We start from the raw sequence: 111,913 nt of genomic DNA on the forward strand, positions 1-111,913 counted from the left end.
CTACGTGAACGAGTGGAAGCCGGAGTACGAACCGTGGGTGCAGATGCTGGCCGGCATGTACCGCGGCCCCGGCAAGCAGCGCGTGGCCTGGAACTCCGCGCTGCTCTACGACATGATCTACACCCAGCCCGTGGTCTACGAGCTGGGGGCGATCCAGGCGCCCACGCTGCTGATGATCGGCGACAAGGACACCACCGCCATCGGCAAGGACGCCGCGCCGCCGGAGGTGCAGCCGACGCTTGGCCGCTACCCCGAACTGGCGAAGCTCACGGCCAAGGCCATCCCGAACACGACGCTGGTGGAATTCCCCGAACTGGGCCACGCCCCGCAAATGCAGGACCCGGTGGCGTTCCACAAGGCGTTGCTGGAGGGGATGGGGAAGGTGCGCTAAATTCATGGGCGTTGCCTCTCCGATGTGCGGTCATCATGACCTTCGATCTCTTCGACGCCCTCCCTGCCGACCCCGACACGCCGCCCGCCAGTGAAGCCCTTGGCCCTGGCGCCTTCGTCCTGCGTGGCTTTGCACGCGAGGTTGGGCCGGACCTGCTGAAGGCCGTCGGCGAAGTCAGCACCAGCTCACCGTTTCGGCATCTGATTACGCCGGGCGGGCTACGCATGTCGGTGGCCATGACCAATTGCGGGGAGCGCGGCTGGGTGTCGGATCGCACCGGGTACCGCTATGACGAGGTTGATCCCGATCTGGATCGGCCGTGGCCGCCGATGCCCGCGTCGTTTCGGAAGCTGGCGCATGATGCGGCAAAGGCAGCCGGGTATCCCGACTTCCGACCCGATGCCTGCCTGATCAACCGCTACCTGCCCGGTACGCGGCTGTCGCTGCATCAGGATCGGGATGAACTGGATCTGCGGGCGCCGATTGTTTCGGTGTCACTGGGTCTGCCCGCCATCTTTCTCTGGGGCGGGCTGCGCAGGGCCGACCGTCCGGCGCGTGTGCGGCTGGCGCACGGCGATGTGGTGGTGTGGGGTGGGCCCTCGCGGCTCGTGTATCACGGCATTGCACCGTTGGCGGCAGGTGATCACACACTTACTGGCAGCGAGCGGATCAATCTGACGTTCCGCAAGACGCGCTAGGACGCTGGTGGTGCCACGCGGCAGTTGCCTGCTTTCTAATACAACCCTACGATAGCGACTCAGCACTTCCGCTCATAAAACAAGACCCGCGCGGCAACTTGCAGCCGGGCCAGCGAGACAATCCCAGATGTCAGCCACCCCCGGCCGTGCGGACGCACGTCCCGACGCCCCGCCTCCCAAGCCAGCACCCCTTGCAGGCCGCCCTGCCGATTCCATCCGCGCCGCCCTGCTGATTGGCGCCTGTATCAGTGCCGTATGGATCGCGGGTAGCGCGTTGCATGCGCCACCCGCGCTGATCTGGGCCGGCGCGCTGGTCCTGTCGACCGTCAGTTGCTGGGCGATTGGCGTGCTGCCGGAACCCACGGCCACGCTGCTGTTTTTTCTGTCCGCCGTGGTGTTTCACATCGCACCGCCGACGGTGGTGTTCTCGGGCTTTACATCAACCGCCTGGTGGCTGATGTTCGGCGGCGCCGTGACCGGCGTGGCGCTGCGCAGTACCGGCCTGGCCCTGCGGCTGGCGGACATCATCTTTCACAAGCGCGTGGGGACGTATCCACAGGTGATCACCACGGTGGCACTCAGTGCCGTGGGGTTGGCATTCCTGATGCCGTCCACCACGGGCCGCGTGCTGCTGCTGATGCCGATTGTCCTGGCGCTGGCGGACCGGCTTGGTTTTGCGGCGGGATCGAATGGCCGCATCGGCATGGTGCTGACCGTGGCACTGGCCAGCTACATGCCGCCGACCGCCATCCTGCCAGCCAATATCCCGAACAGCGTGCTACTGGGCGCGGCAAGCTCGCTCTATCACATCAACCTCAGCTACGGCAGCTATCTGCTGCTGCACTTCCCGGTGCTTGGCGTGCTCAAGACCGTGCTGCTGATCTGGATGATCTGCAAGCTGTTTCCCGAAAATGGCCCGATGCCCGCGCAACCGCCGGCCACCCAGAGCGCAATGGGGTCGCAGGAGCGGGCGCTTGCCATCATCCTGGCTCTGGCCGTGGCAGGGTTCGCCACCGATGCGTGGCACGGCATCTCGCCGGCCTGGATCTCGCTCGCGGCGTGCATCGTATGCCTGCTGCCGGGGATCGGGCTGGTATCGCCAAAAGCACTGACCGAACAGGTGCACCTGGTGCCGCTCATCTACGTGGCGGGCTTTCTCGGCCTGGGTGCGGTGGTCGAATCCACGGGACTGGGCAGCGCCATCAGCGCGGGGCTGCTGCATGTGCTGCCGCTGACGCCGGGGCACACGGCCGCCAACGTCGGCACGATCGGCGCAATGGGTGCGGTACTGGGAATGATGTCGACGCTGCCCGCGCTGCCGGCCGTGCTCACGCCGCTGGCGCGCGACCTGGCGACCGCCACGGGGCTGCCGCTGGAAACGGTGCTGATGCTGCAGGTGCCGGTGTTCTCGACCGTGTTCTTTCCCTATCAGTCGCCGCCGATCGTGATTGCGATGCAATTGGGCGGTGTGGGACTCAGGCATGGCACGCGGCTGTGCCTGGCAATGGCCGCGTTCACGATCGTGGTGCTGTTGCCGCTGGACTACTTCTGGTGGAAATTGCTGGGCTACCTGCCCTGATCGCCAGGGCCGGCCGGTGGCTGGCCGCTACCATTCGAGCTTCTCGAGCAGATCGTCGCTCACGGCGCGCGTCTCGATGATCAGGTCCAGCTCATAGGCCCCGAGCAGCGCCAGCAGTTGCGCCACGCTGATGGTCTCGGGGTTCAGCTCCATATGCGAAACGCGGCTCTGGCTGATGGCCAGCCGCGCGGCAGCGTCGGCCTGGGTCAGGCCGGCGATCTTGCGCGCGCCCTGGAGCACCTGCCCCAGTTGATCGCTGCTGGTAATGGTGACTCTGGCGGACATCTTGGTCTACCCGGCAGTAAGTACATCTGGAATCTATCAATATCCGCAAGCAATCGACAAATTCTTCGTCATTGACGAATGCGGAGATGCTGCCAATACCCATGCAGTGCGTAGATTCGCGCGGCGCCGTTGTCAAAAACAAACGCCGGGTCAGATTCAGCGCAGGTAGTCTCGAAAGCGCGAGCGGATTTCTTCGACGTTGGCCAGCGTCCCGGTCAGGTGATCGCGCAGCGCGGAATCGGCCGCGGTCACGTCGCCGGCCGCAATCGCATCGACGATCGCGGTATGGTCGCGCAACACGGCATGGGCCTTGCCAGGGATCGGCAGGTGCAGGCGGCGCAGACGGTCCAGGTGGCCGCTCTGCCGGCGCACCAGCCCGAACAGGTCGGGCACGGCGGCGGCTTCATAGAGCTGGCGATGGAAATTCTGGTCGTTGGCGGTGAACTCGGCCAGGTCGTCCAGTTCCAGCATGCGCTGCTGGCGCGCGACGATAGCCCGCAGCCGTTCCACCAACGCCGGGTCAGGTGACGCCGCCAGCGTCCGGATGATCTCCACCTCCACCGACCTGCGCAGGAAGTGAGCCTGCCGCGCCAGCGCCACATCGATGCGGCTCACGCGCGTGGCGTGCTGCGGAAACACGTCAACCAGCCCTTCCTCCGCCAGCCGCATGAGCGCGTCGCGCACCGGGGTCTGGCTGATACCGTACTGCAGCGCCAGTTCCGGCCGGGACAGCACCGTGCCCGGCGGCAATGCCATCGAGATGATCTGGTCCCGCATATGTTCGAACACCTGCGGCGCCGCCTGGCGCGTGCGGTCGAACTGGAACTGGGCGGACGGATTCGGAAGGATGGCGGCCATGCGTCGGTAATCAATGCGTTGGGCGCGATTCTAGCCCATGCGCCTCAGGTCAGATCGCGTTGACGTACTAATATATTAGTGCTTTAATTCCTGAAAACAACGGTCATCGTACAACCGAGTGACCACCAGGGTTCTTAAGTGGAAGAGACAACATGACGGCACTGAAGAAGACGCCGGACCAGCTGCGCAGCGCGCGCTGGTTCGCGCCCGACGACCTGCGTTCGTCCGGGCACCGCTCGCGGATCATGCAGATGGGCTACGCGCCCGATGAATGGATGGGCAAGCCGCTCATCGCGATCATCAATACGTGGTCCGACATCAACCCATGCCACTCGCACTTCAAGCAGCGTGTGGAAGATGTCAAACGCGGCATCCTGCAGGCCGGTGGTTTCCCCGTGGAGCTACCGGCCATTTCTTTGTCCGAAAGCTCGGTCAAGCCGACCACGATGCTCTACCGCAATCTGCTGGCCATTGAGACCGAGGAACTGATCCGCTCTCATCCGATCGATGGCGCCGCGCTGATGGGAGGCTGCGACAAGACCACGCCGGGCCTGCTGATGGGCGCCACCAGCGCCGGCGTGCCGGCCATCTACGTACCCGCCGGCCCGATGCTGCGCGGCAACTACAAGGGCCAGGTGCTCGGCTCCGGCTCCGACGCCTGGAAATTCTGGGACGAACGCCGCGCCGGCAATATCAGCAAGACCGAGTGGATCGGCATCGAAGGCGGTATCGCGCGCAGCCACGGCACCTGCATGACGATGGGCACGGCCAGCACCATGACCGCCATTGCCGAGACCATCGGCATGACGCTGCCCGGCGCATCGTCGATTCCGGCGGCCGACGCCAACCATATCCGCATGTGTTCCGAGGCCGGCCGGCGCATCGTCGACATGGTCTGGGAAGACCTGACGCCCACGCGCATCCAGACGCGCGCGTCGTTTGAGAACGCGATTGCCGTGGCGATGGCGATGGGCTGCTCCACCAACGCCATCATCCACGTGATTGCGATGGCGCGCCGCGCCGGCCACGACATCGGGCTGGACGACTTCGACCGCGCGAGCCGCCACGTACCGGTCATCGCCAACATCCGGCCCAGCGGCGACAAGTACCTGATGGAAGACTTCTTCTATGCGGGCGGCCTGCCGGCGCTGATGAACCGCATCCGCGACAAGCTTCAGCTCGACGCACCCACCGTCACGGGCCGCACGCTCGGCGAGAACATCGCCGGTGCCGAGGTGCACAACGACGACGTGATCCGCACCTGCGAGAACGCGCTGTACCAGGAAGGCGCATTGGCGGTGCTGCGCGGCAATATCGCGCCCGATGGCTGCGTGATCAAGCCAAGCGCGTGCGAGAAGCGCTTCTTCAAACATACCGGCCCGGCCCTGGTCTTCGACGACTACCCGTCGATGAAGGCCGCCGTCGACGATGAAAACCTCGATGTGACCGCCGACCACATCCTGATCCTGCGCAACGCCGGCCCGCAGGGCGGCCCCGGCATGCCCGAGTGGGGCATGCTGCCGATTCCAAAGAAGCTCGTGAAGCAGGGCGTGCGCGACATGCTGCGCATGTCCGATGCGCGCATGAGTGGCACCAGCTATGGCGCCTGCATCCTGCACGTGGCACCGGAGGCGTACATCGGCGGGCCGTTCGCACTGGTGAAGACGGGCGACCTGATCTCCGTCGACATCGATCAGCGGCGCATCCACCTGGAAGTATCGGACGAAGAACTGGCCGCGCGCCGCGCCGCGTGGACCCCACTGCCCCCGCGCTACGCGCGCGGCTACGGCTACATATTCTCGCGCCACGTGCGGCAAGCCAACGACGGCTGCGATTTCGACTTCCTGCAAACCGATTTCGGCGAGCCCGTGGGCGAACCGAGCATCTACTGAGGCCACCCACATGACCCAGCTCAGCTCCAGCCTGCGCGATGCGCTCAAGACCGTCAGCACCGCCACGCTCTGCACCGCGCTGTTCAAGCGCGGCCTGCGCAACCAGTTCATTCAGGACGTGCGGCCGCTCAATCCGGACGGCGGCACGATGGTCGGCGAAGCCTTCACGCTGCGCTACATCCCCGCGCGCGAGGACTTGAATCCGATCACCGTGTTCCAGGACCCGAATCATCCGCAGCGCCAGGCCATCGAGCAGTGCCCGCCCGGCGCCGTGCTGGTAATCGACAGCCGCAAGGATGCGCGCGCCGCATCGGCCGGGTCGATCCTGGTCACGCGACTGATGCAGCGCGGCGGCGCGGGCATCGTCACCGATGGCGGCTTCCGCGACTCCCCCGAGATCGCGCAGATGGCCATGCCCGCGTACCACCATCGTCCTTCGGCACCGACCAACCTGACGCTGCACCAGGCGCTGGAATTCAACGTGCCGATCGGCTGCGGCGACGTGGCGGTGTTTCCCGGCGATGTGATGGTCGGCGATGCCGAAGGCGTGGTCGTCATTCCGTGGCACATGGCCGAGGAAATTGCCGCCGAAGCTGTGGAGATGACCGCGTTCGAGGACTTCGTGACCGAGGAAGTGCGCAACGGGCGCTCGATCATCGGGCTTTATCCGCCCACGACCGAACAGGCGCGCGAAGACTTCGCGGCGTGGAGGAAGGCGCGCGGCCGCTGACGGTTTCTCCCGCGCCAAACGATGTGCATATGGCGCGGAAGCAAAGGCTACTGAATTTCAAAACACCAACGGTGTGCAATCACAAATATAGAAACCAAGGAGACAAACCCATGTTGAAGATCGCCCGCATCGCTGTCGCGGCCGTTGCCGTGACCACCGCCTTTGCCGCCCACGCACAAGGCGAATGGCCTACCAGATCCGTCACCATCATCGTGCCATTCACGCCCGGTGGCGGCACCGACATCGGCACACGGCTCGTTGCGCAACGACTGGCCCAGATCTGGAATCAGCCCGTCGTGGTGGACAACCGCCCGGGTGCCGCCGGCAATGTCGGCCTGGAGCTGACCGCGCGCGCCAAACCGGACGGCTACACGCTCGTGGCCGGCAACGTGGGCACGCAATCGATCAACCCGTTCCTCTACAAGAAGCTCAACTACAAGCCCGACAGCTTCGTGCCCGTGACGATGATGGCCGAGCTGCCGTTCGCGCTCGTGGTGACGCCGGGCCTGCCGGCCAAGACGCCGAAGGAACTGGTCGCGCTGGCCAAGGCCAAGCCGGGCAAGCTCACGTTCGCCAGCTCGGGCACCGGTGGATCGCCACACCTGTCCGGCGAAATCTTCAAGGTGGCCACCAGCACCGACATGCTGCACGTCCCTTACAAGGGCGGCGGCGCGGCGATGACGGACCTGATGGCCGGCAACGTCGACATGCTGTTCGCGTCGATCCTGGAAACCACCGGCCACGTGAAGTCCGGCAAGCTGCGCGCACTGGCCGTGACCGGCAACGTGCGCTCACCATCGATGCCCGATGTGCCGACGCTGGCCGAGGCCGGAATCCAGAACGCGGAATCGGGCTCATGGGTAGGCTTGCTGGCGCCCGCCGGCACGCCCAAGGACATCGTCGACAAGATTGCCGCTGACGTGAAGAAGGTAGTGGCCATGCCCGAGGTCAGGAAGCAGTTGATCGAACAGGGCGCGATTCCTGTAGGCAGCACGCCGCAGCAGTTTGCCGAGACCATCGCCAACGACCGCAAGCGTTACGCAAGGATCATCGCCGATAATCACCTGAGCGCCGACTGATCAAGCGCCCAGCCATTCCCATCACAAAGGACTCTTCTCGCATGAAACCCCGCCTCCTGCAGCATGGCCGGCTCCCTGAACAGACCGAAGCGCGCCTGGCCGAGCATTTCGATGTGCACCCGCTCTGGGCCGAAAGCGATCCGGCCGCCTATCTGGCGCAACACGGCGGCGAGTTCGTGGCGATGACCACGCGCGCAGCCACGGGCGTGGACGCCGCGATGCTGGCCACCCTGCCTAACCTGCGCGTGATTTCGAGCTTTGGCGTGGGACTGGACAAGCTGGACCTTGATACCGCGCGCGCGCGTGGCATCGCCGTGGGCTACACGCCCGACGTGCTCAACGATTGCGTGGCCGATACCGCCTTTGCGCTGCTGATGGATGCGGCGCGCCAGGTCAGCGCCGCGGATCGTTACGTGCGCCGCGGCGAATGGCTCAAGGGTCCGTATCCGCTGACCACGCGCGTCAGCGGCAAGCGCCTGGGCATCGTCGGAATGGGCCGCATCGGGCGGGTCATCGCCAAGCGGTCGAGCGGATTCGATATGGACGTGCGCTACTTCGGCCGCAAGGCGCAGGACGGCGTGCCCTATGGCTTTGAACCCTCGCTGCAGGCGCTGGCCGAGTGGGCGGACTTTCTGGTGATCGCCGCATCGGGCGGCCCCGAGACACGCCATCTGGTGTCCGCCGACGTACTCAAGGCACTGGGTCCGCAGGGCTTCCTGATCAATATCGCACGCGGCACGGTGGTCGATGAGGCAGCACTGGTGGACGCGCTGACCCACAAGCGCATTGCCGGTGCCGGGCTGGACGTGTTCGAGAATGAGCCGAAGGTGCCCGAGGCGCTGTTCGGTCTCGACAATGTGGTGCTGCTGCCGCACGTGGCCAGCGGCACGCACGAGACGCGCGCCGCGATGGCCGGACTGGTGTTCGACAACCTGCAGAGCTTCTTCGCCACGGGCGCGGTCTTGAAGTCGGCGGTCTGAAACCATCTGCAAAAGCGTAGCCGGGTCGACACAGAGCGGAAATACTGCGCCTGCGGCCCGGCGCTACACTGGGCATCCCACTTCCACACGGAGCGAGCGATGCCCGAAAACTCCTCGCGGCCGCCATCCGCGTCGCGCCGCCGGCATCTGCTGGCGGCGGCGCTCGGCGGCGCTGGCCTGGTCACGCTGTCGCGCACGGCGCCGGCCAGCGCACAAACCCCATCGCGTTCGATCACGCTGCCACTGACGGCTCAGACCACGGAAGGACCGTTCTATTTCGATGCGGGCAAGCATCGCCAGGACATCACCGAAGGCCAGCGCGGCGTGCCGCTCGAAGTCCGCTTCACGGTGGTCGACGCGCATGGCCGCCCGCTTGCCGGCAAGCGGGTCGATCTCTGGCATTGCAATGCCGCGGGCGTGTACTCCGGCTACGCGGGCCAGTTCGACGACCATGACCAGCCCGTCTCCACCAAGGGACAAACGTTTCTGCGCGGCAGCCAGCAAGCAGGCGCTGATGGCGTGGCCGTGTTCCGCACGATTTATCCGGGATGGTACGAGGGCCGCGCCACGCATCTGCACATGAAGGTCATCGACGGCAACCGTGCAATGCTGACCACGCAGTGCTTTCTGCCCGATGCGCTCAGCGAATACCTGTACACGCAGTTGCCGGCCTATCGCCGCAGGCATGTACGCGAAACGCTGAACAGCAACGACGGCATCGCGCTGCGGGCCGGCGACACCGTGCTTGGCGCGGTGCGGGAGGCAAAGGACCGCTATATCGCCACGCTTACGCTGGTGATCGACCCGGCAGTAGCGGCACCACGTGAATCGCTCCCGCCAGGCCCGCCGCCCGACGCGCCGCCGGGTCAGGGGGCGCACACCAAGATCGACGGCGACGCACGTGTGACGGCGATCGTGCCGGGTCTCCGGTCGTAGTTCCGTTCCCCGTCGTAGGACGTAGGCGTCTTCTTCACCCGCCGATATCGGACGCGCCGTCGTCAGGCATGTCGAGTTCGATCACGAGTCCGCCGGGCAGCGACACGAAAATCTGCAGCGTGTTGTCCGCCGGCACCCGTGCCACGCGGAAGGGCCACGCGCTGTCTCGCAAACTGGCGATGACCGGCGCCGCCGGGCCGTCGCTGCGAAACGCGATATGGCCCACTTGCAGCGCGCCGGTACCTGCATCCAGCCGGGCATCGTCCACCGCGTGGATGACGGCCTGATCGCCGGCGTACAGCCACGCTCCCGGAAACGGGAACGGCGGCCGGTAGCCGGGCCGCAGGCCCATCACGCCGCCAAAGAAGTCCTCCAGCACCTTGTGGCTGCCGGCCGAAACGTTGAGATGGTCGAAGCGCCATGCCGGGCGCGTCGTATTGGCATCTGTCATATTGGCTCCCGTGGGTTCACCCGCATCGCCGCGATCACTGTGCGCCACCCCACCACCCCGCCATCGGGATGAATCCGGGCGTAGGCGAATTTCCCTTACCCTGTGGCAAGGCACGTGTTGCCTTCGGGAGTCGCGCGCCCGGCGGAAATGCAGGAACACAGCCAAAGTACCAGACATGATTCCCGATTGTTAGCTATGCTCCCCAGAGCAGGCGCGTGATTTTGTGGTGCAGCAACGCAAGACCCCACCCCAGGTATCAGGCACCGGCCGCGGAGCGGCCGGGACGGGCAACACTTCATATCCGGTTTGTGAATGGGAAGGCGCCTTTCGTGGCGCGGTCTCCTGAGGGCTCCCGATGCAGCGCAGCTGGTTCTTGGTTGTGACAATCGTGCTGGCGACGTTGGCCACGCTGTTCCCGGTGGGGATCGGCGTGTTCATGGCCCAGCTCGAAGCCAACCGGCGCGAATCCGAGCAGTTGAGCGTGTTTGCGGACGCCGCGGTCACGCGCGCCGAAACGGTCATGACGCAGGCCCTGAACGCCCTGCAGGATCTGGAATCGCTGCGCGAGGAACCGTGCTCGTCGTCGCACCTCGTTGAGATGCGGCGCATCACCTACACCTATCGTCACATCCAGGATGCCGGCGCCTACCGGGGTGGCAAGCGGCTGTGCTCGGCACTGCTGGGCGCCGTGGAAGCGGACCAGTTCATCCTGCCCCCGCCGGACTGGCGCACCCCCGACGGCCTGGACTACTGGTTCGACCAGCCCAACCCGTTTGCCGCGCCACGCCGCTCGATGCTGCTGGGCCGCAATGGCAGCTATGTCGGCCTGGACCCGCAGACCTTTGTCGATGTGGTGGACCGGGAGTCGCGCATGCTGGCCGCCGTGCAGACCGATGCGGGGCGCATTTTCGCGATGTCGCAAGGTGCGAGCCTGGCACGGCTGCAACGCGCGTACGCAGATCATGCGTATGGGTCCGGTGGCGAGGCCACGAACGAAGATGATGCATCGATCGTGCTGCGCAAGTCGCGCACGATGCCGCTGGCCCTGGTGGTGCTTGCCCCGCGCACGGCACTTCTGGCCAACTGGAAGGCTTTGCTCGTCGGCGGACTGGGCGTGGGCCTGGCTGCGGGCGTGCCACTGGGCATCCTGGTCTGGCGGCGCGCCACGCGCCGGTTCAGCCTGGAGGGAGAACTGCGTGGTGCAGTGCGGCGCCACGAAATGGCCGTGCATTACCAACCCATCGTCTCGCTGTCCGACAACCAGCCCGTGGGTGTGGAAGCGCTGGTGCGCTGGCGCCGGCATGGCAGGCTGGTGCGTCCGAACCTGTTCATCCCGATGGCCGAGAACGCCGGCCTGATCCAGCAGATCACCGACCAGGTGCTGGACATCGTTCTGGCGGAACTTGGCACACTGCTGCGCCGGCATCCGTCGTTCTACGTATCGATCAACGTCGGCGTGGAAGACCTCAAGAGCCGCCGCTTCCTGAGCGTGCTGACCGCGCGCCTGCGCGGCACCGGCATATCGCCGGACCAGATCCGCATCGAGGCCACCGAGCGCGGGTTCCTGGAACCCGACGTCGCACGCGACACGATTCAGGCATTCCGCGATGCGGGTCATCCGGTCTATATCGACGATTTCGGCACCGGCTATTCCAGCCTGTCATACCTGCAGAGCTTCAAGGTCGATGCACTGAAGATCGACAAGTCGTTCGTCGACACGATCGGGCAGGAAGCGGCGTCCAGCACCGTGGCGCCGCACATCATCGCGATGGCGCAATCGCTGGGGCTGCAGGTCGTGGCCGAAGGGATCGAAGACCGCGCCCAGGCCGACTTCCTGCGCGCCCAGGGCGTGGACTACGGTCAGGGCTGGCTGTTCGGCCGCCCGGTACCGGCTGTGGAACTGGCGCAACTGCTGGCACGGGCGGTCCCGCAGGCGGCGGCCTAGCCGATAGAATCGGCGAAGACATCCAACAACGACAAACCACTACGATTCACGGAGACGCCCGTCATGTCCCTGCCCGCCCTGTTTCTGACCGCCGCCGGTGTTGGCCTGGCCGTTGCCGCGCCCGTCGGCCCAATGGGGATGCTCTGCATCCGCCGCACGCTGACCGACGGCCCGCGCGCTGGCCTGGCCATCGGCTTTGGCATTGCCTGCGGCGATGCCGTCTACGGATTCGTGGCGGCGCTGGGGCTGGTGGGGGTATCGCAATTCATGCTGGCCTACGACAAGCCGCTGCACATTGCCGCGGGGCTGTTCCTGCTCTATCTGGGTCTGCGCACGTTCTTCCAGAAGCCGACCGAACAGGTGGCCACGTTGCGTGGCAATGGGTCCGGATTGCGTGCATTCGCAAGTGCGCTGCTGCTGACGCTGACCAACCCGCAGACCATCATCATGTTCGCGGCGCTGTTCGCCACGTTGGCACCGCGTGAGCCGTTTTCCACGTCGATTGCCATGACGACCGTGATGGGCGTGTTCTGCGGATCGATTGCGTGGTGGTGCGTGCTGGTGGCGATGGTCACCGGCGCACGCCATGCGCTGGGCGTACGGCTGCGCCTGTGGATCGATCGCGTGGCCGGGCTGGTGCTGGCCGCGTTTGGCGTATCGGAGATTCGCCGCGCGATGTAAGCCGCGCGGCTCATCGCTTCAGACAGGGCGTTGCCGGCTTACTCCGCCTTGGCGCCCGAATCCTTGGCCACCTTGGTCCACTTGGTGGTTTCGGTCTTGATGAAGGCGGCCAGCTGCGGCGGCGTCATTTCGCCGGCGGTCACGCCCTGCTCGTCAAAGCGCTTCTGCACGTCGGGCTGCTTCAACACCTTGGCCAGTTCCGCGCTGACGCGCTGACGGATCGGCTCCGGCGTGCCATGCGGCGCCATCAGCGCGTACCACGTGGTGACCTCATAACCAGCCACGCCGCTTTCCGCCACGGTCGGCACACCGGGATAGGCGGCCGAGCGCTTTGCCGATGTGACGGCCAGCGCCTTGACCTTGCCGCTCTTGATATGCGGGTTGGCCGACGGGCTGGTCTCGATGGCCATCTGAATCTGGCCGCCCATCAGGTCCGTCATCATCGGCGCGCCGCCCTTGTAAGGCACGTGCGAGATATCGGTATGGGTCAACGAGCGGAACAGCTCGCCTGACAGGTGCTCGGTGCTGCCGATACCGGCCGAGCCATAGTTGACCTTGCCGGGGTTGGCCTTGATGTATGCCACCAGTTCCTGCACGGTCTTGGCCGGAATCGACGGATTGACGATCAGCACATTCGGCGTCAGTGCCACCATGCCGATCGGCTCCAGGTCTTTCTGGAAGTCATACGGCAGCGTCTTGTAGATGCCGGGCGCCATCGTATGCGCCACCGTGGCCAGCAGGAATGTGTAGCCGTCCGGGTTGGCGCGCGCCACCAGCGCCCCGCCGATCGTGCCACCGGCTCCCGGCCGGTTATCGACCACCACGGGCTGGCCGAGCGCCTCGCCCAGCCGCTGACCTACCGCGCGCCCGATGATGTCAGTGGTGCCGCCCGAGGCGAACGGCACGACCAGCGTGATCGGCTTGGAAGGCCAGTTGTCGGCGGCAAAGGCAACCGTCGTGGAAGCGGCGGCCAGTGCGATGGCGCCAAAAGCCTTCAGCGCGACGCGGCGCGGCATGCGTGGGGTCATGCGAGTCTCCTGCAGGAATCGTTGGAATATTTTGAATCGTTAGCCCCAAGACTCTACGGAGACCGCGCCGTGTGCGCCAGCCCGGACGCGGCGTACCGTGTTCAGGATTTGTGAAGGGTAGCGCCGGGCCAGCGGTCGTCGGTCACCAGCTGGCGCGCCACCTGCTCCAGCACACTGCGCGCGGCCAGCCCGGCCGGCGAAAGCTCGTCGTCGGACAGGCTGACCAGCAAGTTGGGCCGGCTCACGCCGGTATCCGAGATTTCGATCAGCGTGAGCGGATCGCCCAGATGGCGTGCCACCGCGGCGCCCGGCTGGATCGTCGCGCCGATGCCCGCGCGCACGGCATCCATCAGCACCGCCAGCCCGTCGATCTCGGCCACCACGTTCAACGGCCGCTGGCTGCGGGCCGAAGCGGCATTGAGCACGGCACGCAGGCCATGCGCGCCGCTGGGCAGAATCAGCGGCACATCGCCGATTTCGTCCAGCCGCATCGTCCGCGCGGCCGGCAGGCCAGGCTGATCGGGCCGGGCGATCACGAACAGGCGTTCTTCCAGCAAGGGCACGCTGCTCCAGCGCTGCCCCGGTTCCAGCTGGAACAGCACCGCCAGGTCGAGCTGGCGCGCGCCGATCATGGTTGCCAGTCCGCCGGACAGGCTTTCCACGAGATGCAGGCGGATATCGGGATAGCGGTCGCGCATGGCGATCATGAATGACGGCCCAAGCACGGCCAGCGTGCTTGGTGCCATGCCCACGCTGACGTGGCCGGACAGTCGCGCGGTACGCGCCGCATGCGCGGCATCGTCCGCGTGGCGCAATGCCAGTTGCGCCTGGCGCCAGAACGCCAGCCCGGCGTCGGTTGGCACCACTCCGGTGGATGTGCGCTGAAGCAGCCGCGTGGACAGCTCGCTTTCCAGGCGGCTGATCTGCTGGCTCAGCGCGGACGTGACCACACCCAGCCGCTGGGCAGCCTGGCCCATGCTGCCAAGTTCCACTACGTGCACGAAGTAGCGCAGTTGCCGCAGTTCCATTTCCCATCCCCGTCACGAAGAGCCGTTATTGTGCCTGTGATGCACGCAAACAGTGAACCGCGTGACGCACCAGCCACGGCTGCGCCGTCATGCACGCCCAAATGCTTCGCGCGTTTTTTGCTTGCCCTTTTGCAACGGCGTAGGACGCGGCTTCGGCGGATTGCGGCCGCGCGATTGGTCGCGCGGTATCCGTACCAGCCGTGCATCGTGAATCAAGAAGGCGCGCTGGCCATCTGCCGGTTGACCCACGGTTCTTCATCGAAGACGATGTGGAGGTCGCCCCTGGGGATGCCGTGATGCGCTCATCACCCGACCCGGTCTCGCATGCTCGATAGACCGGCAGATCCCCCGCTTGCAGCACTTTTCTCACAGGTTTTCCAACCGGAGTCTTCCAGCATGCAAAGCAATCCGACGGCCCTCTGGGCCAACTGGCCCATGCCACCGTTTGCGTTCCAGGCATTCGCGTCGTTCGATGACAAGATGATCGAGAACTGGCAGAAGCTCATGGGACTCAACACCGACTTCACGAAATCCATCGTCGAGGAGGCGCAGTTCGACTGGGCGTCGTGCTTCGTCCCGCAGGACCCGGAAGAACTCTATGCGCGCCAGTGGACGAGTCAGATGCCGCTGCTGTCGATTCCGTTGCACTACGCCACCGCCATGCTGGAACTGAGCGCGGCCACGCAGCGCGCGTGGATGGATGCCTGGGGCCACATGCTCGGTTTGCCCGTGCTGCTGCCCGCCATGCCCGTGATGCCGGATGTCACGGCGGTGGCCACGGCCAGCGGCGAAGTGGTCGACGTTCCGGCAGTCCAGGTACGTGAGACGGCGCGCCCGCGCAAGAACGGTTCGCACTGACGGCGAGCCGTTACGGACGGTAACGGCGCGTTTTTATCTCAACGACTATGCTTGCAGAGACAGCAAATTCAGCCTTGCGTCATGCCGCCTGCCCGATGGCTTGAAGGGCGCACTCGGGCGGGCCCCTGAATCGCGCCCCCAATCTGGCGAGGCTCCCATGAGCAAGACAATTCTTTCCAGCCTGATCGTCGCCGCGGCAGCCGTGGCCATGACGCCGCTCGCGCACGCGCAGACCAAGCAGTTCGATCCGTACTCGCAGGGTGCAAAGGCGGGCAAGGCCGATCCGTACACCGACGGTGCCAAGGGCAAACCGGACCCCTACACCGACGGCGCCAAGGCCGGCAAGTTCGACACATACACCGATGGCGCGAACAAGTCGACCCGCACTGACCTGGCACCGTCGGCCAAGGTAGATCCGTACACGGACGGCGCCAAGTCGGACAAGTACAACCCATACACCGATGGTGCGCGGGTAGGCAAGCCCGATCCGTACACTGACGGCGCGAAGACCGGCAAGCCCGATCCTTATACCGACGGCGCGAAGTCCAAGTAACCCGATCCAGATCCGGCAGTCAGATCCGCCCGGTGCGGCCGCGAGGCGCGGGTGCGCCATCCTTCAGCCAGGGAAGAAAGCCGCGCAGAAAGCGCGAGGCGGCCGGCATGAAATAGCTGCCGTGGTGATAGCAGGGGTCGAGCGTGGATACGATCCGGCGTCCATCGCCACTCGTCGCATCGTCATAGAGGATCGACCGGCCGTCGACGGTATCGACTACCGACATCGCGCCCGGTGGCGTCACAAGGTCGCCATGCCGACGCCAGGTCGCGTCGGTCAGGCTGATCCGCTCGTACAGGCCGTGGCCCGAATCGCCCACGCGCAGACCTGAATCGGCACCGGGGATGCGCGAAGCGAGGGCGATGCTGTCCGCCCATCCGCTCCTGCATCCGGACGCCGTGAGCCAGCGCCTGCTCGCGCGGGCATCCATCCATCATCTGGAAAAAGGGGAGCGCGTTTTCAGGCAGCACCAGCAGGCGGACTACTGGTACCTGGTCGTACAAGGTCGCATCAACACGCTGCGCATCGGCATCGACGGGGAAGACCGGGTCATTCACCACGTGGAACCTGGCCAGTTGCTGGGTGCCATCGTGATGTTCCTGCAGCAGCCCCGGTATCCCGTGGAAGCCCGCGCGGCCGTGGACAGCACGCTATGCCGGCTCGCGCGCGCGGCACTGCGCCAGGCCTGCCTGGATCACCCGCCGCTGGCCGTGGGCATGCTGCACCTGGCCGCGCAGACGCTGACGTTGCGCATCGACGATGTCGACAGCCTGGCAAGCACCACCGCCCAGCAGCGCCTGGCCGCCTATCTGCTGCGACTCGTGGAAATTGCCAGCCCGCACGTCGAGTTGCCGCTGAGCCAGCGGCAACTGGCGGCCAAGCTTGGCGTGCGCGCCGAGACGCTGAACCGGCTGTTGGCCGACTGGCAGAAGCTTGGCTATCTTGCCGGGAAGGTCCGGCGGTGGCACGTCGTGGCTCCCGCCGAACTCGAAGCGCTCGCACGCGGCACGCGCGACCGATGATGGCGGGCGAAGGTCGTGACGCCCAAAAGAAAAAACCCCACGGACGCTTGCACGCCTGCGGGGTTCATCAGCCTTCGGTCCGTTCCCCGTTGTCGCCGCGGGGGAACGCAGACGCTCAGAGCGTCACCGAATCAGCCACTTCCTTGAAGTCTTCGATCTGGTCGAAGTTCATGTACTTGTAGATCTTGTCGCCATTGGCGGTGAGCACGCCCATGTCGGCCATGTACTCTTCCTTGTTCGGGATACGACCCAGGCGCGAGCAGATGGCGGCCAGTTCGGCTGAACCCAGGTACACGTTCGTGTTCTTGCCCAGACGGTTCGGGAAGTTACGCGTCGACGTGGACATCACCGTGGCGCCTTCGCGCACCTGTGCCTGGTTGCCCATGCACAGCGAGCAGCCCGGCATTTCGGTACGCGCACCAGCCGTGCCGAACACGCCGTAGTGGCCTTCCTCGGTCAGCTGCTTCTGGTCCATCTTGGTCGGCGGAGCAACCCACAGCTTCACGGGGATGTCGCGCTTGCCTTCCAGCAGCTTCGATGCGGCACGGAAGTGACCAATGTTGGTCATGCACGAACCGATGAACACTTCGTCGATCTTGGCGCCAGCCACGTCCGACAGCGTCTTCACGTCGTCCGGATCGTTCGGGCAGGCCACGATCGGCTCGTGCACGTCGGCCAGGTCGATCTCGATCACGGCGGCGTACTCGGCGTCGGCATCCGGCTCCAGCAGCTTCGGATCGGCCAGCCATGCTTCCATCGCCTTGATACGGCGCTGCAGGCTGCGCGGGTCCTGGTAGCCTTCGGCGATCATCCACTTCAGCAGCGTGATGTTGCTGTTGATGTATTCGATGATCGGTTCCTTGTTCAGGCGCACCGAGCAACCGGCGGCCGAACGCTCTGCCGAGGCATCCGACAGTTCGAAAGCCTGTTCCACCTTCAGCTCGGGCAGACCTTCGATTTCGAGGATACGGCCCGAGAAGATGTTCTTCTTGCCTTGCTTGGCCACGGTCAGCAGACCCTGCTTGATCGCGTACAGCGGAATCGCATTGACCAGGTCACGCAGCGTCACGCCGGGCTGCATCTTGCCCTTGAAGCGAACCAGCACGGATTCCGGCATGTCCAGCGGCATCACGCCGGTGGCGGCGGCAAAGGCCACCAGGCCCGAACCGGCCGGGAAGCTGATGCCGATCGGGAAGCGCGTGTGCGAGTCGCCGCCGGTGCCCACGGTGTCGGGCAGCAGCATGCGGTTCAGCCACGAGTGAATCACGCCATCGCCCGGACGCAGCGAGATTCCGCCACGGGTGCTGATGAACTGCGGCAGCGTGTGGTGCGTCTTCACGTCGACGGGCTTCGGATACGCGGCGGTGTGGCAGAACGACTGCATCACCAGGTCGGCCGAGAAGCCCAGGCAGGCCAGGTCCTTCAGTTCGTCGCGCGTCATCGGACCGGTGGTGTCCTGCGAGCCCACCGAGGTCATCTTCGGTTCGCAGTACGTGCCCGGGCGGATGCCCTTGCCTTCGACCAGACCGCAAGCGCGGCCAACCATCTTCTGGGCCAGCGTATAGCCGCGGCCGGTGTCGACCGGGTTCTGCGGCAGGCGGAACAGCGTCGACGGTGCCAGGCCCAGCGCCTCGCGGGCCTTGGCGGTCAGGCCGCGGCCAATGATCAGGGGAATGCGGCCGCCGGCGCGCACTTCGTCGAACAGCACGTCCGACTTCACCTTGAATTCGGAGATCACGGCGCCGTTCTTCAGGGCCTTGCCTTCATAGGGGCGCAGTTCCACGACGTCGCCCATTTCCATCTGCGACACGTCCAGCTCGATCGGCAGCGCGCCGGCGTCTTCCATCGTGTTGTAGAAGATCGGGGCGATCTTGCTGCCCAGGCACACGCCGCCAAAGCGCTTGTTCGGCACGAAGGGGATGTCTTCGCCGGTGAACCACAGCACCGAGTTGGTGGCCGACTTGCGGCTCGAACCCGTACCGACTACGTCACCGACGTAGGCCACCAGGTTGCCCTTTTCCTTCAGCGATTCGATGAACGCCACCGGGCCGCGCTTGCCGTCTTCTTCCGGCTGGAACGCGGCGCCTTCGCGCTTGTTCTTCAGCATGGCCAGCGCGTGCATCGGGATGTCCGGGCGCGTCGTGGCGTCCGGGGCCGGCGACAGGTCGTCGGTGTTGGTCTCGCCCGGCACCTTGAACACGGTGATCGTCAGCGATTGCGGCAGTTCCGGACGGCTCGTGAACCACTCGCCGTCGGCCCAGCTCTGCAGCACGGCCTTGGCGTTTGCGTTGCCCTTGTCCGCCTTTTCCTTCACGTCATGGAAGGCGTCGAACATCAGCAGCGTCTTCTTCAGCGCGTCGGCGGCCACGGTGCCCACTTCGGCATCGTCCAGCAGCTCGATCAGCGGCGAGATGTTGTAACCGCCCAGCATCGTGCCGAGCAGTTCGGTGGCGCGGGCGCGCGAGATCAGCGCGGTCTTTTCCGAACCCAGGGCCACGGCGGCCAGGTACGAGGCCTTGACCTTGGCGGCGTCATCCACACCGGCCGGCACGCGGTAGGTAATCAGGTCCACCAGGGCCTGCTCCTCGCCCGCCGGCGGGTTCTTGATCAGTTCGATCAGCTCGGCGGTCTGCTTGGCGGTCAGCGGCAGAGGGGGAATGCCAAGCGCGGCGCGTTCGGCAACATGTGCGCGATAGGTATCAAGCATGGGAACCTGCTGTTAATAGGGTTGTAACGGGTACTGCCTTGTCTCTTGTGGGCCGGCGGCGCAAGACCGCCCGCTGCCGCGTGATTGTAATCCGAAGTCTGCCCGAGATCAAATGTCTTATATCTTATATAAGAGTTAAACGAGAACACTATCGGCGTGACAAGGGATGGCGGGTGAAGGACTGTTGCAAATCCGCAGATCGCGCGCATCGCGCCGACTGCGCGAACCGCATCCCGCCAGCCCCTATTTAGTGGCTTAATGATTACATTTAGGTCATAAAGGGGGACCGATGCTTCATGCATGTCTTAAGTTCGGCGCCCGGTATTCGTTAACCAGCATGCAGGCGCAAATGGCGCGCCGTCGCGCCCCTGCGCCCGACGCCCGCTGGCTCAAACGGCCAAGCTAAGCGGGTTTCCCCCTTTTTATCGGCCCTTTGCTTGCCTGCGATTCGGGAAGAATGGCAGGCATTCCGACACAGGCATCTCATGGCGAACACGCTTTCCCCCTCCCAGACTGGCGGCACTTCGAGCAAGCGCGGCCGACTGCTGCTGATTGGCGGCGGCGTGCTGGTGGTGGTGCTGGCTGCTGGCGGCTTTTTCCTGGGCAGCATCCTGAGCAGCAATCATCAGCCGGCAGCTCCGGCTGCCCCGGTGGTACCGCCGCCGATCTTTGTGCCGCTGGATGCGTTCACCGTCAATCTCAAGAGCGAGGACGGCGACCGCTTCCTGCACACCGGCCTGTCGCTGAAGGTGGCGGATGCCGACACCCAGGGACGTCTGGCGCAGTATCAGCCGGAAGCCCGCAGCCGCATTCTGCTGCTGCTCTCGGCACGCCAGCCGGGCGATCTGGCCACGGTGGAAGGCAAGCGCAAGCTGGCCCAGGACATTCAGGCGGCGATCAGCCAGCCGTTTGCCCCGGGTCTGCCGCCGCAGAAGATCCTGGATGTCTTGTTTACTTCGTTCGTGGTGCAGTAATCGTTGTTGTCCGCACCGCGAACCCTGAGCCAAACCGATAGATATGAAACTGCCCGCCGAACTTCCCTGCAGCCGCCGCGTGATGCGCGACGTGTGAAGCCGGATATGGACCGTTTCATCCTTACAGCCGTTCACGGGGCAGGACACTAGATGGCCTACGACAAGTTCCTCTCGCAGGACGAGGTAGACGAACTACTGAAAGGCGTATCGGGCGAAACCGATACGCCGGCGACGAGCGCGCCAGTCGTCGACGAAGGCGGCGTGCGCCCGTACAACCTGGCCAACCAGGAACGTGTCGTCCGCGGCCGCCTGCATACGCTCGAAATCATCAACGAGCGTTTTGCCCGGGCACTTCGCACCGCGCTGTTCAACTTCATCCGCCGCGGCGCCGACATCTCGGTGGGTTCGGTAAGGATCGAGAAGTACGGCGACTTTGTGCGCAACCTGCCGGTGCCGACCAACCTGAACCTGGTCCACATGAAGCCGCTGCGGGGCACCGCGCTGTTCGTGTACGACCCGAACCTGGTCTTCCTGGTCGTCGACAACCTGTTTGGCGGCGACGGGCGCTTTCACACCCGTGTGGAAGGGCGTGACTTCACTCAGACCGAGCAGCGCATCATCCGCCGCATGCTCGACCTGACGCTGAACAGCTACAGCCAGGCCTGGCGCACTGTGCATCCGATCGAGTTCGACTACGTCCGCTCGGAGATGCACACCAAGTTCGCCAACGTGGCCGGCCCGAACGATGCCGTAGTCACCACCGCGTTCCATATCGAACTGGGCGCCGTGGGTGGACAGCTGCATATCTGCATTCCCTTCTCGATGATCGAGCCGCTGCGTGATCTGCTGATGAATCCGCTGCAGGACGAAGTCGAGGTGGACAAGCGCTGGCTCGGCCAGCTTTCCAACCAGCTGCGTGCCGCCGAAGTGGAACTGGTGGCCGAATTCACGCACCTGCGCAGCACCGTGGCCGAGGTTCTGGCCATGCGCGAAGGCGACGTACTGCCAATCGAACTGCCCGAGAAGATCTTCGGCAAGGTCGACGGCGTACCCGTCATGCAGTGCGGCTTCGGCACGATGAACGGCCAGTACGCACTGCGCGTGGAACGAATGATCAATTACCAAGACAGCGATTCCAACAAGGAAACCGATCATGACTGACGGCACTCAGGACAAGCCGGTCGATCCGATGGACGATTGGGCCAGCGCCCTGGCTGAGCAGACCAGCGCCGAGCAAACGGCGCCTGCTGCCGAAGCCACCGCCACCGCGGCGCCGCTGGCTCCGGCCATGCCCACCGCCACGCCGGCCGCTTCCACTGTATTCCCGCCCCTGGCACAGGACGCGCCGAGCGGCTTCCACAACGATATCGGGATGATCCTCGATATCCCCGTACAGCTGACCGTCGAACTGGGCCGCACCAAGGTACCCATCAAGAACCTGCTGCAACTGGCACAGGGCTCGGTGGTGGAACTGGACGGCCTGGCGGGCGAACCGATGGACGTGCTCGTGAACGGCTACCTGATCGCCCAGGGCGAAGTGGTGGTGGTGAACGACAAGTTCGGCATTCGCCTGACGGACATCATCACGCCGTCCGAACGTATCCGGAAGCTCAACAAATGACAGCCGCCTCGCGCCGGTTTGCAGCTGCCGCGCGCATTGCCTTCGGCACGGTCCTCGCGGGCCTTGCCGCAACCGGTGCGCAGGCCGCTGATGTCGTGCTCAGCACTGCCCAGGCGGGAAATCCCGCCAGCAGTGCCGCCTCCAGCCACAGCATTGCCGGCAACGCGCCGGCGATCAGCAGCGGGGCCAGCCTGGCCCAGGCAGGCCTGGGTCTGTTCGCGGTCATCGCGCTGATCCTTGGCATGGCCTGGCTCGCGCGCCGCGTGGGCCTGGTGCGGCACGGCACGGGTAACGCTTCGATCAAGGTCGTGAACAGCCTGGCGCTCAGTACGCGCCAGAAAGTCGTGACCGTGGAAGTGGGCGACACCTGGCTCGTGCTTGGCGTCTCGCCCAACGAAATCCGCCCCCTTCATACGCTGCCGGCCCAGCCGGACAGCGGCGTGCCCACCGGTTTGCACCCGACCCCGCCGATGCAGGGCGGCTTTGGCGAACGCCTGATGCGCGCCATGCAGGAAAACCTCAAGAAATGAACCCGCCGCGTGCCGCCGCTGTCGAGCGGCAACCCGTGAAGCCCCACGTGCGTCCGTCGCACCTAGCTACCGCCCTGCTGGCCCTGTTGCCGCTGGCGCTGTGGCTCATGCCCGATGCCGCGCTGGCACAGTCGCTGCCGGGCGTCACCAGCAAGCCGGCCGCGGGCGGCGGCCAGGTCTGGTCGCTGTCGATCCAGACGCTGGTCCTGCTGACATCCCTGTCGTTCCTGCCGGCGGGCATGCTGATGATGACGGGCTTCACGCGCATCATCATCGTGCTGGGCCTGCTGCGCAACGCGCTCGGCACGGCATCGTCGCCGCCCAACCAGGTGCTGGTGGGGCTGTCGCTGTTCCTGACGTTCTTCGTGATGTCGCCGGTGTTCGACAAGGTCTACACCGACGCCTACAAGCCGCTGTCCGAAAACCGGATCAGCCTGGAGACCGCCGCGCAGCGCGCCGCGGTGCCGGTACGTGCCTTCATGCTGCGCCAGACGCGCGAGAAAGACCTGGCGCTGTTTGCGCAGATGGCCAAGATCCCGGAAATGCAGGGCCCGGACGACGTACCGTTCTCGGTGCTGGTGCCAGCCTTCGTGACCAGCGAGTTGAAGACCGCGTTCCAGATCGGCTTCACGATCTTCATTCCCTTTCTGATCATCGACCTCGTCGTCGCCAGCGTGCTGATGGCGATGGGCATGATGATGGTGCCACCCGCCACCATTTCGCTGCCGTTCAAGCTGATGCTGTTCGTGCTGGTCGATGGTTGGCAACTGCTGCTGGGGTCCCTGGCGCAGAGCTTCATGAATTGACGGGAGCCTGAGATGACACCCGAGATGGTCATGACGATCGCCACGCAGGCGATGAAGATGACGCTGATGCTGTCCGCCCCGCTGCTGCTGGTGGCGCTGGCGGCCGGCCTGGTGGTGAGCCTGTTCCAGGCCGCGACGCAGATCAACGAAATGACGCTGACGTTCATCCCGAAGCTCGTCGCGCTGTTCGTGACGATGGTGCTGGTCGGCCCCTGGATGATTAACACGTTCGTCGACTACATGCGTGAAGTGTTCCAGGGCATCCCCGCCCTGGCGCACTGACGCGCGCCGTCTCCACAGCAGGACCGGCGCCGTGTTCGAGGTCACCACCGACCAGATGTACGGTTGGATTGCCGCCTTCCTGTGGCCGATGTTCCGGCTGCTGGCGCTGATCTCCACCGCGCCTCTGTTCAGCGAATCGACCATCCCGCGCCGCGCCAAGATTCTGCTGGCCGCCGCCCTGTCCACGGTCGTATCTCCCACCATCGGCAACATTCCCGCCGCACCGGTCTATTCGTATGAGGGCCTCCTGGTGGTCCTGAACGAAATCGGCATCGGCGTGGCGATGGGCTTCTCGATGCGGTTGATCTTCGCGGCCGTGCAAATGGCCGGTGAAGTCATCGGCCTGCAGATGGGTCTGTCGTTCGCCTCGTTCTACGACCGCTCCGCCGGCGGCCAGACGATGGTCCTGTCGCGCTTTCTCAACATCATCGCCACGTTGATGTTCCTGTCGCTCGATGGGCATCTGATGATGCTGGCGGCACTGGTCGACAGCTTCCAGGGCGTGCCAATCGCCGGCGTGCCCCTGTCAGGACACGGCTGGGGCGTCGTGGCGCGTGCCGGATCGATGGTCTTTGCCTCCGGCACGCTGCTGGCACTGCCCATGATCGCCGCGCTGCTTACCCTGAACCTGGCGATGGGTATCCTGAACCGCGCCTCGCCACAGCTATCGATCTTCGCGGTGGGCTTCCCGGTCACGCTGCTGGGCGGCATGGTGGTCATGGCGCTGTGCATGCCGGAGATGGGGGTTTACATGCAGCATCTGGTCGACACCGGCCTGCAGACCGCGGCGACGGTGCTCGACCAGCTTGCTCCGTAGTTACCAACCGATCAGGGCAACGCACCCACCTGCTTCAATACCGCGCGCGCGATTTCCTGCCGCTTGGCGCCCACTTCGGCCTGCGGCATGTCGAGGTTCATCGCGAACACATAGGTGTCGTCGCCGCGCGTAACCCAGCCCACCCACCAGCCCACGTCCACCTTGCCGGACGTGGCCCATCCCGTCTTGGCCCGCAATGTGTACACCGGCGTGCGCTCGATGGTCAGGATGTCGTCAAGCGCCTCGAAGGTGCGCTCCGAGATCAGCGGCACCTTGTGGGCCGCGGCATCGCGCAGGAACTCGACCTGCTGGTAAGTGCTGATCCGCAGGTGGCCGTTGAGCCAGAAGCGGTCGATCGGCCCATCCACGTCCGCATTGCCGAAATGCGCGGCACCCAGATACTTGCGGTACTGCGCGGAGCCCACGCGACGCGCCAGCAACTGATACGCCGGTACGCACGAGTTCTTCAGCGCCACACGCAATGCCACGTCGCCATTGCAGACCTCTGGCAGGATCGGCTTGCCATGATGCATCCAGACCTTGCCGTCCCAGGGGAGTTTGTCGTTGTCGACATCGGCAACGGCGCCGGTTTCCAGTCCGATCAACGTATTGAAAATCTTGAAGGTCGACGCCGGCGAATAGGACGTGGCCGCGCGCTTGGGGTTGTAGGTCAGCGTGCGCTGCTGGCGCACATCGTAGACCACGATCGTGCCGTCGACGCCCGCGGCGTCGAACAGCGGCTTGGCATCGATAGGAACCTCGGCGGCCTGTACGGCAGCGGCCGTGCAGGCGAGCAGCAGAGGCAGCAGGAACCATCGGGATAGTCTGTTTTGCATATCAACACGCTATGAGTTTGTGATTGTAGGTTGTCGTCATGCTGACGGTTGGCAATCCAGGCCCGGATCGTGGTGCGGAGCATAGGCGCAGGGACGCAGGACGCCAACCGCCGCAGCTGTAACACGCGTAACATGGCGCCCATGCCTGCCTCCACTCTCGTTCACGTCGACTTGTCCGCTCCGTACCACGTTGGCAATGACAGCGCGCGTTACCAGTCCGTCTGGCTGCTGGCCCGCATCTGGCTGGCCGCATCGCGCGATCATGAAGACCTGAGCGCGACCGCCGTGCGTGCGCGCTTTGCCGATGCCGCCAATGTGCGCATGATCGTCTCGCGCGCGTTCGCCGATTTCTCGCGCTGGGGCGTGCCGGTGGGCTGGGGCCATGACAAGGCCGTTGGCATCTCTACGCTGCGGGCCGAGGGCCGTAGCCGTGGTCCGTTCTGGATGTCGGCTGCCACCGCGCGCAGGCTGCGCTTCGCGGCGGAAGGCAAGCCACTAGGCGCGGCCGGCGTGGCGCGCTGGCTCGGGCAGGCGCCCGCCGGCGACGCCGCGTCATCTGCGCAAGAGAGTGGCGGACTGCAATACGTGATGCGCGACATGGCCTTCTGGCGCCATCTGACGCAGGCGATGCGCGGCGCGCAGGATGGCTTTGCGGGCGTGCTGGATAACAGCGTGGCCGAGTCGTTCCGCGCGGCCCAACGTTCGGCGGCGGACGATTTCCAGCAAGCGCTTTCGTTGCTCAAGGAAAGCCTGGCGTGGCGCCGCAGTGACCGGCTGGACAAAAGTCGCGCGGCGCTGCGCCGGTTCGAACGGATCGTGGTGACGGGCGGCGTCAACGCGGCACTGCCGACCTTCGCCACGATGGCCCATGTCGTGCGCGCCTGGGAACACTACGCTCGCGGCGACCTCGATGCGGCGCAGCGGGCGCTGACGCGCCTGTCCGCCGATTCGGAGCTGCGCCCCGTGGTGCGCTACAACCCGCGCATCCGCTTTGAGACGCTCAATCTGGAAGCGCTGGTTCACAAGAGCATCGCCCTGCGGCCGGGCACCTCGGCTCCCGCCGGTGCGTCGGCCCGGCAAGAGGCCGCGCGACTGGCGCTCGATGCGTTTTCGGGGGCGCTGCAGGCGGCATATGAAGCCGACTCGGTCGATGCCGTCCAGCATGCCGCCGCCAATATCGGCTGGTCGCTTTGGCTGTTCTGGCAGTACCGTCTGGTCGATGATACCCGCACGATGGCGGCGGGCGAAGTGCAGCGGCAGTCCATGCGGTGGCTCGGATTATCGGAATGGATCTGCGACCGCTTTGGCGTCGGCGGAGGATCGGCGTGGAACACCATTTTCCTGCTGCGCGTGGCACGTGGCCATGTCGCGGCCGACACCGGGTCCGATGCATCGCCGTCGCTGGCGGCGTTTCGCGCGCTGCAACCGCTGACGGTGGCGGCGGCCGTCGACGCACTGCGCCCGTTCCACGCACCGTTTGCACCGGCCAAGGGTTTTGTGCGCTGGTCGTCGGTAGCCGCGTTCGCGCTGGAAGAACACGACAACGGCCACGTCCGTTTCAACGCGCTGCAACTGGCCAACCTGCTGCTCGAATCAGCGTGGTACCTGACCCATGAACAAGGCGCATCCGCGCAGGCTTACGCGGCGATGGAGCGCCTGTCGGCCCAGCTCGGCACGCTGCGGGCCGGCGAACGCGGCTTCTTTCACACCGAGATGCGCGCCTTTCCGCCCGAGCTGCGTGCGGCCGCCGCCGAGGCGGCGCGCACACGGCGCGGACGGTCGACGCCGGCATGAGGCATCGCTAGCCGTAGGCAATCTCGCCAGCCACGGTGCGCCGTTTGTCGTGCAACGCGCGGTGGGCGCCTGCCCCGCTGCCCGGCAGTTTGAAGAAGGCCACGGCATCGGTCAGTAGCTTGCCCTGCTCCTCCAGAGACTTCGACGCGGTGGCGGCCTCATGCACCAGCGACGCATTCTGCTGCGTCACCTGGTCGATCTGCACGATCGCCTGGTTCACCTGCTCGATGCCGCGGTTCTGCTCGGCCGACGCCGCCGCGATCTCGCCCACGATGTTGGTCACCCGCGCCACCGCCTGGGTCACCTCCACCATCGTCTGGCCCGCCTCACTGGCCAGCGTGGAGCCGGCCTGTACCTGCGTCACCGATGCGTCGATCAGTTCCTTGATTTCCTTGGCGGCATTCGACGAACGCTGCGCCAGGCTGCGCACCTCGCTGGCCACCACGGCAAAGCCCCGCCCCTGCTCACCCGCGCGCGCGGCTTCCACTGCGGCGTTGAGCGCCAGGATGTTGGTCTGGAACGCGATGCTTTCGATGATGCCGGTAATCTCAGCAATTTTGCTCGAACTGGCGCTGATGCCCTCCATCGTGTCGACCACGCGGCCCACCGTGCCGCTGCCCCGCTGCGCGACATCGGCGGCGCTGCGCGCGAGTTCGCTGGCCTGCCGGGCGTTCTCGGTGTTGTGCCGCACCGTCGCGGTCAGTTCCTCAATGCTCGCGGCGGTTTCCTCCAGCGACGCTGCCTGCTGCTCGGTGCGGCTCGACAGATCCATGTTGCCGTTGGCGATCTCGCCGGTTGCCACCGCGATGCTGCCGCTGCTTTCGCGCACGCGCACAACGGTTTCGGCCAGGCGGTCGTTCATGTCGCGCAAGGCGGCAAGCAGGCGGCCAGGTTCATCCTGCGAGTCGACTTCGATCCGCATGCCGACTTCACCGCGCGCCACGGTGCGGGCAACCTCGACCGCGCGCTGAATCGGACCGGTGATGGCGCGCGTCAACATCAGCCCGCCAAAAATGCCGAAGAGCACGGCCGCAATCGCCACGACGATCAGGAACACGCGCTGGCGCGCATAGTCGTCGTCGAGCTGCTTGATCATCTCCAGCTGGCGCTCGCGCGTGAATTCGGCGTAGTCGCGCGTGGCCTTGACCAGCGCAGCCAGCAGCGGCCGGCATTCGGCATTCATCTTGGCGATGGCGGCGTCCTTTTTGCCGTCAAGGGCCAGGCCGACGATATCGGTTGCCACCGGCCCATAGCGCGACTCGATGCGATCGATCTCGGCCACGAGCTTGCGCGCGCCTTCGCTGACGCCGTCGGCCATGATCATCTGCTTGAGACGGCCCAGGCGCTCCTGCACATCGCCATGCGCCTTGAGTACCTCGGCTTTTTCCAGGTCGAGATCCGCCTGGGAGGTCACGAGCACCAGATTGCGAGCGGCAATGGCGCGCCGGTCCACGGCCGTGCGCACGTTCGCCGCCACATCGGCACGGGCGTTCAGGCCGTTGATGTAGGCCGCAAAGCCCGCGGTGGACTGGCTCAGCGCGCGCAGCGACAGGCCCGAGACGACAAGAACGATCAGCGCCAGCGTGCCAAACCCGGCCAGGAGCTTGGTCTTGATGGAAAGGTCTTTGAGTTTCACGGTGTTCCCCTCTGTTTCCCGATGGATGGCTCTAAAGGCAGGCCAAATGACGATCGCGCCACAACATCGCGTTGCGGCGCGGGTATCGCTGAGAAAAACCCGTTCGATTGGTGTAGGCGGCGTCGTTGCGCCGCACTCGTGAATGTCTGCTTTGTCTGGCTATCGGCAGGCTGCGGGCCGATTGACCCCTACACGAGGAGGGGATGTGATTCAAACCGCTTCAGTGTTTTCACCTACGCAACGCATTGCATCAAACACTGATCTAATCGTCGAATCATTAAATTGCATTTCACATGCATATTTCCTAGAATCGAATCCGTCACACCGCACGATTACGCACCTTCACGCTTTTCACGCATCCACGCGTACCTGACCATGTCCGTCCTGCTGCAGATTTCCCCGCCATCCCGCCAACAGACCTATCGCGGCCTCCCCGTCCTGGCTCTTGGATTCCGTCCGTTCTATCTGCTGGCTGCGGCATTTGGCGCCGTGGCAATGGTTGCGTGGGTCGCCATGTATCTGGGGCTCTGGGTGCCGGCGGCGCAGCCGTGGCTGGGCGGCATGCTGTGGCACGCGCACGAGATGGTGTTCGGGTTTTCCGCCGCCGTCGTGGTGGGCTTTCTGTTCACGGCGGGCAAGAACTGGACGGGGCTGCAAACGCCGCAGGGTGCCTGGCTGGGCGCACTGGCCGGTGTATGGCTGCTGGCGCGCGTGTTGATGTGGACCGGGCCGGCGTGGGCGGCCATCGCGGCGGATGTCGCGTTCCTGCCGCTGTGCAGCCTGAGCTTCTATACGATCCTGCGGCGCGCAAAGAGCCAGCGCAACTATGGCCTGGCCATCGCGCTCGGCATCATGGGCGCGCTCAATATCGGCTTTCACGCCGCCGCGCTCAATGGCCGCATCGACTGGTCGCTGCACGCGGCGGAGGTGGCCACTGGTCTGGTGGCGATCTTCGTCACGGTGATCGGCGGCCGCGTCATTCCGATGTTCACCGCCAATGCCATTCCCGGCGTGCGCATTCGCCGCTGGGCTGCCGTGGAGCGCAGCGTGATACCGCTGACGCTGCTTGCCACGCTCGCTGCCGCTTCGCCGGCGCCGGCCTGGCTGACCGGCGTCCTGGCGCTCGGTGCCGCCGCCGCGCAAGGGGCTCGCCTGTACGGCTGGGACTCGCTGCGCACGCTGCGCAAACCCATCGTCAGCATCCTGCACGTGGCCTATGCTTTCCTGCCGATTGGTTTCCTGCTGATAGCCGGGGCATCGGCCGGCTGGCTGGATCGCTCCACCGCGCTGCATGCGCTGACCGTCGGCGTGATCGGCTGCGCCATCATCGCGATGGTCACACGCACCGCGCTGGGTCACACCGGACGGCGGCTGGAAACAGGCCGCATGGAGCATCTGGCCTATCTGTTCATGACGCTGGCCGCCGTGGTTCGCGTGGCCGGCCCGCTGTTGCTACCGGCGCTGAAACCCCAGGCCATCGGCCTGGCCGGCGCACTCTGGGCACTGTCGCTGGTTCTCTACGTGATCAAGTACGCACCCTTCCTTACCCGCCCGCGCCTCGACGGCAAGGAGGGTTGACCCGCTGTCTCCCGTCCGCAACCCCGTCGTTGCGGATTCGAACCGATGTGATACGATGACTTACAACCGGTGACGGACTCCACCCGCGCCGGTTGCCCTCATTGACACCCAGGCAGTTCAGAACAAACGGGAGACATCATGCGTAGATTCACTGCGGCGTTGAGCGCCGCCGTCTTGCTTGGCATCGCCGCCACACCGGTGCTGGCGCAATCGAACGACACCCAGGCCGTCACGTCCGCCGCCGAAAAGCTGCGCGTTGCGATGGTCGACCCCGACCAGGCAACGCTTTCGGGCCTGGTGGCCGAGTCGCTGAGCTACGGGCATTCCGGCGGCCGTATCGACACCAAGACCAGCTTTATCGGCGACCTGCTCGACAAGAAGTCGGACTTCGTCAGCATCAGCATCACCGATCAGAGCATCAACGTGTCCGGCGATGTCGCCGTCGTCCGCCACACGCTGTCCGGTGAAACGCTCGATAGCGGCAAGGCCGGCACCGTGCTGCTCAAGGTGCTGCAGGTCTGGCAAAAGCAGGGCGGCCACTGGAAGCTGATCGCACGCCAGGCTGTGAAGGCCGCGGCCTGAGGCCGAGTACCGGCTGCCTGTCTGGAAGATCAGATATTGATAGGATGTCTGACATCCTGGGCCGTTAAAAAGGGCGCTACCAACGAGGTAGCACCCTTTTTTCATGGCTGGTCGCATCAATCGAAGATGTCGTACAGCCACGATTTCTTGCGCTTGTCGTAGCCGTGATGGCTGCGGGATTCACCGCTGTGGCCAGGCGAGGCGTAACGCTCACGCTGCGGCGCGGCCTGCGCGGGTTGATTGGTCGTGACGGACCGCTCCAGAAGCTTGTCCAGTTCACCACGGTCCAGCCAGACACCTCGGCACTGCGGACAGTAGTCGATCTCCACGCCCTGGCGCTCCGTCATGCTCAGAATTGCATCGGGACAGGTCGGACATTTCATTGCGAACTCCTTCTTGCGGCTGCGCACGGGGCGCGGGGTCGCCCATTCTATGAACGCGGCCCCGCGATCCACCGCGCATGACGCAAATGTCATCGCGCCGTCATCGCGTATCCACCGCCCTCGCCCTCACAGGCACTTCCTGTACCATGTGGGCCTGCCGTCTTACTGCATCGCCCGATGTAATTTTCCGGGCGAATGCTGACGTGATCGGATCATTACCGCGTGACTGCCCCCTCGGATCTCCCGCTCGATACCGTAGCGCTATTCGATGCCCTGCCCGAGCCCTACCTGGTTCTCAATGCGCGGCACGAGGTAGTCGAGGCCAACGCGCGCTACCTTGCCATTACCGGGCGGTCACGCGACGACATCCTCGGCAAGTCGATCTACGACATCAATCCCTCTCTCTCCGAAGCGCAGATGGCTGCGCGCCGCGAATGGCTGGTTGCCACGCTCGACGATCTCGCCGAGGGCGAATCGCGCATGTCCCTGCCGATCCGCTATGACGGCCACCCGGCCGGCAGCGGCGGCGGCGAGCGGTACTGGCAGGCCAAGGTCACGCACCTGGCGGCCAACGCGCCATCAGGCGCGGCGTTCGTGCTCCAGGTCACGGATGTGACTGAACAGATCCTGCGCATCGAGCAGGCCCGCCGCGCGCATGCCGAGCTGCAATCGCAGGCGCGGCTGCACCAGGTGCAGGTGGACGAAGCCAACGCCGCGCTGCAATCGCACCGCGAGCAACTGGAAGAACTGCTGTCGTTTGCCAGGGTCGGCGCGTGGGAACTCGACATCGCCACGGGCTGCATGGCCTGCACCGACCAGTGCAAGGCCAATATGGGGCTGCAACCCGACGACACCATCAACGAAGCGCGTGTGTTTGGCGAACTGATGCACGTGGACGACCGCCGCGAGGTACGCGCGGCAATGGATCGCGCCATCGCCGCGCGCACGCATTTCGAGGTCGAATACCGCGTGATCTGGCGCGATGGCACCATGCGCTGGCTGATGTCACGCGGCGCCGCACGCTATCTCGACGATGGTTCGGCGCAGTCCATGATCGGCTTCACGATCGATATCACGGCCCGCAAGGCGTCCGAACTCCACTACCAGGCCGTCGCCGAGGAAGAACAGCGCGCGCGCGAAGTCAGCGAACGCGGCGCCCGCGCGATGGACCATTTCGTGTCGGCGGTCAGCCACGAGCTGCGCTCGCCGCTGCACGCCATCCTCTGGTGGAGCACGCTGCTGGAACGCGGCACCGATCCGATCCACGTAAAGCGTGCCGGCGAGGTCATCGAACGCAACACTCGCCAGCTCGCCCGGATGGTGGATGACCTGCTCGATAGCGGCGCCATCGCCACCGGCAAGCTGTCAGTGGAACTGCGTCCGCTCGACATGGCGGCGCTGGCCGCCACCGTGGCCGAAGACCTTCGCCTCGATGCCGAATCCCGCCACGTGACGCTGGTGGTGACGCCTTCCTTGCCATGCCACGTCATGGCCGATGAAATCCGGATCAGGCAGGTGGTGCTGAACCTGCTGACCAATGCCCTGAAATTTGCCGATCGGGGCACCGTGGAACTGGCCGTGATGGTGGACGGCAATCATGCCGTGCTGTCGGTACGCGACACCGGCGTTGGCATTTCCCCGGAAGCACTGGAACGGATCTTCGAGCGGTTCGAACAGGCCCATCCCGAACGCGCCAATCGCGCGCCGGGACTCGGGCTCGGTCTGTGGATGGTGAAAAACCTCGTGCTCATGCACAACGGCAGTGTCACGGCGCATAGCGATGGCCTGGGCAAGGGGTCCACATTCCGCGTGCAATTGCCGCTGGCACCGCGCCACTAGCCCCGCCGGAGACTTCCGCGGCGCGCGCGGGCAACCTCCCCGCACCATGTGCCAGATAGATCGCCTGGCCCGACGATCGACTGCACGATCGATCCTCTTCCCGACGCTCTGAACGCGCCCGCTGCGGCGCGTAGATCTCCCATTTCTGGCCGTCAGACCGCCCTGTTCCCGCCCCGCTAGGGATCTACCCGCATCACCCGCGCCTGATGTTGACAATCCCAATCTCGTGATCTACAACTTCGTACACAAACAAAAACGATTTTGTAGACAATTTTGTCGCCAAGACAGGATCGAAACATGGCCGGCGCATGTACGCCAGTCACCAATGGAGACACGAGATGCCAGTGACAGCTTCGCCCGCGGTCGATACCATCGGCACGCACGCACCCGAAAGCAACGCCGTGATCAAGCCAGGCTACGACGAGCGGCTGACCAATGAGGATCTAGCCCCGCTGCGCAAGCAAACCTGGGGCACGTACAACATTTTTGCGTTCTGGATGTCCGACGTGCACAGCGTGGGCGGCTACATCACGGCCGGCAGCCTGTTTGCACTGGGGCTTTCGAGCTGGCAGGTGCTGGTGGCCCTGCTGATCGGCATCCTGATCGTGCAGTTCTTCTGCAACCTCGTGGCCAAACCCAGCCAGGTCACGGGCACGCCCTATCCGGTGATCTGCCGCGCGTCGTTCGGCGTGCTGGGCGCCAATATCCCGGCGATCATCCGCGGCCTCATTGCCGTGGCGTGGTACGGCATTCAGACTTACCTTGCATCGAGCGCCTTCCTGGTACTGGCGCTGCATTTCTTCCCGTCACTCGCCCCCTATGCCGATCTGAAGCAGCACGGTTTTGCCGGACTCTCCACGCTCGGCTGGGCCGCGTTCATGACGCTCTGGGTGCTCCAGGCGCTGGTGTTCTGGACGGGCATGGAGACCATCCGCAAGTTCATCGACTGGGCCGGTCCCGCCGTGTACGTGGTGATGATTGCGCTGGCCATCTGGCTGATCAACAAGGCCGGCATCGAGAACGTCAACTTCACGCTTAGCTTCCTGAAGTACCAGGGCTGGGACGCAGTGCCCGTCATGCTCAGCGCGATTGCGCTGGTGGTGTCCTACTTCTCGGGGCCGATGCTGAACTTCGGCGATTTCTCGCGCTATGCCAAGGACTACAAGTCCGTGAAGCGCGGCAACTTCTGGGGCCTGCCGGTCAACTTCCTGGGCTTCTCGCTGCTGGTGGTGGTGACCACCTCCGCCACGCTGCCCGTCTTCGGCAAACTGATCACCGACCCGGTGGAAACCGTCAGCCATATCGACAGCACGTTTGCGATGCTGCTGGGCGCCTTCACGTTCATGACCGCGACCATCGGTATCAACATCGTGGCCAACTTCGTGTCGCCCGCGTTCGATTTCTCCAACGTCTCCCCGAAGCACATCAGCTGGCGCACGGGCGGGATGATTGCAGCCGTGGCATCGATCTTCATCACGCCGTGGAACCTGTACAACCACCCGACGATGATCCACTACACGCTCGACGTGCTGGGCGCCTTCATCGGCCCGTTGTTCGGCATCCTGATCTCGGACTTCTTCCTTGTGCGCGGCCAGCGCGTGGTGGTGGACGACCTCTATACGCTGCGCAAGAACGGCACCTACTGGTATCGCCGCGGCTACAACCCCGCCGCCGTCACCACCATGATCCCCTCGGCCATCATCCCGGTGCTGTGCGTGGTGATCCCGTCGTGGCAGTGGCTGGCCAACTACAGCTGGTTCATCGGCATGGGCATTGCTTTGGTCCTGTACCGCGCGCTCGCCCCGCGGCTAATGCCCGGCCATCTGGTCGATAACCGCCAGGCCTGATCTCTCCCTAGTGACTACATCATGAAAATCAAGATCATCAATCCGAACACCACGCAGAGCATGACCGAGAAAATCGGCCAGTGCGCCCGTGCCGTGGCCCAGCCGGACACGCGCATCGTTGCGGTCAGCCCGCGCATGGGGCCGGCGTCGATCGAGAGCCACTACGACGAAGCGCTGAGCGTACCGGGCATCCTCGACGAGGTCATGCTTGGTGAACGCGAAGGCGTGGACGGCTACGTGATCGCCTGTTTTGGCGACCCGGGGCTGTACGCGGCGCGCGAACTGGCTCGCGGCCCGGTGATCGGCATCGCCGAAGCGGCCATGCACGCGGCCAGCTTCATCGGCACCAGCTTCAGCGTGGTCACCACGCTGTCCCGCACCTGCAATATCGCCTGGCATCTGGCCGAACGCTATGGCATGGAGCGCTTCTGCCGCAATGTGCGCGCCAGCGACCTGCCGGTGCTGGATCTGGAAAAACCCGGCTCCGATGCGCGCCGCATCATCACCGACGCCTGCAGCCAGGCGCTGGCCGAAGACCGCAGCGACTGCATCGTACTGGGCTGCGCCGGCATGACCGACCTCTGCGAAGAGATCGCCGATGCCATCGGCGCGCCCGTCATCGATGGCGTGACCTGTGCCGTGAAGATGGCCGAGGCGCTGGTTTCGGTGCGCCTGGCCACCAGCAAACGCGGGGACTGGGCACGCCCGCTGCCCAAGGCCTACGCGGGCATGCTGTCCCACTATGCACTGAACGCGTAAGCACCCCGCACCGGTCTGGTGCGACGCGTTGCCATTTTTGTGTACGATATGCGTAATTTTTGTCTTCACTCGCTGCACTCGCGGCGGGATATCGTCCCAGACATGGCAACCCGACGCAAAAAAACCGCGGACTCCGAGCCGCCTGCTCCGCAGGACGGCGCCGAGGCCGCGGTCTCAGAAGCCTCCGAGTCTTCGGTCAACGAAGGTATCTACCAGGATCTGCTCAACGCGATCATGGAGCACCGGCTGCTGGCCGGCACCAAGCTCGTGGAAGAGCGGCTCTGCGAAGTCACCGGCGCCAGCCGCGCCCGCATCCGCCAGGTGTTTGCACGCCTGGCTCACGAGAAACTGGTCACGCTGGTACCCAACCGCGGCGCCTTCATCTCCAGCCCAAGCATCGAGGAAGCGCGCCAGGTATTCCAGGCGCGCCGGCTGGTGGAACCCGAACTGGCCGGCCTGCTCGCCACCACGGCCACGGCGGCGCAAATCCGCAACCTGCGCCGGCACATCAAGCAGGAAGACGATGCGCGCGCACGCGGCGACCGTGCCGCCGTGATCCGCCTGTCCGGAGAATTCCATATCGTGCTGGCCGAGATGGCGGGCAATGCCATCCTTGAGAAGCTGATTCGGGAAATGGTCTCGCTGACCTGCCTGATCATCACGCTGTACGACCGTCCCGGCGCACCGGCCTGCCCCGAGGACGAACACCGCGTCCTCGTCGACGCCATCGAACAACGGGATGCCGCGCAGGCGCAAGCCGTGATGGCCGAGCACCTGGCCCATATCGAAGGCTCGCTGGACCTGACCGTGCGCGAAACCGGCGCACCGGACTTCTACAGCATCTTCAGCAAGGGCTGACCCACCCGCCACCACACCGCTCATGGACAAGCTGCTTGCGCTGAAGTTGTTTGTCGAGACCGTCGATGCAAAGGGCTTCTCGGCGGCCGCGCGCCGCCTGAACCTGGCCACGTCCTCGGTGACGCGCACGCTGGACGGGCTGGAGGAATCGCTGGGCACGGTGCTGCTCAACCGCTCCACGCGCCAGGTCACGGTCACCGAAGCGGGTGCCAGTTACTACCAGCAGGCGCGCGGCATCCTCGAAGCCGTTGCGGAGGCCGATGCATCGATCGCCGATCATGGCGAGCTGCCCGTGGGACAGCTTCGCGTGTCGCTGCCGGTGGCGTTCGGACGCTGCTGCATTTCGCCGTACCTGGGCGCCTGGCTGCAACGCTACCCGCAGCTCGAACTCGATATCGAACTGACCGACAGCATTGTCGACCTGCTTGGCGCGCGCGTGGACATCTCCGTGCGGCTTGGCAGCGCCGCCGCCTACGACAACGTGATCGCGCGCGAGGTAGGCCGCTTCCGCCGGCTCGTGGTGGCCAGCCCCGCCTATCTCGACCAGCACGGCGCGCCTGCCGAGCCGGCGGACTTGGTCAATCACCGCTGCCTGCGCTTCACCTTTGCCACCCGCGACCAGGCCTGGAAATTCCGCCAGCACGACAGCGAGATCAACGTTCCGGTCAACGGACACTTCCGCAGCAATAACATCGAAGTCCTGCGCGACATGGCTCTGGCGGGCGGCGGCATCGGCCTGCTGCCCGACTGGCTGGTCGATGCCGATATCGCGGCGGGCAGGCTGACCGTGCTGTTCGACGACTGGTCGGTGACGCCGAACCAGTCCAACTCGGTCGTGACCGCGCTCTACCTTCCCAGCCAGCGCGGCTCGCGCCGTGTGGCGGCCTTTCTGGAATTCCTGGCCTCGCTGCCCGGCCCGACTGGCCAGCACGACTGATTTCGGCATCGCACGCTTTGCGCGCGGCGCAACGCTGAGTTGCGCCGCATTGTGATTCCCGCAATACGTTCGAACGCCTACGCTCTGGACATCGCAACCGAACGTCCCGAGCCATGCAAGCCCAAACCTCCTCCAATACCGGCGGCACACACGCCGCCCCGATGTCACCCACGCTGGTCGCGTTGTTTTCGCTGTGCGCTGGCGTACTCGTGGCCAATCTGTACTACGCCCAGCCCATCATCGAACTGATCGCGCCGGCAGTCGGGCTGTCCGCGCGCAGCGCCAGCGTGATCGTGTCGCTGACCCAGATCGGCTATGCGATCGGGCTGTTCTTCCTCGTTCCGCTGGCCGACCTGCTGGAAAACCGCCGGCTGCTGGTGATCAGTGGCGTTGCGGCCGCCGTGAGCCTGACCGCTGCGGCAACGTCGTCGCAGCCCGGCCTGTTCCTGCTGGTGTCGCTGCTGCTTGGCCTGAGTTCCGTCAGCGTGCAGATCCTGATTCCCCTCGCGGCGCACCTCGCACCGGAAGCACTGCGCGGGCGCACCGTCGGCACGATCATGGGCGGCCTGCTATCCGGCATCCTGCTGTCGCGGCCGTTGTCGAGCATGGCCGCCGAACTCTTCGGCTGGCGCGCGGTGTTCTTCATTGCCGCAGCCATGACGCTGGCCACCGTGGCGATCATCGTCATGACGCTGCCGCGCCGGGTGCCGCAACATCGTGCCAGCTACGGCAGCCTGCTGGCATCGCTGTGGCATCTGCTGGCGCGCTATGCCGTGCTGCGTCAGCGCGCGCTGCTGCAAGGGCTGCTGTTTGCCGCATTCAGTCTGTTCTGGACCGCTGCCCCGCTGGAACTCGCCAGTCGCTATGGCCTGTCGCAATCGCAGATCGGCATCTTTGCGCTGGTCGGCGCGCTGGGTGCCGTGGCCGCGCCGTTCGCCGGGCGTCTCGCCGATGCCGGTCATACCCGCGTGGCATCGTTCGCCGCCATGATCGCCGCCGCGCTGTCGTTCGTACCCGGCCTGATTCACGGCCCGGCTGGCCTGTATGGGCTGGCGCTGACGGGCATCGTGCTCGACTTCGCCGTGCAGATGAACATGGTGCTGGGCCAACGTGCGGTCTACGCGCTCGATGCGCATAGCCGTGGCCGGTTGAATGCGCTGTATATGACGGCCATCTTCGCCGGTGGCGCGGTGGGATCGGCAGTTGCCAGCGCGCTCTATACGCAAGCGGGATGGCAGGGCGTGGTGGCTGTGGGCAGCGGACTGGCACTTGTCGCGCTGGCTGCGCTGGCGATCACATCGCGTCGCTGAGACTGTGAGTTGAATCGACTGATCGCGCTATAGGCGCCGCTCTCACGCGCGCCGGTAGAAGCGGTGTCGAGGAAGTAGCCACGCCGGTACAACGTGCGACGTGGCGCGGATGGAACCGCCGCGCCCTCTCCCCCGGCTCCTCTCCCGCGTTGCGGGAGAGGGGAGAAAAACAGATCTCGTCCATCCCACCTAGCCGGCATCGCGCCCGAAGGCGCTGAATTTCCGGGCCAGGAAATCCACGAACAACCGGATCCGCGACGACAACTGATGCCGCTGCTGGTAGACGGCATAGATATTCGCCTCCGGTGTCATGAATTGCGGCAGCACCTGCACCAGCCGGCCGCTGCGCAGATAGCGGTCCACGTCCCACTCGGCGCGCAGCACGATGCCGTGTCCTTCCAGCGCCCAGTTCACGGCAATCTCGCCATCGTTGGTGGTGAGGTTGCCGCGCACGTGCACCGCTTCGGTACGTGTCTTCGCGCCCTTGACCGGCGACAGCCGCCACACGCCGTACGCATCGCTGCCCTGCCGGATGCCAATGCAGTTGTGGCGCGGCAGGTCCGACGGGGTCTGCGGGATGCCGTGCTCGCGCAGATAGCGCGGCGACGCGCAAAGCACGCGCCGATTCGGCGCCAGTTGGCGCGCCACGATGCGGGCGTCCGGCGGTTCGCCAAACCGCACGCAGACATCGAACGCATCCTCCGTAAGCGGGGGCGGGTCGGCGGACAGTTGCAGCTGCACATCCACGTCCGGGTACATCCGGCTGTACTCGGAGATCACCGGCGCCACGTGCATGCGCCCGAAACCCAGCGTGGCATTGACGCGCAGCAGGCCGCTGGGCCGCCCCTTGGCACTGGTCAGCAACTGCTCCAGGTCATCGAGTTCGCCCAGGATGCGACGCGCGTGCTCCAGCAACACCTCTCCCTCCGGCGTCAGGCTCATGCGCCGCGTGGTGCGCGTGACCAGCGGCATGCCGATGCGCGTTTCCATCAGCCCCAGCCGCTTGCTGACGGCGGCCGTGGTGATACCAAGGTCCCGCGCCGCGGCGCTGAGACTCCCGGCCGTGGCCAGTGCCGCAAAAAAACCCAGTTCGGCAGGCTGGATCGCGCTGTTGGCAGCCATGTCGCACCTTCAACTTCAAGTTAAGAATGGTTTAACTTTAGCCTCGATCCAAAACCTCGTCCACCGTCGAGAATCCATCCCACGCTCAAGGCAGCGGCGAAACCCGCCAAGCGGAATTCCAGATCAGACAGGAGACGAAAGATGAAGACGTACAAGATCGCAACCATCCCCGGCGACGGCATCGGCAAGGAAGTGGTACCGGCCGGCCGTGAAGTCATGGAAGCACTGGCCGCCGCGGGCGCCGACTTCCGCTTCGAGTTCGAGAATTTCGACTGGGGTGGCGACTACTACCGCAAGCATGGCGTGATGATGCCCGCCGATGGCCTCGACGCGCTGCGCAACAAGGACGCGATCCTGTTCGGCTCCGCCGGCGACAATCAGATTCCCGACCACATCACGCTGTGGGGCCTGCGCCTGAAGATCTGCCAGGGCTTCGACCAGTACGCCAACGTGCGGCCCACGCGCATCCTGCCCGGCATCGACGGTCCGCTGAAGCGCTGCGCGCCGGAAGACCTTGACTGGGTCATCGTGCGCGAAAACTCGGAAGGCGAATACTCGGGCGTGGGCGGCCGCGTGCACCAGGGCCATCCGATCGAAGCCGCCACCGATGTGTCGATGATGACGCGCGTCGGCGTGGAGCGCATCCTGCGTTTCGCGTTCAAGCTCGCCCAGTCGCGTCCGCGCAAGCAGCTGACCGTGATCACCAAGTCCAACGCGCAGCGCCACGCAATGGTGATGTGGGACGAGGTGGCCGTGCAGGTGGCGAAGGACTTCCCGGACGTCACCTGGGACAAGGAACTGGTCGACGCCGCCACGGCCCGCATGGTGAACCGTCCGAAGACGCTCGACACCATCGTCGCCACCAACCTGCATGCCGACATCCTGAGCGATCTGGCCGCCGCGCTGGCCGGCAGCCTGGGTATCGCCCCGACGGGCAACATCGATCCGGAGCGCCGCTATCCGTCGATGTTCGAACCGATCCACGGTTCGGCGTTCGACATCATGGGCAAGGGCCTGGCCAATCCGGTCGGCACGTTCTGGTCGGTGGTGATGCTGCTTGAACATCTGGGCGAGAACGACGGCGCCCAGCGCGTAATGGCCGCCATCGAGGCCGTGACCGCCAACCCGGCGCTGCATACCGGCGACCTCGGCGGCAAGGCGAAAACCGTCGATGTCACCAAGGCCGTCTGCGACTTCCTGACCGCCGGCAAGCAGGCCAAAGCCGCCTGACGCGCCAACCCTGAAAGCACCCTTCGCGCCCGGCCAACCACCGGGCTGCCCGCAGGCGCGCCGCCGCGTGCGCGCCTGCCCCCTTGCGTCGTCAGATAACGGCCAGCAGAGCCGATCGACCGCAAGCGACTCACCTCGAATCAGCAGGAGACAGCCATGATTCAACGGCTATTGGGCAAGCTGTACGTGCAGGTACTGCTGGGCGTATCTGCCGGCATCGCGCTCGGCGTGTTCTATCCCGACCTCGGCAGCAACCTCAAGCCATTCGGCGACGTATTCATCAAACTCATCAAGATGGTCTTTGCACCGATCATCTTCGCCACCGTGGTGCTCGGCATCGCGCGCATGGAAAACATGAAGGAGCTGGGCCGCGTCGGCGTGCGCGCACTGTTCTACTTCGAAGTCCTGTCGACGTTTGCACTGGCACTCGGCCTGATCGTCGTGAATCTCGTGCAACCGGGAACGGGCATGAACGTCGACCCCGCGCATCTCGATACCAAGGCCATCGCCAGCTACACCCATGCTGCGGAGAAGCCGCACTCGTTCATCGACTTCCTGATGAACATGGTGCCCACCAGCGTCATCGATTCGCTGGCCCGCAACGACATTCTCCAGATCCTGGTCTTCGCCACGCTGTTCGGCATTGCGCTGTCGCATATCGGTCCGCGCGCCCGGCCGGTGGTCGACTTTCTCGATTCGTTCACCCACGGCATCTTCTCGGTCGTCGGCATGATCATGCGCCTGGCCCCGCTGGCCGCGTTCGGCGCGATGGCCTTCACCGTCGGCAAGTACGGCCTGGGGTCCGTCGTCTCGCTGGGCAAGCTGATGGGAACGATGTACGTCACGTGCTTCCTGTTCGTGGCGATCGTGCTCGGCAGCGTGGCAAAGCTGGCGGGATTCAGCCTCTGGAAATTCCTGCGCTATATCCGCGACGAACTGTTCACGGTGCTCGGTACCAGCTCGTCGGAATCGGTGGTGCCGCAACTGATGCGCAAGCTCGAAAACGCCGGGGTATCCAAGCCCGTCGTGGGCCTGGTGGTGCCGTCCGGCCTCACGTTCAATCCCGATGGCCAGTGCATCTACTACACGATGGCCGCCATCTTCATCGCCCAGGCGACGAACACCCCGCTGACGCTGACCGACCAGCTCGTGGTGCTTGGCGTGCTGCTGCTGACGTCCAAGGGTTCCGCGGGTGTGACCGGCTCCGGCTTCATCACGCTGGCCGCCACGCTGGCGTCGATGGGCAAGATTCCCGTCGCCGGGATGGTGCTGCTGCTCGGCGTGGACCGCTTCATGTCCGAGGCACGCGCCATCACCAACACCATCGGCAATGCCGTGGGCACGCTGGCCATCGCGCGCTGGGTTGGCGCGATCGACCAGAAGCGGCTGGAAGATGCGCTCGACGGCAAGATCGTGGACGACCCCGAAGCGCTGGTCGATACCGTGGAAAGTCCTTCGATCGGTGTTCGCCTGTCTCGCGCCGCCGACGCGCATGCCGGCCTGATGCACTGAGGTAGCCCGACATGACCATCGATACCAATCAGGCCCGCGCATTGCTCCGCCGCATGTTCGATGCCGCCATCGCCGCCGCGCAACCATCGCTGACGCTGGCCCGTCATCTGCCGGAGCGTCCCACGGGACGCACGATCGTGATCGGTGCCGGCAAGGCCTCGGCGGCGATGGCCCAGGCGTTCGAGGCCGCCTGGCCGTGGCCGCTGGAAGGCCTGGTGGTGACGCGCTACGGCCATGCCGTGCCGTGCGAACGCATCGAAATCGTCGAAGCCTCGCATCCGGTGCCAGACGCCGCCGGGCATGAAGCCGCGCGCCGCATGCTGGAACTGGTGTCCGGCCTGACCGAAAACGACCTCGTCGTCAGCCTGATCTCCGGCGGCGGCTCCTCGTTGCTGCCGCTGCCGCTTTCGGGAATCTCGCTCGACGACAAGCAGGCCATCAATCGTGCGCTGCTCAAGTCGGGCGCCACGATCACGGAAATGAACTGCGTGCGCCGTCACCTGTCGGCCATCAAGGGCGGCCGCCTTGCCGCGGCGTGCCACCCGGCTCGCGTCTGCAACCTGCTGCTGTCCGATGTGCCCGGCGACGACCCCGTCGATATCGCCTCGGGTCCGACGGTGGCCGACGGCACCACGCGGCACGACGCGCTGGACATCATCCGCCGCTACGGTCTGGAGATTCCGGCGCACGTCATGCGCGTGCTGGACTCCAGCTCGGCGGAGTCGATCAAGCCCGGCGATTCGCGTCTGCCGCGCATCGACACCAGGCTGATCGCCACGCCGCGCATGGCATTGCAAGCGGCTGCCGCCGTGGCGCGCGAAGCGGGCGTGCCCGTGCACCTGCTGGGCGATGCCATCGAAGGCGAAGCACGCGATGTCGGCCTGGTTCTCGGTTCGATCGCGCTGGAGACCGCTGACCATCAACTGTTTCCCACGCCATGCGTGCTGCTGTCCGGCGGCGAGGCCACGGTGACGGTACGCGGCCAGGGGCGCGGCGGCCGCAATGTGGAATTTCTGCTCGCGCTGGCCCTGACCCTGCGCGGCCACGCGGGCATCCACGCGCTGGCCGGCGACACCGATGGCGTCGATGGCCTGGAAGAGATTGCCGGCGCCGTCATCACGCCGGACACGCTGCGGCGGGCCTGGGCGCTAGGCATCCGGCCGCAGGACGCATTGGCCAACAACGACGGGCATGGCTTCTTCGAAGCGCTGGGCGATGCCGTGATCACCGGCCCGACCCTTACCAACATCAACGATTTCCGCGCGATTCTGATCGCGCCCTGAGGGAGCAATACCATGAGACGCCTTCGCAACGCGAAGATCGTGGCCACGCTTGGCCCCGCCAGCACTTCGCCAGAAATCATCGATGCGCTGTTCGAAGCGGGCGCCGATGTATTCCGCCTGAACTTCAGCCACGGCACCCATGACGACCACCGGCAACGGCTCGACACGCTCCGGGCAATCGAGCAGCAGCGTGGCCGCCCGATTGGCGTGCTGCTGGACCTGCAGGGTCCGAAGCTGCGCATCGGCACGTTTTCCGACGGACCGGTCGAGCTTGCGGCAGGGGCATCGTTCCGCCTCGATCTCGACAAGGAAGCACCTGGCTCCGCCGCGCGCGTGAGCCTGCCGCACCCCGAGATTTTCGCCGCGCTTAGCGAAGGCACCGAGCTGCTGCTCGATGACGGCAAGATCCGTCTGCGCGTGGATCGTTGCGGCAGCGACTTTGCCGAGACCACGGTCATCAACGGTGGCGTGCTGTCCGACCGCAAGGGCGTGAACGTGCCCGGCGTGGTACTGCCGCTGTCCGCCATGACCGAGAAGGACCGGTGCGACCTTGAATTCGGCCTGACACTCGGCGTGGACTGGATCGCGCTCTCGTTCGTGCAGCGCCCCGAAGACATCCAGGAAATCAAGGCCATCGTGCAGGGCCGCGCCGGCATCGTCGCCAAGCTGGAAAAACCTGCCGCAATCCAGAGCCTGGACGCGATCGTCGCGGAAGCCGAAGCGGTGATGGTGGCGCGTGGGGATCTTGGCGTGGAAATGCCGGCGGAACAGGTGCCATCGCTGCAGAAGCAGATCGTCCGTGCATGCCGCAAGGCGGGCAAGCCGGTGATCGTGGCCACACAGATGCTGGAGTCGATGATCTCGGCACCGGTACCCACGCGCGCGGAAGCGTCCGATGTGGCCACGGCCGTCTACGACGGCGCGGATGCGGTCATGCTGTCGGCCGAATCGGCATCGGGCCGCTATCCAGTGGAGGCCGTAAAGATGATGGACAGCATCATCACGCGCACCGAATCCGATCCGTTCTATCACGACGCGATCCAGGCGTCCCACACGCCGCCGCGCGCGGAAGCCGCCGACGCCATCGGCTATGCGGTACGCCACGTGGCCGGGCTGCTCAAGGTGCCCGCCACGGTGGCCTACACAAGCTCCGGCTACTCGGCACTGCGCATGGCGCGCGAGCGGCCCGAGGTGCCGATCCTTGGCATGACGCCGCGCGTGGCCACCGCACGCCGACTCGCGCTGGCCTGGGGTGTCCATGCGGTGCTGTGCCACGAGGTGGTCGATGTACTCGAAATGACCGAGCTGGCCAGCCGCACCGTCATCAACGAGCGGTTCGGCGAGCGCGGCCAGTCGATCGTGATCTCCGCCGGGCTGCCGTTCACCGTGGCCGGCACCACCAATCTGCTGCGCATCGCGCAGGTGCAATGAGGCAGCCATCATGTCAGTGATTCAGGAAGTGCGCGGCTACGAAATTCTCGACTCGCGCGGCAATCCCACCGTGGCGGCACAAGTGCTGCTGGCGGACGGCAGCGAAGGATTCGCAGCAGCGCCGTCGGGCGCGTCCACCGGCTCGCGCGAAGCCATCGAGCTACGCGATGGCGACCGTCATCGCTACGCCGGCAAAGGTGTGCGCAAGGCCGTCGGTCATATCAACGTCGAAATCGCACGCACGCTGGCCGGCATGCGTGCCGCGGACCAGGCAGCGATCGACGAATGCCTGATCCGCCTTGACGGCACTCCGGACAAGTCGCGCCTGGGTGCCAACGCGTTGCTGGCGGTATCGCTGGCTACCGCGCGCGCCGCGGCCGCATCGGCGGACGTGCCGCTCTATCGCTCAATCGGCGGCCAGGGTGGCGACAACGAGATGCGGCTGCCCATGCCGATGATGAATATCGTCAATGGCGGCGCGCACGCCGACAACAGCATCGACATGCAGGAATTCATGATCCTGCCGGTAGGCGCGCCGTCGTTCGCGGAAGCGGTGCGCTGGGGCGCGGAAGTTTTCCACACGCTCAAGGCACTACTCAAGCAACGTGGCTTCTCCACCGCCGTCGGCGACGAAGGTGGCTTTGCGCCCGACCTGAAGTCCAACGAGCAGGCGCTGGAAGTCATCATGCAGGCCATCGACGCCGCCGGCTTCTACGCAGGCCGCGATATCGCACTGGGCCTGGACGTGGCCAGCTCCGAGTTCTATCGCGATGGTAGGTACGTGCTGCATTCCGAAAGCCGCAGCTATGACGCAACGGGCTTTATCGACCTGCTGGCGGGCTGGGTATCGCAATACCCGATCGTCACGATCGAGGACGGCATGGCCGAAGGCGACTGGCAGGGGTGGAAGCTCCTGACCGAGCGCCTGGGCAGCCAGGTGCAACTGGTGGGCGACGATCTGTTCGTGACCAACACCGCGATCCTCAAGGAAGGCATCAACTGCGGCGTCGCCAACGCCATCCTGATCAAGCCGAACCAGATCGGCACGCTGACCGAGACGCTGGCCGCCATCGACATGGCCCGTCAGGCCGGCTATGCGTCGGTGATGTCGCACCGTTCGGGCGAGACCGAGGACACCACGATTGCCGACCTCAGCGTCTGCACGGCGGCCACGCAGATCAAGACCGGTTCGCTGTCGCGCTCCGACCGCGTGGCCAAGTACAACCGCCTGCTCCGCATCGAGGCGGAACTCGGCTGCGCGGCCACGTTCGCGGGCCGCGCCGAGTTCTCCGTATCGGTCTAGCCATTCACGTCACGCATTTCCCAACCACTACAACCAGAGGAGACAAACATGCGTACCTTCCACACTCCATCGATCCGCCGGCTCTGCGGCCTGTCGATCTTCGCCATTGCGCTCGGCGGCGCATCGTCAGCCTTCGCTCAGGAATGGCCAGCCAAGCCGATCAGTCTGGTGGTGCCGTTTCCGTCGGGCGGCACCACCGATATCCTGGCGCGCGCGCTGGGCGATCAGTTGTCGAAGAACCTCGGTCAACCGGTGATCGTCGAGAATCGCCCCGGCGCGGGCGCCACCGTGGGCGCCGACTATGTGGCCAAGGCCAAGCCCGATGGCTACACGCTGCTGATGGGTGCCGTGCATCATACGATTGCCACCAGCGTCTATCGCAAGCTGCCATACAGCTTCCAGAAGGACCTGGTGCCGGTCTCCACACTCGCGATGGTGCCTAACGTCCTGGTCATCAACAGCGCGAAGACACCGGCGAAGAACGTGGCGGAGCTGGTGACGCTGGCCAAGAAGGCTTCGCCGGAACTGTCGTATGGCTCGAACGGGAATGGCACCGCGCAACACCTGATCGGCACGCAATTCCAGGCGGCCACCGGCACCCAGTTGCTGCATGTGCCGTACAAGGGCAGCGGCCCGCTGACCACGGACCTGCTGGGCGGGCAAGTGACGATGTCCTTCGACACGTTGACGACGGTGCTGCCGCATATCAAGGCAGGCAAACTCAAGGCACTGGCCGTCACCACGGCAAAGCGCTCCAGCGTGTTGCCCGAGGTGCCCACGATGGAAGAAGCCGGACTGAAAGGCTTCGATATCGGCACCTGGTTTGGCGTGCTCGCGCCGGCCGCCACGCCAAAGCCCGTGGTCACGCGCCTCAATGCCGAGATCGTCAGGATCGTGAATTCGCCGGACTTCCAGCAACGCATGATCGCGGCCGGTGCCGAGCCAATGGCAAGCACGCCCGAAGCGTTCGCCAAACGCATTCACGACGAGACCGGCAAGTTCGCCGTGCTGGTGAAAGAAGGCAAGGTGACGATCGAGTAACCGCAAGACGCACCCGCTGCGGGGTTTTCCCGCACTGTCCCGTCAAGCAAAATAGTTGTCCCGGATAGTCAAACCGTAAGCCGTCATTACCCGATACTTCGCTCGTCGCGGCCCCGCCCATTGCGGGGTCGAGTCATCGAGGAGATGGTTTGATGTCCGGGGTTCCCTTCACGCAACCTATTACCGCCACCGCAGGCAATGCGCGTCGTTCGCGCCTGTATCCGTGGCTGGTTTTTGCATTGAGTTTTGGCCTGCTGCTGTCCGACTACATGTCGCGCCAGGTGCTCAATGCGCTGTTTCCGCTGCTGAAGGCGGAATGGTCGCTCAGCGACGCCAGCCTGGGCGCGCTCGGTGGCGTTGTCGCGCTGATGGTCGGCCTGCTTACGGTGCCGCTGTCGATCCTGGCGGACCGCTGGGGCCGCGTGCGCAGCCTGACGCTGATGGCCGTGCTGTGGAGCGTGGCCACCCTCGGTTGCGCCCTCGCCAATTCCTACGGTGCAATGCTGGCGGCGCGGCTGTGCGTCGGCATCGGCGAAGCCGCCTACGGCAGCGTTGGCATCGCCCTGGTGCTATCGGTGTTTCCGCGCCATATGCGTGCCGGCCTGAGCGCCGCGTTCATCGCAGGCGGCGCCTTTGGTTCCGTGCTCGGCATGGCACTCGGCGGCGTGATTTCCGCGCACTTCGGCTGGCGTTTCGCGTTTGCCGGCATGGCGCTGTTCGGGCTGGTCATGGTCGGCTTCTACCGGCTGGTCGTTACCGAATCGCGCCTGAAGGCGCACCGCCAGTCGATCGGTGAAGCGGCCGGCGCGGCCGCGCACCAACCCATGATGTCGCTGCGGGAGCTGGGCCGCGCACTGTTCGCTTCACGTTCGCTCCTGTGCGCCTATGTTGGCAGCGCGCTGCAACTGCTGGTCATGGGATCGCTGCTGTCCTGGATGCCGAGCTACCTGGGCCGCTACTACAACATGAGCACACAGCACGCCGGCCTGGGCGCCGCATGCTTCGTGCTGGCTGGCGGCGCCGGGATGATCCTCTGCGGCGCGCTGACCGACCGCGTGGCCCGTACCGCACCGGCACGCAAGTGGCTGATGGCGGTGACGTACAGCCTGCTCTGCTTTGCGCTGCTGGGCACCGCGTTCCATCTGCAGCCTGGCGTCGCCCAACTGGCGCTGATTGCTGGCGGCATGCTGCTGGCCGGCGGCAGCGCCGGCCCCGCCAGCGCCGCTGTGGCCAATCTGACCGACCCGAGCATCCATGCCAGTGCCTTTGCCACGCTGACGCTGGCGAACAACCTGCTGGGCCTGGCACCCGGGCCGTTCATCACCGGCCTGCTGGCCGATCACATCGGGCTGGCCGGCGCACTGCAGTGGCTGCCTCTGACCGGACTGTTTGCCGCCTTCTGCTTTATCGCGGGGCGCCGCACCTATGCCGCGGACCTGCAACGGCTGGCGCAAAAGCGCCCGGCTCAGTAAGGCGCATCACGTCACCCCAATTTCCGCAAGAGCGATACACGATGTACCTGTCCCCAGAAACCACCTTGCTGCTGGTGCCCGGCCTGCGCGATCACGTTGCAGAGCACTGGCAAACCCTGTTGCAGGCCGAGTTGCAGACAACGCAGCAAAAGGTCGCTTCGGTCGCGCCGCTCGAACACGACAAGCTCAGCTGCGCGGCGCGCATGGACGCACTCGACAAGGCACTGGCCGAGATCGATGGCCCCGTGATGCTGGCCGCGCATAGCGCGGGCGTCATGATCACCGTGCATTGGGCACGTCACCTGTTTCACAAGGTACCGCACGGCAAGATCCGTGGCGCGCTGCTGGCCACACCGGCCGATCTCGAAACACCGATGCCGGCCGGCTACCCCGATCGCGCCACGCTCGAAGTACGTGGCTGGCTGCCGGTCCCGCGAGAGCCGCTGCCCTTCCCGACGATCCTGGCCGCCAGCCGCAACGATCCGCTCGCTACGTTCGAGCGTGCGGCCGAGATGGCATGCGACTGGGGCAGCGATCTCGTCGACCTGGGCAAGGTCGGCCATCTGAATCCTGCCGCGGGCTATGGCCAGTGGCCGCGCGCGAAAGAACTGCTCGCGCAACTGCAGCGCCGCTAAAGCGCCTGCCAACCATTCAGCAGTTCACGTAGTACCCATTCCGACGGGAAAACCCCCACAACACAAGACAAAGCGAGGAGATCGTTTCATGAAGCTCAAGGGCATGGCCACGGCCGCATTGCTTACCTGCGCGGGCAGCGCATTCGCGCAGACAAGCGTCACGCTGTACGGCGTTGCGGATATCAACGTGGAATACGTCAATCATGTTGGCAATGTTCCGACCGCGGCCAACGGATTCAACCCCGGCCCGGCCAACAACGTGTATCGCATGGATTCCGGCGGCCTGGCAGGTTCGCGTTGGGGCCTGCGCGGCACCGAGGATCTGGGTGCCGGCACCAAGGCCGTGTTCGTGCTCGAAAGCGGCTTCGGCCTCGACAACGGCACGCTGCAGCAAAGCGGCCGCCTGTTCGGCCGCCAGGCATTCATCGGCCTGTCCAAAAACGGCATCGGGCAGATCAGCCTGGGCCGCCAGTACACGTCGATGTTCGAGGCACTGGCGAACTTCTCGCCCACGGCCTACGCGACGCAATACGAACCCGTGGTGCTGCAGTCCGGCGCAAACTTCCGCGAAGACAACACGATCAAGTATTCGGGCCAGTTCGGTCCCGTGACAGCGCTGGCGCACTGGTCGTTCGGTACCGGCCTGGCCTTGCCGCCGTCCGTGGGCTTTCCCACGCCGATCGGCGGCAACGGCGAAGTGCCGGGCGCGTTCCGACGCGACACCGCGTACGGCGCGGCAGTGGCGTATGCGAGCGGCCCGTTTGGCGTGACCGTCGGCTACGACCAGTGGAACCCGACCATCGGCACCAGCAGCGGCACGATGCGCAAGGCCGTGGTCGGCGCCAGCTATACGATCAGCAGCGTCGCGAAGATCATGGGCGGCTATCGCTGGGGACAAAACAAGAACGCGGCCGGCACCATCATTCAACGTGACGACTTCTACTGGATCGGCGCCAACTACCAGGTGACGCCGTCGGTGGGCCTGACGCTCGCATACAACTACGACGACATGAAGAACCTGTTCGGCACCAACGCGCCGAACCCGTGGCAGATTGCTTTCGTGGCCAACTATACGTTCTCCAAGCGCACGGACGTCTACCTGTCCACCGCCTACGCCAAGAACGCCGCGCTGATGCTCGAATCGCTGGGCACCTTCTACGCGAACAGCCTGTCGCTGGGTAATAGCTACGCGCTGGCCAACGGCCAGAGCAACATGCTCGGCGTGGCCATCGGCATTCGCCACAAGTTCTGATCGTCCCGATCATGTAGGGAATCGGTGCGGCCGGCCGGATCATATTCACCCCGCCCGTAACCGGCTGTATCGATGCTTCGTTCGGCCACACCGGCGCTTAAGCGCCGGTGTGGCCTTTTTTATTGTTCTTCGCCGATCTGCGGATTGGCTGAAAGTTTCTGAACGACCCTTGGCGGTTCGCCAGATTTCCGCAAAGCGGTCATTCACAGCGCCTCCGGTCTAAGGCAGGGGAAACGCCTGACGGCCTTCGCTGCTTACGAAGAGAGCGGATTCATCTCGGCGTCGAATCGTACTTTTCTTGCCAGAACGATATTTGATATCCCCAAAGATCATCGCCGTCTTCAGGCTGAAATAACTCCACGACACAAGGAGTTTTCGGAAATTGAGTCTTCAGTTTTACCGTATATATTTCTTGAAGAGTGGCGCCTAAAATTTGAATTTTGTCCCTCGAAATATCCTCGCATCCATAGTACTGAATATCAGCGATATGCAAGTGGTTCATCACCCTCTCGACGGCCTTCCTGTCGTAACCGTCTGCAGACTCGAATGATCTGAGAGAGTTTTCACAAAACCCATCGCGCAGAATATACCCATCGAACTCTACAAATTTCGGCCAAAAAATCGTTATGTAGCCAACTGCAAGAGAGAAGCTTCCGGAGCAATTGATCCAAGACTCAAGGTCAATGCCATTGCCGTTGTTCCACTTTTGCAGTTCGGTGGACATGCTGGATGGGATATCCATAGCCGTAGTGAAGTTGGTATGTGAACTTGTAGTGTCGTGCGGACGGAAGAAAACCTGACAGTAGTAGATCCGCTGCCTTACGCGGCTCGCAAGCCGATGCGACATCTATCGGCGTTGAAAAAGATCATCGCAATGTCTCCGTTGTGCAAACTCTCGGCGATCCTAAGCGCCTCGCAGTGCCAGAAATGTCCCATTTGGCTGGTGGAAGATGATCCCGTCCACTACGTGCTCTGAACTCAAGCGGAATTCGGCGCGATAGCCCGCGAGTTTGCCAAGTTCAAATGTTCTTCCATCGAAGGGCACCAGCCGATGAATCTGTTGCTTCCCGATTTTCAGCGTCAAACTGCCTGTTGCATCCAGGGTGACATGTATTTCCTGGGATCCATGCGAATAGGCCCCGGCACAGCGAGCGCGAAAGCTTGGGTCCATGACGTCGCCGGCGGGCGAGCGACTAAAGACAATATCGGCGACCATAGGCTCCAGCGGAGCGGAAATCTTGTCGATAGCGCCTTCACGGTTGTATCCGAACGTCAACGGTAACTCGTCGGGATGAATCTCCGACGGCTTGCGCAGCGTCATGAATACATCGTAGTGGTAGTGCTGAAGTAGGCCCGACATGCCCCGCCATTGCCACGTCAAGGCGTCTCCTTCATGAGCGATCATCATGCGTCCATAAGCAGGGTAATCGTACGCGCCGGCATATTCATGGAGAGAGTGGCTGGGCCGTGTTCCGGCACGGTGGCTCTTACCGCTTGCGGCTTTGTCGATGCTTCGCTGTGCAACGATCTTACGGCGCATTTCGCTCAAGCGGCCAAGCCAGTCAATCGGTTCTTTGCCGCACAGCCTGTCGAGCGCGGCATATGTCAACAATTCAGTCACTGGGGTTGGCGAATGATTGGTCAAGACGGCAACGGCGACACGGCGTTCGGGCAGCATAGTCATCAACGTCCCCCAGCCCACCCAAGATCCGGAGTGCGAGACCTTTCGTTCGCCACGATAGTGCTCCGTCGCCAAGCCCAGGCCATAGTGAATTTCACCGATCTCCTCAAACTCCGAGCGACCAGCATGCACGCGTGGCGCGGACATCTGCCGGACGATATCCGTTGATAGAAGCTGCTTGCCGTTGACCGCCCCGTTGTGCAATAGAAAGCGCATCCACCGCGCGAGATCTGAAACAGAGGCGTTCAAACCGCCGGCGGGAAGAGCGCGTATTGGCGTCAAACTGGCTCGCAGGACTTGCTCTTGCTTCTCGATATGGGGGTGCGCATGGTCAGGCGTATCGGCGAGCGCTTCGATGGACAGGCTGAAATTCTGGAAGCCCAATGGCTGCAACAGGCGCTCCATCAGGAACGTATCCCAGGACACGCCTGCGATGCGTTCCGCGATGTGTCCGGCCAGGAGGTAGGCCAGATTCTGGTACTGATAGGTGTCGCGGAGATCGTGACTTGGCTCCAAATGCCGGAGGACAGCCAGAATCTCGGCTGTGGAAAGATCGCCTGGCGAGTGGATCCAGTCGTGCCGAGGAAGGCCGCTATGGTGGCAAAGCAGGTCGCGTACGGTCACGCGTTCCGTCGCCACTGGATCGTACAGGCGGAACTCCGGAAGGTACTCGCGCACCGGCCGTGTCCAATCGAGCTTTCCATCGTCCACCAGGAGTCCCAGCCCGGCAGCCGTGAAGGACTTTGTAATCGAGCACAGCAGGAACTGAGTATCGGTGGTCACCGGCAATCGCGAATCGACGTCGCGAACGCCATAGCCCTTTATCAGGATAGTCTCCTGATCCTTGATCACGGCAAGCGCGAGGCCCGGCAATTGCCATTCAGCCATTGACGCTTCGACAAGGTCATCGAAGTCTTCCAGCATATGGAGAGTTCCTCTCTGTGCTCGGAGTAGACGTCAAATGTAGCAAACGTGTTGTATAAATCGGCGGCTTTGACGTGGGGTGTCGCCGTTTAGTTACAGGAAGAGGGAGCTAGGCCGCGCCCGGACCCAAATAGGCCAATCTTGTAGTCGTGCACCCCTTCTTCCGTTCGCGGTAGGCAGTCGCTCGCGTGCTGCGCCCCACCACCGGGGGATGCCGCTAGCTCGAGCCGACCCTTAGTATCGCCCGAGACAATAAATAGATACCGGAGGGTCAGATGAAGGCGGTGCTCGGGCTGGTACTTCTTTTCGCCATTGCCATTGTTGTCCTATCGATGCTGAAGGGAGGTGGCGCGGGCGGAAGCTCAGCGAGGACTTTTCGTTTTGCCCGCCGAGACCCATTCTTACGCCAAGATGAGATCCAGCTCTACGAACGTTTGACGGCTGCCCTAATAGACACGCACATCTTTCCGCAGGTGGCAATGTCAGCGTTCGTACAGCACAAGGGCAGGTCTCAGGCAGCCAGGAATGTTTTCGCGCAGAAGTATGTTGACTATCTTGTGTGTGAGCGCAAGACGATGCGACCGCTTTATGTCATCGAGCTCGACGGTGCCTCGCACGATAGCGCGAAAGCACAGAAGCGGGATAGACAGAAGAATGATGTTCTCGCATCAGCCGGCATCCCGATCATGCGCTACACGTCTAAGAACGTTGACCTGCAGACCATTCTCCGCGACTACGAGAGTGTTGTGCCAGCGCAGCCCGCGGCCGCGGCTGGCTCGTCAGGAGGCAATAGCGGATCAGCGCAGCGGGCTAAGCAGGTGCCCGTTTAATGAAACTTCCCATGCCGCGATATCTGAGCGTTGTGATGTTGCTCATGGCCGCGAGTGCTACAGGCCAGAGCATCTATCAATGCCGGAGTGCCAAGGGGCACGTTACCTTGCAGGATGGCCCTTGTCAGAGCGATGCAAAGACTGAAGTAGTGAGCAAATCTATTGGCCAGAAAAATACCGAGTATCGGGCAGAAGTGTCATCCGTCTTCGATCCCAAAGGGCAAGCGCGGCTCACGTCCAGCATTATCTGTCCATCGCTTCGCCAGTCTTATCGAATCGCGGTTACCAACTTCGGAGCAAGCGCTGTTAAGTCAAAATCCTGCACAGATCGAACAAGCGTCGGAGGCTGCGCGGCGAGCCGGTACACAGGTATCGAAGTACCGGTGTGAGTAAGACTTCACTGAGTCCGCGAGACTCGACGTGCTTGCGGTAGTTTTCCACGGCTTTCGCGGCATCAAACCCCCGCATCGCGCATATCGGCCTGCCTGGCGCGCCACTTCGACACGCTGCAGCCAAACTGCACGCCGAACCATCGCGAGAACGCGCTGAGCGACGAAAACCCCAGCAGCGTGGCCACTTCCGACAGCGGCCGTGCGCGATTTTCGATATAGCGCGTGGCCAGTCCGGCGCGGGCTTCATTGACGATATCCGAATAGGTAGTGCCTTCCTGCTCAAGCCAGCGATGCACGGTGCGGCGGTCCACGCCCAACTGCTGCGCCACCCGATCCACGGAACACATGCCGCTTGGCATCAGCGCGTGCACAAGCTTGCGCACCTTGTCGGCCATGCTCGTGTTCGATTGCGCCAGCAGCGTGCCCAGGTAGCGCTTGACCTGCTGCGCCATCACCGGATCGTACGATGGCAGCGGCGCTTCCAGGTCCTGCGCCACGCAGACGATGCCATCGAAATCCTGGTTGTAGAGCGCCGGTATACCGAATACGCGCAGGCAGGTGGCCTGGCTTTCCGGCGCCGTATGCGTGAAGCAGATGCTGCGCGGTCGCCATGCCGGCCCCAAAAACAGCGTGAGCATCCGATACATCACGCCCGCGGCCAGCTCCGTTGCCTGGCGCAATTTTCCCGGCACATCGCTAAGCAGCTGCAGGCGGATCAGGACCATGCCGTCGGCCTCTTCTACCCGCATGACCAGCGCCTCGTTCTGCAGGCTCATGTAGCGGACCATCGACTCCAGCGCACGCCGCAGCGTCGGCTCCTCGCGCACCACGAATGCCAGCGGGCCAAGATTCGAGAACTGCCGCAGCTCCGCCATGCGCAAGCCGAAATCGTCCACCTGCGCGGCAACGGCCGACGCTTCCAGCAGCTTGCCAACGAGCGCCGCCGGGATGCGGATATCGGGGTCCAGCAATGCATTCCGGCTGATCTTCGCGGCGCGCAGCATGTGATGCGGATCGAGCCCGAGGGCTCGCGCCACGTCCACGTAATTCGTAAGGCTCGCACTGCGCAGAAAGTAGGACATCGTGTTTTCCCTGACTGTCCCGAAATGTAAATCGAGCGTCCCCGATCGTCAAATTGCCGTGCGCCATTGACCGATACTTCGGAGCACTGGACACGCACCGACTAATGGAGACGACATGCAATTCCTGGACGATTCCCTGCACCCCGAAAACATGGACAAGGTGGTCATCACCGTGGCCCCATATGGCCCCGAGTGGATGCCCGAAGACTTCCCCGAAGATATCCCTGTCACGATGGAAGAACAGGTGCAGAAGGCGGTCGACTGCTACAACGCCGGCGCCACTGTGCTGCACCTGCACGTGCGCGAACTGGACGGCAAGGGCTCGAAGCGCCTGTCCAAGTTCAACGAACTGATTGCCGGCGTGCGCGAGGCCGTGCCCGACATGATCATCCAGGTAGGCGGCTCGATCTCGTTCGCGCCGGAAGACGAGGGCCAGGCCGCCGTGTGGCTGTCCGACGATACGCGCCACATGCTGGCCGATCTGACGCCGGCACCGGACCAGGTGACCGTGGCCATCAACACCACGCAGATGAACATCATGGAACTGCTGTACCCCGAGTATCTGGCGGGGACATCGCTGTCCAACCCGGCGTTCATCGAGGCGTACCGCGAAATGACCGTGCCGGCCGGCCCTGGCTGGGTGGAGGAGCACCTGCGCCGCCTGTCCGCCGCCGGTATCCAGCCGCACTTCCAGCTGACCGGCATCCACGCGCTGGAGACGCTCGAACGCATGGTGCGCGCCGGCGCGTACATGGGTCCGCTGAACCTGACGTGGATCGGCATCGGTGGCGGCTTTGACGGCCCCAACCCGTTCAACTTCTTCAACTTCATCCATCGCGCGCCGGACGGCTGCACGCTGACCGCCGAATCGCTGCTCAAGAACGTGCTGCCGTTCAACATGATGGCGATGGCGATGGGCCTGCATCCGCGCTGCGGCATCGAGGACACGATCATCGATCAGCACGGCAACCGCATGACGTCGGTGCAGCAGATCGAGCAGTGCGTGCGCGTGGCGCATGAACTGGGCCGCGAGATTGCCTCGGGCAAGGAAGCGCGCGACATCTATCGCATCGGCACGTGGTACGACAGCGTCGACGAAACGCTGGCCGCGCACGGCATGCTGCCGAACCGTCAGGCCGGCCAGAAAAACCTGCCGCTGCGCCGCGCGGCCTGACCCAAGGATCCGACGGCCCCGCCATGACCAGTCCCGCCACGCCCCGCCCGGCCAACCCCTGTATCAACATCTGCCGCATGGATGCCGCGCGCAGGTATTGCCAGGGATGCGGCAGAACCTCGACGGAAATCGGCCTGTGGGACGGCATGACCGACGCGCAACGCGCGTTCGTGCTGGAATCGCTGCCTGCGCGGCGCGGCCGCACGGCGGGTCCGGCCGGCACCCCCTGACGCTCACACATCCAGCCTGGTGACGCGCCGCACAGTGCATGCGGCGCGCGCCATCCGTTTCAACCGGGTCCGCCGATTTCAACGCAACGACACTTTCCTCTACAGCCCACTGCGGGCGGGTCCGGTCTTTTTACATCCCACAAGACCTATGATGGAGACAAATATGAAAAAACACCGCGCCCTCCTTCGCATGCGCCGCGCCACTGTTGCGGCCATCCTGACGCTGCTGATGCCCGTGGCGATGGCCTGGAGCAACAAGCCCGTGCGCGTGCTGGTGCCGGCCCCCGCGGGCGGCACGATGGACGTCATGGCCCGCTTGCTGGCCGAACAACTGGCGACCGATCTGGGCCAGCCCGTGGTGGTCGACAACAAGCCGGGCGGTGGCGGGGCCATCGCCATCAACACGATGCTGGCGGCACCCGCCGACGGCCAGACCATCATGGTCACGGCCACCAACGTATTGACTGAAGTACCGCAGGTCCAGAAGACGCCATACGACACGATGAAGGACATCCGCCCACTGGCGGCAGTGGGCCGCTCGCGCATGGTGCTGGTCGGCGCACCGAACCTGCCGGCCAAGGATCTGAAGAGCCTGATCACGTACGCCAAGGCCAACCCGGGCAAGCTCAGCTTTGCGTCGTATAGCGCGGGCACGGCGTCGCACTACGCCGGCGCGATCATGAACCAGGAAGCCGGCATGGACCTGCAGCACGTTCCGTTCGCCGGTTCCGGTCCCGCGCTGGCCCAGGTCATGGGTGGCCAGATTCCGCTCATGTACGACGGCATGGTCACTTCGCTGCCGATGATTCGCGCGGGCAAGCTGCAGCCATATGCCGTGGCGTCGAAGAACCGCTCGCCGCTGCTGCCCCAGGTGCCGACATTCGCCGAGCAGGGCTATCCCGATATCGACTTCAGCAACTGGGTGGGCGTTATCGCCTCTGCCCAGGTGCCGGCCGACGTGGCGCAAAAGATCCAGAGCGCGGTCTACAAGGCCGCCGCCAATCCGAAGGTGCGTGAGCGCCTGGAGTCACTGGGCTATGAGCCGATGGCGGCGCAGTCGCTGCAGGACCTGAACCAGTCACTGCATGCCGAATTCGATCGCAACGCCGGCATCGTCAAGACGTTCCACATCAAGCCTTAATTCCCCCGCAACGCCGCCCACGGTGCATCGCCATTGCGGGCGGCAGCCTCCTGATCTATAGTTAGCTGTATGGCTAACCATTCCACCACGGTGAGCGACGTATTCCACGCGCTCGCCGATCCCACCCGATGCGCCATTGTCTGCGCGCTGGTCAGCGGCGCGCAGACGGTGTCCGCCCTGGCGGCGCCATTCGACATGGCACTGCCGTCCTTCATGAAACACGTGACCGTGCTGGAACGCAGCGGCCTGATCCGCACCAGCAAGGTGGGACGCACACGCACCTGCGAGCTGGTACCGGCCACGCTGTCGCAGGCCGAGCAGTGGCTGGCCGAGCAACGGGCCATGTGGGAAGCCAGATCCGACCGCATGGTCGCGTTCGTCGAGCAACTACATCAGGAGGAGCAGGCTCATGCAGGAAAACGCCGCTGATTCGAACGATCTGGTCATTTCCCGTGCGCTGCGCGCACCGCGGTCCGCACTGTGGCGTGCGTGGTCGGAGCCGGATCTGCTCAAGCAATGGTGGTGCCCCAAGCCGTGGACCACACAGGTGCGCGCCTTCGACCTGCAACCGGGCGGCGCCTTCCATACCTTCATGCAAGGGCCGGATGGCGGTACCAGCGATAACCCCGGATGCTTTCTCGAAGTCGTGCCCCAGTCGCGTCTGGCGTTCACGTCGATGCTGACGGGCGGCTGGCGCCCGCACAAACCGTGGCTCGGATTCACCGCGATCATCACGATGGCCGACGAAGGCGATGGCAGCCGCTACATCGCGCGCGTGATGCATCCCGACGAAGCCACGCGCGACCAGCACGAAAAGCTCGGCTTCTTCGAGGGCTGGAACACCGCCATCACGCAGCTCGAAACGTTCGCGGCCACGCTACGCTGAGCGGTCGATACGTTCAGCGGCCAGGGCACCGACGAATCGCGTGCACGCGCTGCGGGCCATCACAACGGCAGCAGCGCGGTACGCGCGGCCGCCAATACCTCGCGGCTCAACCCTTCAAGCAGACCGGATGCCGCGCGCGCATGTTGCCAGTGCAGCGGCACGTCCAGCGGCGCATCCGGCACTAGCTCGACGAGGGTGCCCGCCCGGAGATGGCCTTCGATCATCGACTGCGGATGCATTCCCCAGCCCATGCCAGCCAGCGCCGCGATGACAAACGCATACGACGATGGCAGCGTGTGCCGGGGCAGTTGCACATGCCGATGGCACACCCGGCTGGCCCAGCGCGTCTGTAGCTCGTCCTTGGCGTTGAACACGAGGCTTGGGGCATTCGCCAGGCTGCCCGCACCCACGCCATCGGAAAAATAGCGATCCACGAACGCCGGGCTGGCCGCCGCCACATAGCGCATGGCACCCAGCGGCCGGCTGTTGCAGCCCGTGGCTGGCCGCGCCGTGGCGGTCACGGCAGCCAGCACCGCTCCGCTGCGCAACCATTCGCTCGTGTGGTCCTGGTCGTCCACCGCCACTTCCATCAATACCGAATGTCCGGCTGCGAACGTGGCAATCGGCTGGGCCAGCCAGGTGGCCAGGCTGTCGGCATTCACCGCCACGGGAAGCGGCACGCGGGTGTCGCCCCGAGGCGCCAACGCGGGCAGCGCGCCCTGCAGTTCCTGCTCCAGCAGCCGCACGTGGTCGACGTGCTGGCAGAGCCGCCGGCCCGTCTCGGTGGGCCGGCACGGGTTCTCGCGGATCACCAGCGCACAGCCCACGCGCTCTTCGAGCATGCGGATGCGCTGTGAAATGGCCGACGGTGTGACGTGGAGCATCCGGGCAGCCCGCTCGAAGCTGCCTTCGCGCACGACGGCCGCCAACGCGGCAAGCGCGGCGTAGTCCAGCATGATTAAGCTCAGCTAATGTTGGTGAAGATTGTTTAGTTTGTCTTCATACGCGCCGGCTGGCAAGCTGCGTGCCATGAACGCATTTGCCACGCTGCCCGCCAGCATGTCTCCCGGTTTCTCCGTCCTGCTCCAGGGTCTGGCCCTGAGCCTCGGCCTGATTGTCGCTATCGGCGCACAGAACGCATTCGTGCTGCGCCAGGGATTACGGCGCGAGCATGTTGGCAGCGTGGTGCTGCTATGCGCGTTGGCCGACGCCCTGCTGATCGCCGCGGGCGTCATGGGCATGGCAAAGGCCCTTGGCGATCGTCCTGCGCTGGCCGCCGCACTGGCACTGGCCGGTGCCGGATTCCTGGCGCACTACGGCTGGCAGGCGTGGCGCCGCGCGCGGCAACAGCACGCCTTGCAGGCCACCGAAAGCCGGGCCAGCACCACGCTTGGCGCGGTACTGGCCCAGGCCGTGGCCTTTACCCTGCTCAATCCGCATGTCTACCTCGACACCGTATTGCTGGTGGGCAGCATCGGCGCGCAGCATCCCGCTCCGATGCAACGCTGGTTCGTGACCGGCGCAAGCTTCGGCAGTCTGCTGTGGTTTTGCATGTTGGGATTTGGGGCCAGGTGGCTGGCGCCGTGGTTCGCCAGCCCGCGCGCCTGGCAGGTGCTGGACCGCCTGATTGGCGTGACCATGCTTGTGCTTGCCGCGCTGCTGGTGCGGCACGCCATTGGCGAGTTCCAGGGTCTGGCGTGGCTCTAGGTTCCGGCATTCCGCCGCGTTAACGCGGAATAAAGCGCAGAAAAAAGCGCAAAAAAGAAACGCAAAAAGGCCGCCCTCCGAGCCGTGGAGGGGCGGCCATCAATTTTCCCTTTCGCCTCAGGCTGCCTTCTTTTCCCGTAGCAGCTTCTTGTCGATCTTGCCGACGCTCGTCTTCGGAATCGCCGCGACGAATGCGATGCGATCCTGCTCAGGTACGGCGAACTTGCTCAGCCGTTGCGTTGCGACGTGGCCGAGCAGCACCGTGCGGATCTGCTGCGCATCGACCTCGACACCGGCCTTGCACACCACATAGGCCATCGGCCGTTCGCCCCAGCGCGCATCGGGCACGCCCACCACGGCGCATTCCGCCACGCCGGGCACCTGGGTCACGAGGTTCTCGATCTCGATCGACGACACCCACTCGCCCCCGGTCTTGATCACATCCTTGAGCCGGTCAACGATCTGCACAAAGCCGTTCTCGCCCATCACCGCCACGTCCTGCGTATGCAGATACCCGTCGGCCCACAGGTCCTCCGAAGCCGATGGTTTGCGGAAATACGACTTCGTCAGGTACGGCGCACGCAGCACGATCTCGCCCTGCGCCTTGCCGTCGTGGGGCACCTCGCGCATGTCCGTGCCGACGATGCGGAAGTCCACCAGCGGCACGGGGCGGCCGGTTGCGCAGCGCAGCGCCACTTCTTCCTCGCGGCTGACTGGCACATGACCCGGCGGAATCTGGGCCAGCGCGACGATGGGGCCGGTCTCCGACATGCCGTAACCCGCAAAGATGTCGATGCCGCGCGCCAGCGCCGCCTCGCACAGTACCGGCGGCAGCGCCGAGCCGCCGATGATCATCTTCCAGCCCCACAGGTCGTGCTCGCCGTCTCCGGCCGCCTGCAGCAGCATCTGCAGGATGGTCGGCACGCAGTGCGAGAACGTGACCTTTTCCGTCTTGCGCAATTGCAGCAGCTCGGCGGGCACATAGCGGCCCGGCAGCACCGTGCGCAGGCCGAGCATGATCGCCACATAAGGCATGCCCCAGGCCATCACGTGGAACATCGGCGTGATCGGCATGTACACGTCCTCTCGATGCATGCGCTGGCCTTCACGCGGCGCGCACAGGCTCGTGGCCGTGGTCAGCGTGTGCAGCACCACGTCCCGGTGGCTGTAGCAAACGCCCTTGGGATCGCCCGTGGTGCCCGTCGTGTAGAACGTGGTGGCCTTGGTGCGCTCGTCGAAATCCGGAAAGTCGAATTCGGACGAAGCAGTCTCCAGCAGCGACTCATACTCGCCGTCGAACGGTAGCGTGCCCGCTGAAACGTCCTGGCCGTCGGCCAGCAGCACAAAGCGCGGCTGACGCACCAGGCCGTCGCGGATCTGCTCCAGCACCGGCAGGAAGTCCGGATGCACGAGCACCACATCAGCACCCGCGTCGTTCAGCGTGTAGAGGATCTGCTGCGGCGACAGGCGGACATTCACCGTGAACAGCGTGGCACCCATCATCGGCACGCCGAAGTAGCACTCCAGATAGCGATGGCTGTCCCAGTCCATCACGGCCACGGTGGAACCGTGGCGCACGCCCAGCCCGCCGAGCGCGTTGGCGAGCTTGCCCAGACGCTGGTGGAAATCGCGATACGTATAGCGCATCTCGCCGCGATAGCTGATCTCCTGCTCGCCGTACAGGCACAGCGCGTTGGTCAGCAGCTGCTTCACCAGCAGCGGGTAGGCGTATGCCGAGGGGGTGGTAACGACGAGGTTGTCCTTCATGCCTGCTTTGTCCTTCATGTCCTGCGTGTTCTGCGTGTTATGCATCGGCATCAGTACGGCACGCTGCCGACGATGCCCGCGCGTTCCATCTTGCGATGGCACGGCGCGTAATCCATCACCGCGTAGTGCTGGGTCGCCGTGTTGTCCCAGATCGCCACGCTGTTCGGTTCCCAGCGCCAACGCACCTGGAACTCGGGGATATAGGCCTGCGACACCAAATATCGCAGCAGATCGCCCGCGCCGGGATTGGCGTCCTGGCCAAAGCGCACGCGCCCCGGCGTGTGGTAGTTGGTGAAGTGCGTGGTGAAGCCGTTCACGTACAGTACCTTCTCGCCGGTATCGGGATGCGTGCGCACCACCGGATGCTCGGCATCGGGAAACTGCGCCTTCAGCGCCAGCCGCTTTTCGATCGGCATGGCCGCGCCGAAGCTGGCCTCGATGCTGTGGCGTGCGCGCAGGTCCGCAATCTGTTCCTTGACCGTGTCGGGCAGCCGCTCATAGGCCAGCGCCATGTTGGCCCACATCGTGTCGCCGCCCACGGGCGGGCATTCGATACAGCGCAGCACGGCACCGAACTGCGGCGCCTCGCGCCACGTGGTATCCGAATGCCAGCAGTTCTCGTAGCGGTCGTTCGGCTGGTCGGGCGACTTGTAGATGCGCACCAGGCCAGGATGCTCGGGATCACTGCCGGCAACCGGGTGATCTTCCAGCTCGCCGAAGCGGCGCGCGAATGCCACGTGCTCGGCACGGCTGAACTCCTGGTTGCGCAGAAACAGCACGCGATGCTTGAGCAGCAGCATGCGCACCTCGCCGAACAGGTCGTCGCTGCGCACGGCGTCGGCAAGCTTCACGCCCACCAGCTCGGCGCCCAGGGCGCAGCTCAGTTGTTGGACTTTCATGAGTGCCTCCTCAGATGACAAAGATCGACGAGCCGGTCGTCTTGCGCGACTCCAGGTCGCGATGGGCCTGTACCGCGTCTTCCAGCGCGTAACGCTGGTTGATCTCGATGCGGATGCGGCCGGCGCCCACGTGATCGAACAATTCGCCGGCAAGCTCGGCCTTCTCGGCGGGGTCCGCGATGTAGTCGGCCAGCGCCGGGCGCGTCACGTAGAGCGAGCCCTTCATCGCCAGCAGCACCGGATCGAACGGCGGGATCGGACCCGACGCCGTGCCTACGCAGACCAGCAGGCCGCGACGCTTGAGCGAATCGAGCGACGCCATGAAGGTGTTCTTGCCCACGCTATCGAATACCACCGTCGCACCAACGCCTTCGGTAATCTCGCGCACGCGGGCCGCCACGTCCTCATGGCTGTAGTTGATGATGTGCTGGCAACCGTGCGCGCGGGCGATCTCGCCTTTCTCCTCGGTCGATACTGTGCCGATCACGTTCAGGCCCAGCAGCCGTGCCCATTGCGACACAATCAGCCCAACCCCACCCGCCGCCGCGTGCAGCAGGATCGTGTCGCCCTTCTTGAACGCATGGATGCGGCGCATCAGGTAAGCCGACGTCAGACCACGCATGGTCATGGCCGCGGCCGTCTCGAAGCCGATGCTCTCGGGCAGACGGATCAGCGGCGCGGCAGGCACCAGCCGCTCGGTGCTATAGGCGCCCAGCGTGTTCACAAAGCCCGTGTACGTCACGCGATCGCCCACCACCACGTTGGTCACGCCCGCCCCCACGGCCTGCACCACACCCGACGCCTCGACGCCCATGCCAGCGGGCAGCGGCACCGGATACGTGCCATTGCGGAAGTACGTGTCGGCATAGTTCAAGCCAACCGCCACGTGGCGGATGCGGACCTGACCGGGTCCCGGATCGCCCACTTCGGCGTCTTCATAACGAAGCACCTCGGGTCCACCGGTTTCATACATACGCACTGCCTTTGCCATGAGGATCGTTCTCCAGATTCGGTTGGCCGCACGACCTGCGCCGCCATGACATCAATCTAGAAGCCCGGAGCCCCAGACGCTTTGCACGGCCAGCCCGCCACTTTGCATTTCATGCCACAGGCACCTATCATCGGCGGCAAAGATGCGTCGCCGGCCCTTCATGTGACGCACGAAAAACAACATCGGGAGACAACCTTGAAAACGCTGGTGCGCGCTGCGGCGCTAACCAATTTCTTCGACGTGGCGCGCGATCTCGGCCTCAATGCCGTGCCGCTGCTGCGCACGGCACGCCTGAGCCAAGCGCTGCTGAGCGACCCCGAGCAGCGGATTCCCGTCGAAGCCTGTGCTGCCCTACTGGAGGCCGCCGCCCAGGCCGCCGGGTGCCCGACCTTCGGGTTGCGCATGGCGGAGTCGCGGCAGTTGTCGGACTTCGGCGTCATGAGCCTGCTGATCAGCCAGCAGGCCACTTTGCGCGACGCGCTCGACACCATCATCCGATACCGTCACCTGGTAAACGAGTCGGTGGCCATCCTGCTGGAGACCTCCGGCAAGGTCGTCATGATCCGGCAGGAAGTAGTGCTCGATGCGCCATCACGCCAAGCCACGGAGCTTGCCATTGGCGTGGTCTTCCGGCTCTGCCGCGCATTGCTGGGGCCGCAGTGGCATCCGCTGAGCGTCAATTTCACGCACGCCGCGCCACCGGACCAGCAGGTGCACCGCCGGCTGTTTGGCTGTCCGCTCGAATTCGGCAGCGAGTTCAATGGCATCGTGTGCCTTGCGGAAGACCTCGCGGCGCCGAACCCGACCGGGAACGCCGCGATGGCGCGGCATGCCCAGCGGGTCGTCGACACGCTGCCGCGCGTCAACGATGCGTCGATTGGCCACGAGGTACGTAGCGCCCTCTACCTGATGCTGCCGATGGGGCGCGCCACGAGCGAGGCCGTGGCGCAGGGACTGGGACTAAGCCTTCGCACCATGCAGCGCCAGCTCGACGCCTCTGGCGAGACGTTCACCGACATCGTCAACAACGTACGGCGCGATCTTGCGCAGCGCTACGTCGCCAATCCCGATTACTCGTTGCTGCGTGTCTCCGAACTGCTGGGCTATGGATCAGCGGCGTCTTTCACACGCTGGTTCTCGGCGCAGTTTGGCGAAGCGCCGATCGCCTGGCGCCGACGCCACGCCCGGCGGCACTGACCCTCGCTTGGCTGGCCCTTGCGGCACTGGCGCTCGGCGCCTAGGCTGGGAATACATCACTCACGCGGAGCCTGCATGCCGAACACCTTGAAACCGGCCCATTGCCTGATCTCCATCGCCGGCCTGATCGCCCTCGTCCTGAGCGCGACGGCGCAGCCACAGTCCACCCAGAGCTCGGGCGCGGCAGCCATCTCCAAAGCCGTGCGAGAGGGAAGCAATCCATACCGTCCGCCCGCGGCGCCAACCGCGAACCCGGAAGAGGCCAAGCGCGCCCGGTGCGAAGCGCTGCTGCAGGAACTCAGTGGCACGTCAAAGCAGCGTGCCGTGACGTCCCCCGGCACCGCCACGCAAAGCGCGCAAGGGCGTGCCATTCCCAAGCTGGAGCGTGACGATACGCGCAAGCAGATCGAGGAAACCTACCGCGCCAACTGCACCTGAGCTACGGTTCCGGCTGCCGCAGCCGGGCCATATTGCTCTTGACCACATCGAGCACGGCCGCTGTCATCAGGGCCGTGGACAATCCGAACATCAGGATGCCTTGTGCCGATTCGATCGGACCCAGCATGCGCCAGCGCTCGGACATGACGATGTCGCCGTAGCCCAGCGTGGCGAAGTTCACCGCCGAGTGATAGAGTGCCGCACCAAAGGTCTTGAATTCCCCCAGCACCACGAACAGCGCGGCCCACAGCATCATCTGCATGAAATTGCACAGCAATGTCAGCAGCATCACGCCCGTCAGCAACAGCACATCGATCCAGAGCGGCTCATGCCCCTGCCAGCGATTCTTGAAGCCGGCGTAGCGGCGCAGGCACAGCGCCACGGCCGCGCATTGCAGCAGCAGACACAGCAACATCACCGGCGCAGCCACCAGCAGATGCCATTGCATGGCTCTCTCCCTTCGTTCAAGCGGCCACCGCCGCGCGCGGGCGATCCAGCAGCGCGATCATCAGCCATGCATACAGCGATACGCCGATGAACAGTCCCATGCGCACCATGAACGCCTGGTAGACATCCTTTCCCGCCGCGCTGTCCGCCACCGATTGGCCCAGCAGGATGATCATCGTCACCAGGCTGTTCAACCAGAATCCCGGTGACAGTACCCCCGGCGTCAAGCGGAACAGACGTCGCGCGACCAGCAGGCCGAACAGCGCCATCCAGAGAAAGAACATCCAGAGATGGACGAACAGGCCTAGCGCCAGCCAGCATGCGATGGCAAGCAACCCGCCCATCAGCGTGGAGCCGACGAGTTCCAGCGCTGCACCACGCGCCGTGGTGCAGCTCTGCCGCCCCAGGCTTACGGCCTTCATGATGATGGGCATATACGCGGCGGGGTCCGACAGGGCCAGCAGGAATGGCGGCATCACCACCAGCGTGGCGCGCAGCGCGATGCGGTCGGCATCGCTGGCGGCGGCCTTCGGCGGGCGCGGCGCGGGTGGGCCATGCTCCGGAATCAGCTGGTAGCTGGCACCGAGTGCCAGCACCGCCAGCAGCAGGCCCTTCGTCAGCGCACCGATCACGGTCAGCGCAAGTGCGCCGCTGGACGTGCCCGCCGCGGCGATCAGCGTGACGCCAGCCACAACGAAAGTCGATACGAGACCGTTGCCGCCACGCAGGCCAAAGCGGAATGCCAGAAACAGGCACAGCCCCGCCATCAACACGCCGGCCAGCGGCGCATGGCGGAGGAACGGCACCAGCAGCAGTCCGCTGCCCGTTGCGAGCATCACCACCAGCGCCAGGCCCAGGCCCGCCTTGAAGGGCAGCGGCCGGTCCAGCGAGGCAAACAGGAAGACGGCCAGCACCGGGACCATGACCGGCACCGGCCACTCGCCGCCGAAACTGATGGCCAAGCAGGCCGCCGTGCCCAGTGCCAGCCGTAACGCGCGACGCGCCAGCACGCCGCGCATGGCCAATGCGGCATCGTTAGTAGACATAGGACATCCAGCTCATGACGCGCAGGAACGCACGGCCCAGCAGGTTCAGCGGATTGCCCTGCATGGGATACGCCATCACCTCCGCCTGCCCTCCCACGCGGATACCTCGCAGCGTGTCGAGCTGGCCGGGATCGATATCGACGATCACGGGAAAGCGCTGCGCGGGCCGCAGCCAGTCGCGGCCGTTCTGCACGGTCGGCAAGCCGCCCGGCGGCGCACTCTGCCCGGTGCTGACACCGTAGCCGATGCTGCGCACCTTGCCAGTCAGCACCGTGCCGGGCAGGACATCGAGCACGATCCCTACCGGCGTGCCCGGCGCGAGATGCCCCAGGTTGTTCTCGGTCATGTCGGCACTGATCCAGACATCGTGAATCGCGATCAGCGTCATGACAGGACTGCCCGCCGCCGCGTACAGGCCGGCCTCGGTGCGCAGGTCGGTAATCAGCCCGGCCGTGCGCGCGCGGATCTGCGCGTTGGCCAGATCCAGCTCGGCCTTATCCACGGCGGCAGCCGCGCTGCGCAGCTTGGCGTTGTTATCGTCGCTACCGCCCTGCTGCTCTCGCGCGCGCTCCACTTCCGCACGCGCCGCGGCCACCTGGCTCACGGCCTGGGTGTGCGTGGCGCGTGCCACCTCCAGTCGGCGTATCGATACCGTGCCCGGATCTTCACGATACAGCCGCTCCAGCCGCTCACTATCCTGCCGTGCCTTCAATTCGTTGGCCTGCGCGGCACGCAGCGACGCCTGCGCGGAATCGATGCCGGCGGTACTGGCTCCCACCTGGCGCCGCGTCGATTCCAGATCCGCCCGCGCACGGTCGAGCGCAATCTTGTAGTGCTGCGGATCGACGTCGAACAGCACGGCCCCTGCCGCCACATTCTGGTTGTTGTGGACGTAGACGCGCGTGACGCGGCCCGACACTTCGGACGCCACCGGAATCACGAATGCCTGCACGCGCGCCTGCTGAGTGTAGGGCGTCATGCGGTCCGCCAGCAGATACCAGGTCAGGCTCAGGACGATCAGTACAACCACCCAGCGGATGGCCTTGCGTGAAGGATCTTGCGCTGCGGGCGGGCTCTTCGTGCCGGCAGCAGCGGCCTCGCGGTTGCTACCTTCCGCGTCGTTCCTGGCGTCCCCCGCGCTCCCGTCGTTCATTGCCGCGCGCTCCCTTGCTGGACAGGCACGCTGGCGGCGGGCAGCGGCGACACTTCGTCGATCAATCCGCCCCAGTTCGTGCGCTCGCGCATCTGCTTGCGCGTGGCGGCATCGAGCAGCGGCGCCGTGGTATCCCAGCCGCCGCCAAGCGACTTGTACAGGCCGATGAGGTAGTTCACCGCACTGCCCCGGTTGACAAGGTATGCATCCTGCTGGGCGAACAGCGCGCGCTGCGCGTCCAGCACGCGCTGGAAGTCCGAATACCCCTCACGGAACACCGTGTTGGCCAGCGACAGCGATCGCTCGGCAGACTGCGCGGCCTCTCCTAGGATGCGCTCCCGCTGCAGCGCCTTGGCCAGGCCGCTGGCCGCGTCGTCTGCCTCACGCGCTGCCTGCCGCACGGCGGCCTGGTAATCGACGATCAGTTGCTGCAATCGCGCATCCTGCACGCGCACGTTATTGACGATGCGCCCATAGTCAAAGATGTTCCAGCGCACGCTGGGGCCGCCCACCAGCAGCAGGCCATTCTGCGTGCCCGGCAACGACGTGGCCGACCAGCCGATGCTACCCATCAGCGTCACCGAAGGATAAAGGTCGGCCTTGGCCACGCCGATCAGCGCCGACTGCGCCGCGATGCGCAGTTCGGCGGCGCGGATATCCGGCCGCCGCAGTAGCAGGCTCGCGGGCACATCCTGCAGCACGGCACGATCGATCAGCGGCAACACGCCTTCGTGCTCCCCGGCATCGGCCAGTTCCGGCAACGGTCCGGGTGGCCGGCCCATTAGCACCACCAGCGCATTACGCGCCTGCAGGATCTGGTTTTCCAGCTCCGGAATGCTGCTCAGTGTTCCCAGGTACTGTGTGCGCGCCTGCTGGAAATCCAGCTCATCGCTCTCGCCGCCCTTGAACAGCCGCTCGGTGATTTCGAAGCTGCGCTTCTGCAGCCGTGCGTTGTCACGCGCGATGCGCAGCCGCGCCTCCGCCGTTCGCAACGCAAAGTATGTGGTTGCCAGCTGCGCGTGCAGCAGCACGAGCACTGCCTCGCGATTGGCCTGCGCGGCGAAGTAGGCCGCATCCGCCGATTCGATCGCCCGCCCGAAGCGGCCCCAGAAATCGAGCTCCCAACCGATATCGACCCCGGCGCTGTACTCCCACAGCCGGCTGGTCTGCGCGGTCGGCCCCGACTGCCGGCTGTGCACGTACATCGCAGCGGCGCTGGCCTGCTGCATCTGCGGATAGCGTCCCGCCAGTGCGATCCCGAGTTGCGCGCGCGCCTCCATCACACGCAGGCCCGCAATCCTGACATCGGCATTGCCAACGTCGGCTTCCGCCATCAAGGTTTCCAGCACCGGATCGCCGAACACCTGCCACCATTGACGCAGGTCGGGCACCGCCTGCTGCGTACTGGCCTGGTCGATGGCATCGCTGCGCCAGTCGGCAGTCCACGCCTCGTGCTGTGGCTGGAAGTCCGGCCCCACCTTGGCGCATCCGCCAAGCACGGCGGCCAGGGCCAGCCAGGCGCGAGCGCGCGCGGCCACGGCTACCCACCCGTGATGTCGGCGTTGCTGCGTGACTCCAGCTCGGTGCGCGGCGGCGGCTCGTCCACCCATTGCCAGAACAGCTGGTAGCCCACGGCAAGCACGATCGGGCCGATGAACAGCCCGATGACGCCGCCGGTGACCATGCCGCCAAGCGCGCCCACTAGGATCACCGGCATCGGCACGTCCACGCCGCGCCCCAGCAGCAGTGGCTTGAGCACGTTGTCGGACAGGCCGGCAATGAACACATAGATGGCAAAGACGATATTGCCCGCGTTCGCGCCCTCCGCCGCAAAGACCAGCACGATCACCGGGATCGTGATCAGCGTGGCCGGCAACTGCATGATGCCCAGCAGCAGCACGGCCAGCGCCAGCAGCCCCGCGCCGGGCACACCCTTGAGCACGAACGCGATGCCGATCAGCAGCATCTGGATAAACGCGATGCCCACCACGCCCTGGGCCACGGCACGCACGGTGGCCGTGCACAGCGCGGTAATGCGCGGGCCGCGCTCCGGTCCGGAGATGCGCGAGGCGATCTGCACGGCGCTGCGGGTTCCAAGTTCGCCGTAAGCCATGATGATGCCGGCAATGATCAGCGCGCCGACAAAGATCAGCAGGCCCACGCCCACGCCGCCCATCGCGCTCAGCAGCCCCAGGCTAGCCGTCTTGATCTGCGGCCCCAGCTTCTGCATCAGGCCAGAGACGTCGCTCGCCGCCATTTGCCAGCCGTCATAGAGCTTGCGTCCCACCAGCGGCCAGCTGGCCACAGCCTCTGGCGGCGGCGGGATATGGAACTCGCCACTCTTTGCGATGGCCATCGCGTGTTCCACCGATTCGATCAGCGCGATGCCCAGCAGATAGGCCGGCACCGCCACCACGGCAATCACCAGGACGATGATCAGTGTGGCGGTGCGCCCCTCGCCGTCGAATACCTTGCCGCGCAGCCGGACCTGTAGTGGATAGAGCGTGATGGCCAGTATCACGGACCACACCAGCAGGTCCATGAACGGCTTGAAGATCTGGAAGCAGAACACGGCCAGCAACGCAATCAGGCCGAACCGGATCAGCGTGTCGATCAACGTGCGCGACGCCGTCGCGCTGGAGTACGTAGCTTGCAGCATCGATGGACCCCCTTGCTTCAGGCACGCGGCACACCATCACGCGCGCTGCCGCCGCCGCGCGATCAGGACCACGACGGCACCCACAGCGAACAAGAGCACGCAACCCAGCAGCCAGTCGCGGGCAAGCACATTCACCAGATAGCGCGGCGGATCGATGCTGGTCCGGAACAGCTGCACCTCCAGGCCGCGCATGGCCAGCCTGAACAGGTTCAATTTTTCTGGCATCTGCCCGCTGGGGGCGCTCCAGAAGATGCCGATCACGGCCAGCAACATCGCCGCCACCATCAACAGGAATCCGCACTTATGCATGATGGCTAACTCGGGCGGGCGTTGTGACAAGAGTCAGCCAATCGCCCTGGCAATGCAATTGGTCCTTGGGCCAAGCATTGGACCAAGGTCCATTGCCAAAGCGCCATGCAATGTCCAGATTGGTACGGAGTAAATGGCCGAGTATCGGCCTGGGGATCTGACATGGCAAAGCACGCGCGTCGCGCCGACGAAGCCGCCGAGACCGACAATGCACTTGGCCGCAAGGAATACGAGGCGGCGCTCGCCGACCTGCATGTGGAACTGGTGCACCTGCAGAACTGGGTGAAGGCCACCGGTGCCAAGATCTGCATCGTCTTCGAAGGACGGGATGGCGCCGGCAAGGGTGGCACCATCAAGGCCATCACCGAACGTGTCAGTCCGCGCATCTTCCGCGTGGTGGCGTTGCCGGCCCCCACGGACCGCGAGAAAAGCCAGATGTACATGCAGCGCTACATCCCCCATCTTCCCGCTGCCGGTGAAGTGGTCATCTTCGACCGTAGCTGGTACAACCGCGCCGGTGTGGAACGTGTAATGGGCTTTGCCGACGACAATCAGGTGGATGTCTTCCTGCGGGCCGTGCCGCTGATGGAGCGCGCCATCGTCGGTTCCAACATCCAGCTGCTCAAGTACTGGCTGGAAGTCAGCCCGGACGAACAGACGCGCCGGCTGGAGCAGCGCATCAAGGACGGCCGCAAGACCTGGAAGCTGACCGACATGGATCTGAAGTCGTACAGCCGCTGGTATGACTACTCGCGCGCCCGCGATGCCATGTTCGCGGCCTCCGACACCGACGTCGCTCCCTGGCACGTGGTGCGCTCCGACAACAAACGGCGGGCCAGGCTGAACATCATTAGCCACTTGCTCGATGCCGTGCCCTATGAACGGATTCCGGGCAAGAAGGTAACGCTGCCCGCGCGCCAGAAGCGCGGCTCCTACAAGGAGCCCGACTACCCATACCGGTACATTCCCGAGAAATTCTAGTGCGACAAGGCCCCAGGGCCTTGCCTCTGGTGTGGCGCTATTCCTTGATCATCGTCTTCTTCCAGTCGCCACCGGACTGCTGGCAATACCAGCCCGTCCAGCGCTCCGGCTGCCGGCCCGCCTGACGCAGTTCGCTGCGCACCTTGCGGCAGCGCTGGCCACTCTCGGTGCGCGTCTTCAGCGGCGTAAAGGTGCCATCGGTGGCCTTGCTCTTGGCATTGGCATTGGGCTCCAGGTGGAACGGCACGCTCTTGCCATCGTCAGACTCCGACAGTGCCTTGCCGAACTGCTTGGTCAGCTCCGCGGTCTGGTCCTTGTCCAGCGTCCCGATGATCGTCCCGCTCAGGAAATGATCGTAGTACGCAAATGCCGGCCAGGTTGCGGCAAGCAGCACGGCCGCGCACAGGCCGCGCCATTGCGAGAAGTGTTTCAAGGCTGCCTCCATGCGGGAATTCCCGGCTATTTCGCGGTGCCCGGCGTGACCGAAACCGCGACTGCCTCAGTATAGACAGCCTGCACGCGGTCGCCCTTCTTGATGTCCTTCATCTGATCGGGATCGTCCACGTGCAGGTCCACCACACGCCCTTTCGGCCCCTTCACCGTCACGGTTTTGGTCTCCTTGTTCACGTTCACAACCTGCGCCACGACCGTGACCTCACGCCCCATCCTTCCGCCCGGCTTGGCTCCCGCCTCCGCGCGTTCGTTGATCTCGCGCTCCTGCATCGATGCCGCGCCACTGCCCTTCTTCAGGCTCAGGGTCAGCGCCTCGGTGTATTCGATGCTCACCTTGTCACCCACGCGAAGCTGGTCAAAGTTGCGAGCATCCTCGCCCACGGTGAGGTCCACGACCTTGCCGGTCTGCGACTTCAGCGTGACCTTGCGCGAAGCCGCGTCGATCGCGGTAATCGTGCCTTTCATCTGCGCCGTGCCGGTTGCCGTGGTCGCCCCTTCGCCACGCGTCACGTCGACTTTCACATCCGGCTGGGCGTATGACGCCCCCGACAGACCAATCAACACAATCGTGGCAACTGCAGCTCGCTTGAACATATGGCCTCCTCTGTTTTACTGGATCGTGTAGCCGCGCCCCTGCATGCAGGCCGAATAGGCGCGGTAGTAGGTATTCATGGCACCCGACTGCTGTTGCTGGGCGTTGGCCTGGGCGTTACGCTGGTTCTGCCGCGCGCGATGGCCGCCCGCCATCGTGCCGACGGCCGCGCCAGCTGCCGCGCCCTTGCCGGCATCTCCCGCAATACCGCCGATGACCGCACCACCCACTGCACCACGCGCGGCACCTCCGACGCGCTCTCCGCCGCCTACGGCCGGGCCGCTGGGCTGGGGCGGAGGTGCGGCAGCCACCGCGGCGGGGTCGATGCCAGTATTCGACTTGGCCCATGAATAGCAATAGCCATCATCCTTTTGCTGCTGTGCCTGGCTTTGCCCCTTTGCCGGGTACGCAATCGGCTTCTGCGCCAGCGCTGGCGGACTCAATGCAATGCAGACGCTCGCGCACAGTAGCGCCGCCGGGATCGTGGATCTGGACATGGTTCACTCCTTCGCAGGGCTGGCAGGCATGTTCAGGTTTGCCTGCGGCGCATTGTCGACGGGCCAGCCTCCGCCGAGCGCCTTGTACAACTGGACCAGCTGGCCGAATTCCGCACCGCGCAGTGTCGACTGTTCGAGCTGCGCGGAAAACAGTGAACGCTCGGAATCGAGCACTTCCAGGTAGCTGGTATAGCCACCTTCGTAGCGGTCGCGCGCCAGCAAGGCATAGCGCGACAACGCCTCCACCTGATCGTTCTTGGCATTGAGCTGGCCGCGCGTGTATTGCACGCTGGCCAGCGCATCGGCCACCTCGCGGAAGGCCGTCTGCACGGCCTGCTGATAGCCATACAGTGCCTGCTTCTGGCGCGCCTCGGCCTGCTTGACATCACCAGCAATGGCGCCGGCCGTGAAGATCGGCACACTGATCAGCCCGCCGTAAGACCAGGTACGGGCCGACCCCACCCACAATCCCGACAAAGCGGTGCTGGCGGCGCCGAACATGCCGGTCAGCGAGATCGTCGGAAAATACTGCGCGCGTGCGGCACCGATCTGCGCGTTGGCTGCCACCAGCGTCTGCTCGGCCTGCAGCAGATCGGGGCGCTGCTCCAGCAACGACGACGGCAGGCCCACCGGCACCACGGGCAAGATCAGTTCGTCGATCGACTTGCCGCGCGGCATGTCGCGCGGGTTCTCGCCGATCAGCACGGACAGCAGGTCTTCCTGCACCGCCACGGACTGGCGGTACTGCTCCACCGAAGCCGCAGCCGACGCATATTCCGAACGCGACTGCGCATACTCGACTTCGGAAACCACGCCGCCTTCGAACCGTTCGCGGAATACCTTCAGCGCGCCTTCGCGGCTGACCAGCGTGTCCTGCGCGATGCGCAGCCGGTTGTCCAGATCGCGCAGCGTGATATACCCGCTGGCGACCGCCGCCACCACGCTGATCTCCGTACTGCGGCGCGCCTGTTCCGTTGCCGCCCATTCCGCGCGCGCGGCCTCGGTCATGCGTCGGACCCGGCCGAACAGATCGATCTCCCAGGACGCAAAGACATCGGCACGCACCTGGTTGAACGGATTGTTGATGGGCAACACGGTGCCACCACTGGTGCTGAGCCGCTGCCGACCGCCACCGGCTTCGGCGCCCACCTGCGGGAACAGGCCGGCGCGCGTGGTCATCAGGCGTCCGTAGTATTCCTCCACGCGGGCCGTGGCGATCAGTACATCGTAGTTGCGCGCCCGCGCCGTGGCGATCAGGTCATCGAGTACCGGATCGCCGATCTGCGACCACCAGTAGCCTGCCAGTATGGCATCGGCAGCTTCGATGCCCTGCGGCGGTTCCTGCGCAAAGCGATAAGCGTCCGGCACTGCCACGTCTGGACGCAAATAGTCCGGACCAACCGTGCACCCGCTGGCCAGCAGGCCCGCCATCGCCAGCACGCGCGCGGCCCGCCCGTCGTGGCTCATAGGGCGCCTCCCGTCGGTGCGGCAGGGTCGGGATCGGCATCCTTCGCGGCCTGCTTGGCGAGCTTCTTCTTGCTCTCACGCTCAAGGCCCCAGAAGAACATCGGGATGAAGAAGATCGCGATCACCGTCGCGCCGAGCATCCCGCCAATCACGCCGGTGCCCAGCGACTGCCGGCTCGCCGCCGACGCGCCACTGGCAATGGCAAGCGGAATACAGCCCAGAATGAACGCCAGCGAGGTCATGATGATCGGGCGCAGGCGCAGCTTGGATGCCTTGACCGCGGCATCGTACGGGCTAAGCCCTTCCTTGACGCGCATCTCCACCGCGAACTCGAAGATCAGAATTGCGTTCTTGGCGGCCAGGGCGATCAGCACGGTCAAGCCGATCTGGAAGTAGACATCGTTCTCCATGCCCCGCAGCAGGATGCCCACCAGCGCGCCGAATAGGGCGAACGGCACGGCCAGCAGCACACCAAGCGGCAGTGACCATTTTTCGTATTGGGCAGCCAGGATCAGAAAGACCATCAGCAGCGCGAACGCGAACACCATCGCCGCCGTCGATCCTGCCTTCTTCTCCTCATAGGCCTGCCCGCTCCACGCGAAGCTGTAGCCCTGGCCCAGCACCTCGGCGGCCACTTCTTCCATTGCCTGCAGTGCCTGCCCCGAGCTGTACCCCGGCGCCGCATCGCCGGTAATCTTGGCTGCGGGGAAGTTGTTGAAGCGCGTGACCAGGTCCGCGCCGGCTATCCAGTGCGCGGTGGTGACGGCCTTGATGGGCACCATCTCGTTGCGGGAATTGCGCACGTAGACCTTGTCAATGTCTTCCGGACGCGAACGGTACTCCGGCTCGGCCTGCAGAATCACCTGGAACAGCCGACTATTCTTGGGAAACTGGCTCACGTACAACGAGCCGAACATCGTCTGCAAGGCAGAGTAGACCTGTTCCACGGGCACACCCTGCGTCTCGGCGCGCTCGCGGTCGAGGTCCACCAGCAGTTGCCGCGAGCGCGTGTTGATCGTCGTGCTGACACCCCGCAGCTCCGGCCGCTGCCGCGCCTTGGCGATGAACGCCCGCGTGCGCTCCTCAAGTTGCTGATAGGTGCCGTCGCCGGTGCTCTGCAGCCAGAATTCGAAGCCGCCCGTGGTGCCAAGCCCCGGAATCGACGGCGGATTCACCGGAATCACAAGCCCTTCCCGATACGTGGAGAACTCCTTGTTGGCCTGCGCGATCAGGTCTGCCGCGCTCTCGCCCTTGCCGCGCTCATGAAAACCCTTCAGCGTGATGAACAGCGTGCCGGCGTTCGACTTGTTCTGCGAATCGATCAGGCTATAGCCATCGGGCACCGCAACCGATTTGACCGCCGGCTGCTTCTCGAACCATTCCGCCGCGCGCTTGGACAGGGCGCCCGTGCGGTCCAGGCTGGCCGCGTCCGGCATGATCACTGCACCCAGCAGATAGCCCTGGTCTTCCACGGGCAGGAACGACGAGGGAATGCGTATGAACATCAGCACCGCGGCCACGATCAACGCCACCACGATGGCCAGCGAAATGACCGTGCGACGGATCACGCCTTGCACGACCGAGCCATAGCCTTCCACCACGCGATCGAAACTGCGGTTGAACCAGCGGAAGAAGCGGTTTTTTTCGTGGCTGCCCGGCTTGAGCAGGATGGCCGCGAGCGCCGGCGACAACGTCAGCGCCACGACACCGGACAACAACACGGACACGGCCAGCGTGATGGCGAACTGCTTGTAGAGCTGACCCGTGATGCCCGACAGAAACGCCACCGGAATGAACACGGCCAGCAGCACCAGCACGATGGCGATCACCGGCCCGCCCACCTCGTCCATTGCAGCCTTCGCCGCCTCCTTGGGCGGCATATGGAATTCCATCATGTTGCGCTCGACGTTCTCGATCACCACGATGGCGTCATCCACCACGATCCCGATGGCCAGCACCATGCCGAACAGCGTGAGCATGTTCACCGAGAAGCCGAATGCGGCCATCGCCGTGAACGTGCCGATGATCGACACCGGTACGGCCAGGATCGGCACCAGCGTCGCGCGGAAGCTCTGCAGGAACAGATACACCACCAGAATCACCAGGATCACAGCGTCGCGCAGCGTATGCACGACCTCGGTGATCGATTCCTGCACGAACTCCGTGGTATCGAGCGCAATCTCGTACTCCAGGCCCGGCGGGAACGTCTTCTTGGCCTCCTCCAGTGTCTTGCGCACCTGTCCGGCCACGGCCAGCGCATTGGCCCCCGGTTGCTGGTACACGGCAAGCAGCGTGGCGGTCTTGCCCTGGTAGCGGCTACGCAGCGAATAGTCTTTCGAGCCAAGCTCCGCACGGCCGATATCCTTGAGCCTTACCAGCGCCGCATCGCCCGACGCCGCCCGCAGGATGATGTTCTCGAACTCCTTCGGTTCGGTCATGCGGCCCTTGGTGGTCACCGGGAACGTCTGCTTGACCGGTTCCGACGTGGGTGACTGGCCAATGCGGCCCGCCGAGAACTGCTCGTTCTGATTGGACACGGCGGTCTTGACGTCCTCGGCCGTGATGCCAAGTTGCGCCATGCGGTCCGGCTTCAGCCAGATCCGCATGGCGTAGTCAGGCGTGCCGAAGATGGCCGACTGGTTGGCGCCCGGAATACGCTTGAGCGCATCGAGGACGTAGATACTCGTGTAGTTGTCGACGAAGGTCTGCGGATAGCTGTTGTCAGGCGAGTAGACCGCGATCACCATCATGAACGCCTGCGATCGCTTTTCCACGGTCACGCCCTGCTTGGTCACCGCATCGGGCAACGTCGGCAACGCCAGGTTGACGCGGTTCTGCACATCGACCTGTGCCAGCGACGGGTCGGTGCCGATCTCGAAGTACGTGGTCAGCGTCACGTTGCCCGTCGACGAACTGGTGGACGACATGTAGAGCATGTTGTCCGCGCCGTTCACCTGCTGTTCGATCGGCGCGGCCACGTTCTGCGCCACCACTTCGGAGCTGGCGCCGGGATAGGTTGTCGACACCGTGATGCTGGGTGGCGTGATATCGGGAAACTGGGCAATCGGCAGATTGAACAACGCCACCAGCCCGCCGACGACGATGATGATCGACAGTACCGATGCAAAGATCGGCCGGTCGATGAAGAAATGGGACAGCTTCATGACGCGGCACCCTTGCCCGCTCCGGTGGCCGCGGGGGCCGCGGGCCGTGGGGCCTGTGGCGGAGTGGGTGAACTCGGCGCATTGGGCGCATTGGTCGGCGGTGCGGCGTTCGTGGCCGGGTGCGGCGCCGCCGCCACGGGCTTGAGCGGTGCACCGGGCACCAGCCGTACCGATCCATCGACGATCACGGTGTCGCCGTCACGCAGACCGGACAGGATCACCCAGTTGCCCTGCGACCACTCTCCAACATCCACCACGCGTGACTCGGCCTTGTTGTCCTTGCCCACGAGCCAGACGGACTGGCCGCGCTGGCCCTGCACCACCGCTTCCTGCGGCACAGTGATGGCGCGCGTGCGCAGCGCGCCGAGCACGCGCACCCGCACGAACTGCCCCGGCCGCAACATGCCCTGGGTATTGGGCATTTCCGCGCGAATCAGGTAAGTACCGGTCTCCGAGTTGAACGATGCATCTGCAAAGGCGATGTGGCCACGCTTGGGATAGACGGTGCCGTCGGCCAGCACGATCTCCACCTCCATCGCGCCACGGTCCGGCAGCTTCAGCGTGCCGGCGGCGGACTGCGACTGGAACCCAAGCACTTCGTTTTCCGACAAGCTGAAATTGATCCAGATGGGATCGAGCTTGGCCACGTACGTCAGCAGACTGTTCGACGCATCAATATACGAACCGACCTGTTTCTTGGCATAGCTGGACAGGCCATCGACCGGCGACGAGATCGTCGTGTAGCCGAGGTTGAGCTTCGCGTTGGTCACATTGGCCTTGGCGGCTTCCACGGCGGCGGCGGCGGCCTGCTCCTGCCCGGTTGCGTCGTCCAGGTCTTTCTGGCTCAGGGCGTTCCTGGCTGCCAGCGGCCGCACACGCGCCAGGTTTGCGCGCGCGGTTGTCAGCCGCGCCTGCTGCTGGGCCAGTTCGGCCTGCGCGGCGTCAAGCGCGGCCTGGAAGGGCTTCTGGTCCATGCGAAACATGACTTGTCCGGTCTTGACCAGCGAGCCTTCGGTGTACAGCCGCTGCTCCAGGAAGCCGTTGACGCGCGCGCGGATTTCCACCTGTTGCGAGCTTTGCGTTTCTCCGACGTATTCGTACGTGATCGGCACATCGCGCGGCGCCACCTTGACGACGCCCACCTCACTGACCGGCGGCGCGGCAGGCCCCTTGGCCTCCTGCTTGTCGCAAGCGGACAACGCCAGTATGGCCAGGACCAGCCACACCCAACGCCCGCGCATGGATTTCAGACCGCTTGCCATCGTCGTATCTCCCGCTCGCGCCAGCCGTTGGCCGGGCAGTGCCTGTGCCATTACCCGCCGCTACCCGTTGCCTGCTATCTGAAGCGCTCCCGCAGGACCATTGCATTGATCTTGTGGCCGTTCCAGAACACGCCATGGATACGCGATACCAACGGCTGCAATGCCGCAAGATCGACCGTGTTGAAGGTGAGTGTCATCGACGGCCGTGTGCCGTCGCCCTCCTGGCGCTCGATCTCGTCGACCGGCGGAAAACCGTAGCGTCCCAGGAATTCCTTCACCTGCTCCTCGGTGGTATCGGGATGGAGGTTGGAGAGCATCAATAGCGCCATTTGCCGGTCCTCCTTGTCAGCTTGCAGGCCACGTCATGCGACTGGGTATTCACACCCGCGCCGGTTTCCTGCCTGATAAGAGTGTGCCTGCTGGGGCCTGAATGACAATTGGACCAAGGACCAAAGGCATGGGACTACGGCATCACGCTGCGCACCAGATCGATGAGCTGGCCGGCGTCGAACGGCTTGCGCAGATAGCCAACCGCGCCCAACGCCAGCGCCTTGTCGCGCGCCTCCGGCACCTCGTGGGCGGTGATGAAAATCAGCGGGAGCGCAAGGCCGGCGAGTTGCTGCTGCACCTCCAGGCCGTCCATGCCGGGCATGCAGACATCAAGGATCACACAGCCGGGCCGATAGGCCGGCTGGCCCTGCACCCGAATCAGGAAATCGGTGCCGCTGGTGAACGTGTCGACCGTAATCCCCGCGGCGCGCAGCAGCCTGGACGTCGATCGCGCCACTGACGCGTCGTCGTCGACAACCGCCACGATTTTTCCGGTAGCACCCATTTGCAAGTCGCGCAGCCGATGATAAGCAGGTATGTGCTTAGGCTACGAAACCCGTGCGGTGGGCGATATTGGCCCATAGTCCCATCGGCGGCACGTGCAACCGAGCCCCTGCCCCGCTCAGGCGGCGGTGTTTGCCACCATGCCCATGCGGTCGGCGATGCGAACCAGCGCGGGCAGCGAGTCGACTTCCAGCTTCTGCATGACGTGGGCGCGATGGACCTTGATGGTTTTCTCGACCGTGCCAAGGCGGTTGGCAACCTGCTTGTTCCGGCAACCCGTGACGATCCAAGCCAAAACTTCGCGCTCGCGCGGCGTCAGGCGGTCTACCTTCTTCTGCAGCTCCCGCAGTTCGCGCGCCTGGGCAAACTTGCTCGCGGCGCATTCACAGCCCCGGGCTACCGCGCCCAGCAGCTGCACATCGGAAACCGGTTTTTGCAGGAAGTCGATGGCACCGGCCTGCATCGTCAGCACGGCGCTGGCCACATCGGCATGCCCGGTGAGGATGATGACGGGAATGCGGCTGCACAGCGCCTGCTGCAGGTCGATGCCGCTGATGTCCGGCAACTGGAGGTCCAGCAGCATGCAGCCTGGCACGCTCTCCAGGTCGGCCTCCTCCAGGAACTGGCTGGCGGACGCAAACCCCGATGTGAAATATCCGTGCGCACCGAGCACGCGGCCCAGTGCCCGTCTCACACTGTCATCATCGTCGACGATATAGACCGTGGTCCTGGTTGCAAGCATGGCAAGGCTACCTCCTGGAGGTTGCGGTGCGGAGTCGGGAAGCCATCGCCGCCGGCACATGATGCTGTGCCGTGGCGGATGTCTCACTGCGCAGCAGGCATTCGAACGTCATGCCCCGGTCACTGTTGCGGATCGCGCGTAGACGGCCGCCATTGCGCTCCATCAGTGCACGACTGAACGACAGCCCAAGCCCCATGCCTTTCGGCTTGGACGAGAAGAACGGGCGAAAGATGCGGTCGAGGTCTCCCTCGGCCACACCGCAACCGTTGTCGCGCACCGCCAGCCTGAGCTGGCCATCGTGCGCGAACGCGGTGACCGATACATGGCGGGTGTCCTCGGCCTGCACTGTCTCCACGGCATCCAGCGCATTGACCAGCAGGTTGAGCAGCACGAGCTGGATTTCCATCGGGTCGCCCATCGCTCGCGGCAGCGTCTGGTCCGCCGCGCCCTGCACCGCGACGCCGCGCGCCCTGGCTTCGTCATGCACCAGCTCCAGCGCGCGCGCGATCACGTCACCGATGTGAAACGGCACCAGGTGCGGCGCCTCGCCGCGAATCAACGCGCGCACGCCCTTGACGATGTCGCTCGCGCGCGAGGCATCGCTGACGATGTCGTCAAGAATCTCCCGGATTTCGCCCTGCGCCGGCGTGCCCGACATCAGGTATTCACGCGCCGCCTGGGCATTACTGGTGATGGCCGTGAGTGGCTGGTTCAGTTCATGCGCCAGGGAGCCAGCCAGCTCGACCATGCCAGGACGGCTCGCAATGCCGGACAGCGGGCTGGTATCCACCACACGCAACGCATCGCCACGACGACGCCCCGTCGTCGCCCTGGGCAGGGCGACGAACGTCAGGGCGGCGGACACGCCCATCAGTAGCAGCGGTATCCATCTCATGGCGACGAGCGCTCAGATATCGAGCTTGCTGATCTTGGTGCCTTCCAGCGACAGGTTGGCCATCAGCCCCGCGTTGGTCAGCATGAAGCCAATAATCGGGGCGCGCGCGGTATTGGTGTCGACCTGCCCGTTGGCGCCGATGGTCGCCAGTGCGATCGATCCGTCCACGCCCGCCGTCCAGCCCTTGCTCGCCTGGAAGTTCCGCAACGCATCGTCGGTCATGAACATCAGGATCAGCGCCTTGGACTGTGCCCCGGCCAGCAGCCCGAACGCAGCGCTGGTCGTGCGGTAGTAGCCCACCGAGGCATTGTTGACCCGGAGCGCCCCTTCCCCATATTCCGCGCCGACGATGAAGCCGCCGGAGAGGATCTTTGGAAATACCAGAATGCCCTTGGCCTGTTGCGCAAGGCTCTGCGCGGAACTGGCCGAGGTAAACAGCTTGCTCATGGTGCCGTCAACGCCGGCATCGATTTCGCGCCGCTTGGCCGCTGCATCGCTACCGGAAGTATTGGTGGTGCAGGCCGCCAGGACGGGTGCCACTGACAAGGAAGACAGGCTAATGAACAGCCGTCGATTCATGATGCTCTCCCTGTGAGTGCGGGAGTCGGCCAGGGGAAATGAATGGCCCTGCCACGGCGCATGGACGATTGCAGCGCCGGCAAGTCAAATGCATCCCTGTATAGACCTACCCCACGCTAATGCGATTGATCCTTATTGCTTTATCTGCATTCTGTGTGAATGCCATATCAAGTTAGGTCGGCGGCCTACCGATTGCAATCTTTACTTTGCGCCTTGTGTAAAACCTAAAGACAGCAGAAGAAAATTGCATTTCACTTTTCTTAATATTTGAATGCGGCATCAACAAGCGTCCTGAGCGTTACTTGAGCCGATGCTTGTCATAAAAAATAAAACTCGCCACGATGGCAATGAGCCATGCGGCGAGTCGAGTCAATCAAGCCCGCATCCGGCGGATGACCCGCCGGATGCGCCCTCGCTTTGGTAGTGTTTGCGCTTACTGCGTGCTCGCAGAGTTGATGGGCTGCAGAAGTTCGGGTGCCACCTTGCTCCATCCCCCGCCGGGATCGAACGTATCGATGGCCGCGGCGCGTGCATTGGTATCGCGCCCCAGATCACGCTCGTAGACCTGTCCGTCATGGCTGACCATGAAGCTCTTGAATCCCGTATCGCCATAGCGCGCGGGCCATGCCATTACCGCAAAGCCGCCGAACAGTTTGCCGTTGACCAGATAGGTGTACTTGCCACCGGGCGCCGTCGCGCCCTGTCCATTGAGCAGCTTGTAGCGATATCCGTTATAGCCATCCGATGCACTACGATGACTCGTGACCGCATCGATGAACGCCGGGCCGAGCGGGCTTTCCGGCTCACCGGGCTTGGTCGGCCAGTAGAGACCGTCCTTCTTGCCCGGAGTGCTGACCAGCTTGCGAGCATAGACCAGTAAGCCATTGCCTTCATGATTGCCGAGCGCATATTCATGCTGCGCATCGTAGATGGCCAGCATGGTCTGGATGGTCGACAATTCGTTCCTGCCAATACGCCGCAGCCGGATTTCCTGGATACCCGCCTGCGCATCGAATTGCCAGCGTCCGTTCGATGCGACCAGCGGAATCGGCAGCGTCCAGCCGTCGTTGCCCACCGCGATACGCGCGTGCTTGTCGTCCGACTTGACCACGCTGTGCGACTGGCTCCATGCCGTCAAAAAACGGTATCGCAGATCCGCCCCAAGCGGCGGAATCATGCGTCGCGCGGATGAGCCAAGCAGCGCCGTTATTGCAGCATCGTCGCTGGAGGCCACTGCGCTGCCAAACGCATTCATCGCGGCTTCTGGCGTGTCAAATGCCTTCTGCGCCTGCGCACCCGTCGCCAGCACCAGGCCAAGCACGAGCGGCAGGATTGCGCGCCCGATGCGCGGCCGCAGGATTCCGGTCAATGCGCGCATGCATGCCACCTTGTGGTTATCATCGCCGAGCCCCATCACCGACGGCCGCCACCACGGCCGCCTCCGCCACCACCGCCAAAGCCGCCACCTCCGCGTCCGCCGCCTCCGCTGAAGCCGCCACCGCCGGCGCCGCCGCGATGGCCCGCGCTCTGTCCGCCGCCGAAGCCGCCGCCACCCGCGGAGCTGGCACGTCCGCGATCGAAATCACGCTGTGCGCCACCACCGCCGCCGCCCACACCCTGGAATGCGTTGTCGCGTCCGCCACCGCTATAGCCGGTGCGCTCCGCCCCGCCTGCGGCGCGGTTACTCGCACCAGCGCGGTCGGTGGACAGCCTGTCGCCACCGCCGGCGCGATCTCCGCCGATTCCCTGACCGCCGCGATCACCGGCACGGTCTCCCGCCCGGTCACCGGCACGGTCACCTGCCCGGTCGCCAGCGCGATTGCCAGCACGGTCTCCTCCACGGTCGGCAGCACGATCACCGGCGCGGTCTCCTCCGCGATTGCCGGCGCGATCTCCGCCGCGATCACCGGCCCCGTCCCTCCCGCGAAAATCGTTGCGCCGGTCCGCACCGCCCACGTTATTGCCGAATTTCTCACGCGTGGCGTTGTCCCGATACGCCACGCCCTTGCGGTGACTGGAATCGTGCTTCCACTTGTTGCCGCCCTCCACATTGGTGCGATTGAAGTTGCGGTCGATATTGGTCGCACGGTTTACGTTGATATTCACATCGCCCCCGCCCCAGTTGCAGTTGCCGAAGATGGCACCGGCGGCAGCCAGGCCGACGCCCCAGGCAAACCCGGTCATCAGCGCGGCGCCCGGATAGTAGGCGGGGTATGGTGGCCAGTAGTAAGGCGGATAGCTCGGGTAGCCCCAGCTGCCGTAGGCCGTGGCCGGGTTATACGCCGGCACGTAGATCACCTGGGGATTGGCGGGTTCGATAATGATGGTCTGCTGCGACCCGCTGCTTTGCGTCGCCGGCTGGACCGATACGGTCTGCTGCTCGTTCGTCTTCAGGTTGCCAGACTGCTGGGCCTTGTTGCGCAGCCGCTGCACCGCGGCCAGCACGTCTTTTTCCTGGGCCAGGAAGGCGTCGCCAAGCTTCTGCGTCCAGTCGAGCTTGTCGTTCATCGGCTCCAGAACTTGCGGAAACGCCACCAGCGATTTCACGCTGACGTCCCACGGCTGGTCCTGCACGGCTTTTACCGCGGCATCGCCCTTGAGACTTGCATTGGCCTTCTGCCAGCGCGCCGCCTGTACGATTTCCAGCGGATAGGTCGATGCCATCAGCACCTGCGACAGTACCGAGTCCGGATATAGCGCAATCGGCGCCACCAGCGCCTCGATTTCCTCGGGCTTGAAGGTTGGCGACTGACTCGCTGGCTGGCTCGCCGCCTGGCCTGACGGCGGTGCCGACGGCTGGCCCGGAGCGGTCTGCGCCATGACGCTGCCCATGCCGCCCACCAGACTGGCCAGCACCCAGCCGACGATGCATCGCATACGTCGCATATATTGCATATGTCGCACGCTGCCACGCCACATGGCGCCCCTCCCCCAAAATGATCCCGCCTGCCTCTGTTCCGGCTTTCAGCAGAACATATAGCTGGCACGCAGATGCGCGGCAATGGAACCTTGGTCCAATACGCACACGACCAGCCCTGGCGTACTCTTGGCACCATTGCTGAAAGCCGCCGGGTTCCGCCCGGCCGAACGCATGGGCCGCATGACGTTTCCAGGATCCGGTTTCGTCCGTCGGGAGTGCCTGGCCGCGCTGTTGCCACCGTTGTTACTGTGGGGCGGCGCGTTGCCTGCCCACGCCCAGCAGGCGCCGCCTGACTTTCATGTCGTCTTCGGCCCGGGCGTCCAGCGCCAGACCAATGCGGTGCTGACGCTGATGAGTTTCTCCGTGGTGCCCGACCTGGCGTCGAGTTCACTGTCGATCACTAATGCCCAGACCGCGAACCCCGGCGTGGTAATGTCGCAGCTAGGAGGCGGATTCACACTCAGCAAGTCTGTACCCGTGTATCTAGAAGGCTCCATCGCCTACAGCCGCTATGACCCCACGTTCGTGGCATCGGACGGCACGCAGTCACGCGAATTGCCCACGCGCTGGAACACCGTGGCAGGCACCGTCGGTATCGGCTGGGACTTTCCGCTGACAGAGGACAAGGAACTCGTATTCCGGCCGATCTTCAATGCGTCACTAGGCAACGTCTCCAGCGACCTGCGGCTGGCGCAGGGATTTTTCAATCGCAAGACCGACCGCGACATCAGTTTCCTGGACGGCGGCACGCTCAATGCCTACGGCCTGGGGGGATCGGTGATGATCGACTGGGAGCACTATCGGCCCGAGCACGACATCGACGTGGAATTGCGCTACACCCATATCCAGCTCAAGAGCTTTGGTGGATCGTCGGAAGCGGTGCAGGGCTCGTCCACCGCACAGACCGCCAACCTATACGCCCGCTGGCGCGCACCCACCGGCATGTACGCGATGGACCGCCCGGTGCGCTACGTGTTGGAGCTTTCGCATTCCCACTATCTTGGCGCCCAGGCCGGGGCACTGGGCTTCAACTACCTGACGACGCTGGGTCTGGGGCTGGAACTCGATACCACCGCGCACGAGGTGTTTGTCACGCGCGTGCGCGCCGTGGTGCGTTATGTGTTTGGCAACAACGTCTCGGGGGTTTCGCTGGGGCTAGCGGCAAGCTTTTGAGCGAGGGGTATCAGCCAGGCTTCGACCGGTGATCCGCACAACGATCAAACAGGCCGGCGTGGTGGCCTGCACCCCTCACATCTGTTGAGCGTCACGGCACGTGTTGCGAGCGACCTTTTACGCCGTACGCAATACTTTTCCTCCAGGCACCTGATCGCCTTGCTTGCGATGGTGCCCCGGCGAGCCAGCAAGGCACCGCATCTTCCTGCCTTCCGGTTCCACGTCCCGGAACACCACGGCTCGGACATGTCCGATGCCGTGGTCTTTTGCGGCGATTTCGCAGTTCCCTGAAATCTCTCGCGCCGCCCGATCTTCCTCGAACGCCTGTCCCGCGACAGGCGCAATGGATGCCCGCACGTCCGTATGTCCGTACGTCCGCATCCGTCCCGATTGTTGTCGTCAACGCTGGAGTCCGGTTTTGCAGCAGAAGATCCTTTCCTCATCGATTCGCGTACTCGTCTCTGGAGCCGCAGGCACCGGCACGGTCCTCATGGCCTTGCCGCATGCCGTGCACGCGCAGGCCGTTACCGAATTGCCGGCCGTCACCGTGACCGGCAAAACCAGCGGGAACACCAATGAAGCGCCCACCGGCATCGCGCGCCTGCCCGATACGGTGAAGGAAACGCCGAAGACCATCTTCGTGATTCCGCGCGAGATCCTCGACCAGCAGCAGACCACGTCGCTGGAGCAGGCTTTGAAAAACGTGCCGGGTATCACGATCTCCGCCGGCGAAGGCAATGGCGGTCAGAGCGGCGACCAGTTCCGTATCTGCGGCCTGTCGGCCAAAGGGGATGTCTACCTGGACGGCATGCGGGACTTTGGCGACTATCCCGTGCCACTCACCAAAGCCCAACCATGCTGATCCAGATACCCGATGTCCTGACCCAGGATGAAGTCCGCGAGTTTCGAAAGCGCCTGGACGCGGCGCAGTGGGTGGACGGCCGCGCCACCGCCGGTGACCTGGCCGCGCAATGCAAGGCCAACATGCAGTTGCCGGTCGACACCTTCGAAGCGCTGGAGCTCGGAGATTTCGTGCTGAAGGCGCTGGGCCAGTGCCCGGCCTACCACTCGGCGGCGCTGCCGCTGCGCGTGCTGCCGCCGATGTTCAATCGTTACGAACCCGGCATGACATTTGGCACCCACGTCGACAACGCCATCCGCACGATGCCTGGCAGCGGCGGCAGACGCATGCGGGCCGACGTTTCGACCACGCTGTTTCTGTCCGACCCCGACGAGTACGATGGCGGCGATCTCGTCATCGAAGACCTGTTGGGCACGCACAGCGTGAAGCTGCTGCCTGCCGGGCATATGGTGGTGTATCCTGCCTCGTCGCTGCATCGCATCACCCCTGTCACGCGGGGATGCCGCTGGGCCTCGTTCTTCTGGGCCCAGTCAATGATCAAGGACGACGGCATGCGCACCACCCTCTACGAACTCGATCGCACAATCATCGACATCCGCATACGGCTGGGCGACAACAACGACGCCGTGCTGTCGTTGGTCAACCACTATCACAATCTGCTACGTCGCCGGGCAGAGCTATGACGATGATTCCTGCCGACACGGTTTCGCTGCTGGACTATGGGCGCCGCTTCCAGGAACGGGTGCACCCCGCAATCGCGGCCTACATCGATGGCTACGCAGCCGACGCCGTTACCCAGCGCGAGAACCACGCGGCGTTCGAGCGGATCAGGTTCATGCCGCGCGCGTTGGTGGACATGTCGCAGGCATCCGTGCGTGCAACACTGTTCGGCGAGACGATCGATTATCCGATCCTGATCGCCCCCACGGCCTATCACAAGCTCGTGCACCCCGATGGCGAACTGGCCACGGTCCGCGCGGCATCGCTTGCACGCACATGGATGACCGTCAGCACGCAAGCGAGCGTGACGCTCGAAGATATCGCGCGCGCATCCACGACCGTGCTTTGGTTCCAGCCCTACCTGCAACCGCGCAACGAAGATACACTCGCGCTGGTGCGCCGCGCCGAGCAGGCCGGCTACCGTGCCATCGTGCTGACGATCGATGCGGTGGTCAATGGCATGCGCAACGTGGAGCAGCGTGCCGACTTCCGGCTCCCCGATGGCGTCAGCGCCGTCAACCTGAACGACTTTCCGCCGCCCGAAACACACAACGTCCGCCAGGGTGGCCCGGTGTTTCGCAGCATGCTGCGCCACGCGCCTACATGGCGGGATGTGGCGTGGCTATGCTCTCAGACGGCGTTGCCAGTGGTGATCAAGGGATTGCTCAATCCTGCCGATGTACAGTTCGCCATCGATGAGGGCGCGGCGGGCATCATCGTTTCGAACCACGGCGGCCGTACGCTCGATACCGTGCCAGCCACCATCGATGCACTGCCCGCCGTTGCGCGGGCGGTAGCCGGCAAGGTGCCGGTTCTGCTCGATGGCGGAATCCGTCGCGGCACCGATATCGCCAAGGCCATTGCGCTGGGCGCCAGTGCGGCGATGGTGGGCCGGCCTGTCCTGCATGCGCTGGCCGTTGGCGGCTTGCCCGGCGTGGCGCATATGTTGACGATACTGCAGACAGAATTGGAAGTGGCGATGGCGCTGCTGGGCTTGCCCACAGCTTGCTGCGCTGGACAACGCCACGTTGCAACACACTCCGCACCGGTAGGGTCCGAGCCATGTCAGAGAATCAGCCAACCGGCGCGCTGCGCCCCCGCAAGACCCCGAAACAGACGCGCGCCGAGGAAACCGTGGCGACCATCGTCGAAGCGGCCGCTCAGGTGCTGGAGTCCGCCGGCGTCGAAGGCTTCAATACCAACGCCGTGGCCGAGCGCGCAGGCGTGAGTATCGGCTCGCTTTATCAGTATTTTCCGAACAAGGATGCGCTGACCGTGGCGCTGATCCAGCGCGAGTCACAGCGCTTCCGCAGGGACCTGGCCTATGCGCTGGGACGGCGCACCACCAAGGGGGCACTTGAAGGCATGATCATCGCGTCGGTCAGGCAACAGTTGCAGCGGCCAATGCTGGCCAGGCTGCTCGATGTGATGGAAACCCGCCCCGAGTTGCGTGGCGAGGTGAGCGATGAAGAACTGAAGGATCTGTTCGCGGAAATCGTCAGTCGGCTGGTTCTGCCCGACCATGTCCGGATCGACGTCGTGGTGGGCGACCTGTTCGCGATCATCCGCGGCATGGTCGATGCCGCAGGCGAACGCGGCGAGCGCGATATTGCGAGTCTGGAACACCGGTTGCGGGCGGCGGTCCTCGGATATATCGCCCGCATCGGCAAGCGGCGAATGTGAGCAAACCAGCGTCGGCATGACTGGCGCCACGGCTGGATGGCAAGCCTGGCGCGGGTTAGCGGTCCGTTTGCACAGTGCGTGTGATGCGAGTTGTGGCGGCGCGCCGCCACCAATAATCTGAGGCCCTCGGCGAATGCGGCAATGGTGCCCCCGCCAGCATGAGGATCGACGATGACTGACGTTACCCAAAGCATGAAGCTCAACCACTTGAGCTTTCCCTCCGCGGACACCGCGGCAACGGCCCGGTTCTTCGAGCGCTACCTGGGCTTTACGATTGCCGGGATGTGGGAAAAATCCTTCATCATCAAGCGGCCCGGATTCGATGTGGTGATCGATCACGCCAGCGACTATGTTCCCGAATGGCCCGGCAATTTTCACGTTGGCTTCGAACTGCCGACGCTGGACGCCGTGCGCTCGCTCTATGCGCGCTTTCAGGATGAGGGGGTGACGCTGGAAACCGGCATCTTCAACAATGGCCGTGGCTCGCGCTTCTTCTGCCGCGCTCCGGGCGGCGTGATGTTCGAACTCAACACCCGCTCCGACGCCGCCCCCGAGTATCAGGGCACATTCGACGACTGAGCCGGCCGCCGGTGCCATATGCGGCACCGCTTCAGTTTCGGGCGCGTCGTGCCGTTATACCTACCGGGCATATATCACCTGCGCGCACCCCACCCCGATCCGATCGACGGGGCGGCACGACGCGCGCTGATCAAGCTGAATGGAGCAGGTAGTGACTCTTGAGAGCATCATGTCGAAACAGGTTGCCACCGTGGTCTTTGACGACACGCTGGCGACGGTGAAGGATATCTTTGACGCCGCGAACTTCCATCACCTTCTGGTGGTGGAGGATGGCAAGCTGCATGGCGTGGTGTCGGACCGCGACCTCTTGCGTGCCATGAGTCCCTTCATCGGCAGCAACGTGGAGTCCGCCAGGGACCTCAATACCTTGAACCGGCGCGTGCACCAGATCATGTCACGCAAGCCCATCACGCTGCGGCCCGAGGCCGGGATCGCCGATGCGGTCGATCTGTTTCTCGCGCACCAGGTATCGTGCATCCCCATCGTGGATGCGCAGTTCCAGCCCGTCGGCATTGTGAGCTGGCGCGACGTGCTGCGCGCGCTGCGTCCGGAAACGGCACAAGCCGAGGACAGCGAAATCGCACCCACCGACGTCGCTTAAACGCCTGCGGCCCCCTTGACCGGCAGAACCACCGTCACCGTGGTCTGCCCGTCGCCCGAAGCGGCCTGAATGGTGCCGCCATGCAGCTCGACGATGGAACGGCAGATGGCCAGCCCGATGCCCATGCCATCGTCCTTGGTGCTGAAGAATGGCTCGAAGATGCGAGCCAGTTGCTCTGGCGCGATACCACGGCCGTTGTCGATGATATCGATGACAGCCGCCTCGCCGCTGCCGTATTGGCCCCGCCGCACGCGCAGCCGAACCCAGGCGCCACCGTGTGGCCCCTCCCGCCTGGCCTCGACGGCATTGAGCAACAGATTGAGAACGACCTGCTGAATCTGTACCCGGTCACCATGCACGGGCGGCAATGTGGCATCGAAATCGAGCTGCAGGTCGACGCTGGCATCGTGAATCCTGCAGTCCGCCAGTGGCAGCACGTCGTGCACGGCCTGATCGAGCAGGAACGGCTCTGGCGACATCGGCTCGCGGCGCATCAGCGCGCGCAGGCTGCGGATCACCCGCTCCGCGCGCTCGGACTGTTCCTGGATACGCTGGATACCTTCGGTGACTTCTTCCGCCACGGGCGAGTCGCGGTTCATCCAGCGCTGGATGGCGCCCGCCTCGATGCGGATCGCGGTCAGCGGCTGGCGGATTTCATGCGCGATCGACGCGGCCAGCGTGCCCAGCGTGGCCACGCGCGCCAGGTGCACCATCTGCTCCTGAAGACACTGGATGATGGTTGTGTCGGTGCGGCATGGGCCCGCATCGGAGTGGGCGCCGCTGAGATTTTCCTGGATACGGCGCTCGATGGCCTGCGCAACGTCCCGCACCATCCGGATCGCTTCCTGCTCGAAGGCCGTTCCCGTGGGCGGGTGGCTTTGCGATGTCACAGCCGGCGTCTCCCGTTGGCATTCATGAAGCACCGCGAACGCGCGGTCCGCGGACGAATCCAGCAGACTGTGGCGCGGCGTGCGGCAGTCAGTCGCAATCTACGCGATGCCAGCGCCCTTGCCTTGTCTGTTTGTGCCGCGCATTGAACGCCTGTGCGCAAATATGCCGCGCTATGTGAGACAACGACGGCGCCAGAGGCCGGGAGACATGCCCATGTGCTTTGAGAACACGCGCGTGAAATGGCTCTGGTCCGAGAATCCGCAACCCACGGCGACTTCCGCCAGCGGCAGGCTTGCGTCGCGCAATAGCTGGCAGGCACGCTCCAGCCGCTGGGCCATCAGCCACTGATAAGGCGTCTGCCCGGTGGTGTCGCGGAACGTTCGCGTGAAATGGCTGCGCGAAAGCTGGCAGGCATCGGCGACATCGGCAATCGACAGGTCGCCATCGATCTTGGCCGCCAGCAGTTCCTTGGCGCGCGCCACGCTGTGCGGCGAGAGCAGCCGGTTGACCTTGCTCGAAGCCACCGGTTCGCCGCCATACCGGCTTACCAGATGCATGCCGATGGTCAGGCTCAGTTGATCGATAAACAGCCGGCAGGCGTTTTCGGGATGGCACAACGCGGGCACCATCGCCTGCGCCAGGTGGGCCAGCACGGGGTCCGGCTGGCCGGCGGCCTCGCTCAATCCACGCAACCGTCCCCGGCCCAGCTCGCTGCTGGTGCGCTCGATAAAGCTGCGCGGCAGCTCCATCAGGACGAAATCGAAGCGCGTCTGATAATCGGCCTTGTAGTCCTCGGCAAGGCTGCGGACATAAACGTCCCCCACCGCGAAATCGTACGTGCAAGCCTGGCGCCCACGAATGATGCGGCGCCGGTGCCCGGCATTGAGCGAAACGCCGGCAACGAAGCCCCGCTCCGCTGCGGGCATGGCGATCTGGCCGGATTGCTGGCCCGAACTCTTGCGATAGAACTGGATGTCGCTGCCAGCCAGCGACTGGTCCGCGGCAAGCCGGTCGGCGGAACATCCGAACGTATCGACCGGACCGTGCGGTATCTTCGGGGCGGAGGTGGTTCGGATTGTCGGCATGGTGTTGTTCCGCGTAGATTCCCGATGATGCCGTCTGTTGCTTACTGGATTCTTGCAGAAGCAGGCCCGGCGCAGAATAGCATGCTCACCGGTGCCCCCCTGTCGGCCCGACGCCGGTTATCGCACAATACCGAAGCAAGCCCGCCAGTCGGGCAAACAGGCGGCCACTGGTCCATGAAACCTTACGTACGTGTTGAAGACCGCCACGGCTTTGACACCATCATCGATGCCCGTTCGCCCGCCGAGTTCGAAATCGACCACATGCCCGGCGCGATCAACTGCCCGGTGCTCGACAACGAGGAGCGGCGCATCGTCGGCACGCTGTACAAGCAGCACGGCGCCTTCGAGGCGCGCCGTGTGGGCGGCGCAATGGTGGCGGCCAACCTGGCGCGGCATCTGAGCGAACGGTTCGCCGACCGTCCACAGGGCTGGCGTCCCCTGGTCTATTGCTGGCGCGGCGGATTGCGCAGCGCAGCGATGGTGACCTGGCTGCGCATGGTGGGCTGGGATGCCCAGCAGCTAGCCGGCGGCTACAAGTCTTGGCGGCGTCATGTTCTCGCCTTCCTGGAAGCGCAGGCCCCAAAGTTACCGGTGGTCGTCATCTGCGGCGCCACGGGCAGCGGCAAGACGCGCGTGCTGCAGGCGCTGGCGGACCAAGGGCACCAGGTGCTGGATATCGAAGGCCTGGCACGGCACAAGGGTTCGCTGCTCGGCGCGCTGCCCGATATCGCGCAACCATCCCAAACCGCCTTCGAGACGGCGCTGGCCGATAGGATCGAGCGCGTCGATCCTGCCCGCCCGGTCTATGTGGAAGGGGAAGGCGCCCGCATCGGACAACTGAATCTACCGGTGCCCCTGGTCGCCCGCATGCGCGAAAGCACCTGCCTGGAGATACAGGTGCCGATGCCCGCGCGACTCGCGTTCCTGCTGCGCGATTACGCCTACCTGGGCGACCGGCCGGACTGGCTGGCCGATCAGCTGGCAAAACTGAAGGCATTGCACGGCAGGAACACGATCGATGCCTGGCAGGCTATGGCCAGAGCCGGCGACCTGCCCCACCTGTTTGCCGAGCTGGCGACCCAGCACTACGACCCGTCCTATGCGCGCTCACAGCGCAGGCACTTCTACCGCTGGGAAGACCGCATGGTGTTGAGTGCGGACAGCCTGTCCGCCGACGGTATCGCGGCACTGGCGCGGAAGATCGCTGCGCGGGTAGAAGGGAGGCAGACGGCTTAGACGGGCTGTCACGGCCGTGTGAGTTCAACATGGCGACAGCGTGCTGGCGACGCGAGCCAACGCGCGCACCGTTCGACATGCTGTCGGCCGACCGAAAAAAAAACCCGCGTCGCTTTCGCTGGCGCGGGCTTTTCTCGATCAGGACGACGGCACAAACACACACCGCCCCAACCTCACCTCATCACAGGAAGCGGAACAGGTTCATCTGCTGGATCTGCATGAACGATTGCTGGGCGCCCTGCAGCGCGGTCTGGCGCTGGTAGTACTCGGTAATCGCCGAGGCGTAGTCGAGTTCCGTCAGGTCGGACAGCGTCTTGGAATTGCTCAGGTCGCGGTTCTCGCCGATGGTGTCCAGCGCGTCGAGTTCGTTCATGCGCGAGCCCACCGACGAACGTACCGTCAGCACGTTATCCAGCGAGTTGTTGTTCTGGCGCAGGCCCGTGGCGATCACGTTCTGCAGGTTCGCGGCGGCAACGTCCGGGGCGACGCCCGAATTGATCGGCTGGCGCAGCGCGTCGATCACGCCCTTCAGGTTGGCGAACATATCGGCGCCGGCCTGCTGGGCCGGTTGCACCGAGAACGTATCGTTATCGGCCGGCGTGCCCTTGATCGAGAACGATACGCCCGCCACGTTGATGGCGCCGCCGTCCACGTAGTTCGTGGCCGCGCCAACCGGGGTGCCGGTGGTCAGATCGTTGACCACGTATTGCTTGACGCCGGCGCCATTGGTCGAGAACGTCACGCTCAGCGAGTGGCCGTACAGCGCGTTGGACGGGTCCGTCACCGAGATCGAGCTGAAGGTGCCCGTGCCGGCATTGGTGCTGGAGCCCTTGATCACGTAGCCAGCGTTGGCCGTGACCGACTGGAAAATCTCCGCGCCGTTGTTGCCCGCTTCCATCTGGCGCGCCACGTCCACCTGTAGCAGCTGGTGTCCGGTGTCGCCCTGGTACGTGAGGTTGCCCGCGGCATCGGTCACGAACGGCGCCGAGCCGCTCTTCAGGCCGGCAAACAGGTAGTTGCCGTTGCCGTCATCGGCGTTGGCCATGCCCACGAGCTGGTCGTACTGGCCTTGCAGTGCCGTGGCCAGCGACGCACGGTCGTTGTCGCTCAGCGTGCCGTTACCGGCGTTCACCAGCAGCGTCTTGATGTTCTGCAGCGTGGTGGTCACCGACGAGAGCGAGTTCTCGGACAGGCCCAGCGACGTGTTGGCCTGCTTGCGCGAAGCCGTGTATTGGCCGTTCACAGCCGTGGACTGCGATACGCCCAGTGCGCGCGTAGCGGCGACGGGATCGTCCGACGGCGTCAGCACGCGGCGGCCCGTGGCCAGCTGCTGTTGCACATGCAGCAGGTTGGACTGCTGGCTGTTCATCGACGACAGGCCCTGGTGATACAGAGTGGAGGTTGCGACGCGCATGGCGTGATTCCTTCTTGTCCGGTAGTTATGTCAGGGTGGTCCGCGATCAGGCGATGCTGACCAGCGTGTCGAAGATCGTGCTGGCCGCCTGGATCACCTTGGCGTTGGCCTGGTACAGCTGCTGGAACTTCAGCAGGTTCACGGTTTCCTCGTCCATGTTCACGCCCGACACCGATTGCTGGGCCGTGTAGATCTGGTCCGTGATGCTGTCCTGCGATGCCGAGGCGATGTCGACCGACTTGGCCTTGCTGCCCACGTCGTTCACCAGCTGTGCGTACGCATCGTTGAAGCTCGACGTGCCGTTGATGGTCTTGGCGGTCTGCAGCTTGGCCAGCTTCAGCATGTTGCCGTTGTCGGACACCGCGCCGGTGTTGTTCGACAGCGTGAACGTATCGCCATTCTTCGGCGTGCCGTTCAGGCTGAACGTCATGTTGTTGATCGTGATGTCCGTACCCGTGGCCGTGGCGGTCACGGTCGGCGCGGGCACCAGCGGAGCGTTGGTGACGGAATCCAGGATCACGTAGGCGCCAGGTGCGGGCGCGGCATTGAATGTGACCTTGACCGGATTGGTCATCGGCGTGAAGCCAGGCGCCACATTGGTCAGCGAACCCTTCACCGTGCCGGTGTTCTGGGTGCTGGCATCCACGCGTGCCGGCGATGCCGCCGCGATCTTGGCCGGGTCCGTGATGAGGGAGTTGAAGCTCGATGCCACGTTGCGCGTGGGCTGGATCTCGAACGAATCGTTCGGATTCATCGCCGCGCTCAGCGTGATCTGCATACCGTCGGCGGTGAAGGTCGGCAATGCCGGCCCCGGGAAGCTCTGCACCACCACGTTGTCGGTCTTGCGCGTCAGCGAGTACTGGCCACCCACGAAACTCAGCGTGTAGTCGCTCGTTGTCAGGTTGCCGGCGTTGGTAACCGTCGCGGTGGCCACGGCGGTCGACGTATTGTTGCTGTTCGCGTAGACCACCGGCGAACCCATTGCGAACATGTTCGTGCCGACGGCGCCGTTCAGGTCGATACCGAGCTTATGCTGGGCGTTGAACGTCTGACCGATGGCCAGCGAAATGCGGCCGATGGCGTTTTGCGCGGTGTCCAGCGATTCGCTGCGGAAGCGCAGCAGGCCGCCGATCGAACCGCCCGTGACCGCGCCGGATTCGGCTTCGATCGAATTGCCCGTACCCGGAATCGTGTAGGCGATGACGGTGCGGCTGGGGTCCGCCGCGGATGCCACGGCCTTGATATCGTAGGCGTCACCGCCCATCACCAGCGGCTGGCCATTGCCGACGAACACGTTGTACGTGCCGCCGTCCTGCACCACCACCTTGGCACCCACCAGTTCGGTGAGCTTGGCCACGGCCTGGTCGCGCTGGTCCAGCAGGTCATTCGGCGCATGGCCACCGGCTGCGGCGGTCATACGCGAGATTTCCTGGTTCAGGTTGGCGATCTGCTTCGTGTAGTCGTTCACCTGCGTGACCGACGATTGCAGCTGCGTATTGATGCCGTCCTGCAACTGCTTGAAGTAGTCGCTCGACGACTTGATCTGGCCAGCCAGTGCCTGGGCGGACGAGATCAGACCCTGGCGCGTGGCCGGGTCCGACGGGGTGTCCGACACAGCCTGCACGGCGGCGAAGAACTTCTGCATCAGCGGTGCCAGGCCGCCCTTCTGGTCGGCCAGCAGGTTGTCGATCTGGCGGATCTGGTCCGAGTACGTCGACAGGTCATAGCTGGACGACGTAGCGCCACGCAACTGGCCGGTCAGAAAGCCGTCGTACACGCGCTGCACAGTGATCGTGTTCGAGCCCTGGCCGTAGAAGCCTGCTCCGGTGGCCTGGCCGCCGGCGGACGCAATGATCGTGTTTTGGCGCGTATAGCCCGCGGTGGCCGCGTTGCTGAAGTTGTGGCCGACCGTGGTAAGGCCGTTCTGGGCAACGTTCAGGCCCGACAGACCGATATTAAACAGAGACATGTTTGTCTGACTCCGGATCGAATGGCTAGCCAGCGGCACACGGCCGACGGCGGTGGATGTGCTGAATAACGGCAGGCAAGGGGGGCGACTTTAGCGCTGAAAGCACCGGGAAAATGCCCGTATTGTGAGCGCGTACTCTCGCGGAAATTCCCTCCACAAAAGCCAATAGCGCGACTGAACGATCATCGCGCTACACAGGTTCACCGATTGTTTTCCGCCCTCTCCCACACGGTGGGAAAGGGGTTGGGGAAGCGCGTGCTGAATTTCAGGTTGCGATGGTCGCGTCCTGAGCCGCCAGCCCTCTCCCCCGGGTCCTTCTCCCGCACGCGGAAGAAGGGAGCAAATCAACCGCCAGTCCTCAGGTCGACACCTTCTTCATGATCCGTACCAGCTTCTCGCCATACGCCGGATCGGTGGCATACCCCGCGCGCTGCAAGCCGTGCGCGGCTTCCTCGGCGTTCGAGGCGGTCACCACGCCCGCGTAGCGCGGGTTGTTGCTGATCAGCTTCGCGTAGTCGTTGCAGGCTTCCTCGTACGAGCCGTAGGCGCGGAACTTCGCGCGCACCTTCTGCGGCTGGCCGTCCACATATTCGGTGGTCAGGATTTCGGTGGTCGGACCCTTCCAGTTGCCGCCTGCCTTGATGCCGAACACGTTGAACGTGCTCGATCCATCGGGATTGCGGATCTCGCGGCGGCCCCAGCCAGATTCCAGCGCGGCCTGGCCCACGATCAGCTTGGCCGGCACGCCCGAGGCGCGCGACGCTGCCATCGCCGGCTCTGCCATGCGATTGACGAAGTTGCTGATGTGTTCCGGCGAGTCATCCGGCAACTGGCCCAGTTGTTGTGCCTGGCCGTTGCCCTGCCAGTCGGCCTGGTTCTGGTACTGGCGCAGTCCGGCGGTGGGGTTCCACGCCGCACCCGGCAGCGTCGTGCCGACCGGCGGCGGGCCGTCGGCGTCAGTGGCCCCACGGCTGTCCAGCATTTGCGCCATCTGCGCGTCACGCGCGCTGGCGCCGGTGATGCCACCGGCCCCGTTCATGCCGGCCGGCAGTTGTGTGCCCGTGGCACGGGCCAGCTGGCGAATCATCACATCGGCCAGGCCGATGCCGCGCGACGACAACTGCTGCGACATCTGCTGGTCCATCATCGACATGTAGAGCTTGGTCTGCTCGTTGTCGAAGAGGCCATCGGACGGCGTGGCATCGCGCATGCTCTTGAGCACCATCTGCGTGAAAACCGCTTCGAACTGCTTGGCGGCCGCCTGCAGCGTGGTCGAGTTGTTGCCGGCGCGGGCCTGGTTCTTGAGCGCTTCGAAACCCTGGGTATCGAGGGCGAAGCGCTGCGAGATATCGGCCTGCGCGCCGAGCGTGTTACCCGCCGCCATCAGATGATCTCCAGTTCGGCGCGCAGCGCACCAGCGGCACGCATGGCTTCCAGGATCGTCTGCAGGTCGGCCGGCGTGGCGCCGAGCGCGTTCAGGCCCTTGACCACCGCGGACAACGATGCACCCGCCTTCACGATCTGCAGCGAACCACCGTCGCGCTTGAGGTCGATCTGCGATACGGGCGCGACCACGGTCTGGCCCTGGCTGAACGGTGCCGGCTGGCTGATCACCGGCTGGGTATTGATGACCACCGACAGGTTGCCATGCGCAATTGCACAGTCCTCCACGGTCACTGCCTGGTTCATCACGATCGAACCGGTACGGGCGTTCAGAATGACCTTGGCGGCGGCCTTGGCCGGCGTGACGTCGAGATTCTCGATGCGCGCCATGAAGCCCACGCGCGCTGTTGACGTCTGCGGCGTACGCACCTGCACCACGCGGCCGTCCATCGCGGCGGCCGTGCCGGGGCCGAGATTGCGGTTGATCGCTTCGACCACGCGCTCGGCGGTGCCGAAGTCGGTGTCCTTCAGCTCCAGGTTCATGAAGCCGTTTTCGGGCTGGAACGATGCCACGGCGCGTTCGACGATCGCGCCATTGGCGATGCGGCCCACGGCCAGCTGGTTGATCTGCACCTTGCTGCCATTGGCCGACGCCCCCGCGCCGCCCACCAGCATGTTGCCCTGGGCGATGGCGTACACCTGGCCGTCGGCGCCCTTGAGCGGCGTCATCAGCAGCGTGCCGCCGCGCAGGCTCTTGGCGTTACCCATCGACGACACCACCACGTCCATCTGGCTGCCCGGCTGGGCGAAGGCCGGCAGCGTGGCGGTCACCATCACGGCCGCCACGTTCTTGAGCTGCATGTTCTTGCCGGCCGGCAGCGTGATACCCAACTGCGACAGCATGTTGCTCAAGCTCTGCGTGGTGAACGGCGTCTGCATCGTCTGGTCGCCGGTGTTATCCAGACCCACGACCAGGCCGTAACCCACGAGCGGGTTGTCGCGCACGCCCTGGAACGTCGCCAGGTTTTTCAGGCGTTCCGCATGCGCGGCGCCCGTGCCCAGACCCAGAAAGAGCGCGAGCAGCAGGCAGGCAAAAGAGACCGCGCGACCTGAGCGGGAAAGACGGCCGGGCGGGTTGCCAAAATACGAGCCTGGCTTTTGGAAAGGCATCGGAGGCAGAAACATGGCGGGATCAGAACGGTAAGACATTGAGGAAGAAGCGCTGCAGCCAGCCCATGTTCTGCGCCTCGTCGATATACCCCTTCGCGGTGTATTCGATGCGCGCATCCGCCACCTGGGTGGACGGCACTGCGTTATCGCCGGTAATCGTGCGCGGATTCACCACCCCCGAGAAGCGGATGAACTCCGCGCCCTGGTTGATGGCCATCTGCTTTTCTCCTGACACCACCAGATTGCCGTTCGGCAGCACTTCGATCACCGTGACGGTGAGGGTGCCGTTGAAGGTGTTCGCGGCGGTGGCGCCGCCGCCTGCCTTCAGCGAATTGGTGCCGTTCACGTCGGCATTCTGGCTGGTGCCGAACAGGCCGGCCAACGCGCGCGGCACCGCATTGAAGGCCAGCGTGGTGCTGCCGGTGCGGTTGGCGTTGGTGGCGGAGTTCTTGCTCGCGTTGACGTTCTCGCTGATCACGATCGTGAGGATGTCGCCAACGTTACGCGGCCGCCGATCCTCGAACAGCGGATTACCCGCGTACGACGATGCGTAGATGGAACCGGTGGCAGGACCCTGCGCGCGCGGCTCGGCGCGCGCGGTGGTAGGCATCTGCACAAGCGGCTCCTTGGGCATCATGGCGCAACCGCCGCTAGCCAGCGCGGCCAGGCCGACGATGGCATAAACGAGGATTGCACCGATGCGATACTGCGTGGCGGCCATGATCATTCCCGTTCTTAACCCATCTGGCTCAGGCGCTGCAGCATCTGGTCGGACGTCTGCACCGCCTTGCTGTTGATTTCGTATGCGCGCTGGGTCTGGATCATGCTGACCAGCTCTTCCACCACGTTCACGTTCGACGCTTCGACGTAGTTGTTCTGCAGCGTGCCGGCACCGTTGAGGCCCGGCACCGAGGTGTTCGGCGCACCCGAGGCATCGGTCTGCACATACAGGTTCTCACCCAGGCTTTCCAGGCCGGCCGGGTTCGGGAACGTGGCAAGCTGGATCTGGCCGACCGTGGCGGCATTCGTCGAGCCCGGCTGCATCACCGTGACCGTGCCGTCGCGCGCGATGTTCACCGACGTGTAGTTGGCCGGCAGCGTGATGGCCGGATTCAGCACGAAGCCGCTGGACGTCACGAGCTGGCCGTTCGGGTCAACCTGGAACGAACCATCGCGCGTGTACGAGGTGGTGCCGTCGGGCATCGTCACCTGGAAGAAGCCCTGGCCGATGATGGCCACGTCGCGCGAGTTGCCCGTTTGCGTCGGGTTGCCTTGCGTGTGGATGCGTTCCGTGGCAACGGGACGCACACCGGTACCCAGCTGCATGCCCGAGGGCAGCACGGTCTGGTCCGACGACAGCGCGCCCGGCTGGCGGATCGTCTGGTACATCAGTTCTTCGAACACGGCGCGGCTGCGCTTGAAGCCCGTGGTGGACACGTTGGCCAGGTTGTTCGAAATCACGTCCATCTGCGTCTGCTGCGCATCGAGGCCGGTCTTGGCGATCCAGAGAGAGCGAATCATGGAATTGTCCTGGTTCGAAAGTTCGTTGTGCGTGCGATCGGTACCGCGCGCGTCATCAGTTGTTCGACAGCAGCGAGTTAGCCCGCTGGTCATTGGTGTCGGCGCCCGAGATCATCTTCATCTGCATCTCGAAGCGGCGCGCATTGGCAATCATGTCCACCATAGCCTCGACCGGGTTGACGTTGCTGCCTTCGATCGCGCCCGAAATCACGCGCACATTGGGGTCCTGCTGCAATGCATCCACGCCGGGGCGCAGACGGAAATAACCGTCGTCACCGCGCGCCAGCCCTTCCGGCGGCGGTGTCACCACGCGCAGCTTGCCGACCTGGGCCAGGCCGTTGGCGGCCTCGCCCGGACCGCGCACCACGACGCTGCCGTCCGTACCGATCGACACGGTCGAGCCAGGCGGCACGGCGATCGGACCACCGTCGCCCATCACGGGCCGTCCGGCGGACGTCTGCAGCTGGCCATCGGCCGACACCTGCAGCGAACCGGCGCGGGTGTAGGCCTCGGAGCCGTCGGGCATCTGCACCGCCAGCCAGCCGTTGCCCTGCAGGGCCACATCGAGATCGCGGCCGGTGTAGGTCAGCGGGCCGGCCTTCATGTCGGCGCCGGGCGTCGACGCAAGCGTGTACGCCCGCGTCTGCAGTTCCTGGCCCTGTACCGGCACTGCGCGATACAGGTTCACTTGCGCCTTGAATGCGGGCGTGGAGGCGTTGGCCAGGTTGTTCGATACCGCGGCCTGCTGGTCGAGTATCTGCTTGGCGCCCGACAGGGCGGTGTAGAGCATGCGGTCCATGACGATGGCTTCAGGCTAGGCGTCGATCAGATGTTCACCAGGGTCTGCAGGACGGTGTCCTGCGCCTTGATGGTCTGCGCGTTGGCCTGGTAGTTGCGCTGCGCCACGATCAGGTTCACCAGCTGGCCCGAGAGGTCGACGTTCGACTCTTCCACGGCGTTCGACTTCAGCTTGCCCATCGCGCCGCCTGCCGTGCCCAGCAGTTCCTGGCCCGATGCGCCGGTGGCGGACCACACGTTGTCGCCTTCCGGCTTCAGACCTTCGACGTTGCCGAACGAAGCCATCGCGATCTGGCCCAGCGACAGCGTCTTTTCGTTCGAGTACGAACCCAGGATCGTGCCGTCTTCCTGCACCGAGAAGCCCAGCAGCGCGCCGGACGTGTAGCCGTCCTGCACGATCTTCTTCGGATCGTTGTCGGCGCCGAACTGCGTGGAACCCGTCAGGTCCAGCGTGGCCGACAGTGCGGCGGCGCCGTTCTTCGGCGGCAGGCCGATCGTCGGCATCGCGGCCGGCGTCACCATCTTGCCGCTGTTGTCGAACTCAACCGGAATGGCGGTGGCGGCGGCAGGCGTGGGGTTGCCCACGGGCGTGCCGTCCGGCATCGTCAGGTACATGTTCCAGATCGTGCCCTGCGTGTTCGGCGCTGCCGGCACGGTGTTCGTCTTGGCAAAGTACGCGGTGATCTGCTGCTTGTTGCCCAGCGAGTCGTACACCGTGATCGACGTGCTGTAGTTGAACATCGCCGACGTCGGCGGGTTGTTGGTGCTCGATGCGAATGCCGGGTTGGTCGGCAGCGTGCTGCGCGAATCGAGCTGGAACTGGGCTTCAACCTTGGTGGTTGCCTTCGGATCCATCTGCGCGTTGCTGATCACGATCGGCTGCGGTGCCGCGCCGCCGGCGGTGGTGCCAGCCGGGTAGCCGGTCACTTGCAGGCCGGTGGCATTCACCAGGCGGCCGTCATCCAGCCGGCTCAGCTGGCCATTACGCGAATAGAACACCGATCCGTCAGTGTTGGTCAGGCGGAAGAAGCCGTTGCCGTTGCTGATGGCCACGTCGAGATTGCGGCCCGACGTGGAGATATTGCCGTTGGTGAACGATTGCACCACGGCGTTCACGCGCGTGCCGAGGCCGATCTTCGAGCCTGCGTACACGTCCGCGAACTGCGCGGTCGATTGCTTGAAACCAACCGTGTTGGCGTTGGCGATGTTGTTACCGATCACGTCCAGGTTGGACGCCGCGGCATTGAGGCCGCTTACCCCTTGACCAAAACCCATGATGTTTCCCCTAAGTAGGCTGTCGTTCGTGAAATGCCCGCGCGTATGCCCGGACCGGGTGATTCGTTATCTTTCTTGCGTTCAGGAGATACGGCGTACGTCGTCGACGTTGGCCTTCTTGCCGTCGCCCAGTTCCACCAGCACGCCGGTGCTGTCGCCGCTGATGGCCTGCACCTTGCCGTAGACCAGCGCGATCGGCGTGACGTCCTTGCCGTCGGCCGTGGCGGCCACCTTGAAGGTGTAGTCGCCGTTTTCCACGAGGTTACCCTGGTCGTTCTTGCCGTCCCAGGGAATGTCGTGCACGCCGGCCGTCTGGCCCTTCATGTCGATGTTGCGCACCACGTTGCCGTTCTTGTCCAGCACCTGCACGGTCACGGTGTCGGCCGTCGACGGGATGTCCACGCCGATCTTGCCTGCCACGCCGTCGGCCACGCTCACGTTGGAGCCCGGCACCATCACGGTCTTGCCGATCAGGGCGGCCGAATCCATCGCGCGGCTGGCGGCTGTCTGCGTCAGCAGCTGCGTCATGGTTTCGTTCATGGTCTGCAGACCGCTCACGGTGCTGATCTGCGCCAGTTGCGAGGTCAGCTGCGCGTTATCCATCGGATTGAGCGGGTCCTGATTGTTCATCTGCGTGACCAGCATCTTCAGGAAGTTGCTCTGCAGGTCGGCCGCGCTGGCGCTGCCGCTTTGCAGGGCCTGGTTCACTGCCGAGTTGGAGGTGCTGCTGCCTACGTTGGAAGTTGCCATGATTGTTCGTTTGAGTCCGGAGAGATTCGATTCGTTTGGGGCGGCTGCCGTTACTGACCGATGGTCAGCGTCTTAAGCATCATGCTCTTGGCGGTGTTGAGCACCTCCACGTTGGCCTGGTACGAACGCGACGCCGAGATCATGTTGACCATCTCTTCCACCGGGTTCACATTGGGCATCGTCACGTAGCCGTTGGCGTCCGCCAGCGGGTGCGTGGGGTTGTGGATCATGCGCGGCGGCGCGCCGTCTTCCATCACGCCAGCCACCTGCACGCCGCCCACATCGGTCTGGCCGGGCGTGGGCGCCATCTCGAAAATCACCTGCTTGGCGCGATACGGCTGGCCGTTCGGCGCAACGGCGCTGTCGGCGTTGGCCAGGTTCGACGCTGTCACGTTCATGCGCTGCGACTGCGCGGCCATTGCCGAGCCAGCCACATCGAAAATGTTCATGGTGCCCACGGCTGGTTATCTCCCGTGTCAGTTCTGGATGGCGGACAACATCGTCCTGATCTTGCTGCTCATCACGGTCAGGCCCGCTTCGTAGTGCACCGTGTTGTCGGCAAACGCCACACGCTCGGTGTCCATTTCCACGGTGTTGCCGTCGATGCTCGATTGCAGCGGAATGCGGTACTGCAGGTCGCGGTCGCTCGTGCTCATGGCAGGTGCCTGCGCGGGCAGATGGCGTGCGGACGTGGTGGACAGCGAGACGCCGTCGCGCTGCTGATTGCCGCGCTCCACCGACTGGGCCAGCGTGCTGGCGAAATCGAAATCGCGTGCCTTGTAGCCCGGCGTGTCCGCGTGGGCGATGTTCGAGGCAATCACCGATTGCCGCTGGGTCCGCAGGCTCAGCGCTTCCTGCTGGAAGCGGAACGCCGCATCGAGTCTGTCCATGATGTCTGCCTTTCCTGCAATGGCTTCATTTCGGGGAGAGAGCTGCCGTAGACCTGGGTATACGTCTCGCACACCGCCCGGCCGGGCTTCTTCAGGGTTGCCATCTTAGGGGCCGGGTTGTCACGCCAATCGTGCGAATAGGGACGAGAAACCCGCGCATTTCCGCTTCGGTTTCTCGCGCGAGGCTGCCTACAATGGGCCCCACTGACTGGCTCGGTTGCCCAGCGCATTGCGCCGCCAGGGCGCGCCACACAAGGCCCGGCGGTCAGCGCGGGACACCGCCCCGTTCACGGTGGGCGCGACGTTCCGCAGCATTTACCGATGTTCAACTGTTGTGCGACGGCATCGCGTGCCGGGCGCCCTGCGGGGTAAACACCACCACAGGCGCCGGCGTCCGCTGCCGTCTCATCCTTGCTGGGATGACCCTATGACTTTCAATCGCCAGGCCGCCGTGCTGATGGCGCTGGCCAGCGTTGCGCTGACCAGCCCGGCTTCGGCCGCGCCCGCCCAGGTCACGCCGGTGGCCCCGCCGGGTGCCGCGCATGCGCAGGCCGCCCAGAATCCTTTTGCCAACGACGATCCCGCGCGCGTGGCCGTCGAGCAGTTCCTGCTGCGCCAGTCCAATGGACTGCCGGGCAAGGTCAGCGTGCAGGTGGTGCCGCCGTCCGGCGGCCGCGCGCCTGAATGCGTCAACCCCGAGCCGTTCCTGCCGGCTGGCGCCGCGCCGTACGGCCGCGTCAACGTCGGCCTGCGCTGTGGCGGCGAGCGTCCCTGGACGCGCTACATGCAGGCCCGCGTGGCAGTGCTGACCGACTACTACGTGGCCGGCCGTGCGATGTCGCCCGGCGAAACCATCACCGCGGCCGATCTGGAAGTGCGCCAGGGCGACCTGGGCTCGTTGCCGCGTGCCGTGGTGACGGACCCATCGCAGGTGGACGGCACGGTCGTCGCCAACCGCATCGCGGCCGGATCGCCGATGCGCACGGACCTGATCAAACGGCCAATCGCCGTCAAGTCCGGCCAGACCGTCAACGTGACCGTGGAAGGCGATTCGTTCCAACTGAGCAGCGAAGGCAAGGTACTGACCGACGCCGCCACCGGTAACGCCGTGCAGGTACGGCTGCGCAATGGCCAGGTAGTGAGTGGCGTGGTGCGCAGCGGTGACACCGTGGTGCTTCAGTAGTTACCCGTAAGCGTCACAGGCATCACATTGATTGCAGTTTCAGCAGTCGTGGGAAGTTAGTCATCACACGGGCTGGGATCCCCGGAAGAGCAACAGGACGTGGCCATCCACAGCGGCGTTGGCGGACCGTGCGAGAATGCCGGCTGCCCGCTCCGGAGTCGACCCGAATTCGCATGAAACATAGCTAAAGTTTCCGGCGCAAAGGTCGATAAACCAGACGAACCCAGCAAGGATTTCACCGTGAAGATCAACAACTCCACTCCGTCCCGGCCCGCCGACACCGCGGCTACCGATGGCAACGCCCGCCAGGCGGCCAACGGCGCCACGTTGACGGATCCTTCCGCCCTGACCGGCGTGCGCGTCAGTCCGCTGGCCGCGCAGGTTCGTGATATCGGTGCGCGTCTGCTGCAAGACAGCGACAGCGACATCGATGCCGCCAAGGTGGCGGAAGTCCGTCAGGCGATTGCGGAAGGCCGGATCAAGATCGATCCAAGCAAGATCGCCGATGGCTTGCTCGCGTCACTGCACGAGCTGAGCCAGGGCGGCCCCCAATCCTGAACCTGAAATGAGCCAAGCAGCCCTGATCCAGTCCCTTTCGGTTGAAGCCAACGCCATTGCCGCCTTTGGCCGCACGCTTGCAGAAGAGCGCGATGCCATCAAGCAGCAGGATTTCCAGGCATTGAGCGACCTGCTCAACAAGAAGATGGAACTGGCCCAGGCGCTGACGCGCGCCACGGCCACACGCGAGGCGCAGATGATTGCGCTCGGCCTGCGCGCGGGCGAAGGCGGCCTGCTGGTGGGCCGCGAGGTGGAGCCTGCCGTTGCCGAGGCATGGCGCAAGGTGGTGTTCTTTGCCCACAAGGCCAAGGACGCCAACGAACTGAACGGCGCCATCGTCAATGCCCATCTGGAATTCACGCAGGAAGCCATCCAGGTACTGCGCCAGGGCGGCATGACCGCCAACGAAATGTACGGCCGCGACGGCAAGGCCCAGGCCACTGCCGGCGGCGTGAGCCTGGCGGCCGGCTGACCGCCACCGTCCTGCCGCGTCAGAGCCTGCCTACGTCAGGCTCGGCCATCGCCTGATCGCGCGCGATCGGCATCCTCCCTACATTGACACTGAGCCACCCGCTGCCATTGCAACGCACGCAGCGGTGTGACGTCCGGTAATCACAACAATGTCCGGAGGTACAGCCATGTCATTTCTGCTTTATGTGATCGGGCTTCTGGTGCTGGTCGGCGGCATCGCGTGGGGCCTCTCAGTCGCGGGCATCGCCCACGTCTACATCGGCATCGCCTGCGTGATCGTGCTCGGTATCGGCATCATGACGGCCGTGTCGCGCACACGCGCCAAAGATCCTTCCTGATCGCCGCGCCAGGGCCACGCTGCCGTGGGCATTGAATCCAATCCGCCGTGCCTGGCCCGGCCAACTCAATTGCCGTCCGCGCGGAATGTAAACATTGCGGAACATGGGTCTCGCTCTATACACTCGAAGCGTTCAGATCTCCGCACGGTGATCGCCGCCATGTTCGAGGCCCTGCGAAAAACAACCAGCGCGCTGTTCGACCCCGACCGACGATTCCGGCAAGCCCGCATCTTCCACGCCACGCGCGTGGCGCTGGCCTTGCTGGCATCGATTGCGCTCACCACCGGCATCAACATCCCACACGGTGAATGGGCAACCATTACCGTTCTCGTGGTCATCGGCGGACTTCAGCACCACGGCAATATCCGCCGCCGTGCCGCCGAGCGCGGGGCGGGCACGGTGATTGGCGCGCTTATCGGCCTGTTTCTGATCATCCAGGAAAACTATTTCGGCATACCGATGCTGACCTGGGGGCTGATGGCCGTGATCTGCGGCTATTGCGCCTATCACGCCGTGGGCAAGGGCGGATATATCGCGCTGCTGGCCGCGGTGACCGTGGTCATCACCGCCGGGCATGGCGAGCAGAATGTCTACGACGCGCTGTGGCGTACCGTGGATGTGCTGATCGGCACCGCCATCGCCCTGGTCTTCTCGTTTGCATTCCCAGCCTATGCGTCGTACTCGTGGCGCTTCAAGCTTGCCAGCCTGCTACGCGGCTGCGCGGCGGTGCACGCCAAGATCGAGCGGGGCCAGCGCGACGAAAAGGAACGGCAGCAGGACATGATGAAGCTGTCGAATCTCCTGGTGCAGATGCGCAGCCTGATTCCGTCGGTAGCCAAGGAAACGGATGTGCCGCCCGCCGATCTGGAAGAGGTGCAGCACAGCGCCCGCGTCTGCATCAGCGCACTGGAGATGCTGGCCGCCATCGACCCCGACGCCACCGACTCAAGCGGCGACGAACGCAATATCCGCGACCTGCTGCTGGAAATGGCTTCGGCACTCGAAGCCGCCGACGAATCGATGGTGCACCAGCACGCGTCGCTACCATCGCCGCACCCTGATGACCCATCGATTGGCCACAGCTCGTATGCGTTCCTGACATTGCAACTGTCCGCCGAACTGGCCCACCTGCGCGATCACCTTTCGCAAATGGCCGCGCAGACGAAGTTCCCGTACGGGGTTCGCTGACGGATTGCGCTGCCTCGTCTGGCCCCTATCCTACGCATGGAAGAGCGGTCGGAGGAAGCCAGACAGCGGCATGTAACTGCCCATGCAACTGCTCGACACCCGCCTTCGCCTGGTGCTGCGGCATCCAGGCCGATTCCTGCTCAATGCGCTGGTTCACTTCCGCGCCAACCAGGGCCTGTTGCTGGCCGGCGCCGTGGCCTACTACGCGCTGCTGTCCATCGTGCCGCTGCTGATCCTGATGCTGATCGGGCTGTCCCAGGTGGCCGACCCCATCGAACTGCTGGAAACGCTTGAGCGCTACCTGGAATGGCTGCTGCCGGGGCAGTCACACGCGCTCGTCACGGAGCTGGCGCGATTTCTGAACAATCGAGGGGTCATCGGCTGGGTTCTGGCCATCACGATGATCTTCTTCAGCTCGCTGGCGTTCACGGTGCTGGAAAACGCCATGTCGGTGATCTTTGTCCACCGGGTGGCCATCCGCCGCCGGCACTTCCTGGTTTCCGCCATCCTGCCCTACTGCTACATCCTCGTACTCAGCATCGGGCTGCTGATCGTGACCGTGGTGGCCGGCGGCCTGCAGACCGTCGGGGCCCGGCATCTTGAAGTGCTGGGGCATGACTGGTCGCTGGACCGCCTGTCGGGCTCGCTGCTCTACCTTCTTGGCTTTCTGGGCGAAATCCTGTTGCTGACGTCGATCTATCTGGTCATGCCGGTTGGCCGGTTATCGGTGCGGCATGCGCTGGTCGGCGCGGTTTTCGCCGCCGTGCTGTGGGAAATCTCGCGCCATGTGCTGGTCTGGTACTTTTCGACGCTCTCCCAGGTGGGCAAGGTCTATGGATCGCTGACCACGGCCATCGTGGTGCTGCTTAGCCTGGAAATCGCCGCCACGCTGCTGCTGTTCGGCGCGCAGATCATTGCGGATTTCGAGCGGGGCGGCGAGCCGCTCCATCCCGCCACCGAGGCCGGGAAGTTCCATACCTGATCTCCACGGCGAAAAGTGCTTTAAAAAGCATTTCACGGTCGCACATACCCGACCATCCCACTCCAACTCTTCTATAAGACATAAGAATCGAGAATTTTGCTAGATCCAGAATCCGACCTAAATTGATGATTTTGAATGCTATTGCCGGACAAAGACGGAAAGATGCGCAATTCATGGCTGGATGCCTATGTATGCAGCACACAAATTTCACATGAAGGATTGCACCTCCGCCATGCAAAATCAGGCAAAATTCGAGTCTTGCCTCGAACCGCGACCCGGGCGGGGCATTTCCCAACCCCGAATTTGATGCGAGATAAGCGATGAGTAACCAGCAGCCCACCATCATCTACACCCTGACCGACGAAGCTCCGCTGCTGGCCACCAGTGCCTTCCTGCCCATCATCCGCACGTTCACCGGCCCCGCCGGCGTGAACGTCGAAACCAGCGACATCTCGGTGGCTGGCCGTATCCTGGGCGAATTTT

The 111,913-nt window shown here is 64.6% G+C and carries 114 protein-coding genes (2 of these 114 running past the window's edge); 64 read left to right on the forward strand and 50 right to left on the reverse strand.

Going from position 1 to position 111,913, the window contains the following annotated elements; genetic code table 11:
• The 3 genes from AC3FLX_RS12625 to AC3FLX_RS12635 all read left to right on the forward strand — a co-directional run.
• Positions 1-391 carry the 3' end of an alpha/beta fold hydrolase gene (locus tag AC3FLX_RS12625; RefSeq protein ID WP_488696947.1) on the forward strand. 635 nt of this gene lie to the left of the window's left edge, so only the last 391 of its 1,026 coding nucleotides appear in the window; the start codon falls outside the window, past its left edge; its stop codon occupies positions 389-391.
• A gap of 35 nt (positions 392-426) precedes the next feature.
• Positions 427-1,089: a DNA oxidative demethylase AlkB gene (gene alkB / locus AC3FLX_RS12630; RefSeq protein ID WP_488696949.1), complete on the forward strand. Its 663-nt coding sequence runs from the start codon at positions 427-429 to the stop codon at positions 1,087-1,089.
• 127 nt (positions 1,090-1,216) lie between these two features.
• The gene (locus AC3FLX_RS12635) at positions 1,217-2,668 is read left to right on the forward strand and encodes an SLC13 family permease (protein WP_488696950.1); all 1,452 of its coding nucleotides are present in this window, start codon (positions 1,217-1,219) and stop codon (positions 2,666-2,668) included.
• A gap of 27 nt (positions 2,669-2,695) precedes the next feature.
• Here AC3FLX_RS12635 and AC3FLX_RS12640 read toward each other — a convergent pair whose 3' ends face one another.
• The gene (locus tag AC3FLX_RS12640; RefSeq protein WP_488696952.1) at positions 2,696-2,953 is read right to left on the reverse strand and encodes a helix-turn-helix domain-containing protein; all 258 of its coding nucleotides are present in this window, start codon (positions 2,951-2,953) and stop codon (positions 2,696-2,698) included.
• 156 nt (positions 2,954-3,109) lie between these two features.
• On the reverse strand, positions 3,110-3,811 hold the full coding sequence (locus tag AC3FLX_RS12645) for a GntR family transcriptional regulator (protein ID WP_488696954.1): 702 nt from the start codon (positions 3,809-3,811) through the stop codon (positions 3,110-3,112).
• 152 nt (positions 3,812-3,963) lie between these two features.
• Here AC3FLX_RS12645 and araD point away from each other — a divergent pair, with 152 nt between their 5' ends.
• The 5 genes from araD (at position 3,964) to AC3FLX_RS12670 (ending at position 9,428) form a co-directional block, all read left to right on the forward strand.
• Entirely contained in the window at positions 3,964-5,703 is a 1,740-nt protein-coding gene (araD, locus tag AC3FLX_RS12650; RefSeq protein ID WP_488696955.1) for an L-arabinonate dehydratase, read from the forward strand.
• A 10-nt stretch (positions 5,704-5,713) separates the two neighbouring features.
• The gene (locus AC3FLX_RS12655; protein ID WP_488696956.1) at positions 5,714-6,433 is read left to right on the forward strand and encodes a ribonuclease activity regulator RraA; all 720 of its coding nucleotides are present in this window, start codon (positions 5,714-5,716) and stop codon (positions 6,431-6,433) included.
• Positions 6,434-6,543: 110 nt separating this feature from the next.
• Positions 6,544-7,512 (forward strand): Bug family tripartite tricarboxylate transporter substrate binding protein, encoded by a 969-nt coding sequence (locus AC3FLX_RS12660; RefSeq protein WP_488696958.1) that lies wholly within the window; start codon positions 6,544-6,546, stop codon positions 7,510-7,512.
• Positions 7,513-7,553: 41 nt separating this feature from the next.
• On the forward strand, positions 7,554-8,492 hold the full coding sequence (locus AC3FLX_RS12665) for a 2-hydroxyacid dehydrogenase (protein WP_488696959.1): 939 nt from the start codon (positions 7,554-7,556) through the stop codon (positions 8,490-8,492).
• Positions 8,493-8,591: 99 nt separating this feature from the next.
• On the forward strand, positions 8,592-9,428 hold the full coding sequence (locus AC3FLX_RS12670) for an intradiol ring-cleavage dioxygenase (RefSeq protein ID WP_488696961.1): 837 nt from the start codon (positions 8,592-8,594) through the stop codon (positions 9,426-9,428).
• Between the two features lie 34 nt (positions 9,429-9,462).
• Here AC3FLX_RS12670 and AC3FLX_RS12675 read toward each other — a convergent pair whose 3' ends face one another.
• The gene (locus AC3FLX_RS12675) at positions 9,463-9,879 is read right to left on the reverse strand and encodes a VOC family protein (protein ID WP_488696962.1); all 417 of its coding nucleotides are present in this window, start codon (positions 9,877-9,879) and stop codon (positions 9,463-9,465) included.
• Positions 9,880-10,258: 379 nt separating this feature from the next.
• Here AC3FLX_RS12675 and AC3FLX_RS12680 point away from each other — a divergent pair, with 379 nt between their 5' ends.
• Both AC3FLX_RS12680 and AC3FLX_RS12685 read left to right on the forward strand, forming a co-directional pair.
• A complete protein-coding gene (locus AC3FLX_RS12680) occupies positions 10,259-11,824 on the forward strand; it encodes an EAL domain-containing protein (protein ID WP_488697345.1) in 1,566 nt (521 codons plus the stop codon).
• A 63-nt stretch (positions 11,825-11,887) separates the two neighbouring features.
• Complete coding sequence (locus AC3FLX_RS12685) at positions 11,888-12,505, forward strand: LysE family translocator (RefSeq protein ID WP_488696963.1); 618 nt, start codon at positions 11,888-11,890, stop codon at positions 12,503-12,505.
• A gap of 38 nt (positions 12,506-12,543) precedes the next feature.
• Here the strand turns inward: AC3FLX_RS12685 and AC3FLX_RS12690 are convergent, their stop codons facing one another.
• Both AC3FLX_RS12690 and AC3FLX_RS12695 read right to left on the reverse strand, forming a co-directional pair.
• On the reverse strand, positions 12,544-13,533 hold the full coding sequence (locus tag AC3FLX_RS12690) for a Bug family tripartite tricarboxylate transporter substrate binding protein (protein WP_488696964.1): 990 nt from the start codon (positions 13,531-13,533) through the stop codon (positions 12,544-12,546).
• 101 nt (positions 13,534-13,634) lie between these two features.
• Complete coding sequence (locus tag AC3FLX_RS12695) at positions 13,635-14,561, reverse strand: LysR family transcriptional regulator (protein WP_488696966.1); 927 nt, start codon at positions 14,559-14,561, stop codon at positions 13,635-13,637.
• A gap of 396 nt (positions 14,562-14,957) precedes the next feature.
• Between AC3FLX_RS12695 and AC3FLX_RS12700 the strand changes: the two genes are divergently transcribed.
• Positions 14,958-15,419 carry a polyhydroxyalkanoate granule-associated phasin gene (locus AC3FLX_RS12700; protein ID WP_488696967.1) on the forward strand — a complete coding sequence of 154 codons (462 nt, stop codon included), beginning with the start codon at positions 14,958-14,960 and terminating at the stop codon, positions 15,417-15,419.
• Positions 15,420-15,576: 157 nt separating this feature from the next.
• Complete coding sequence (locus AC3FLX_RS12705; RefSeq protein ID WP_488696969.1) at positions 15,577-15,972, forward strand: hypothetical protein; 396 nt, start codon at positions 15,577-15,579, stop codon at positions 15,970-15,972.
• A gap of 19 nt (positions 15,973-15,991) precedes the next feature.
• On the opposite strand, the gene AC3FLX_RS12710 is transcribed toward AC3FLX_RS12705, so the two are convergent.
• Complete coding sequence (locus AC3FLX_RS12710; protein WP_488696971.1) at positions 15,992-16,291, reverse strand: hypothetical protein; 300 nt, start codon at positions 16,289-16,291, stop codon at positions 15,992-15,994.
• 25 nt (positions 16,292-16,316) lie between these two features.
• On the opposite strand from AC3FLX_RS12710, the gene AC3FLX_RS12715 reads away from it, so the two are divergent.
• On the forward strand, positions 16,317-16,994 hold the full coding sequence (locus AC3FLX_RS12715; RefSeq protein ID WP_488696972.1) for a Crp/Fnr family transcriptional regulator: 678 nt from the start codon (positions 16,317-16,319) through the stop codon (positions 16,992-16,994).
• 115 nt (positions 16,995-17,109) lie between these two features.
• Here AC3FLX_RS12715 and acnB read toward each other — a convergent pair whose 3' ends face one another.
• On the reverse strand, positions 17,110-19,701 hold the full coding sequence (gene acnB / locus AC3FLX_RS12720; RefSeq protein WP_488696974.1) for a bifunctional aconitate hydratase 2/2-methylisocitrate dehydratase: 2,592 nt from the start codon (positions 19,699-19,701) through the stop codon (positions 17,110-17,112).
• Between the two features lie 485 nt (positions 19,702-20,186).
• Between acnB and fliL the strand changes: the two genes are divergently transcribed.
• The 7 genes from fliL (at position 20,187) to fliR (ending at position 24,731) form a co-directional block, all read left to right on the forward strand.
• Complete coding sequence (fliL, locus tag AC3FLX_RS12725; RefSeq protein WP_124686087.1) at positions 20,187-20,675, forward strand: flagellar basal body-associated protein FliL; 489 nt, start codon at positions 20,187-20,189, stop codon at positions 20,673-20,675.
• A gap of 150 nt (positions 20,676-20,825) precedes the next feature.
• Positions 20,826-21,836 (forward strand): flagellar motor switch protein FliM, encoded by a 1,011-nt coding sequence (gene fliM / locus AC3FLX_RS12730; protein WP_488696976.1) that lies wholly within the window; start codon positions 20,826-20,828, stop codon positions 21,834-21,836.
• Positions 21,829-22,296 (forward strand): flagellar motor switch protein FliN, encoded by a 468-nt coding sequence (fliN, locus tag AC3FLX_RS12735; protein WP_488696977.1) that lies wholly within the window; start codon positions 21,829-21,831, stop codon positions 22,294-22,296. The genes fliM and fliN overlap by 8 nt, the downstream gene beginning before the upstream one ends.
• On the forward strand, positions 22,293-22,826 hold the full coding sequence (gene fliO, locus AC3FLX_RS12740; protein WP_488696979.1) for a flagellar biosynthetic protein FliO: 534 nt from the start codon (positions 22,293-22,295) through the stop codon (positions 22,824-22,826). Before fliN ends, fliO begins: the two co-directional genes overlap by 4 nt.
• Entirely contained in the window at positions 22,823-23,632 is an 810-nt protein-coding gene (gene fliP / locus AC3FLX_RS12745) for a flagellar type III secretion system pore protein FliP (RefSeq protein ID WP_488696980.1), read from the forward strand. The genes fliO and fliP overlap by 4 nt, the downstream gene beginning before the upstream one ends.
• Positions 23,633-23,644: 12 nt before the next feature.
• Positions 23,645-23,914: a flagellar biosynthesis protein FliQ gene (gene fliQ / locus AC3FLX_RS12750; RefSeq protein WP_061958832.1), complete on the forward strand. Its 270-nt coding sequence runs from the start codon at positions 23,645-23,647 to the stop codon at positions 23,912-23,914.
• Between the two features lie 31 nt (positions 23,915-23,945).
• Entirely contained in the window at positions 23,946-24,731 is a 786-nt protein-coding gene (gene fliR, locus AC3FLX_RS12755; RefSeq protein ID WP_488696982.1) for a flagellar biosynthetic protein FliR, read from the forward strand.
• A gap of 11 nt (positions 24,732-24,742) precedes the next feature.
• Here fliR and blaOXA read toward each other — a convergent pair whose 3' ends face one another.
• Positions 24,743-25,567 (reverse strand): OXA-1206 family carbapenem-hydrolyzing class D beta-lactamase, encoded by an 825-nt coding sequence (blaOXA, locus tag AC3FLX_RS12760; RefSeq protein WP_488696983.1) that lies wholly within the window; start codon positions 25,565-25,567, stop codon positions 24,743-24,745.
• A gap of 141 nt (positions 25,568-25,708) precedes the next feature.
• Between blaOXA and AC3FLX_RS12765 the strand changes: the two genes are divergently transcribed.
• Positions 25,709-27,361 carry a hypothetical protein gene (locus AC3FLX_RS12765; RefSeq protein ID WP_488696984.1) on the forward strand — a complete coding sequence of 551 codons (1,653 nt, stop codon included), beginning with the start codon at positions 25,709-25,711 and terminating at the stop codon, positions 27,359-27,361.
• Positions 27,362-27,368: 7 nt separating this feature from the next.
• Here the strand turns inward: AC3FLX_RS12765 and AC3FLX_RS12770 are convergent, their stop codons facing one another.
• A complete protein-coding gene (locus AC3FLX_RS12770) occupies positions 27,369-28,997 on the reverse strand; it encodes a methyl-accepting chemotaxis protein (protein ID WP_488696985.1) in 1,629 nt (542 codons plus the stop codon).
• Between the two features lie 375 nt (positions 28,998-29,372).
• Here AC3FLX_RS12770 and AC3FLX_RS12775 point away from each other — a divergent pair, with 375 nt between their 5' ends.
• On the forward strand, positions 29,373-30,575 hold the full coding sequence (locus AC3FLX_RS12775; protein WP_488696986.1) for an NnrS family protein: 1,203 nt from the start codon (positions 29,373-29,375) through the stop codon (positions 30,573-30,575).
• A 138-nt stretch (positions 30,576-30,713) separates the two neighbouring features.
• A complete protein-coding gene (locus AC3FLX_RS12780) occupies positions 30,714-31,157 on the forward strand; it encodes a nuclear transport factor 2 family protein (RefSeq protein ID WP_488696987.1) in 444 nt (147 codons plus the stop codon).
• A gap of 116 nt (positions 31,158-31,273) precedes the next feature.
• Here the strand turns inward: AC3FLX_RS12780 and AC3FLX_RS12785 are convergent, their stop codons facing one another.
• Positions 31,274-31,540, reverse strand: coding sequence for a TFIIB-type zinc ribbon-containing protein (locus AC3FLX_RS12785; protein ID WP_488696989.1), 267 nt, complete (start codon positions 31,538-31,540; stop codon positions 31,274-31,276).
• A gap of 222 nt (positions 31,541-31,762) precedes the next feature.
• Between AC3FLX_RS12785 and AC3FLX_RS12790 the strand changes: the two genes are divergently transcribed.
• From AC3FLX_RS12790 to AC3FLX_RS12815, 6 genes are all read left to right on the forward strand, one after another.
• Positions 31,763-33,379 (forward strand): sensor histidine kinase, encoded by a 1,617-nt coding sequence (locus AC3FLX_RS12790; RefSeq protein WP_488696991.1) that lies wholly within the window; start codon positions 31,763-31,765, stop codon positions 33,377-33,379.
• Positions 33,380-33,717: 338 nt separating this feature from the next.
• The gene (locus tag AC3FLX_RS12795) at positions 33,718-35,226 is read left to right on the forward strand and encodes an NCS1 family nucleobase:cation symporter-1 (RefSeq protein WP_488696992.1); all 1,509 of its coding nucleotides are present in this window, start codon (positions 33,718-33,720) and stop codon (positions 35,224-35,226) included.
• Between the two features lie 21 nt (positions 35,227-35,247).
• Complete coding sequence (locus AC3FLX_RS12800) at positions 35,248-35,985, forward strand: aspartate/glutamate racemase family protein (protein ID WP_488696994.1); 738 nt, start codon at positions 35,248-35,250, stop codon at positions 35,983-35,985.
• Between the two features lie 102 nt (positions 35,986-36,087).
• The gene (locus AC3FLX_RS12805) at positions 36,088-36,843 is read left to right on the forward strand and encodes a GntR family transcriptional regulator (RefSeq protein WP_488696995.1); all 756 of its coding nucleotides are present in this window, start codon (positions 36,088-36,090) and stop codon (positions 36,841-36,843) included.
• 22 nt (positions 36,844-36,865) lie between these two features.
• The gene (locus tag AC3FLX_RS12810; protein ID WP_488696996.1) at positions 36,866-37,780 is read left to right on the forward strand and encodes a LysR family transcriptional regulator; all 915 of its coding nucleotides are present in this window, start codon (positions 36,866-36,868) and stop codon (positions 37,778-37,780) included.
• Positions 37,781-37,893: 113 nt separating this feature from the next.
• Positions 37,894-39,090 carry an MFS transporter gene (locus tag AC3FLX_RS12815; RefSeq protein ID WP_488696998.1) on the forward strand — a complete coding sequence of 399 codons (1,197 nt, stop codon included), beginning with the start codon at positions 37,894-37,896 and terminating at the stop codon, positions 39,088-39,090.
• Between the two features lie 189 nt (positions 39,091-39,279).
• Here the strand turns inward: AC3FLX_RS12815 and AC3FLX_RS12820 are convergent, their stop codons facing one another.
• Positions 39,280-40,212: a LysR family transcriptional regulator gene (locus tag AC3FLX_RS12820; RefSeq protein ID WP_488697000.1), complete on the reverse strand. Its 933-nt coding sequence runs from the start codon at positions 40,210-40,212 to the stop codon at positions 39,280-39,282.
• Between the two features lie 141 nt (positions 40,213-40,353).
• Between AC3FLX_RS12820 and AC3FLX_RS12825 the strand changes: the two genes are divergently transcribed.
• From AC3FLX_RS12825 to AC3FLX_RS12865, 9 genes are all read left to right on the forward strand, one after another.
• On the forward strand, positions 40,354-41,442 hold the full coding sequence (locus AC3FLX_RS12825) for a tartrate dehydrogenase (RefSeq protein ID WP_488697002.1): 1,089 nt from the start codon (positions 40,354-40,356) through the stop codon (positions 41,440-41,442).
• A gap of 156 nt (positions 41,443-41,598) precedes the next feature.
• On the forward strand, positions 41,599-42,954 hold the full coding sequence (locus AC3FLX_RS12830) for a dicarboxylate/amino acid:cation symporter (RefSeq protein WP_488697004.1): 1,356 nt from the start codon (positions 41,599-41,601) through the stop codon (positions 42,952-42,954).
• Between the two features lie 11 nt (positions 42,955-42,965).
• On the forward strand, positions 42,966-44,237 hold the full coding sequence (locus AC3FLX_RS12835; protein WP_488697006.1) for a glycerate kinase type-2 family protein: 1,272 nt from the start codon (positions 42,966-42,968) through the stop codon (positions 44,235-44,237).
• Between the two features lie 12 nt (positions 44,238-44,249).
• Entirely contained in the window at positions 44,250-45,668 is a 1,419-nt protein-coding gene (gene pyk, locus AC3FLX_RS12840) for a pyruvate kinase (RefSeq protein WP_488697008.1), read from the forward strand.
• 10 nt (positions 45,669-45,678) lie between these two features.
• Complete coding sequence (gene eno / locus AC3FLX_RS12845; RefSeq protein WP_488697010.1) at positions 45,679-46,971, forward strand: phosphopyruvate hydratase; 1,293 nt, start codon at positions 45,679-45,681, stop codon at positions 46,969-46,971.
• A gap of 48 nt (positions 46,972-47,019) precedes the next feature.
• Positions 47,020-48,012, forward strand: coding sequence for a Bug family tripartite tricarboxylate transporter substrate binding protein (locus AC3FLX_RS12850; RefSeq protein WP_488697011.1), 993 nt, complete (start codon positions 47,020-47,022; stop codon positions 48,010-48,012).
• Between the two features lie 152 nt (positions 48,013-48,164).
• On the forward strand, positions 48,165-49,484 hold the full coding sequence (locus AC3FLX_RS12855; protein WP_488697012.1) for an MFS transporter: 1,320 nt from the start codon (positions 48,165-48,167) through the stop codon (positions 49,482-49,484).
• A gap of 41 nt (positions 49,485-49,525) precedes the next feature.
• On the forward strand, positions 49,526-50,119 hold the full coding sequence (locus tag AC3FLX_RS12860; RefSeq protein WP_488697014.1) for an RBBP9/YdeN family alpha/beta hydrolase: 594 nt from the start codon (positions 49,526-49,528) through the stop codon (positions 50,117-50,119).
• A gap of 88 nt (positions 50,120-50,207) precedes the next feature.
• Positions 50,208-51,371: a porin gene (locus AC3FLX_RS12865; protein WP_488697015.1), complete on the forward strand. Its 1,164-nt coding sequence runs from the start codon at positions 50,208-50,210 to the stop codon at positions 51,369-51,371.
• Positions 51,372-51,642: 271 nt separating this feature from the next.
• Here the strand turns inward: AC3FLX_RS12865 and AC3FLX_RS12870 are convergent, their stop codons facing one another.
• Together AC3FLX_RS12870 and AC3FLX_RS12875 are read right to left on the reverse strand one after the other, a co-directional pair.
• Complete coding sequence (locus AC3FLX_RS12870) at positions 51,643-52,095, reverse strand: hypothetical protein (protein ID WP_488697017.1); 453 nt, start codon at positions 52,093-52,095, stop codon at positions 51,643-51,645.
• Positions 52,096-52,275: 180 nt separating this feature from the next.
• Positions 52,276-53,976, reverse strand: a complete 1,701-nt coding sequence (locus tag AC3FLX_RS12875) for a serine hydrolase (protein WP_488697019.1) — start codon at positions 53,974-53,976, stop codon at positions 52,276-52,278.
• Between the two features lie 275 nt (positions 53,977-54,251).
• On the opposite strand from AC3FLX_RS12875, the gene AC3FLX_RS12880 reads away from it, so the two are divergent.
• Together AC3FLX_RS12880 and AC3FLX_RS12885 are read left to right on the forward strand one after the other, a co-directional pair.
• The gene (locus tag AC3FLX_RS12880) at positions 54,252-54,806 is read left to right on the forward strand and encodes a DUF2726 domain-containing protein (protein ID WP_488697020.1); all 555 of its coding nucleotides are present in this window, start codon (positions 54,252-54,254) and stop codon (positions 54,804-54,806) included.
• A gap of 44 nt (positions 54,807-54,850) precedes the next feature.
• On the forward strand, positions 54,851-55,195 hold the full coding sequence (locus tag AC3FLX_RS12885; protein ID WP_488697347.1) for a DUF4124 domain-containing protein: 345 nt from the start codon (positions 54,851-54,853) through the stop codon (positions 55,193-55,195).
• Positions 55,196-55,260: 65 nt separating this feature from the next.
• Here the strand turns inward: AC3FLX_RS12885 and AC3FLX_RS12890 are convergent, their stop codons facing one another.
• Positions 55,261-56,280, reverse strand: coding sequence for an AraC family transcriptional regulator (locus AC3FLX_RS12890; protein WP_488697022.1), 1,020 nt, complete (start codon positions 56,278-56,280; stop codon positions 55,261-55,263).
• 115 nt (positions 56,281-56,395) lie between these two features.
• Here AC3FLX_RS12890 and AC3FLX_RS12895 point away from each other — a divergent pair, with 115 nt between their 5' ends.
• The 5 genes from AC3FLX_RS12895 (at position 56,396) to AC3FLX_RS12915 (ending at position 59,711) form a co-directional block, all read left to right on the forward strand.
• Entirely contained in the window at positions 56,396-57,454 is a 1,059-nt protein-coding gene (locus tag AC3FLX_RS12895) for a beta-keto acid cleavage family enzyme (RefSeq protein ID WP_488697024.1), read from the forward strand.
• Positions 57,455-57,477: 23 nt separating this feature from the next.
• On the forward strand, positions 57,478-57,684 hold the full coding sequence (locus tag AC3FLX_RS12900) for a DUF1289 domain-containing protein (RefSeq protein ID WP_488697026.1): 207 nt from the start codon (positions 57,478-57,480) through the stop codon (positions 57,682-57,684).
• 163 nt (positions 57,685-57,847) lie between these two features.
• A complete protein-coding gene (locus AC3FLX_RS12905) occupies positions 57,848-58,825 on the forward strand; it encodes a tripartite tricarboxylate transporter substrate binding protein (RefSeq protein WP_488697028.1) in 978 nt (325 codons plus the stop codon).
• 69 nt (positions 58,826-58,894) lie between these two features.
• The gene (locus tag AC3FLX_RS12910) at positions 58,895-59,254 is read left to right on the forward strand and encodes an ArsR/SmtB family transcription factor (protein WP_488697030.1); all 360 of its coding nucleotides are present in this window, start codon (positions 58,895-58,897) and stop codon (positions 59,252-59,254) included.
• A complete protein-coding gene (locus AC3FLX_RS12915) occupies positions 59,235-59,711 on the forward strand; it encodes an SRPBCC family protein (protein WP_488697031.1) in 477 nt (158 codons plus the stop codon). Before AC3FLX_RS12910 ends, AC3FLX_RS12915 begins: the two co-directional genes overlap by 20 nt.
• Positions 59,712-59,770: 59 nt before the next feature.
• Here the strand turns inward: AC3FLX_RS12915 and AC3FLX_RS12920 are convergent, their stop codons facing one another.
• Positions 59,771-60,667 carry a LysR family transcriptional regulator ArgP gene (locus AC3FLX_RS12920; protein WP_488697033.1) on the reverse strand — a complete coding sequence of 299 codons (897 nt, stop codon included), beginning with the start codon at positions 60,665-60,667 and terminating at the stop codon, positions 59,771-59,773.
• A 73-nt stretch (positions 60,668-60,740) separates the two neighbouring features.
• Between AC3FLX_RS12920 and AC3FLX_RS12925 the strand changes: the two genes are divergently transcribed.
• Positions 60,741-61,418 carry a LysE/ArgO family amino acid transporter gene (locus tag AC3FLX_RS12925; RefSeq protein WP_488697035.1) on the forward strand — a complete coding sequence of 226 codons (678 nt, stop codon included), beginning with the start codon at positions 60,741-60,743 and terminating at the stop codon, positions 61,416-61,418.
• Positions 61,419-61,535: 117 nt separating this feature from the next.
• Here the strand turns inward: AC3FLX_RS12925 and AC3FLX_RS12930 are convergent, their stop codons facing one another.
• From AC3FLX_RS12930 to AC3FLX_RS12940, 3 genes are read right to left on the reverse strand one after another with little or no spacing between them, the layout of a single operon-like run.
• Complete coding sequence (locus AC3FLX_RS12930) at positions 61,536-63,185, reverse strand: fatty acid--CoA ligase (RefSeq protein ID WP_488697349.1); 1,650 nt, start codon at positions 63,183-63,185, stop codon at positions 61,536-61,538.
• A gap of 50 nt (positions 63,186-63,235) precedes the next feature.
• Positions 63,236-64,084, reverse strand: a complete 849-nt coding sequence (locus AC3FLX_RS12935) for a TauD/TfdA dioxygenase family protein (protein WP_488697037.1) — start codon at positions 64,082-64,084, stop codon at positions 63,236-63,238.
• 10 nt (positions 64,085-64,094) lie between these two features.
• The gene (locus AC3FLX_RS12940) at positions 64,095-65,075 is read right to left on the reverse strand and encodes a quinone oxidoreductase family protein (protein ID WP_488697039.1); all 981 of its coding nucleotides are present in this window, start codon (positions 65,073-65,075) and stop codon (positions 64,095-64,097) included.
• A 195-nt stretch (positions 65,076-65,270) separates the two neighbouring features.
• On the opposite strand from AC3FLX_RS12940, the gene AC3FLX_RS12945 reads away from it, so the two are divergent.
• Together AC3FLX_RS12945 and AC3FLX_RS12950 are read left to right on the forward strand one after the other, a co-directional pair.
• Positions 65,271-66,272, forward strand: coding sequence for an AraC family transcriptional regulator (locus AC3FLX_RS12945; protein WP_488697041.1), 1,002 nt, complete (start codon positions 65,271-65,273; stop codon positions 66,270-66,272).
• 75 nt (positions 66,273-66,347) lie between these two features.
• Positions 66,348-66,710, forward strand: coding sequence for a hypothetical protein (locus tag AC3FLX_RS12950; protein ID WP_488697043.1), 363 nt, complete (start codon positions 66,348-66,350; stop codon positions 66,708-66,710).
• Position 66,711: 1 nt separating this feature from the next.
• Here the strand turns inward: AC3FLX_RS12950 and AC3FLX_RS12955 are convergent, their stop codons facing one another.
• From AC3FLX_RS12955 to AC3FLX_RS12980, 6 genes are all read right to left on the reverse strand, one after another.
• Complete coding sequence (locus AC3FLX_RS12955; protein ID WP_488697045.1) at positions 66,712-67,158, reverse strand: ion channel; 447 nt, start codon at positions 67,156-67,158, stop codon at positions 66,712-66,714.
• Positions 67,159-67,174: 16 nt separating this feature from the next.
• The gene (locus AC3FLX_RS12960) at positions 67,175-68,203 is read right to left on the reverse strand and encodes a DUF2955 domain-containing protein (protein WP_488697047.1); all 1,029 of its coding nucleotides are present in this window, start codon (positions 68,201-68,203) and stop codon (positions 67,175-67,177) included.
• Complete coding sequence (locus tag AC3FLX_RS12965; RefSeq protein ID WP_488697351.1) at positions 68,193-69,242, reverse strand: HlyD family secretion protein; 1,050 nt, start codon at positions 69,240-69,242, stop codon at positions 68,193-68,195. Before AC3FLX_RS12965 ends, AC3FLX_RS12960 begins: the two co-directional genes overlap by 11 nt.
• Positions 69,243-69,352: 110 nt before the next feature.
• Positions 69,353-70,894 (reverse strand): efflux transporter outer membrane subunit, encoded by a 1,542-nt coding sequence (locus AC3FLX_RS12970; protein WP_488697049.1) that lies wholly within the window; start codon positions 70,892-70,894, stop codon positions 69,353-69,355.
• A gap of 2 nt (positions 70,895-70,896) precedes the next feature.
• Positions 70,897-72,015: an AI-2E family transporter gene (locus tag AC3FLX_RS12975; RefSeq protein ID WP_488697051.1), complete on the reverse strand. Its 1,119-nt coding sequence runs from the start codon at positions 72,013-72,015 to the stop codon at positions 70,897-70,899.
• Between the two features lie 36 nt (positions 72,016-72,051).
• Complete coding sequence (locus AC3FLX_RS12980; protein WP_488697053.1) at positions 72,052-72,354, reverse strand: hypothetical protein; 303 nt, start codon at positions 72,352-72,354, stop codon at positions 72,052-72,054.
• 132 nt (positions 72,355-72,486) lie between these two features.
• On the opposite strand from AC3FLX_RS12980, the gene ppk2 reads away from it, so the two are divergent.
• Positions 72,487-73,305 (forward strand): polyphosphate kinase 2, encoded by an 819-nt coding sequence (gene ppk2 / locus AC3FLX_RS12985; RefSeq protein ID WP_488697055.1) that lies wholly within the window; start codon positions 72,487-72,489, stop codon positions 73,303-73,305.
• A 37-nt stretch (positions 73,306-73,342) separates the two neighbouring features.
• Here ppk2 and AC3FLX_RS12990 read toward each other — a convergent pair whose 3' ends face one another.
• The 13 genes from AC3FLX_RS12990 to AC3FLX_RS13050 all read right to left on the reverse strand — a co-directional run bounded on the left by AC3FLX_RS12990 (position 73,343) and on the right by AC3FLX_RS13050 (position 86,676).
• A complete protein-coding gene (locus AC3FLX_RS12990; protein WP_488697057.1) occupies positions 73,343-73,738 on the reverse strand; it encodes a hypothetical protein in 396 nt (131 codons plus the stop codon).
• 26 nt (positions 73,739-73,764) lie between these two features.
• Positions 73,765-74,352 carry a hypothetical protein gene (locus tag AC3FLX_RS12995; protein WP_488697059.1) on the reverse strand — a complete coding sequence of 196 codons (588 nt, stop codon included), beginning with the start codon at positions 74,350-74,352 and terminating at the stop codon, positions 73,765-73,767.
• 15 nt (positions 74,353-74,367) lie between these two features.
• Positions 74,368-74,847 carry a glycine zipper domain-containing protein gene (locus AC3FLX_RS13000; protein ID WP_488697061.1) on the reverse strand — a complete coding sequence of 160 codons (480 nt, stop codon included), beginning with the start codon at positions 74,845-74,847 and terminating at the stop codon, positions 74,368-74,370.
• A 3-nt stretch (positions 74,848-74,850) separates the two neighbouring features.
• On the reverse strand, positions 74,851-76,314 hold the full coding sequence (locus AC3FLX_RS13005; RefSeq protein WP_488697063.1) for an efflux transporter outer membrane subunit: 1,464 nt from the start codon (positions 76,312-76,314) through the stop codon (positions 74,851-74,853).
• Positions 76,311-79,478 (reverse strand): efflux RND transporter permease subunit, encoded by a 3,168-nt coding sequence (locus AC3FLX_RS13010; RefSeq protein ID WP_488697065.1) that lies wholly within the window; start codon positions 79,476-79,478, stop codon positions 76,311-76,313. The genes AC3FLX_RS13005 and AC3FLX_RS13010 overlap by 4 nt, the downstream gene beginning before the upstream one ends.
• Positions 79,475-80,740, reverse strand: coding sequence for an efflux RND transporter periplasmic adaptor subunit (locus AC3FLX_RS13015; protein WP_488697067.1), 1,266 nt, complete (start codon positions 80,738-80,740; stop codon positions 79,475-79,477). The genes AC3FLX_RS13010 and AC3FLX_RS13015 overlap by 4 nt, the downstream gene beginning before the upstream one ends.
• A 74-nt stretch (positions 80,741-80,814) precedes the next feature.
• On the reverse strand, positions 80,815-81,069 hold the full coding sequence (locus AC3FLX_RS13020) for an RNA recognition motif domain-containing protein (RefSeq protein ID WP_488697070.1): 255 nt from the start codon (positions 81,067-81,069) through the stop codon (positions 80,815-80,817).
• A 134-nt stretch (positions 81,070-81,203) separates the two neighbouring features.
• Entirely contained in the window at positions 81,204-81,554 is a 351-nt protein-coding gene (locus AC3FLX_RS13025; protein ID WP_488697072.1) for a response regulator transcription factor, read from the reverse strand.
• Between the two features lie 138 nt (positions 81,555-81,692).
• Complete coding sequence (locus AC3FLX_RS13030; RefSeq protein ID WP_488697073.1) at positions 81,693-82,316, reverse strand: response regulator transcription factor; 624 nt, start codon at positions 82,314-82,316, stop codon at positions 81,693-81,695.
• 7 nt (positions 82,317-82,323) lie between these two features.
• Positions 82,324-83,211 (reverse strand): sensor histidine kinase, encoded by an 888-nt coding sequence (locus tag AC3FLX_RS13035; RefSeq protein WP_488697075.1) that lies wholly within the window; start codon positions 83,209-83,211, stop codon positions 82,324-82,326.
• A 12-nt stretch (positions 83,212-83,223) separates the two neighbouring features.
• Positions 83,224-83,790, reverse strand: coding sequence for a BPSL1445 family SYLF domain-containing lipoprotein (locus tag AC3FLX_RS13040; RefSeq protein WP_488697077.1), 567 nt, complete (start codon positions 83,788-83,790; stop codon positions 83,224-83,226).
• A gap of 433 nt (positions 83,791-84,223) precedes the next feature.
• A complete protein-coding gene (locus AC3FLX_RS13045; RefSeq protein WP_488697079.1) occupies positions 84,224-85,168 on the reverse strand; it encodes a DUF2950 domain-containing protein in 945 nt (314 codons plus the stop codon).
• Between the two features lie 35 nt (positions 85,169-85,203).
• Entirely contained in the window at positions 85,204-86,676 is a 1,473-nt protein-coding gene (locus tag AC3FLX_RS13050) for a DUF3300 domain-containing protein (RefSeq protein ID WP_488697081.1), read from the reverse strand.
• Between the two features lie 214 nt (positions 86,677-86,890).
• Between AC3FLX_RS13050 and AC3FLX_RS13055 the strand changes: the two genes are divergently transcribed.
• From AC3FLX_RS13055 to AC3FLX_RS13085, 7 genes are all read left to right on the forward strand, one after another.
• Positions 86,891-87,883 (forward strand): hypothetical protein, encoded by a 993-nt coding sequence (locus AC3FLX_RS13055; protein WP_488697083.1) that lies wholly within the window; start codon positions 86,891-86,893, stop codon positions 87,881-87,883.
• Between the two features lie 418 nt (positions 87,884-88,301).
• Complete coding sequence (locus AC3FLX_RS13060; RefSeq protein WP_488697085.1) at positions 88,302-88,745, forward strand: TonB-dependent receptor plug domain-containing protein; 444 nt, start codon at positions 88,302-88,304, stop codon at positions 88,743-88,745.
• Complete coding sequence (locus tag AC3FLX_RS13065; RefSeq protein ID WP_488697087.1) at positions 88,739-89,428, forward strand: Fe2+-dependent dioxygenase; 690 nt, start codon at positions 88,739-88,741, stop codon at positions 89,426-89,428. Before AC3FLX_RS13060 ends, AC3FLX_RS13065 begins: the two co-directional genes overlap by 7 nt.
• Positions 89,425-90,693, forward strand: coding sequence for an alpha-hydroxy acid oxidase (locus tag AC3FLX_RS13070; RefSeq protein ID WP_488697089.1), 1,269 nt, complete (start codon positions 89,425-89,427; stop codon positions 90,691-90,693). Before AC3FLX_RS13065 ends, AC3FLX_RS13070 begins: the two co-directional genes overlap by 4 nt.
• Positions 90,600-91,148 (forward strand): TetR/AcrR family transcriptional regulator, encoded by a 549-nt coding sequence (locus AC3FLX_RS13075; protein WP_488697091.1) that lies wholly within the window; start codon positions 90,600-90,602, stop codon positions 91,146-91,148. Before AC3FLX_RS13070 ends, AC3FLX_RS13075 begins: the two co-directional genes overlap by 94 nt.
• A 171-nt stretch (positions 91,149-91,319) precedes the next feature.
• Positions 91,320-91,727, forward strand: coding sequence for a VOC family protein (locus tag AC3FLX_RS13080; protein ID WP_488697093.1), 408 nt, complete (start codon positions 91,320-91,322; stop codon positions 91,725-91,727).
• Between the two features lie 169 nt (positions 91,728-91,896).
• Positions 91,897-92,328 carry a CBS domain-containing protein gene (locus tag AC3FLX_RS13085; protein WP_488697095.1) on the forward strand — a complete coding sequence of 144 codons (432 nt, stop codon included), beginning with the start codon at positions 91,897-91,899 and terminating at the stop codon, positions 92,326-92,328.
• Here AC3FLX_RS13085 and AC3FLX_RS13090 read toward each other — a convergent pair.
• Together AC3FLX_RS13090 and AC3FLX_RS13095 are read right to left on the reverse strand one after the other, a co-directional pair.
• A complete protein-coding gene (locus tag AC3FLX_RS13090; RefSeq protein ID WP_488697097.1) occupies positions 92,325-93,218 on the reverse strand; it encodes a sensor histidine kinase in 894 nt (297 codons plus the stop codon). The genes AC3FLX_RS13085 and AC3FLX_RS13090 overlap by 4 nt on opposite strands.
• A gap of 171 nt (positions 93,219-93,389) precedes the next feature.
• Positions 93,390-94,304, reverse strand: coding sequence for a helix-turn-helix domain-containing protein (locus AC3FLX_RS13095; protein ID WP_488697099.1), 915 nt, complete (start codon positions 94,302-94,304; stop codon positions 93,390-93,392).
• 174 nt (positions 94,305-94,478) lie between these two features.
• On the opposite strand from AC3FLX_RS13095, the gene mnmH reads away from it, so the two are divergent.
• A complete protein-coding gene (gene mnmH / locus AC3FLX_RS13100; protein ID WP_488697101.1) occupies positions 94,479-95,540 on the forward strand; it encodes a tRNA 2-selenouridine(34) synthase MnmH in 1,062 nt (353 codons plus the stop codon).
• A 181-nt stretch (positions 95,541-95,721) separates the two neighbouring features.
• On the opposite strand, the gene flgL is transcribed toward mnmH, so the two are convergent.
• From flgL to flgB, 11 genes are all read right to left on the reverse strand, one after another.
• Positions 95,722-96,954 carry a flagellar hook-associated protein FlgL gene (gene flgL / locus AC3FLX_RS13105; RefSeq protein WP_488697103.1) on the reverse strand — a complete coding sequence of 411 codons (1,233 nt, stop codon included), beginning with the start codon at positions 96,952-96,954 and terminating at the stop codon, positions 95,722-95,724.
• A 46-nt stretch (positions 96,955-97,000) separates the two neighbouring features.
• Complete coding sequence (flgK, locus tag AC3FLX_RS13110) at positions 97,001-98,923, reverse strand: flagellar hook-associated protein FlgK (protein ID WP_488697105.1); 1,923 nt, start codon at positions 98,921-98,923, stop codon at positions 97,001-97,003.
• Positions 98,924-99,281: 358 nt separating this feature from the next.
• Positions 99,282-100,307 (reverse strand): flagellar assembly peptidoglycan hydrolase FlgJ, encoded by a 1,026-nt coding sequence (flgJ, locus tag AC3FLX_RS13115; RefSeq protein ID WP_488697107.1) that lies wholly within the window; start codon positions 100,305-100,307, stop codon positions 99,282-99,284.
• Positions 100,307-101,491, reverse strand: a complete 1,185-nt coding sequence (locus AC3FLX_RS13120; RefSeq protein ID WP_488697109.1) for a flagellar basal body P-ring protein FlgI — start codon at positions 101,489-101,491, stop codon at positions 100,307-100,309. Before AC3FLX_RS13120 ends, flgJ begins: the two co-directional genes overlap by 1 nt.
• 7 nt (positions 101,492-101,498) lie before the next feature.
• Positions 101,499-102,203 (reverse strand): flagellar basal body L-ring protein FlgH, encoded by a 705-nt coding sequence (gene flgH / locus AC3FLX_RS13125; protein ID WP_488697111.1) that lies wholly within the window; start codon positions 102,201-102,203, stop codon positions 101,499-101,501.
• An 8-nt stretch (positions 102,204-102,211) separates the two neighbouring features.
• A complete protein-coding gene (gene flgG / locus AC3FLX_RS13130) occupies positions 102,212-102,997 on the reverse strand; it encodes a flagellar basal-body rod protein FlgG (RefSeq protein ID WP_488697113.1) in 786 nt (261 codons plus the stop codon).
• Positions 102,998-103,052: 55 nt separating this feature from the next.
• Positions 103,053-103,796 (reverse strand): flagellar basal-body rod protein FlgF, encoded by a 744-nt coding sequence (flgF, locus tag AC3FLX_RS13135; RefSeq protein ID WP_488697115.1) that lies wholly within the window; start codon positions 103,794-103,796, stop codon positions 103,053-103,055.
• 26 nt (positions 103,797-103,822) lie between these two features.
• Positions 103,823-105,070, reverse strand: coding sequence for a flagellar hook protein FlgE (gene flgE, locus AC3FLX_RS13140; RefSeq protein WP_488697117.1), 1,248 nt, complete (start codon positions 105,068-105,070; stop codon positions 103,823-103,825).
• Between the two features lie 81 nt (positions 105,071-105,151).
• Positions 105,152-105,823, reverse strand: coding sequence for a flagellar hook assembly protein FlgD (locus tag AC3FLX_RS13145; protein WP_488697353.1), 672 nt, complete (start codon positions 105,821-105,823; stop codon positions 105,152-105,154).
• A 47-nt stretch (positions 105,824-105,870) separates the two neighbouring features.
• A complete protein-coding gene (gene flgC, locus AC3FLX_RS13150) occupies positions 105,871-106,278 on the reverse strand; it encodes a flagellar basal body rod protein FlgC (RefSeq protein WP_488697119.1) in 408 nt (135 codons plus the stop codon).
• A gap of 18 nt (positions 106,279-106,296) precedes the next feature.
• Positions 106,297-106,713, reverse strand: coding sequence for a flagellar basal body rod protein FlgB (gene flgB, locus AC3FLX_RS13155; protein WP_488697355.1), 417 nt, complete (start codon positions 106,711-106,713; stop codon positions 106,297-106,299).
• A gap of 424 nt (positions 106,714-107,137) precedes the next feature.
• On the opposite strand from flgB, the gene flgA reads away from it, so the two are divergent.
• From flgA to AC3FLX_RS13190, 7 genes are all read left to right on the forward strand, one after another.
• Positions 107,138-107,893 carry a flagellar basal body P-ring formation chaperone FlgA gene (gene flgA, locus AC3FLX_RS13160; RefSeq protein WP_488697121.1) on the forward strand — a complete coding sequence of 252 codons (756 nt, stop codon included), beginning with the start codon at positions 107,138-107,140 and terminating at the stop codon, positions 107,891-107,893.
• Between the two features lie 240 nt (positions 107,894-108,133).
• Entirely contained in the window at positions 108,134-108,451 is a 318-nt protein-coding gene (gene flgM, locus AC3FLX_RS13165; RefSeq protein WP_488697123.1) for a flagellar biosynthesis anti-sigma factor FlgM, read from the forward strand.
• 7 nt (positions 108,452-108,458) lie between these two features.
• Positions 108,459-108,923, forward strand: a complete 465-nt coding sequence (locus AC3FLX_RS13170; RefSeq protein WP_488697125.1) for a flagellar protein FlgN — start codon at positions 108,459-108,461, stop codon at positions 108,921-108,923.
• 166 nt (positions 108,924-109,089) lie between these two features.
• On the forward strand, positions 109,090-109,260 hold the full coding sequence (locus AC3FLX_RS13175) for a hypothetical protein (RefSeq protein WP_488697127.1): 171 nt from the start codon (positions 109,090-109,092) through the stop codon (positions 109,258-109,260).
• A gap of 159 nt (positions 109,261-109,419) precedes the next feature.
• Positions 109,420-110,448 carry an FUSC family protein gene (locus tag AC3FLX_RS13180; RefSeq protein WP_488697129.1) on the forward strand — a complete coding sequence of 343 codons (1,029 nt, stop codon included), beginning with the start codon at positions 109,420-109,422 and terminating at the stop codon, positions 110,446-110,448.
• An 82-nt stretch (positions 110,449-110,530) separates the two neighbouring features.
• On the forward strand, positions 110,531-111,430 hold the full coding sequence (locus AC3FLX_RS13185; protein WP_488697131.1) for a YihY/virulence factor BrkB family protein: 900 nt from the start codon (positions 110,531-110,533) through the stop codon (positions 111,428-111,430).
• Between the two features lie 320 nt (positions 111,431-111,750).
• Positions 111,751-111,913 carry the beginning of an NADP-dependent isocitrate dehydrogenase gene (locus tag AC3FLX_RS13190; RefSeq protein ID WP_488697133.1) on the forward strand. The gene runs 2,081 nt beyond the window's last position, so the window shows 163 of its 2,244 coding nt (coding positions 1-163); it begins with the start codon at positions 111,751-111,753; its stop codon lies off the right edge, out of view.

Source organism: Cupriavidus sp. 291-E7 (genome assembly GCF_057798835.1).

What these genes read in the sequence shown, in the direction of transcription:
- AC3FLX_RS12775 (WP_488696986.1), top strand. Translation starts at nt 29,373, where the DNA reads ATGTCCGTCCTGCTGCAGATTTCCCCGCCATCCCGCCAACAGACCTAT.
- AC3FLX_RS13050 (WP_488697081.1), bottom strand. Translation starts at nt 86,676, where the DNA reads ATGCGACGTATGCGATGCATCGTCGGCTGGGTGCTGGCCAGTCTGGTG.
- AC3FLX_RS12690 (WP_488696964.1), bottom strand. Translation starts at nt 13,533, where the DNA reads ATGACCCCACGCATGCCGCGCCGCGTCGCGCTGAAGGCTTTTGGCGCC.
- AC3FLX_RS12685 (WP_488696963.1), top strand. Translation starts at nt 11,888, where the DNA reads ATGTCCCTGCCCGCCCTGTTTCTGACCGCCGCCGGTGTTGGCCTGGCC.
- fliM (WP_488696976.1), top strand. Translation starts at nt 20,826, where the DNA reads ATGGCCTACGACAAGTTCCTCTCGCAGGACGAGGTAGACGAACTACTG.
- flgH (WP_488697111.1), bottom strand. Translation starts at nt 102,203, where the DNA reads ATGATCATGGCCGCCACGCAGTATCGCATCGGTGCAATCCTCGTTTAT.
- AC3FLX_RS13070 (WP_488697089.1), top strand. Translation starts at nt 89,425, where the DNA reads ATGACGATGATTCCTGCCGACACGGTTTCGCTGCTGGACTATGGGCGC.
- AC3FLX_RS12640 (WP_488696952.1), bottom strand. Translation starts at nt 2,953, where the DNA reads ATGTCCGCCAGAGTCACCATTACCAGCAGCGATCAACTGGGGCAGGTG.
- AC3FLX_RS12835 (WP_488697006.1), top strand. Translation starts at nt 42,966, where the DNA reads ATGACCATCGATACCAATCAGGCCCGCGCATTGCTCCGCCGCATGTTC.
- AC3FLX_RS12930 (WP_488697349.1), bottom strand. Translation starts at nt 63,185, where the DNA reads ATGAAGGACAACCTCGTCGTTACCACCCCCTCGGCATACGCCTACCCG.
- AC3FLX_RS13175 (WP_488697127.1), top strand. Translation starts at nt 109,090, where the DNA reads ATGTCATTTCTGCTTTATGTGATCGGGCTTCTGGTGCTGGTCGGCGGC.
- araD (WP_488696955.1), top strand. Translation starts at nt 3,964, where the DNA reads ATGACGGCACTGAAGAAGACGCCGGACCAGCTGCGCAGCGCGCGCTGG.
- AC3FLX_RS12940 (WP_488697039.1), bottom strand. Translation starts at nt 65,075, where the DNA reads ATGGCAAAGGCAGTGCGTATGTATGAAACCGGTGGACCCGAGGTGCTT.
- AC3FLX_RS12925 (WP_488697035.1), top strand. Translation starts at nt 60,741, where the DNA reads ATGAACGCATTTGCCACGCTGCCCGCCAGCATGTCTCCCGGTTTCTCC.
- AC3FLX_RS12665 (WP_488696959.1), top strand. Translation starts at nt 7,554, where the DNA reads ATGAAACCCCGCCTCCTGCAGCATGGCCGGCTCCCTGAACAGACCGAA.
- AC3FLX_RS12780 (WP_488696987.1), top strand. Translation starts at nt 30,714, where the DNA reads ATGCGTAGATTCACTGCGGCGTTGAGCGCCGCCGTCTTGCTTGGCATC.
- AC3FLX_RS13170 (WP_488697125.1), top strand. Translation starts at nt 108,459, where the DNA reads ATGAGCCAAGCAGCCCTGATCCAGTCCCTTTCGGTTGAAGCCAACGCC.
- flgF (WP_488697115.1), bottom strand. Translation starts at nt 103,796, where the DNA reads ATGGACCGCATGCTCTACACCGCCCTGTCGGGCGCCAAGCAGATACTC.
- AC3FLX_RS12635 (WP_488696950.1), top strand. Translation starts at nt 1,217, where the DNA reads ATGTCAGCCACCCCCGGCCGTGCGGACGCACGTCCCGACGCCCCGCCT.
- flgK (WP_488697105.1), bottom strand. Translation starts at nt 98,923, where the DNA reads ATGTCTCTGTTTAATATCGGTCTGTCGGGCCTGAACGTTGCCCAGAAC.
- AC3FLX_RS12815 (WP_488696998.1), top strand. Translation starts at nt 37,894, where the DNA reads ATGCAAGCCCAAACCTCCTCCAATACCGGCGGCACACACGCCGCCCCG.
- AC3FLX_RS12885 (WP_488697347.1), top strand. Translation starts at nt 54,851, where the DNA reads ATGGCCGCGAGTGCTACAGGCCAGAGCATCTATCAATGCCGGAGTGCC.
- AC3FLX_RS13020 (WP_488697070.1), bottom strand. Translation starts at nt 81,069, where the DNA reads ATGGCGCTATTGATGCTCTCCAACCTCCATCCCGATACCACCGAGGAG.
- AC3FLX_RS13030 (WP_488697073.1), bottom strand. Translation starts at nt 82,316, where the DNA reads ATGCTTGCAACCAGGACCACGGTCTATATCGTCGACGATGATGACAGT.
- AC3FLX_RS12800 (WP_488696994.1), top strand. Translation starts at nt 35,248, where the DNA reads ATGAAAATCAAGATCATCAATCCGAACACCACGCAGAGCATGACCGAG.
- AC3FLX_RS12905 (WP_488697028.1), top strand. Translation starts at nt 57,848, where the DNA reads ATGAAAAAACACCGCGCCCTCCTTCGCATGCGCCGCGCCACTGTTGCG.
- AC3FLX_RS13180 (WP_488697129.1), top strand. Translation starts at nt 109,420, where the DNA reads ATGTTCGAGGCCCTGCGAAAAACAACCAGCGCGCTGTTCGACCCCGAC.
- fliN (WP_488696977.1), top strand. Translation starts at nt 21,829, where the DNA reads ATGACTGACGGCACTCAGGACAAGCCGGTCGATCCGATGGACGATTGG.
- AC3FLX_RS12880 (WP_488697020.1), top strand. Translation starts at nt 54,252, where the DNA reads ATGAAGGCGGTGCTCGGGCTGGTACTTCTTTTCGCCATTGCCATTGTT.
- AC3FLX_RS12805 (WP_488696995.1), top strand. Translation starts at nt 36,088, where the DNA reads ATGGCAACCCGACGCAAAAAAACCGCGGACTCCGAGCCGCCTGCTCCG.
- AC3FLX_RS12865 (WP_488697015.1), top strand. Translation starts at nt 50,208, where the DNA reads ATGAAGCTCAAGGGCATGGCCACGGCCGCATTGCTTACCTGCGCGGGC.
- AC3FLX_RS12860 (WP_488697014.1), top strand. Translation starts at nt 49,526, where the DNA reads ATGTACCTGTCCCCAGAAACCACCTTGCTGCTGGTGCCCGGCCTGCGC.
- AC3FLX_RS12675 (WP_488696962.1), bottom strand. Translation starts at nt 9,879, where the DNA reads ATGACAGATGCCAATACGACGCGCCCGGCATGGCGCTTCGACCATCTC.
- AC3FLX_RS12645 (WP_488696954.1), bottom strand. Translation starts at nt 3,811, where the DNA reads ATGGCCGCCATCCTTCCGAATCCGTCCGCCCAGTTCCAGTTCGACCGC.
- fliP (WP_488696980.1), top strand. Translation starts at nt 22,823, where the DNA reads ATGAACCCGCCGCGTGCCGCCGCTGTCGAGCGGCAACCCGTGAAGCCC.
- AC3FLX_RS13040 (WP_488697077.1), bottom strand. Translation starts at nt 83,790, where the DNA reads ATGAATCGACGGCTGTTCATTAGCCTGTCTTCCTTGTCAGTGGCACCC.
- flgG (WP_488697113.1), bottom strand. Translation starts at nt 102,997, where the DNA reads ATGATTCGCTCTCTCTGGATCGCCAAGACCGGCCTCGATGCGCAGCAG.
- fliL (WP_124686087.1), top strand. Translation starts at nt 20,187, where the DNA reads ATGGCGAACACGCTTTCCCCCTCCCAGACTGGCGGCACTTCGAGCAAG.
- AC3FLX_RS12715 (WP_488696972.1), top strand. Translation starts at nt 16,317, where the DNA reads ATGCGCGAAGCGAGGGCGATGCTGTCCGCCCATCCGCTCCTGCATCCG.
- AC3FLX_RS12875 (WP_488697019.1), bottom strand. Translation starts at nt 53,976, where the DNA reads ATGCTGGAAGACTTCGATGACCTTGTCGAAGCGTCAATGGCTGAATGG.
- AC3FLX_RS12655 (WP_488696956.1), top strand. Translation starts at nt 5,714, where the DNA reads ATGACCCAGCTCAGCTCCAGCCTGCGCGATGCGCTCAAGACCGTCAGC.
- AC3FLX_RS13080 (WP_488697093.1), top strand. Translation starts at nt 91,320, where the DNA reads ATGACTGACGTTACCCAAAGCATGAAGCTCAACCACTTGAGCTTTCCC.
- alkB (WP_488696949.1), top strand. Translation starts at nt 427, where the DNA reads ATGACCTTCGATCTCTTCGACGCCCTCCCTGCCGACCCCGACACGCCG.
- AC3FLX_RS12670 (WP_488696961.1), top strand. Translation starts at nt 8,592, where the DNA reads ATGCCCGAAAACTCCTCGCGGCCGCCATCCGCGTCGCGCCGCCGGCAT.
- eno (WP_488697010.1), top strand. Translation starts at nt 45,679, where the DNA reads ATGTCAGTGATTCAGGAAGTGCGCGGCTACGAAATTCTCGACTCGCGC.
- AC3FLX_RS12870 (WP_488697017.1), bottom strand. Translation starts at nt 52,095, where the DNA reads ATGTCCACCGAACTGCAAAAGTGGAACAACGGCAATGGCATTGACCTT.
- AC3FLX_RS12830 (WP_488697004.1), top strand. Translation starts at nt 41,599, where the DNA reads ATGATTCAACGGCTATTGGGCAAGCTGTACGTGCAGGTACTGCTGGGC.
- AC3FLX_RS13005 (WP_488697063.1), bottom strand. Translation starts at nt 76,314, where the DNA reads ATGAGCCACGACGGGCGGGCCGCGCGCGTGCTGGCGATGGCGGGCCTG.
- flgA (WP_488697121.1), top strand. Translation starts at nt 107,138, where the DNA reads ATGACTTTCAATCGCCAGGCCGCCGTGCTGATGGCGCTGGCCAGCGTT.
- AC3FLX_RS13120 (WP_488697109.1), bottom strand. Translation starts at nt 101,491, where the DNA reads ATGTTTCTGCCTCCGATGCCTTTCCAAAAGCCAGGCTCGTATTTTGGC.
- mnmH (WP_488697101.1), top strand. Translation starts at nt 94,479, where the DNA reads ATGAAACCTTACGTACGTGTTGAAGACCGCCACGGCTTTGACACCATC.
- AC3FLX_RS13055 (WP_488697083.1), top strand. Translation starts at nt 86,891, where the DNA reads ATGACGTTTCCAGGATCCGGTTTCGTCCGTCGGGAGTGCCTGGCCGCG.
- AC3FLX_RS12695 (WP_488696966.1), bottom strand. Translation starts at nt 14,561, where the DNA reads ATGGAACTGCGGCAACTGCGCTACTTCGTGCACGTAGTGGAACTTGGC.
- AC3FLX_RS12765 (WP_488696984.1), top strand. Translation starts at nt 25,709, where the DNA reads ATGCCTGCCTCCACTCTCGTTCACGTCGACTTGTCCGCTCCGTACCAC.
- AC3FLX_RS12825 (WP_488697002.1), top strand. Translation starts at nt 40,354, where the DNA reads ATGAAGACGTACAAGATCGCAACCATCCCCGGCGACGGCATCGGCAAG.
- AC3FLX_RS12950 (WP_488697043.1), top strand. Translation starts at nt 66,348, where the DNA reads ATGCCGAACACCTTGAAACCGGCCCATTGCCTGATCTCCATCGCCGGC.
- AC3FLX_RS12960 (WP_488697047.1), bottom strand. Translation starts at nt 68,203, where the DNA reads ATGTCTACTAACGATGCCGCATTGGCCATGCGCGGCGTGCTGGCGCGT.
- pyk (WP_488697008.1), top strand. Translation starts at nt 44,250, where the DNA reads ATGAGACGCCTTCGCAACGCGAAGATCGTGGCCACGCTTGGCCCCGCC.
- AC3FLX_RS13000 (WP_488697061.1), bottom strand. Translation starts at nt 74,847, where the DNA reads ATGTCCAGATCCACGATCCCGGCGGCGCTACTGTGCGCGAGCGTCTGC.
- AC3FLX_RS12995 (WP_488697059.1), bottom strand. Translation starts at nt 74,352, where the DNA reads ATGTTCAAGCGAGCTGCAGTTGCCACGATTGTGTTGATTGGTCTGTCG.
- AC3FLX_RS12850 (WP_488697011.1), top strand. Translation starts at nt 47,020, where the DNA reads ATGCGTACCTTCCACACTCCATCGATCCGCCGGCTCTGCGGCCTGTCG.
- AC3FLX_RS12975 (WP_488697051.1), bottom strand. Translation starts at nt 72,015, where the DNA reads ATGCTGCAAGCTACGTACTCCAGCGCGACGGCGTCGCGCACGTTGATC.
- fliQ (WP_061958832.1), top strand. Translation starts at nt 23,645, where the DNA reads ATGACACCCGAGATGGTCATGACGATCGCCACGCAGGCGATGAAGATG.
- acnB (WP_488696974.1), bottom strand. Translation starts at nt 19,701, where the DNA reads ATGCTTGATACCTATCGCGCACATGTTGCCGAACGCGCCGCGCTTGGC.
- AC3FLX_RS13085 (WP_488697095.1), top strand. Translation starts at nt 91,897, where the DNA reads ATGTCGAAACAGGTTGCCACCGTGGTCTTTGACGACACGCTGGCGACG.
- AC3FLX_RS13065 (WP_488697087.1), top strand. Translation starts at nt 88,739, where the DNA reads ATGCTGATCCAGATACCCGATGTCCTGACCCAGGATGAAGTCCGCGAG.
- AC3FLX_RS12785 (WP_488696989.1), bottom strand. Translation starts at nt 31,540, where the DNA reads ATGAAATGTCCGACCTGTCCCGATGCAATTCTGAGCATGACGGAGCGC.
- AC3FLX_RS13015 (WP_488697067.1), bottom strand. Translation starts at nt 80,740, where the DNA reads ATGGCAAGCGGTCTGAAATCCATGCGCGGGCGTTGGGTGTGGCTGGTC.
- AC3FLX_RS12855 (WP_488697012.1), top strand. Translation starts at nt 48,165, where the DNA reads ATGTCCGGGGTTCCCTTCACGCAACCTATTACCGCCACCGCAGGCAAT.
- fliO (WP_488696979.1), top strand. Translation starts at nt 22,293, where the DNA reads ATGACAGCCGCCTCGCGCCGGTTTGCAGCTGCCGCGCGCATTGCCTTC.
- AC3FLX_RS13010 (WP_488697065.1), bottom strand. Translation starts at nt 79,478, where the DNA reads ATGAAGCTGTCCCATTTCTTCATCGACCGGCCGATCTTTGCATCGGTA.
- flgJ (WP_488697107.1), bottom strand. Translation starts at nt 100,307, where the DNA reads ATGGCGGCGGGTAACACGCTCGGCGCGCAGGCCGATATCTCGCAGCGC.
- AC3FLX_RS12920 (WP_488697033.1), bottom strand. Translation starts at nt 60,667, where the DNA reads ATGCTGGACTACGCCGCGCTTGCCGCGTTGGCGGCCGTCGTGCGCGAA.
- AC3FLX_RS13095 (WP_488697099.1), bottom strand. Translation starts at nt 94,304, where the DNA reads ATGCCGACAATCCGAACCACCTCCGCCCCGAAGATACCGCACGGTCCG.
- AC3FLX_RS13185 (WP_488697131.1), top strand. Translation starts at nt 110,531, where the DNA reads ATGCAACTGCTCGACACCCGCCTTCGCCTGGTGCTGCGGCATCCAGGC.
- flgL (WP_488697103.1), bottom strand. Translation starts at nt 96,954, where the DNA reads ATGCGCGTCGCAACCTCCACTCTGTATCACCAGGGCCTGTCGTCGATG.
- AC3FLX_RS12705 (WP_488696969.1), top strand. Translation starts at nt 15,577, where the DNA reads ATGAGCAAGACAATTCTTTCCAGCCTGATCGTCGCCGCGGCAGCCGTG.
- AC3FLX_RS12910 (WP_488697030.1), top strand. Translation starts at nt 58,895, where the DNA reads ATGGCTAACCATTCCACCACGGTGAGCGACGTATTCCACGCGCTCGCC.
- AC3FLX_RS12895 (WP_488697024.1), top strand. Translation starts at nt 56,396, where the DNA reads ATGCAATTCCTGGACGATTCCCTGCACCCCGAAAACATGGACAAGGTG.
- AC3FLX_RS12660 (WP_488696958.1), top strand. Translation starts at nt 6,544, where the DNA reads ATGTTGAAGATCGCCCGCATCGCTGTCGCGGCCGTTGCCGTGACCACC.
- flgE (WP_488697117.1), bottom strand. Translation starts at nt 105,070, where the DNA reads ATGGGTTTTGGTCAAGGGGTAAGCGGCCTCAATGCCGCGGCGTCCAAC.
- AC3FLX_RS12795 (WP_488696992.1), top strand. Translation starts at nt 33,718, where the DNA reads ATGCCAGTGACAGCTTCGCCCGCGGTCGATACCATCGGCACGCACGCA.
- AC3FLX_RS12900 (WP_488697026.1), top strand. Translation starts at nt 57,478, where the DNA reads ATGACCAGTCCCGCCACGCCCCGCCCGGCCAACCCCTGTATCAACATC.
- AC3FLX_RS12700 (WP_488696967.1), top strand. Translation starts at nt 14,958, where the DNA reads ATGCAAAGCAATCCGACGGCCCTCTGGGCCAACTGGCCCATGCCACCG.
- AC3FLX_RS12935 (WP_488697037.1), bottom strand. Translation starts at nt 64,084, where the DNA reads ATGAAAGTCCAACAACTGAGCTGCGCCCTGGGCGCCGAGCTGGTGGGC.
- ppk2 (WP_488697055.1), top strand. Translation starts at nt 72,487, where the DNA reads ATGGCAAAGCACGCGCGTCGCGCCGACGAAGCCGCCGAGACCGACAAT.
- AC3FLX_RS13035 (WP_488697075.1), bottom strand. Translation starts at nt 83,211, where the DNA reads ATGAGATGGATACCGCTGCTACTGATGGGCGTGTCCGCCGCCCTGACG.
- AC3FLX_RS13045 (WP_488697079.1), bottom strand. Translation starts at nt 85,168, where the DNA reads ATGCGCGCATTGACCGGAATCCTGCGGCCGCGCATCGGGCGCGCAATC.
- AC3FLX_RS12915 (WP_488697031.1), top strand. Translation starts at nt 59,235, where the DNA reads ATGCAGGAAAACGCCGCTGATTCGAACGATCTGGTCATTTCCCGTGCG.
- AC3FLX_RS12890 (WP_488697022.1), bottom strand. Translation starts at nt 56,280, where the DNA reads ATGTCCTACTTTCTGCGCAGTGCGAGCCTTACGAATTACGTGGACGTG.
- AC3FLX_RS12820 (WP_488697000.1), bottom strand. Translation starts at nt 40,212, where the DNA reads ATGGCTGCCAACAGCGCGATCCAGCCTGCCGAACTGGGTTTTTTTGCG.
- AC3FLX_RS12810 (WP_488696996.1), top strand. Translation starts at nt 36,866, where the DNA reads ATGGACAAGCTGCTTGCGCTGAAGTTGTTTGTCGAGACCGTCGATGCA.
- blaOXA (WP_488696983.1), bottom strand. Translation starts at nt 25,567, where the DNA reads ATGCAAAACAGACTATCCCGATGGTTCCTGCTGCCTCTGCTGCTCGCC.
- AC3FLX_RS12955 (WP_488697045.1), bottom strand. Translation starts at nt 67,158, where the DNA reads ATGCAATGGCATCTGCTGGTGGCTGCGCCGGTGATGTTGCTGTGTCTG.